The sequence below is a fragment of the Shewanella sp. AC91-MNA-CIBAN-0169 genome, assembly GCF_040310165.1.
Lineage (GTDB): Bacteria > Pseudomonadota > Gammaproteobacteria > Enterobacterales > Shewanellaceae > Shewanella.
The window spans coordinates 403,701-519,043 of record NZ_JBEOPM010000001.1; the positions used below are offsets into that span (position 1 = coordinate 403,701).

The 115,343-nt window shown below is 41.2% G+C and carries 102 protein-coding genes, 2 tRNA genes and 1 pseudogene (2 of these 105 cut by a window edge); 74 read left to right on the forward strand and 31 right to left on the reverse strand.

The window, feature by feature from the left end; genetic code table 11:
- The 5 genes from AAEY98_RS01695 to punC all read right to left on the reverse strand — a co-directional run.
- Positions 1-2,239 carry the 5' portion of a valine--tRNA ligase gene (locus AAEY98_RS01695; protein WP_351014695.1) on the reverse strand. It extends 668 nt beyond the left edge of the window, so only the first 2,239 of its 2,907 coding nucleotides appear in the window; the start codon lies at positions 2,237-2,239; its stop codon lies off the left edge, out of view.
- A 33-nt stretch (positions 2,240-2,272) separates the two neighbouring features.
- Positions 2,273-2,722, reverse strand: a complete 450-nt coding sequence (locus AAEY98_RS01700; RefSeq protein ID WP_011636391.1) for a DNA polymerase III subunit chi — start codon at positions 2,720-2,722, stop codon at positions 2,273-2,275.
- Positions 2,723-3,188: 466 nt separating this feature from the next.
- The gene (locus tag AAEY98_RS01705) at positions 3,189-3,887 is read right to left on the reverse strand and encodes a hypothetical protein (RefSeq protein ID WP_351014697.1); all 699 of its coding nucleotides are present in this window, start codon (positions 3,885-3,887) and stop codon (positions 3,189-3,191) included.
- 234 nt (positions 3,888-4,121) lie between these two features.
- Entirely contained in the window at positions 4,122-4,904 is a 783-nt protein-coding gene (locus AAEY98_RS01710) for a substrate-binding periplasmic protein (RefSeq protein WP_182744837.1), read from the reverse strand.
- A gap of 190 nt (positions 4,905-5,094) precedes the next feature.
- The gene (gene punC, locus AAEY98_RS01715) at positions 5,095-6,378 is read right to left on the reverse strand and encodes a purine nucleoside transporter PunC (protein WP_351014699.1); all 1,284 of its coding nucleotides are present in this window, start codon (positions 6,376-6,378) and stop codon (positions 5,095-5,097) included.
- A gap of 210 nt (positions 6,379-6,588) precedes the next feature.
- On the opposite strand from punC, the gene punR reads away from it, so the two are divergent.
- Positions 6,589-7,491, forward strand: a complete 903-nt coding sequence (gene punR / locus AAEY98_RS01720) for a DNA-binding transcriptional activator PunR (protein WP_351014701.1) — start codon at positions 6,589-6,591, stop codon at positions 7,489-7,491.
- A gap of 110 nt (positions 7,492-7,601) precedes the next feature.
- Here the strand turns inward: punR and pepA are convergent, their stop codons facing one another.
- On the reverse strand, positions 7,602-9,110 hold the full coding sequence (gene pepA, locus AAEY98_RS01725; RefSeq protein WP_182771658.1) for a leucyl aminopeptidase: 1,509 nt from the start codon (positions 9,108-9,110) through the stop codon (positions 7,602-7,604).
- Between the two features lie 273 nt (positions 9,111-9,383).
- On the opposite strand from pepA, the gene lptF reads away from it, so the two are divergent.
- Complete coding sequence (gene lptF / locus AAEY98_RS01730) at positions 9,384-10,496, forward strand: LPS export ABC transporter permease LptF (protein WP_101085822.1); 1,113 nt, start codon at positions 9,384-9,386, stop codon at positions 10,494-10,496.
- The gene (lptG, locus tag AAEY98_RS01735) at positions 10,493-11,551 is read left to right on the forward strand and encodes an LPS export ABC transporter permease LptG (RefSeq protein WP_101085821.1); all 1,059 of its coding nucleotides are present in this window, start codon (positions 10,493-10,495) and stop codon (positions 11,549-11,551) included. The genes lptF and lptG overlap by 4 nt, the downstream gene beginning before the upstream one ends.
- A gap of 157 nt (positions 11,552-11,708) precedes the next feature.
- Here lptG and AAEY98_RS01740 read toward each other — a convergent pair whose 3' ends face one another.
- From AAEY98_RS01740 to AAEY98_RS01755, 4 genes and pseudogenes are all read right to left on the reverse strand, one after another.
- Positions 11,709-12,218, reverse strand: coding sequence for an RDD family protein (locus AAEY98_RS01740; protein ID WP_101085820.1), 510 nt, complete (start codon positions 12,216-12,218; stop codon positions 11,709-11,711).
- Between the two features lie 27 nt (positions 12,219-12,245).
- Entirely contained in the window at positions 12,246-12,500 is a 255-nt protein-coding gene (locus AAEY98_RS01745) for a DUF2960 domain-containing protein (RefSeq protein WP_011636402.1), read from the reverse strand.
- A gap of 72 nt (positions 12,501-12,572) precedes the next feature.
- Positions 12,573-12,815, reverse strand: a pseudogene (locus tag AAEY98_RS01750) (DMT family protein).
- 372 nt (positions 12,816-13,187) lie between these two features.
- A complete protein-coding gene (locus AAEY98_RS01755) occupies positions 13,188-13,682 on the reverse strand; it encodes a GNAT family N-acetyltransferase (protein ID WP_351011110.1) in 495 nt (164 codons plus the stop codon).
- Between the two features lie 115 nt (positions 13,683-13,797).
- On the opposite strand from AAEY98_RS01755, the gene AAEY98_RS01760 reads away from it, so the two are divergent.
- On the forward strand, positions 13,798-14,370 hold the full coding sequence (locus tag AAEY98_RS01760) for a DsrE family protein (protein ID WP_350995847.1): 573 nt from the start codon (positions 13,798-13,800) through the stop codon (positions 14,368-14,370).
- A gap of 18 nt (positions 14,371-14,388) precedes the next feature.
- Here AAEY98_RS01760 and AAEY98_RS01765 read toward each other — a convergent pair whose 3' ends face one another.
- From AAEY98_RS01765 to AAEY98_RS01775, 3 genes are all read right to left on the reverse strand, one after another.
- Positions 14,389-15,132, reverse strand: a complete 744-nt coding sequence (locus AAEY98_RS01765) for a substrate-binding periplasmic protein (protein ID WP_351011112.1) — start codon at positions 15,130-15,132, stop codon at positions 14,389-14,391.
- A 51-nt stretch (positions 15,133-15,183) separates the two neighbouring features.
- Positions 15,184-15,828: a DUF2913 family protein gene (locus tag AAEY98_RS01770; RefSeq protein ID WP_351011114.1), complete on the reverse strand. Its 645-nt coding sequence runs from the start codon at positions 15,826-15,828 to the stop codon at positions 15,184-15,186.
- Positions 15,829-15,985: 157 nt separating this feature from the next.
- Complete coding sequence (locus tag AAEY98_RS01775) at positions 15,986-16,519, reverse strand: DUF4136 domain-containing protein (protein WP_162024288.1); 534 nt, start codon at positions 16,517-16,519, stop codon at positions 15,986-15,988.
- A gap of 238 nt (positions 16,520-16,757) precedes the next feature.
- Here AAEY98_RS01775 and AAEY98_RS01780 point away from each other — a divergent pair, with 238 nt between their 5' ends.
- Positions 16,758-17,069, forward strand: a complete 312-nt coding sequence (locus AAEY98_RS01780) for a DUF1289 domain-containing protein (protein ID WP_182744840.1) — start codon at positions 16,758-16,760, stop codon at positions 17,067-17,069.
- A 9-nt stretch (positions 17,070-17,078) separates the two neighbouring features.
- On the opposite strand, the gene AAEY98_RS01785 is transcribed toward AAEY98_RS01780, so the two are convergent.
- Together AAEY98_RS01785 and AAEY98_RS01790 are read right to left on the reverse strand one after the other, a co-directional pair.
- The gene (locus tag AAEY98_RS01785) at positions 17,079-17,666 is read right to left on the reverse strand and encodes a TetR/AcrR family transcriptional regulator (protein ID WP_101085812.1); all 588 of its coding nucleotides are present in this window, start codon (positions 17,664-17,666) and stop codon (positions 17,079-17,081) included.
- A 188-nt stretch (positions 17,667-17,854) separates the two neighbouring features.
- A complete protein-coding gene (locus AAEY98_RS01790; protein ID WP_351014704.1) occupies positions 17,855-19,276 on the reverse strand; it encodes a coniferyl aldehyde dehydrogenase in 1,422 nt (473 codons plus the stop codon).
- Between the two features lie 257 nt (positions 19,277-19,533).
- On the opposite strand from AAEY98_RS01790, the gene AAEY98_RS01795 reads away from it, so the two are divergent.
- Complete coding sequence (locus AAEY98_RS01795; RefSeq protein WP_101085810.1) at positions 19,534-19,965, forward strand: universal stress protein; 432 nt, start codon at positions 19,534-19,536, stop codon at positions 19,963-19,965.
- Between the two features lie 41 nt (positions 19,966-20,006).
- On the opposite strand, the gene AAEY98_RS01800 is transcribed toward AAEY98_RS01795, so the two are convergent.
- The 4 genes from AAEY98_RS01800 to AAEY98_RS01810 are packed head-to-tail and all read right to left on the reverse strand — an operon-like array spanning position 20,007 to position 22,992.
- Positions 20,007-20,390 carry a DUF924 family protein gene (locus AAEY98_RS01800; protein WP_502959631.1) on the reverse strand — a complete coding sequence of 128 codons (384 nt, stop codon included), beginning with the start codon at positions 20,388-20,390 and terminating at the stop codon, positions 20,007-20,009.
- Positions 20,288-20,581 carry a DUF924 family protein gene (locus tag AAEY98_RS22800; RefSeq protein WP_502959627.1) on the reverse strand — a complete coding sequence of 98 codons (294 nt, stop codon included), beginning with the start codon at positions 20,579-20,581 and terminating at the stop codon, positions 20,288-20,290. The genes AAEY98_RS01800 and AAEY98_RS22800 overlap by 103 nt, the downstream gene beginning before the upstream one ends.
- Before the next feature lie 4 nt (positions 20,582-20,585).
- Positions 20,586-22,268 (reverse strand): PH domain-containing protein, encoded by a 1,683-nt coding sequence (locus AAEY98_RS01805; protein ID WP_351014706.1) that lies wholly within the window; start codon positions 22,266-22,268, stop codon positions 20,586-20,588.
- Positions 22,261-22,992, reverse strand: coding sequence for a PH domain-containing protein (locus AAEY98_RS01810; RefSeq protein WP_350995865.1), 732 nt, complete (start codon positions 22,990-22,992; stop codon positions 22,261-22,263). Before AAEY98_RS01810 ends, AAEY98_RS01805 begins: the two co-directional genes overlap by 8 nt.
- Positions 22,993-23,244: 252 nt before the next feature.
- On the opposite strand from AAEY98_RS01810, the gene AAEY98_RS01815 reads away from it, so the two are divergent.
- The 21 genes from AAEY98_RS01815 to dinB all read left to right on the forward strand — a co-directional run bounded on the left by AAEY98_RS01815 (position 23,245) and on the right by dinB (position 43,140).
- Positions 23,245-23,571, forward strand: a complete 327-nt coding sequence (locus AAEY98_RS01815; protein ID WP_350995868.1) for a winged helix-turn-helix domain-containing protein — start codon at positions 23,245-23,247, stop codon at positions 23,569-23,571.
- Between the two features lie 38 nt (positions 23,572-23,609).
- Entirely contained in the window at positions 23,610-24,578 is a 969-nt protein-coding gene (locus tag AAEY98_RS01820) for a magnesium transporter CorA family protein (RefSeq protein ID WP_162022509.1), read from the forward strand.
- A gap of 111 nt (positions 24,579-24,689) precedes the next feature.
- Entirely contained in the window at positions 24,690-25,268 is a 579-nt protein-coding gene (locus AAEY98_RS01825; RefSeq protein WP_194956155.1) for an alpha-ketoglutarate-dependent dioxygenase AlkB family protein, read from the forward strand.
- A gap of 345 nt (positions 25,269-25,613) precedes the next feature.
- On the forward strand, positions 25,614-27,035 hold the full coding sequence (locus AAEY98_RS01830) for a DASH family cryptochrome (protein WP_162022511.1): 1,422 nt from the start codon (positions 25,614-25,616) through the stop codon (positions 27,033-27,035).
- A gap of 119 nt (positions 27,036-27,154) precedes the next feature.
- Positions 27,155-27,454 carry a BolA family protein gene (locus tag AAEY98_RS01835; RefSeq protein WP_101085802.1) on the forward strand — a complete coding sequence of 100 codons (300 nt, stop codon included), beginning with the start codon at positions 27,155-27,157 and terminating at the stop codon, positions 27,452-27,454.
- 163 nt (positions 27,455-27,617) lie between these two features.
- Positions 27,618-28,742 (forward strand): TRAP transporter substrate-binding protein, encoded by a 1,125-nt coding sequence (locus AAEY98_RS01840; RefSeq protein ID WP_162022512.1) that lies wholly within the window; start codon positions 27,618-27,620, stop codon positions 28,740-28,742.
- 87 nt (positions 28,743-28,829) lie between these two features.
- Positions 28,830-29,339 carry an S-ribosylhomocysteine lyase gene (luxS, locus tag AAEY98_RS01845; protein ID WP_011636421.1) on the forward strand — a complete coding sequence of 170 codons (510 nt, stop codon included), beginning with the start codon at positions 28,830-28,832 and terminating at the stop codon, positions 29,337-29,339.
- A gap of 201 nt (positions 29,340-29,540) precedes the next feature.
- The gene (locus tag AAEY98_RS01850) at positions 29,541-31,616 is read left to right on the forward strand and encodes a TonB-dependent receptor domain-containing protein (protein ID WP_351014708.1); all 2,076 of its coding nucleotides are present in this window, start codon (positions 29,541-29,543) and stop codon (positions 31,614-31,616) included.
- A gap of 458 nt (positions 31,617-32,074) precedes the next feature.
- Positions 32,075-33,409 carry a Na(+)-translocating NADH-quinone reductase subunit A gene (locus tag AAEY98_RS01855; RefSeq protein ID WP_101086299.1) on the forward strand — a complete coding sequence of 445 codons (1,335 nt, stop codon included), beginning with the start codon at positions 32,075-32,077 and terminating at the stop codon, positions 33,407-33,409.
- Complete coding sequence (locus AAEY98_RS01860; RefSeq protein WP_101085799.1) at positions 33,409-34,608, forward strand: NADH:ubiquinone reductase (Na(+)-transporting) subunit B; 1,200 nt, start codon at positions 33,409-33,411, stop codon at positions 34,606-34,608. The genes AAEY98_RS01855 and AAEY98_RS01860 overlap by 1 nt, the downstream gene beginning before the upstream one ends.
- Complete coding sequence (locus AAEY98_RS01865; RefSeq protein WP_101085798.1) at positions 34,601-35,386, forward strand: Na(+)-translocating NADH-quinone reductase subunit C; 786 nt, start codon at positions 34,601-34,603, stop codon at positions 35,384-35,386. The genes AAEY98_RS01860 and AAEY98_RS01865 overlap by 8 nt, the downstream gene beginning before the upstream one ends.
- Positions 35,386-36,018: an NADH:ubiquinone reductase (Na(+)-transporting) subunit D gene (locus AAEY98_RS01870; RefSeq protein WP_101085797.1), complete on the forward strand. Its 633-nt coding sequence runs from the start codon at positions 35,386-35,388 to the stop codon at positions 36,016-36,018. The genes AAEY98_RS01865 and AAEY98_RS01870 overlap by 1 nt, the downstream gene beginning before the upstream one ends.
- 5 nt (positions 36,019-36,023) lie before the next feature.
- On the forward strand, positions 36,024-36,632 hold the full coding sequence (nqrE, locus tag AAEY98_RS01875; RefSeq protein WP_101085796.1) for an NADH:ubiquinone reductase (Na(+)-transporting) subunit E: 609 nt from the start codon (positions 36,024-36,026) through the stop codon (positions 36,630-36,632).
- A gap of 46 nt (positions 36,633-36,678) precedes the next feature.
- Entirely contained in the window at positions 36,679-37,926 is a 1,248-nt protein-coding gene (nqrF, locus tag AAEY98_RS01880) for an NADH:ubiquinone reductase (Na(+)-transporting) subunit F (protein WP_101085795.1), read from the forward strand.
- A gap of 122 nt (positions 37,927-38,048) precedes the next feature.
- On the forward strand, positions 38,049-39,062 hold the full coding sequence (locus AAEY98_RS01885) for an FAD:protein FMN transferase (RefSeq protein ID WP_101085793.1): 1,014 nt from the start codon (positions 38,049-38,051) through the stop codon (positions 39,060-39,062).
- Between the two features lie 70 nt (positions 39,063-39,132).
- Positions 39,133-39,357 (forward strand): (Na+)-NQR maturation NqrM, encoded by a 225-nt coding sequence (gene nqrM / locus AAEY98_RS01890; RefSeq protein WP_011636430.1) that lies wholly within the window; start codon positions 39,133-39,135, stop codon positions 39,355-39,357.
- A gap of 233 nt (positions 39,358-39,590) precedes the next feature.
- Positions 39,591-40,061: a bacterioferritin gene (bfr, locus tag AAEY98_RS01895; protein ID WP_101085791.1), complete on the forward strand. Its 471-nt coding sequence runs from the start codon at positions 39,591-39,593 to the stop codon at positions 40,059-40,061.
- A 12-nt stretch (positions 40,062-40,073) separates the two neighbouring features.
- Positions 40,074-40,541: a bacterioferritin gene (gene bfr / locus AAEY98_RS01900; protein ID WP_059746496.1), complete on the forward strand. Its 468-nt coding sequence runs from the start codon at positions 40,074-40,076 to the stop codon at positions 40,539-40,541.
- Between the two features lie 285 nt (positions 40,542-40,826).
- Positions 40,827-41,342, forward strand: a complete 516-nt coding sequence (locus AAEY98_RS01905) for a hypothetical protein (protein ID WP_351014710.1) — start codon at positions 40,827-40,829, stop codon at positions 41,340-41,342.
- 1 nt (position 41,343) lies between these two features.
- Positions 41,344-41,862 carry an ankyrin repeat domain-containing protein gene (locus AAEY98_RS01910; protein WP_192115817.1) on the forward strand — a complete coding sequence of 173 codons (519 nt, stop codon included), beginning with the start codon at positions 41,344-41,346 and terminating at the stop codon, positions 41,860-41,862.
- Positions 41,863-42,060: 198 nt separating this feature from the next.
- Positions 42,061-43,140, forward strand: coding sequence for a DNA polymerase IV (dinB, locus tag AAEY98_RS01915; protein WP_351014713.1), 1,080 nt, complete (start codon positions 42,061-42,063; stop codon positions 43,138-43,140).
- A gap of 109 nt (positions 43,141-43,249) precedes the next feature.
- Here dinB and AAEY98_RS01920 read toward each other — a convergent pair whose 3' ends face one another.
- On the reverse strand, positions 43,250-44,713 hold the full coding sequence (locus tag AAEY98_RS01920; RefSeq protein WP_101085788.1) for an aminoacyl-histidine dipeptidase: 1,464 nt from the start codon (positions 44,711-44,713) through the stop codon (positions 43,250-43,252).
- 182 nt (positions 44,714-44,895) lie between these two features.
- On the opposite strand from AAEY98_RS01920, the gene AAEY98_RS01925 reads away from it, so the two are divergent.
- The 4 genes from AAEY98_RS01925 to AAEY98_RS01940 all read left to right on the forward strand — a co-directional run bounded on the left by AAEY98_RS01925 (position 44,896) and on the right by AAEY98_RS01940 (position 51,300).
- Positions 44,896-46,437, forward strand: coding sequence for a M17 family metallopeptidase (locus AAEY98_RS01925; protein ID WP_351014715.1), 1,542 nt, complete (start codon positions 44,896-44,898; stop codon positions 46,435-46,437).
- Between the two features lie 897 nt (positions 46,438-47,334).
- Entirely contained in the window at positions 47,335-48,624 is a 1,290-nt protein-coding gene (locus AAEY98_RS01930) for an NCS2 family permease (RefSeq protein ID WP_101085784.1), read from the forward strand.
- A 281-nt stretch (positions 48,625-48,905) separates the two neighbouring features.
- Positions 48,906-50,015 (forward strand): glutamate 5-kinase, encoded by a 1,110-nt coding sequence (proB, locus tag AAEY98_RS01935; RefSeq protein WP_162022517.1) that lies wholly within the window; start codon positions 48,906-48,908, stop codon positions 50,013-50,015.
- Positions 50,016-50,025: 10 nt separating this feature from the next.
- On the forward strand, positions 50,026-51,300 hold the full coding sequence (locus tag AAEY98_RS01940) for a glutamate-5-semialdehyde dehydrogenase (RefSeq protein ID WP_351014717.1): 1,275 nt from the start codon (positions 50,026-50,028) through the stop codon (positions 51,298-51,300).
- A 79-nt stretch (positions 51,301-51,379) separates the two neighbouring features.
- Here AAEY98_RS01940 and AAEY98_RS01945 read toward each other — a convergent pair whose 3' ends face one another.
- Positions 51,380-51,715 carry a hypothetical protein gene (locus AAEY98_RS01945; protein ID WP_335689975.1) on the reverse strand — a complete coding sequence of 112 codons (336 nt, stop codon included), beginning with the start codon at positions 51,713-51,715 and terminating at the stop codon, positions 51,380-51,382.
- 631 nt (positions 51,716-52,346) lie between these two features.
- Here AAEY98_RS01945 and dnaK point away from each other — a divergent pair.
- The 12 genes from dnaK to secF all read left to right on the forward strand — a co-directional run bounded on the left by dnaK (position 52,347) and on the right by secF (position 68,639).
- The gene (gene dnaK, locus AAEY98_RS01950) at positions 52,347-54,263 is read left to right on the forward strand and encodes a molecular chaperone DnaK (protein ID WP_101085774.1); all 1,917 of its coding nucleotides are present in this window, start codon (positions 52,347-52,349) and stop codon (positions 54,261-54,263) included.
- 111 nt (positions 54,264-54,374) lie between these two features.
- The gene (dnaJ, locus tag AAEY98_RS01955; protein ID WP_011636444.1) at positions 54,375-55,505 is read left to right on the forward strand and encodes a molecular chaperone DnaJ; all 1,131 of its coding nucleotides are present in this window, start codon (positions 54,375-54,377) and stop codon (positions 55,503-55,505) included.
- A gap of 103 nt (positions 55,506-55,608) precedes the next feature.
- Positions 55,609-56,841, forward strand: coding sequence for a DEAD/DEAH box helicase (locus AAEY98_RS01960; protein ID WP_351014719.1), 1,233 nt, complete (start codon positions 55,609-55,611; stop codon positions 56,839-56,841).
- A gap of 122 nt (positions 56,842-56,963) precedes the next feature.
- Positions 56,964-57,770, forward strand: a complete 807-nt coding sequence (locus AAEY98_RS01965; protein ID WP_162022520.1) for a M48 family metallopeptidase — start codon at positions 56,964-56,966, stop codon at positions 57,768-57,770.
- A gap of 79 nt (positions 57,771-57,849) precedes the next feature.
- Positions 57,850-58,467 (forward strand): BamJ family beta-barrel-assembly machinery protein, encoded by a 618-nt coding sequence (gene bamJ, locus AAEY98_RS01970; protein ID WP_351014721.1) that lies wholly within the window; start codon positions 57,850-57,852, stop codon positions 58,465-58,467.
- A gap of 83 nt (positions 58,468-58,550) precedes the next feature.
- Complete coding sequence (gene dapB, locus AAEY98_RS01975; protein ID WP_101085767.1) at positions 58,551-59,363, forward strand: 4-hydroxy-tetrahydrodipicolinate reductase; 813 nt, start codon at positions 58,551-58,553, stop codon at positions 59,361-59,363.
- A gap of 174 nt (positions 59,364-59,537) precedes the next feature.
- Complete coding sequence (gene carA, locus AAEY98_RS01980) at positions 59,538-60,695, forward strand: glutamine-hydrolyzing carbamoyl-phosphate synthase small subunit (protein WP_351014782.1); 1,158 nt, start codon at positions 59,538-59,540, stop codon at positions 60,693-60,695.
- A 23-nt stretch (positions 60,696-60,718) separates the two neighbouring features.
- Complete coding sequence (carB, locus tag AAEY98_RS01985) at positions 60,719-63,940, forward strand: carbamoyl-phosphate synthase large subunit (protein ID WP_059746481.1); 3,222 nt, start codon at positions 60,719-60,721, stop codon at positions 63,938-63,940.
- A 231-nt stretch (positions 63,941-64,171) separates the two neighbouring features.
- On the forward strand, positions 64,172-64,648 hold the full coding sequence (greA, locus tag AAEY98_RS01990; protein ID WP_101085763.1) for a transcription elongation factor GreA: 477 nt from the start codon (positions 64,172-64,174) through the stop codon (positions 64,646-64,648).
- A 458-nt stretch (positions 64,649-65,106) separates the two neighbouring features.
- The gene (locus tag AAEY98_RS01995) at positions 65,107-65,763 is read left to right on the forward strand and encodes a hypothetical protein (RefSeq protein ID WP_350995896.1); all 657 of its coding nucleotides are present in this window, start codon (positions 65,107-65,109) and stop codon (positions 65,761-65,763) included.
- A 136-nt stretch (positions 65,764-65,899) separates the two neighbouring features.
- Positions 65,900-67,711: a protein translocase subunit SecD gene (gene secD, locus AAEY98_RS02000; RefSeq protein WP_351014723.1), complete on the forward strand. Its 1,812-nt coding sequence runs from the start codon at positions 65,900-65,902 to the stop codon at positions 67,709-67,711.
- 4 nt (positions 67,712-67,715) lie between these two features.
- Entirely contained in the window at positions 67,716-68,639 is a 924-nt protein-coding gene (secF, locus tag AAEY98_RS02005; protein WP_351014725.1) for a protein translocase subunit SecF, read from the forward strand.
- 67 nt (positions 68,640-68,706) lie between these two features.
- Here the strand turns inward: secF and yhbY are convergent, their stop codons facing one another.
- Positions 68,707-69,006: a ribosome assembly RNA-binding protein YhbY gene (gene yhbY / locus AAEY98_RS02010; RefSeq protein ID WP_011636455.1), complete on the reverse strand. Its 300-nt coding sequence runs from the start codon at positions 69,004-69,006 to the stop codon at positions 68,707-68,709.
- Positions 69,007-69,096: 90 nt separating this feature from the next.
- Here yhbY and rlmE point away from each other — a divergent pair, with 90 nt between their 5' ends.
- From rlmE to rpsO, 14 genes are all read left to right on the forward strand, one after another.
- Positions 69,097-69,726, forward strand: a complete 630-nt coding sequence (gene rlmE / locus AAEY98_RS02015; RefSeq protein ID WP_101085754.1) for a 23S rRNA (uridine(2552)-2'-O)-methyltransferase RlmE — start codon at positions 69,097-69,099, stop codon at positions 69,724-69,726.
- 45 nt (positions 69,727-69,771) lie between these two features.
- Positions 69,772-71,745: an ATP-dependent zinc metalloprotease FtsH gene (gene ftsH, locus AAEY98_RS02020; RefSeq protein ID WP_350995907.1), complete on the forward strand. Its 1,974-nt coding sequence runs from the start codon at positions 69,772-69,774 to the stop codon at positions 71,743-71,745.
- A 123-nt stretch (positions 71,746-71,868) separates the two neighbouring features.
- Complete coding sequence (gene folP / locus AAEY98_RS02025) at positions 71,869-72,648, forward strand: dihydropteroate synthase (RefSeq protein ID WP_392343409.1); 780 nt, start codon at positions 71,869-71,871, stop codon at positions 72,646-72,648.
- Between the two features lie 54 nt (positions 72,649-72,702).
- On the forward strand, positions 72,703-74,040 hold the full coding sequence (glmM, locus tag AAEY98_RS02030) for a phosphoglucosamine mutase (protein ID WP_351014727.1): 1,338 nt from the start codon (positions 72,703-72,705) through the stop codon (positions 74,038-74,040).
- A gap of 139 nt (positions 74,041-74,179) precedes the next feature.
- The gene (tpiA, locus tag AAEY98_RS02035; RefSeq protein ID WP_011636460.1) at positions 74,180-74,962 is read left to right on the forward strand and encodes a triose-phosphate isomerase; all 783 of its coding nucleotides are present in this window, start codon (positions 74,180-74,182) and stop codon (positions 74,960-74,962) included.
- Positions 74,963-74,966: 4 nt separating this feature from the next.
- Complete coding sequence (gene secG / locus AAEY98_RS02040) at positions 74,967-75,302, forward strand: preprotein translocase subunit SecG (protein WP_059746473.1); 336 nt, start codon at positions 74,967-74,969, stop codon at positions 75,300-75,302.
- Positions 75,303-75,315: 13 nt separating this feature from the next.
- A tRNA-Leu gene (locus AAEY98_RS02045) sits at positions 75,316-75,402 on the forward strand.
- 81 nt (positions 75,403-75,483) lie between these two features.
- Positions 75,484-75,559 (forward strand) — tRNA-Met (locus tag AAEY98_RS02050).
- A gap of 169 nt (positions 75,560-75,728) precedes the next feature.
- Positions 75,729-76,184, forward strand: coding sequence for a ribosome maturation factor RimP (rimP, locus tag AAEY98_RS02055; RefSeq protein WP_041413431.1), 456 nt, complete (start codon positions 75,729-75,731; stop codon positions 76,182-76,184).
- A gap of 31 nt (positions 76,185-76,215) precedes the next feature.
- On the forward strand, positions 76,216-77,715 hold the full coding sequence (gene nusA, locus AAEY98_RS02060; protein ID WP_101085745.1) for a transcription termination factor NusA: 1,500 nt from the start codon (positions 76,216-76,218) through the stop codon (positions 77,713-77,715).
- A 25-nt stretch (positions 77,716-77,740) separates the two neighbouring features.
- Complete coding sequence (gene infB, locus AAEY98_RS02065; protein WP_101085743.1) at positions 77,741-80,386, forward strand: translation initiation factor IF-2; 2,646 nt, start codon at positions 77,741-77,743, stop codon at positions 80,384-80,386.
- A 66-nt stretch (positions 80,387-80,452) separates the two neighbouring features.
- On the forward strand, positions 80,453-80,884 hold the full coding sequence (gene rbfA, locus AAEY98_RS02070) for a 30S ribosome-binding factor RbfA (protein ID WP_101085742.1): 432 nt from the start codon (positions 80,453-80,455) through the stop codon (positions 80,882-80,884).
- Positions 80,884-81,837, forward strand: coding sequence for a tRNA pseudouridine(55) synthase TruB (gene truB, locus AAEY98_RS02075; protein WP_351014730.1), 954 nt, complete (start codon positions 80,884-80,886; stop codon positions 81,835-81,837). Before rbfA ends, truB begins: the two co-directional genes overlap by 1 nt.
- 142 nt (positions 81,838-81,979) lie before the next feature.
- Positions 81,980-82,249, forward strand: a complete 270-nt coding sequence (gene rpsO / locus AAEY98_RS02080) for a 30S ribosomal protein S15 (RefSeq protein WP_011636467.1) — start codon at positions 81,980-81,982, stop codon at positions 82,247-82,249.
- 1,125 nt (positions 82,250-83,374) lie between these two features.
- On the opposite strand, the gene AAEY98_RS02085 is transcribed toward rpsO, so the two are convergent.
- On the reverse strand, positions 83,375-85,411 hold the full coding sequence (locus AAEY98_RS02085) for a putative bifunctional diguanylate cyclase/phosphodiesterase (RefSeq protein WP_162022528.1): 2,037 nt from the start codon (positions 85,409-85,411) through the stop codon (positions 83,375-83,377).
- 398 nt (positions 85,412-85,809) lie between these two features.
- On the opposite strand from AAEY98_RS02085, the gene pnp reads away from it, so the two are divergent.
- From pnp to deoD, 11 genes are all read left to right on the forward strand, one after another.
- The gene (gene pnp, locus AAEY98_RS02090; protein WP_192114422.1) at positions 85,810-87,906 is read left to right on the forward strand and encodes a polyribonucleotide nucleotidyltransferase; all 2,097 of its coding nucleotides are present in this window, start codon (positions 85,810-85,812) and stop codon (positions 87,904-87,906) included.
- A gap of 146 nt (positions 87,907-88,052) precedes the next feature.
- The gene (gene nlpI, locus AAEY98_RS02095; protein WP_351014732.1) at positions 88,053-88,964 is read left to right on the forward strand and encodes a lipoprotein NlpI; all 912 of its coding nucleotides are present in this window, start codon (positions 88,053-88,055) and stop codon (positions 88,962-88,964) included.
- 76 nt (positions 88,965-89,040) lie between these two features.
- On the forward strand, positions 89,041-90,621 hold the full coding sequence (prfC, locus tag AAEY98_RS02100; RefSeq protein ID WP_182743607.1) for a peptide chain release factor 3: 1,581 nt from the start codon (positions 89,041-89,043) through the stop codon (positions 90,619-90,621).
- 81 nt (positions 90,622-90,702) lie between these two features.
- Positions 90,703-90,897: a DUF5363 family protein gene (locus tag AAEY98_RS22805; protein ID WP_502959383.1), complete on the forward strand. Its 195-nt coding sequence runs from the start codon at positions 90,703-90,705 to the stop codon at positions 90,895-90,897.
- The gene (locus tag AAEY98_RS02105) at positions 90,890-91,651 is read left to right on the forward strand and encodes a TatD family hydrolase (protein WP_101085728.1); all 762 of its coding nucleotides are present in this window, start codon (positions 90,890-90,892) and stop codon (positions 91,649-91,651) included. Before AAEY98_RS22805 ends, AAEY98_RS02105 begins: the two co-directional genes overlap by 8 nt.
- A gap of 177 nt (positions 91,652-91,828) precedes the next feature.
- On the forward strand, positions 91,829-93,091 hold the full coding sequence (locus tag AAEY98_RS02110; protein ID WP_101085726.1) for a NupC/NupG family nucleoside CNT transporter: 1,263 nt from the start codon (positions 91,829-91,831) through the stop codon (positions 93,089-93,091).
- Positions 93,092-93,450: 359 nt separating this feature from the next.
- Complete coding sequence (locus AAEY98_RS02115) at positions 93,451-94,335, forward strand: nucleoside-specific channel-forming Tsx family protein (protein WP_162022532.1); 885 nt, start codon at positions 93,451-93,453, stop codon at positions 94,333-94,335.
- A gap of 379 nt (positions 94,336-94,714) precedes the next feature.
- Entirely contained in the window at positions 94,715-95,488 is a 774-nt protein-coding gene (deoC, locus tag AAEY98_RS02120; protein ID WP_101085722.1) for a deoxyribose-phosphate aldolase, read from the forward strand.
- A gap of 127 nt (positions 95,489-95,615) precedes the next feature.
- Positions 95,616-96,947 carry a thymidine phosphorylase gene (gene deoA, locus AAEY98_RS02125; RefSeq protein ID WP_101085721.1) on the forward strand — a complete coding sequence of 444 codons (1,332 nt, stop codon included), beginning with the start codon at positions 95,616-95,618 and terminating at the stop codon, positions 96,945-96,947.
- 12 nt (positions 96,948-96,959) lie between these two features.
- A complete protein-coding gene (locus AAEY98_RS02130; protein ID WP_101085719.1) occupies positions 96,960-98,177 on the forward strand; it encodes a phosphopentomutase in 1,218 nt (405 codons plus the stop codon).
- Between the two features lie 102 nt (positions 98,178-98,279).
- Positions 98,280-98,990, forward strand: a complete 711-nt coding sequence (deoD, locus tag AAEY98_RS02135; RefSeq protein WP_059746461.1) for a purine-nucleoside phosphorylase — start codon at positions 98,280-98,282, stop codon at positions 98,988-98,990.
- A gap of 76 nt (positions 98,991-99,066) precedes the next feature.
- Here the strand turns inward: deoD and AAEY98_RS02140 are convergent, their stop codons facing one another.
- Entirely contained in the window at positions 99,067-99,759 is a 693-nt protein-coding gene (locus AAEY98_RS02140) for an AhpA/YtjB family protein (RefSeq protein WP_101085717.1), read from the reverse strand.
- Between the two features lie 162 nt (positions 99,760-99,921).
- On the opposite strand from AAEY98_RS02140, the gene serB reads away from it, so the two are divergent.
- Positions 99,922-100,908, forward strand: coding sequence for a phosphoserine phosphatase SerB (gene serB, locus AAEY98_RS02145; protein ID WP_351014734.1), 987 nt, complete (start codon positions 99,922-99,924; stop codon positions 100,906-100,908).
- A 118-nt stretch (positions 100,909-101,026) separates the two neighbouring features.
- A complete protein-coding gene (locus AAEY98_RS02150) occupies positions 101,027-101,935 on the forward strand; it encodes an alpha/beta fold hydrolase (protein WP_192114424.1) in 909 nt (302 codons plus the stop codon).
- 150 nt (positions 101,936-102,085) lie between these two features.
- Here the strand turns inward: AAEY98_RS02150 and AAEY98_RS02155 are convergent, their stop codons facing one another.
- Positions 102,086-104,470 carry a PilZ domain-containing protein gene (locus AAEY98_RS02155; protein WP_351014736.1) on the reverse strand — a complete coding sequence of 795 codons (2,385 nt, stop codon included), beginning with the start codon at positions 104,468-104,470 and terminating at the stop codon, positions 102,086-102,088.
- Positions 104,471-104,898: 428 nt separating this feature from the next.
- Between AAEY98_RS02155 and radA the strand changes: the two genes are divergently transcribed.
- A complete protein-coding gene (gene radA, locus AAEY98_RS02160; RefSeq protein ID WP_101085709.1) occupies positions 104,899-106,278 on the forward strand; it encodes a DNA repair protein RadA in 1,380 nt (459 codons plus the stop codon).
- Between the two features lie 86 nt (positions 106,279-106,364).
- Here the strand turns inward: radA and AAEY98_RS02165 are convergent, their stop codons facing one another.
- The 4 genes from AAEY98_RS02165 to ubiU form a co-directional block, all read right to left on the reverse strand.
- The gene (locus tag AAEY98_RS02165; protein ID WP_101085707.1) at positions 106,365-106,730 is read right to left on the reverse strand and encodes a PilZ domain-containing protein; all 366 of its coding nucleotides are present in this window, start codon (positions 106,728-106,730) and stop codon (positions 106,365-106,367) included.
- 157 nt (positions 106,731-106,887) lie between these two features.
- Positions 106,888-108,165 carry a YjiH family protein gene (locus AAEY98_RS02170; RefSeq protein ID WP_243756207.1) on the reverse strand — a complete coding sequence of 426 codons (1,278 nt, stop codon included), beginning with the start codon at positions 108,163-108,165 and terminating at the stop codon, positions 106,888-106,890.
- Between the two features lie 442 nt (positions 108,166-108,607).
- Positions 108,608-109,549, reverse strand: a complete 942-nt coding sequence (locus tag AAEY98_RS02175; RefSeq protein ID WP_350977746.1) for a U32 family peptidase — start codon at positions 109,547-109,549, stop codon at positions 108,608-108,610.
- A gap of 9 nt (positions 109,550-109,558) precedes the next feature.
- Positions 109,559-110,560 (reverse strand): ubiquinone anaerobic biosynthesis protein UbiU, encoded by a 1,002-nt coding sequence (gene ubiU, locus AAEY98_RS02180; RefSeq protein WP_101085701.1) that lies wholly within the window; start codon positions 110,558-110,560, stop codon positions 109,559-109,561.
- Positions 110,561-110,700: 140 nt separating this feature from the next.
- Here ubiU and ubiT point away from each other — a divergent pair, with 140 nt between their 5' ends.
- On the forward strand, positions 110,701-111,198 hold the full coding sequence (ubiT, locus tag AAEY98_RS02185; protein ID WP_351014738.1) for a ubiquinone anaerobic biosynthesis accessory factor UbiT: 498 nt from the start codon (positions 110,701-110,703) through the stop codon (positions 111,196-111,198).
- A gap of 124 nt (positions 111,199-111,322) precedes the next feature.
- Here ubiT and AAEY98_RS02190 read toward each other — a convergent pair whose 3' ends face one another.
- The gene (locus tag AAEY98_RS02190) at positions 111,323-111,574 is read right to left on the reverse strand and encodes a YfhL family 4Fe-4S dicluster ferredoxin (RefSeq protein ID WP_101085697.1); all 252 of its coding nucleotides are present in this window, start codon (positions 111,572-111,574) and stop codon (positions 111,323-111,325) included.
- Between the two features lie 12 nt (positions 111,575-111,586).
- Positions 111,587-112,951, reverse strand: coding sequence for a prephenate-dependent tRNA uridine(34) hydroxylase TrhP (trhP, locus tag AAEY98_RS02195; RefSeq protein WP_351014742.1), 1,365 nt, complete (start codon positions 112,949-112,951; stop codon positions 111,587-111,589).
- A 247-nt stretch (positions 112,952-113,198) separates the two neighbouring features.
- On the opposite strand from trhP, the gene AAEY98_RS02200 reads away from it, so the two are divergent.
- A complete protein-coding gene (locus AAEY98_RS02200) occupies positions 113,199-114,041 on the forward strand; it encodes an HDOD domain-containing protein (protein ID WP_101085693.1) in 843 nt (280 codons plus the stop codon).
- Positions 114,042-114,165: 124 nt separating this feature from the next.
- Positions 114,166-115,343: the 5' portion of a putative bifunctional diguanylate cyclase/phosphodiesterase gene (locus AAEY98_RS02205; RefSeq protein WP_350995943.1), read on the forward strand. Its footprint extends 334 nt past the window's final position; 1,178 of the gene's 1,512 nt are visible here — the first part of the coding sequence; it begins with the start codon at positions 114,166-114,168; its stop codon lies beyond the right edge, outside the window.

Consider the following 115,343-nt stretch of genomic DNA (forward strand, 5'->3'; position numbering starts at 1 on the left):
CTTCAGTGCCATTTTGCATAACAGGCTTGGTTAATTCCAAATACCAGTCACAGAATTGATTCCAAGTGAACTCGTATAAGGTGTTAGCGGCTAAGTCGAAACGGAAAGCGGCCATGTGGTCTTCAACGGTTTTCACGGTTTGATTAAACAAACCAATGATCCAACGATCGGCTAACGACAATTCCATCGCACCTGGTTTGCCATCAACTAACAATTGACCGCAATCTAAAGGCTCGCCCGCTTCATCGCTATCAGGATCCGTCTGCACTTCAGTGTTCATTAACACGTAACGTGACGCATTCCATAACTTGTTACAGAAACTGCGGTAACCATCAAGACGTTTCATGTCCCAGTTGATGTCGCGGCCAGTTGATGCCATTGCTGCTAAGGTAAAGCGCAGAGCATCAGTACCATGAGCTTCAATGCCGTCGGCAAATTCTTTACGGGTACTCTTTTCAATCTTCGCGGCAAGTTGCGGCTGCATCATGTTGCCAGTGCGCTTTTCAACTAAGGTTTCAAGCTCGATACCGTCAATCATGTCTAATGGATCAAGTACGTTACCTTTAGACTTTGACATTTTATTGCCGACTTCGTCACGGATAAGACCGGTAACGTAAACGGTTTTAAAAGGCACTTGTGGCTTGCCGTTTTCATCTTTAATGAAATGCATGGTCATCATGATCATGCGGGCAACCCAGAAGAAGATGATGTCAAAACCGGTAACCAAAACGTCGGTTGGGTGGAAGGTTTTTAAATCTTCTAAATTGTCTGGCCAACCTAAAGTTGAGAATGTCCATAATGCTGAGCTGAACCAAGTGTCTAATACGTCATCGTCTTGACGTAGTACCACAGAGTCAGCAAATTGATGTTTAGCGCGCACTTCTGCTTCGTTACGACCAACGTAGACTTTGCCGTTTTCGTCGTACCAAGCTGGAATACGGTGTCCCCACCATAACTGGCGCGAAATACACCAGTCTTTAATATCGCGCATCCATGAGAAGTACATGTTTTCGTATTGCTGCGGTACAAACTTAATTTCGCCAGTTTCTACTGCTTCAATGGCTGTTTTAGCCATTGACTGCACAGCCACGTACCATTGGTCGGTTAGTAATGGTTCAATCACCACACCAGAGCGATCGCCATAAGGTACTTTTAAGCCGTGCGGAGCGACCTTTTCAAGTAGACCTAAGCTGTCAAATTCAGCCACGATAGCATCACGGGCTTTAAAGCGATCGAGGCCAACATAACGCTCTGGCAAGGCCATCTCGACGCCTTTGTTTGGGGTGCCATCAGTATTAATCACTTCAACAAAACTGCGTACGGCGGCATCTAAGGTGAAGATGTTGTACATAGGCAGTTGATGACGTTTACCGACTTCATAGTCGTTAAAGTCATGGGCTGGAGTGATTTTTACACAACCGGTTCCAAACTCCATGTCGACATAATCGTCGGCAACAATCGGCACTAAACGGTTAACGATAGGCAATAGAATGAATTTACCAATTAATGACTGGTAACGTTCATCATCTGGATGTACGGCTACTGCGCTGTCACCTAACATGGTTTCTGGGCGCGTAGTGGCCACTTCTAGGTAATCTTTACCGTCGGCTGTTAATGCGCCTTGGGCCAAAGGATAGCGGAAGTGCCACATGTGGCCTTGCTTCTCTTTGTTTTCAACTTCAAGGTCTGAAATGGCGGTGTGTAGCTTTGGATCCCAGTTAACTAGGCGCTTACCACGATAAATGAGCTCATCATCGTATAGACGAACAAACACTTCTTGAACCGCTTTTGATAAGCCTTCATCCATAGTGAAACGTTCGCGATCCCAATCAACCGATGCGCCCATGCGGCGAAGCTGTTTGGTAATCGTGCCACCAGATTGTTCTTTCCAGTCCCACACTTTATCAATAAAGGCGTCACGGCCTAAATCATGGCGAGTTTTACCTTCTTCGGCTTCAAGCTTACGCTCAACCAACATTTGAGTCGCAATACCCGCGTGGTCGGTGCCGACTTGCCATAAGGTATTTTTACCTTTCATCCGCTCAAAGCGGGTAAGGGTATCCATGATGGTGTCTTGGAAGGCATGACCCATGTGCAAGCTACCGGTTACATTCGGTGGCGGGATCATGATGCAGTAATTGCCTTTTGATTCATCACCATGCGGCTTGAAGTAACCTTGCTCTTCCCAGTTTTGGTAAAGGGCTTGTTCGATAGACTTTGGGTTGTAAGTTTTTTCCATAGGAGCGTTATGTTCTCTATCTAAATTAAGTGTTTATTCAGCTAATGCTTGAGTGCTGGGCGTAATGCCTACATTCTGATATTGACGGTAGCGATTGCGAGCAATGCGCTTAAGTTCGTCATCATTAGCGACAAAATCGATAATATGGGGCAAGTTTACCGCAAAACTGGGCATTTGGTCTGCAAGATTAATCAGAACTTGGCGACTTTTATTTGGCCCTAAGGTATCAAAACCTATTTCCACAGGTGCACCTGTTACTGGGCCTTCACCTTTTAAGTTGTGTGGTACAAAGGCGTTTGGCTCAAATTGCCACAGTAATTCGTCAATGGCATAAGCTTGCTGTTTGTCTTTGCAGTGAATGTAGACGGTTTTTTGTTGACGATATTGTTGTTCAGCTAACCTGCAAGCAGCTAAATAGAGCGCATCTAATGCACTCATTTGATTATGATTATCAGGCATAAGGTAAAACAAGGCTTGAGTCATGTGGTGATGCTTATAACAGGTTAATAAGTTGTGCTCGAGTTTACACTAAAATCGTCTGCGGGTTAATGGCCTCGTGATGCGATATTCATATGACGTTGGAATAGATTAATATCCCTAGCGTCAGTTTAATACTGCTAATTAATCCTAAATATATCGCGATCATAATGGATTTTCTACGCCGTTCAGGCAGAAGTTCTATAATTGTAGGATGGCGGTCTGACTGCTGAGTAGGGGTTAAACTGGATCGCCACAATAAAAACCAAATGATGGTTAAGTTGTATGGCGTGTTGTTTATAAGGATTTGTTGCTTTCGCCATGGGCTTAACAGCAGTAGTCGACTATAAACCTGTTGCTGATTTATGGATAAGCTAAAACGGGTGGTGACACGATTGTAATAGACATCTATTTTCTGATTATCAATTAAATGTGTTTTGTGTTGTTTGGGTTCAAATCGCATTGGTTTGCCTTAACGGATTAACTCACATTTTACATGAGTAGGACTAGTCCCTTTGGTGCACTCTTTTAAAGCTCTGCGTTGTGCTTTTAACATTGAGTCATAACCATAACCATAACCGTATCCATATCTAACATTACCCATATCGTTAACCGATACAGCCAGTGCTTTATGGTTTTTAAAGCCTTCATACTTGATTAACACATCAATAAGTTTCTGATCATTTGTCACAAACTGACACGCTTTAGGTTGCGGCGTTTGTTCACAGGCTAATGGGTAATGGTCAAATACAGGGTAGGAAATATCGATACTGTCAAACCAAGAGGACCAAGTCGTTTCTTGAGTCTCAATTACGATATCAGCTGGAATATGAATTTGCAGTTGTTGGTCGTCAGAATCTTGTTGTCCTAACCAGACTAAGTTGAGTTTATTATCGTTAGGATGGTCATTGGCAACGAACACGTCGCCAGCACAATTGTCACACAGTTGCTCGTCAGCTTTTATGATTGATATTTGAGTTGAGTAGCCAGAAGCGCCACCGCAACTTCTTTCAAAGATAACAGCCTTGTACATTTTATCTAATGAAAGTGATTCGGTGTAAACGTTATTACCGCACATGGAACTGAGTAGCCAGCCCAATAAAATAGCCATTAACCCAAAAAGCGCCAACGCGCTGACTATTGAAATGAGTATGACTTTCATCGCCTTCATCTGAACATTCCTTTCAGTGAGTTTTATTTCATTAAATTATACATTTAAGCTATTTTGGGTTTTATATTAAATTTGTTACTTACATGTAACAAGTTAATCATTGTTTATTCTTAGTCAGTTTGGTTTAGAGAGGATCTTTTGGGGATATTGCATTAAGCATATTTAGCGGATAACGAAAATTCGATAGTAAAAATTATCTATTGCAGTTGTTATGTATTGGAAATTAATGATCCGTTATCGCTTAGCAATATCGGTATCAGTTGGAAAATAATCTTGATAAATGGTCTGGTACATACCTGATGATTTTAACTCATCAAATGCTTGCTGCCATAGTGCAATAACCTCATCAGAAGTGTCGTTTGAAAATGCGATATACAAGGTAGAGTCGTATAACTTAATCGGGGTACGTTCTATTGAGTTGATATCGATATCGGCTGCTTTTGCCAAAAATGGCATCACTAGTTCGCTCATTGGCGCAACATCAACTCGGCCATAACTGAGCATTTTGAGCGATTGTAATTGGGATTTATCAGTACTGAGGTTAGTGAATCCTTGGGAATCCAAATAGGTGTGATCAGCATTACCCAGTACTACACCAACATTTCGGACACGTTTTAAGTCTTCTAAATATGCTAATGAGAGTCCGGAATTACGTTTTTGGTAAAAATACACTCCGCTGCTAATAATGGGACCTACCCATTTCATGTTTACTTCTCTTTCTGGCCTTTTAGCAATGACAAACAACGCAGTGTTTGGTTGTGATTTCAATATCTGAAATGCTCTATTAAAGGGATACATTTCAATGTTGGCTGTGTGCTGGGTATGTTGCATCATCGCTTGAACAATATCGATAGAAAAACCGCTTAAAAGATCATTGTCAAGATAACTAAATGGGGGTAAAGGATGGGTGATAAATCGAACTTGCGGATGGTCTTTTGCAAATAGCTCGCCCGTTGGCGTGAGTGCAAAGCAAACGCTGAGGAAGATGATATAAAGCGTTAAAGGCAAGCGTTTCATTTATTGGTTTGCCAACGCTAATGACATTATCAAGCGGTTGTGTTGCGTCATTCAACCCATTCCTTGTGATTGTTAATTTGATGATTAATTAGAACATTAAATTGTTCAATAAATAACCTAGCATATGATGAAGTTATAGACAAATTTATAACCTCATCATATAAGGCGTTATTTTATCGCCAGACCACGGTTACTGGTCATTTTTAGTTGAGGCTTGAGATAATCTTGCTGGATCAGGAAAGGTAAAATTCTGATGTATTTGTGCCCAAGAATCATGGCTTTTAATTATGTGGCCAACGGCAACCAATACTGAACAGGCCAGAATTCCCCAACCAATAGCGTTATCACCCGCACTTGCCCAAATTGCCACCAGACTTGATGCCCCAAAAGAGATAGTAATCTGCAAAAAGTTTTGTAATCCTGCAGCTTTAGCCGCGTTATTGCTGAACTCTTGCAGAGCATTATTGACCACAATAGGATAAATAGCGCCATTGCTTCCTGCTAGCAAAGAGAATGCAATGAGCAGTGGCAATATTGTTTCTGTATCGAGGATCACACTGGAGGTGAAAATGGCCGCAACACACAAACCAAACAATATCAGTAAACAGTTTAGGCTGCCTTTGGTGCCAAATTTGCGGATCAGTAATTTACTTGAGTAGCCACCGACAATAAACATGATGGTTTGGGGAATAAAACTTAAACCAATTTCTGTCGCGGCGTAACCATACTGCTCCATCACTGCAGGCCACAACGTTAAGTAAGCAAAAAAAGCCCCAGAACACGCACCAAAAATTACTACATTACCTAGATATTGGGTATTGGTCAGTAGTTGCTTATAGCGGATATGAGTTTTGCTTTTGTGTACGCTAGCTTTTTCTTTTGGCACAAAAAAATACGTCATGGCAATGAGTAATACTGCAATGATACATAAGCTAATAAACACCGCACGCCAACCAAAACTATTCAGTATTAGTGCGCCAGCAATGGGCGCTAATGCTGGAGACAATGCCACTAAAGGCATAATATTAGAGAAAATATTTTGAGCTTTATCGGCTGGGTATTGTTCTATCACAATCGCTTGCCAAATAACGGCTGCACTGCAAGCACCAATGGCTTGGAAGAAGCGGGCAATATTCATCATCAACATGCTGTCACTGAACGCAATGAGTGCACTTGCCAGCATAAACAGGCTTAGACCCGCAAACAGTGAATTCCGTTTACCTATTTTATGCACTAACGGCCCATACAATAACTGTCCGATAGCGAGGCCAGCCAAAAAGCTGGTTAACGAGATGGCCACTTCTGAGGTACTTGCATTAAAAGTCCCTTCAATAGATTTGAATGATGGCAGGTACATGTCGGTAGCGACAAAACCTAACATACTCAGTAAGGCTAAATAAAACAGAAACAAATAGAATGTTATATTTGTTTGTTTTGTGTTGATTAATATATTGTTATTGTTCAAATTAGGCATATCTATTTTCGTCAGTTCAATAAAGGCCGCTAGCTTAATGGTTTACTAAATTAGCTGGAAACGTTTATTTTTGACAGTTGCTATCAAAAGTATTGATACCAAGATGTAATTAAAGGATCCTAGGGGGTATGGCTTAAGTTCAATATGAAACCTCGAATGCGTTATTCATCTTGTGCTGTTACCGTACATTTTCTAACGAGTTAAATTGATATGCTTTCACAGCAAGTTTTTGAGCTAATAGACGTTGTCGCCCAAACGGGCAGTTTTACCGCAGCTGCGAAAAAATTGCACAAAGTACCGTCAGCGATAAGTTATTCAGTCAAACAAATTGAAACTGAACTGGGAGTCGAGTTATTTACTCGCCATCATCGCAGTGTCAGCTTAACCCCAGCAGGAAGGCATTTCGCTGTCAAAGCTCGTCAGTTTCTTAACGAAATGGAGTTAATGAAACGAGACACCCAACGAGTGGCTAATGGCTGGAAGCCTATGCTCTCTATTGCATTGGATAATATTGTGAGAACGGATAGCGTTCATGCGTTAATTGCAGATTTTTATAGACAGTTTCAAGATGTTGAGCTGATTATTCGGATTGAAGTATTTAATGGCGTATGGGAAGCGCTTGCCGCAGGAAGAAGTGATATTGCCATTGGTGCGACAACCGCAAATCCAGTCGGTGGGGCATTTAAATTCACTAATATGGGCAATATTGATTGGCTGTTTGTGGTCAGCCCTGATCATCCATTGGCAAATATTATGGGTCCACTTCATGATGATGAGTTACGTGTTTTTCCGTCTATTTGTCTTGAAGATACCTCTCGTGATATTCCTAAACGGATTACGTGGTTGTTAAACAGTCAACGACGCTTAGTGGTGCCCGACTGGCACAGTGCTATTAACTGTTTTGTCGAAGGTTTAGGGATAGGCTACATGCCGCAGCATTTGGCTGGACCGTTAATTGAGTCAGGTAAGTTAGTCTGTAAAACGCTCCATAGAGTTAAACAACCTAGCGCCTGCTGTTTGGCGTGGAATGATGAACAAATGTCACCCGCGCTGGCTTGGGTATTGGATTATTTAGGCGATGAAGAGCAGTTACATCGTCAATGGTTAGCCTAGTACAGATGGTTTTGAGAGTTTACTTTACAGGTTAATGTATTGACGTCTTCCACAATAAAAAAAGGGTAAAGCCTTAAGCTTTACCCTTTAATATGCGCCAAAGTTAATACTTATTCGCTAATTTCAACACCAGCACGATTAATTAAGAACTGGCTTAAAATGGGTACCGGACGACCAGTAGAGCCTTTGTTTGCACCGCTGTTCCAAGCTGTACCTGCGACATCTAAATGCGCCCAGTTGTACTTTTTAGTAAAGCGAGACAAGAAACACGCTGCAGTAATCGAACCAGCCGGACGACCACCTAAGTTAGTCATGTCAGCAAATGGGCTGTCTAGCATGTCTTGGTATTCATCCCATAACGGCATGCGCCATGCGCGGTCACCACTTTGCTCACCAGCATTTAGCATTTCGTGTGCAAGCGGGTTATGCGAACTGAATAAACCAGAAGCGTGCTTACCTAATGCAATAACACAAGCACCGGTTAAGGTAGCGGTATCAATCACTAATTCAGGGTCAAAGCGTTCAACGTAGGTTAATACATCACATAACACTAAACGACCTTCGGCATCGGTATTCAGCACTTCAACCGTTTGGCCCGACATAGTGGTTAAAATGTCGCCTGGACGATATGCGTTACCAGCAGGCATGTTTTCACAACCAGCTAATACACCAATAACGTTGATAGGCAATTTCATTTCACACAATGCTTTCATGGTGCCAATAACACCAGCAGCGCCACCCATGTCATATTTCATTTCATCCATGGCTTCGCCAGGTTTTAATGAAATCCCGCCAGAGTCAAAGGTTAACCCTTTACCGACAAGGACAATTGGCTTTTCAGTACTGTCAACGGCGCCCTGATATTCCATCACAGTCATGATAGATTCATTGGCACTAGCACGACCCACAGCAAGGTAAGAGTTCATGCCCAACTTGGCCATTTGCTCTTCGCCTATCGTCGTGACTTTAAGGTTTTCATACACTTCAGCCATTTGACGCGCTTGAGATGCCAAATACGCAGGGTTACAAATGTTAGGCGGCATGTTGGCCACGTCACGACATAAATGCATACCAGCAGATACGGCAGTTCCGTGTTCAATTGCGCGCTCACCAATGGTGAGTTCACGGCGTGTAGGCACGTTGAATACCATTTTACGTAATGGACGACGAGTTTCGCCTTTACGGGTTTTTAATGCATCAAACGAATACAGACTATTTTGGGTGCTCTCAATGGCTTGGCGAACTTTCCAATAGGTGTCGCGGCCTTTGACATGCAGTTCAGTTAAGAAGCACACAGCTTCCATTGAACCGGTTTCATTTAGGGTACTGATGGTTTTTGTGATAATTTGTTTGTATTGGCGCTCGTCTAACTCACGCTCTTTGCCACAACCAACCAGTAAAACACGTTCGCTTAGTACGTTTGGTACGTGATGCAATAGCAACATTTGCCCTGGTTTACCTTCAAGGTCACCCCGACGAAGTAGGTTACTAATGTAACCTTCACTGATTTTATCCAATTGCTCTGCGATACCAGACAGACGGCGAGGTTCGTACACGCCGACAACGATACAGGCTGAACGTTGTTTTTCTGGGCTGCCGCTCTTTACGCTAAACTCCATGAGCACTCCTAGATTCTTAAAGACAAATTTTTATATTTATTAGATAATGTTTGCATTAGGCCATCTGGCATATAATCAACGAAAAGGTGATAACTGTTTGGGATTATTAACGAAAAAGAGGCGTAAATTGACAGCCAAAATAGATGTTAACCATGACCCCAAAGCACCTTCCGCGCTGGTCAGAAAACTAGCAAAACTGCTGAAAGTAGACAGTTTACATGAAAGTTGCTCTGATACCAGTAAAAAGATAAGTTTAGCCACCGGATCCTACTTGTGATTGTATTTAGATATCTTATTAGTGAAGTTTTAAAAGCACAATTTGCGGTACTTTTGGTGCTGTTAACTATTTTTATTAGTCAACAATTTGTGCGCGTGTTAGCCGATGCATCTGATGGTGAATTCCCCGCTTCGTTAGTGATGACATTATTAGGGCTAAATCTGCCTCAATTGACGGTATTAGTGTTACCGCTGAGCTTCTTTTTAGCAATATTATTAGCTCATGGGCGAATGTATGCTGAAAATGAAATGGTGGTATTGCATGGCGTCGGCGTGAGTGAATGGTATGTCACTCGAGTAACCCTATTGCTTGCTTTTGCCAATTTATTATTCACAGCTTATTTGTCGGTTTATGTCGGACCTTGGGCCGAAGAACGTCAGAATCAGGTATTAGAAAAAGCCCAATCTGAAGCTGGATTAGCAGCCTTAACGCAAGGTCGTTTTCAAGCTAGTCCGAATGGTCGAGCCGTTTTGTTTGTTGAAAAAATAAATAAAGACAATAGCTTAGATAAAGTTTTTGTGGCGCAGCTTCCTGATCCTGAAGATGAAAATGGCCTGACAAATATTGTCGTCGCTAATAAAGGTCGTGTGATTGAAGATAATATTGGCAGCCAACAGTTACAACTTGAAAAAGGCTTCCGTTATCAGGGCAGTCCTAAATCACTCGAACTGCAAGTGATTGAGTTTGGTGGTTATAAAATGGAGATTAAAGAACAGGAAGTGGATGAGCGGCGACGTAAATTATCTGCAATGCCAGTTGATCAATTATTGGATACTCCAGGACCTGAAGCTGCAGCTGAATTTCAATGGCGCTTAGCTATCCCTATCGCGATCCCATTATTGACCTTGATTGCGGTGCCGTTAGCGCGGGTTAATGTTCGCCAGGGTAAGTTTGCTAAAATGGGTCCCGCTATTTTGCTGTATTTAGGTTACTTTGGATTAATGATTGCAGGCCGAAAAGCCCTGCAAGATGAGGTGGTGCCGCAGTATTTAGGCATGTGGTGGATCCATGGCTTTGCGCTGTTATTAGGATTGTTGTTACTTATTAAAGAGCGCCCGACAGGGATGAAGTTCTTAGGCTTATTTAAACGTAAGCAGGTGACGGCATGAAAATATTAGACCTTTATATCGCCCGTATGATCGTGAGTACATCAGGCTTGTGTTTACTTATTTTGACTGGGCTATCAGGCATCATTAAGTGGGTTGATCAATTACGTTTGGTCGGGCGCGGTGCTTATACCATGCTAGATGCCGGTATTTACGTGCTGTTTTTAGTGCCACGTGATATTGAAATGTTTTTCCCAATGGCGGTACTGCTTGGTGCGTTAATTGGTATGGGCATGCTGGCATCAAACTCTGAATTAGTGGTGATGCAAGTTTCTGGCATGTCACGTTTACAAATCACTCAATCTGCGATGAAAACGGCTATTCCGTTGATGATTATGGTCATGGCGCTGGGAGAGTGGGGCGCACCCATTGCGGAGAAAAGCGCAAAAGAGCTTCAAGCGACTAAAATATCCGGTGGCAGTTTGATTAAGTCTCATCGTGGTATTTGGGCAAAAGATGGTGATTTATTCGTTAATATTGGTGAGGTTCAAGACGTTAATACGCTCAGTAACATCAGTTTATATGAGTTTAACGATCAACAAGAATTAACCCGAGTGACCCATGCGAATACCGCGGTATTTATTGACGATGCTTGGCAGTTATCTGTGGTTGAAAATACCACGGTTAAAGATGATCGGGTTATTCGTGATCACCTTGATACTGATGTGTGGCAATCTTCGTTAACACCAGATAAGTTGAGTGTAGTGTCGGTTAAGCCAGAGGCATTATCCATTAGCGGCTTAATTGACTACCTCGATTATTTGAAGGTTAACCAACAAGATCCTAGTCGTTATGAACTGGCTTTATGGCGCAAGGTTATGCAGCCGGTAACGGTAGCTGTGATGATGCTGGTGGCATTATCGTTTGTGTTTGGACCGTTACGCACGGTGACCATGGGAGCTCGTGTACTACTGGGTGTTGTGGCAGGATTTAGCTTTTATATCAGTAATGAGATATTTGGCCCGATGAGCATAGTATATGAATTGCCAGCGGCGGTGGGTGCAATTGCGCCCAGCATGTTATTTACTGGCTTAGCTTTGTATTATATTCGTAAATAATCAATTGGTTGTTTAGTCTATATTGAAAGTGAAAGTGAAAGTGAAAGTGAAAGTGAAAATGTATATAAAAATGGCAACCCAAGGGTTGCCATTTTTATTACTTGTTTGATGCGTGTTTATTCGTTTTGCAGGTAAGTTAGTTTGGTATGTGACTTATTTATGCACCACGCCAGTTACGCATTTGATTGGCTTCTACTGATAACACGACAACCTCAGAACGAGTCATCATGTCTTGTAGTGCTAACTTATCAGCATTGATGATAATCCACAGATTACCAACACCTAATAAAGACCAAATGACGCGAGCACAGGCCGTAATAAAACTTAAGTTCTGACCATTAGGGTGCTGAACCTTAAGTCGCCAAGCTCGCATACCTAAAGTTTGTCCACCTCTGCTCCAAAACATGGCGTAAAACCCACCAACACAAATGGCTATCCAAAATTGATAAATACCATGGTAAAGCGGGGTGTTGTTGAGCAAGTCTGACACATGCTCGTACTCACCCATCGCGATAAGTCCGGTGCTCTGCAGACCAAAGAAAAACCCAAAACCTAACGCACCAGCAAACATATAAACGGCAATAGCAAGCATTGAGTCATACGCCATTGCACCTAAACGTCGAACAAAACTCGCTCGTGGGAAATTAGCATGATCTGAATTCAACATAGTTAGCCCTTACGTAAACCAAAATGATTAAATCTCATCATCTTCACGAACAAATTTGATACTCGTAAAACCAAAACGTGCAAACTCGGTTTTACGAAATTCTTTCTCTGCTTTAGCGCCTTTTTTGGACGTTAACGCAATTTGCTTTTCCAAGATTAGAAACTTTTTTAAATCAATCCCTTCAGCTTCAGCTGCTGCTTCATAAAGATCATGATGTACGTCATAGCTAAAGGCGATAGTTTTGGTTTGGCCTTTAAATGTATAGATCACTTGGCGCGCCATGGAGAACTCCTGAAATTAATGTAATTCACTTTTAAATATAAATAATACGGCACCTAAAAGGCATAACCCAGCCTATAAACAGTTAAGGTTTAAGGGGTGTTTGAGATACCTAACGGCAAAAGGGATAAATACACATAAGGTGATGACCTCTTGCACAATCTTTAATTGTCCCACGTTAATCACGGTATAACCAAGACGATTCGCAGGAACTTGCAATAAATATTCGAATAAGACGATACCTCTGCTCACTAAAGCCGCGATAATCCAGGGTTTGCTATTTAAGGTTTTTAAATGACCATATCAAGCAAAAGTCATGAAGATATAACTAATACCAATCTCATTAAATATCTGCTCAGTTCAGAGTCTCTCAGGTTTTTCAATTCAAGGCGCATTGATGTAGAAATGGTTGTTCCCTTTTAAATCGATGCAACACAGAAGTGGAATACCTGAGAGACTCCATTCTGGCGGGTTTCAAAGTACTTTATGCTGCGTTAGATGTTTTCAAAATACGACGGCATGGATGCTGGAGGTAGAGTAACGCAGGAGCTTGTTACCGAGAATCACTATTCGCTTCAATCATCTGCCTTGCCTACAGCACTTTGAACTCCCGCTGAAAGAGCACATATTTAATAGGATTGGTATAACACAATAAACCAATGGTGATGACAGATGGGCATGAGATAGACCTTATGATAAGGATAAATACAGGTAACATGCACCAGCAGGATAACTGTCGAGTGACTTTGTCAGTTTTGCTGAGGTGGTGCTTGGTGTAAACCCTTGTTGCTGCCAATAAGTTTGTGCACCTTGCACAGCCACTAGCCCAATGCCATTAACCGCCGCTGATTTAGCCTGATTGACGATATGATTAAACAGCTTTTTACCTATGCCTAAACCTTGAGCGTTGGGTGAGATGGCCATGTCATGTAAATACCAGCTATCGGCATTAATCTGGCCACTTATCTCGGTATCCAGCGATGGGGCATCGCCTTGCAACCAAGGATGAACGAGCGCGTAGGCTAGCACGTTACCTTGTTGTTCAAACACCACACAGCTAGCGGGCGAAGATCGCCATTTACTCTGCATGACAGATAGCGATTCTGGCGTGAGTTCGACATAGCATTGTGCTTGTATCGCCATAATAGCGGGCCAGTCTGTAGCGGTAATTGGGCGGATTGACATATCACTCAGTGTTCATATTATTTAAGTGACAATTATACTCAGAAACAGCCTAAAACCTAAGCGTTAATCTGTGCTAGAGTAAGTATAAAAAATAGATATAAGGAATATCAACATAATGAAACTCGGTTTACGTTCAATGAGTAAAAACCTGTTTACATCGACAATAGTGACGTTAATTGCATGTTCATCATTTACGGCAACAGCGGGTATTGATGCATTTAAATCGGGTTCTGTGATTAAAGACTATGGCAAAGTGGCTGACGTAAATAGCGGCTTAGTCATACCAGCCGGTATGAAGTTTAAAGTCGCTTTTGATCTAGGTAGTGCATCTAAACCTGCAGAGTTAAACCGTGGTATCGATACCCTGGCGCGCTTTATTAATATGCACGTCGCTGCTGGGGTTAAGCTTGAGGACATTTCAGTTGCGATGGTGGTGCACGGTAAAGCGGCTAATGATATGACTAAGGACAGTTTTTATCAGCAACTTAATGCAGGGCAAAAGAATGCTAATAAAGATTTAATTGCGCAGCTGATTAATAATCAAGTTAGGTTTTATGTGTGTGGTCAAACAGCTGCATATTACGGCATTACACCACAAGACTTATTACCTGGCGTTACCATGGCATTATCCGCGTTAACTGCACATGCAGTATTAGCCCACGAAGGCTACAGCGTAAACCCGTTTTAGCGTAATTGTCTTATTGAATTATTGATTAAATATATCTTGCTTGGTGTATTTGTCGATAATGCTTTGAGTTGTACCATTTAGTTCAAGTTCTGCTATAGCGGCATTAATTTGTGGAAGTAAGGCCGCATGCTCTTTACGAAGGCGCATAACTAAGTGGCCTTTTGAATGAATAGCAGCGAGGGTAATTGGGTTGTTGAGTTTTTTGGCCCAATACAACGCCGGTAAATCACCAGATATAGCAGCACCAACGCGATTTTTATAAAGTGCTCTTATGAGGTCGCGTTCAGAAGTAAAATCGACTCGAATAAATTCAGCATCATCATGGTACAAATAACCACGTACTGTGCCTATTTCTTTACCTTTAATGTTATCAATACTTTGCCAATCGTTGGCTTTTTCTTCTAAGGTAATAATGTTTTCTTGGATAGCGATAATGGGGTTTGACTGGACAAAAAGTGTGCCTAATTCTTGATTAGGAAACCAACCAGGGCTCACAAAGTCAAAGTCTAATAAGCCATTATCGAGTGCATAGTTTGTTCTTTTCGGCGGAAAATTGTGTTTTTCAATTTCAATATTAGCTTTGGCAAGCAGTAACGGAACCAACTCCCCTAATATTCCAGGCTCTTTTGGCGATTCTGTAATGTAGTAGGGCACCCAACTGCTTGAAGCGTTGACGTTGTACTTCAGCGCTGTGTTCGCTTGAACGGTGGGACCACAAAAAAACATCACAAGGCAGGTGAGTGCAATAAAGCATTTTTTCATGGTGTTTCCTTATTCTTACCGTTGTATTAATACTACACCAACTTTTAATACTTAATATAGATCAAGACACAATAAGCATAAACTCTGGTGTAAATTGCTTGGCATTAATACGTAAGTTTTATGGTGTTTGATTAATGAGGTTTTTTTATTGCCTGGACTGAGTAATATACCTTGCTCTAGCGCTAAACGAGCCACCAGCTTTTCATCTCCCCGAATGTACATTGAGATGGGTTTTACTATTTTGTCATCTACAATGTGTTGATTAAAATCTTTTGCTGAGATAATTAAACTGGATTTACCATCACTGTCGAGTTTCAGTTTTGCATCAATATCGGTATCGGTGATCACTACCCATTCTTGTGCTGTGAGCCCCGCTAACATGTTATTAAGCCCAACACCTGTAGCGATGTCACTGTTGTTAGCCTGTTGGTATTGATCGGCAATACAGATTAATAATCGTTTTAGTTGAGCCCCAGCTCCTTGACTACGCGCTTGACGGATCCAGGCCGTTAAGTCGTCGGCCATTAGTTTTGAAAAACGTTTTGTTTTTAACGACTCAACCATCCAGTTACATAAAAAATGGCTTTCTTGTGCTGGCGTTCTGACCGCTTTGTGCTGTGAAGCGGAGGTGTTTATGGCTTCTATTCCAGCTAGCGCAAGTGTTAATAAAGCTTGGTTATATGTTTCTGTCGTCATTTCAACTGGGTCAATAAAGTAGTGTGATGGCTAGTTTACCGTGTAGTGGCAAATTGCTAAATAGATTTTTGTGTTTAGTCGCTTAGCTGAGCGGTAGTCTCTATTTGAATAAGCCGCAATTCACTTATGAGTAAGTTGCGGCTAAATCGATGGTAGATTATTTTTTGGGTGGAAATTGCGCCAAAATAGCAGCAACCGTTTGATTAATACCTTTGGCTTTATCTTCACCACCTTCGTCAAAGTGGTACTGACCATTACCACGCCAAATGAGGCGTTTATCTGTGGGATCGATAATATCAATTTGAATGGTTTGAGTTTTAGCGGTGTCACTGCCTAGCGGGATACCAATACTGGTGCCAAGACTAATACCGCCACCAGACCCCCAAGTACCCGAACCTAAGCCAATAGATAATCCTGAATCTTTTTCTTTGTTTTCAGTCACAAAAGCATAGTTCACTACAAAGTCGGCATTATCGGCTTTAAATACATAACCTTGGCTAAGTAATGATTGTTTAATATCATCATTAATGCGATCTGCAGTTAACGGATCATCTGTTTGCTTTACAGTGAGTTGGTTGAATGTTTTGAGTGTTGAAAAATCATAATTAACGTCATAATCTTGCTTTGGTTTTGTTGCACAAGATGCAAGTAGTACTAAGCCACTTAACAGTAAAATAGTTTTAATCCACATTGGTTTACGTGTTGAATCTTGCCCTGAACGTCTTAAATTTATCATGAGACCCTCCTTATTAACTTGCAATAATGTACAAAATTAGCTCAATTAGTATAACCTTAATATAACAATGTTTAATGCTGGCTTTGGTTGATATGGCAAGCGATTGCTTTCTATCTCAGTTACAAATAACTATATCGTGTATTTAAATGTTAAGTACCAAATTCAATATTAGCTGAGGTTAAGTATTCTAATGATGGAACAGTTAAGTTTTTTTGCGGTGCCCAGTCCATGTATCGGCGTTTGTCAGTCAGACAGTCGTGGGTATTGTATGGGCTGTCTTCGAAGCCGTGATGAACGTTTTAACTGGATGAGTTACAGCGAATTGCAAAAACAAGATGTGATCCGTTTGTGCACACAGCGCAAACGTCGCCGTCAATATGCCTTACATAAAGCTAAGCAGCTGGAGTTACAAACCCAGCAAACGTCACACACTCCACAATTAGATTTTGATAGTGCGTCAACACCTGCTGATGATGTTGATTTAACCAACTTTAGTTTAGATTAATACTTTCTATCACGCTTTCATTGCCTGCCAAAATAGTCTGAAACTGGCGTGTCTGTATATTTCGTCATCACCTAAATGCGGGTTGTCAGTAAAAAAGCGGATGGCAGCTAGGTATTGACCATGGCAATTTTCGAGCAATAAGGCGTTGGGAATGTCAGCGATAATTTGCTGTTGTTTACCTTGAGTAATCAATTCGACGACAAATCCAAGAATGCTGTTCATTGCTTGCTTTCTGACCTCAGCATCAATGTCTGCTGACATCGAGTATTGTAGAAAAAAAAGTTGCTTTAAGGGTTGTGCAATGGCCCAGTCGATGGCTTTTTGCCATAACGTATTGGCATCTTGTTCGATATCGCCACTAAAATCGGTACTGCTCACCATGTTGGTAGCAAACTCTTGTTTAATCGATAAAAAAAGCTGATTCATGATGTCTTTTTTTGTCGGGAAATGATGAAACAACGTGCCTGTTGCCACGCTCGCCGCTTTGGCTATGGATGCCGTCGATGTCGCATTGAAGCCTTTGTTAACAAACAGCTGTAAAGCCGCGTTTAAAATGGCTTGTTTTTTATCGGTGTTCACAATCGATTTACTGCTCATGGAGTCAACATACCTACTTTATCTATTTATCTATTTATCTATTTATCTATTTATCTATTTATCTATTTATCTATTTATCTATTTATCTATTAGGTTATGGATAATTTATCTAGTCATATTTTATGACAAACTTTGCTCAGCAAGTATCGCTAACAACAGCAATACTTGCAGTCGCGACTATGAGAGAGTTAACGTAAGAAAAACTTCATCAATAATTTTTGAATCACCCCGCCATAAGGAGGATGAACAAAAATGCCGGTATTGATTTTGCCACTGTTCAATATGGTCTTAGCATGACTAAAGGTTAAGAAACCTTCCTTGCCATGATAGTGCCCCATGCCAGACGGACCAATACCGCCAAAGGGCGCGTCATCCGCGGCCACATGGAATACTGTGTCATTAATACAAACGCCACCAGAATGAGTTTGCTGCAATACTTGTTGCTGCGTTTGTTGTTCAAAACTCATGAGATACAAGGCTAATGGTCGGTCATTTCGGTTGATATAACCTATTGCTTCATCTATCGACTGATAGCTAATAATGGGTAATAAAGGGCCAAAAATTTCATCCTGCATAATGAGCATATCGTCTGTGGTATGTGTGACTAGTTGAGTGGCTATTTTTCGCTGAGTTGTCGATATTGGACCATCAATTGCGGAGGTGACTGTTGCACCTTTGGCTTTGGCATCTTCTAGCACCGCTAGCAGACGCTGGTATTGGCGATCATTAATGATATTGCCGTAATCTTGGTTGGTGTCGAATTTAGGGTACATTTTATTAAAGCGACGTTGATAAGCAGCAATAAACGCGTCAACTTTTTCCGCAGGGCACAACACATAGTCAGGCGCGACACAAATTTGGCCAGCATTTAAACATTTACCAAAAATAAGTCGTTCTACAGCGGTGTCGATTGGCATGTCGGGAGCGATGATGGCTGGAGATTTACCACCTAATTCTAATGTTACCGGTGTCAGGTTATCAGCTGCTGCACGCATAACATGGCGGCCAACAACGGTTGAGCCGGTAAACAGAATATGATCAAATGGTAATGCTGAAAATGCAGCGGCTACATCAGCTTCACCTTCTACTAGTTCGACTTCATTTGAGTCAAAAATCGTTGCTAGCATCTTGCGCAATACCGCATTCGTTGCCGGAGTGAATTCCGACATTTTCAGCATGGCTCCATTACCAGCAGCAATGGCGGTGGTCAGCGGACCCATAGATAACATTACCGGGAAGTTCCACGGCACAATAATACCGATTACGCCTAAGGGCTGATATTGCACCGACACTTTAGACGGGGACAGTAATAAACCAGCATGACGGCGACTGGGTTTCATCCATGACTTAAGATGCTTGATAGTGTAATTGATGTTATTCACACAAGGCATAATATCCGAAATGATGGTGTCGTTTGGCGAGCGGTGACCGTAATCATTAATTAATGCATCGATGATAGGCTGTTGGTAATCAAGTAAAGCTTGCTTTAGCTGGGTTAATTTATCTACCCGAGATTGGTAACTAGGTGCCGGATTGGACTGAAAACGTGCTCGTTGATCAGAAAGTAACTGTCGCAATTGAGTTTGATTATTATCAACGGCCATATTCATATTAAAGCTCCAGCAAAAATAACGATGTTGATTTGATAAACCCTACATGAATCGAGCTAACAAACCGACTGATTAGTCGGTCTGATATTATGCTTGTTTATGATCCAAAGCAAGTTTTCGCATTTGATTTGATTTTGATCACTAAGTAAGTTTTTAATACTGACTATACTTAATTTGTTGAGATGGATCCGAGTGTGTTCTAGTAAGGGGTGTCATGTCGTTGCAAAAGCACACTTTGCATTGTGGAGGAGAATAATATGCGAACACGTAATATTTTATGGCCTACAGATTTTTCTGATACAGCGGCACATGCTTTACGATATGCCATTGAAATGGCGAATTTATATCAAGTGGGCATTCGTATTTTACACGTTGTAGATCAACCTTTCGGTGATGAGAATTATATGATTCTTGCGATAACGCCCGAAGAGTTGGCTAAAAGTATGGAAGATGCAGCGGCGAGTAAAATGCACGAGTTATTAGGTCAGTTGAATACTAATTTAAAGATTGAAACGGTTATTCGACGTGGTGATGCCATTGATGAAATTTTGGCCGAGGCCAACAGCGGTGACATTGGTATGGTGGTTATTGCCAGCCATGGTCGAAGCGGACTGTCTCATTTTTTGCATGATAATGTGGCTGAAGCGATTGCCAATAAAGCTGATTGCCCGGTGTTAGTGGTTAAATAAAATCGACATTTATCGTTTATGTCGTGGTGATTTTCGTCTGCTTAAAAGCGAGAACCGGGTTGAGTTAAAAATGTGAGTTCGGCAGCCGTAGACTCGCGGCCTAATAAGGCATTGCGGTGTGGATAGCGATTAAATTGAGCAATAATCGCTTGGTGTTGTCGCTGGCTGCGTAAATTGTCGGGTGCATATTGTTCAAATAAAGGCAACGCTTGCTGGTGGATCACTATTGATTCGCTATGCATGTAGGGCATGATTAAAAATGCAGCCTGTTGAATGGGTAACTCTGCTAAACAACCTAGTGCAACGGCTTGTTGCGCAAGCTCTAACGCGATATTGTCAGCGGAAAATGCTGCTGGAGTATCGCGATAAATGTTTCGCGATAAATGTTTCGCGAAAATTGGTCTAATACGATGATTTCGGCCAATCGGCCTTGGGCATCTTTACGCCAATGTTGTAACTCACCCTTGATGGCCGCCTGTAACGTGGCGCCATATGTGTTTTTTATGTGCAAATCTAACTCGATATCTTTTACCCACCATTGTTTAGGGGATATTTGAACAAACCAAAAATCGATAACATCGTCGACGCTGACATTTTTTGTGTGTATTTCATTCATTATATTAAATCCAATTGTGATTATTATGGACCGTGGCATTGAGCGACTGGGCCACTATTTGTTGTGCAACCGATATGGGAATATACGGGAATATCACACTGCCACTGGCTAATCCGATTTCAACATAGGCTAGCTGAGCATGTTTTTGGCCTTTAGTTTGGGTAATTTTAACATGTTGAACTTTGTCAAATGCGACCCGTTTCCATTGTTGACCGAAAAAGCCGCTATGCTGCCAAATAACCTTATCTGCTAATACATATCCCCATTGTTTATAACGAACATAAATCGCTAGCATCATCATTGTTGTAGCAAACCAAGTGAACTCAAAAAACTCATGGCTATGATGACCACTGTAACCCACAATGGTAAGTATGATGGCTACAAATAGCGGTAAAACGATTCGCTTTGTGAGCCAATTAATATGGATAGGCTTATAACTACTGGGTAATGCACTTGCACCGCCACTAATATTTGGAATGCTGGCCAATAGTGATGCTATTTCAGCTGACTTTACACTAGGAACTAACATGTGCTGCTTGGTTTTTTGTTCAACCTCATGGCCTTTGACTTGTTTAAAGTATAAGGTCCAGCGGTTAAATAAACGTGCAATAGCAGGTTGTTGAACCTGGATTAGTTGAATGCGTTTTATGGCCAACGCATCTTGTTGATGCGAAATGACACCGCCACTTCGCTGTAGGGTTTCATCATGTTTGTCGAGCTGATATGGATGATATTTTAAAATGGCTGCCACAATTGAAATTAACGAAAACAAGCTGTAAATCGCAAATAACCCCACGATGACCATGATGGTTTGCAAACCAATGTTTTGATGGGTTTGCTGCTGGACCCATAACCAAAACTGCTGCGCGAGCGGTGAGTCGAATATTTTATCCCAATCTATTTGGCCAGCTATAGGGCCAGCGATAACAGCAAACCAGATAAAATTGTTTTGATAAAAACCAAATAAGACTAAATCAGCTAAATTTTTACGCACAATTGGTTGGGTGTTATCAACATTTTGTTGACTGTTTACGTTTGGAAGCTCATCTGTCGAGGTTGCTTTTGTATGGCTTAAATTTAACAGTAAACGTTTTAACGTTTGTGCCTGTAATGTATCTAAGGCTGCTAAATGAGCTTCGTCTTTTTTAGAACCAGCGGTCTCAATCACCAGAGTGCCGAGTGACAGCGGCTTAAAGTAAAACGGCTGTTCATAACGAATATTTTGTATTCGGCTTAGCGGTATTTCATCCTTTTTGATAAATATTAAACCACGTTTAACTTCAAGTTGATGGTTATGAAGACGAAAACGAAATTTACGCCATTCTATTATCGCGAAAATTGTCACCAGTAATAATAAAACACTCGACGCCAATATGCCCCACTGCATATCAAAACCTTGCTGCCATCCGGTATAGGCAATTGGCACGATAGCGAAACCATTACTAAGAATGTTTTTCAAGGTACTGAAAATATTGCTGACAATGGACCAAGCCGACAGTGCTTGCCATTGTTGTAAATCACTTATTGAATTGCTGTTCTGCTCCCTTGTATCGGCGCTATTGTTTTCTATTGTCGTATCAAGGGTATTGGCCACCTCAGCAATATTGGCATCGGATGAACTATTCGTTGCGATGCCATTGGTATCAACAGGCTGGGCATCATCTGATGATGTTGATGACTTATCCATTGTGATTATCCTGTTGAGGAGGTTGAATGGATAACGGATCCGTTTCAGCGTCAGATGGCGTTGGATCAACAATTTCTGTTTCGGTGCTGAGTAATTGATGACTTGCTGCTGCTTGGCTCAATAAATGTTGACGTAAATGTTCAGCTAAATCGGCATTAAGACCTGGCAGATCTATCTCAGCTAATCCGCTGCCGGCACTGAAGCATTTTAAGGTGACTAAGTTGTATTTTCGCTCGAGCGGCCCTTGAGACAAATTAACATGTTGCAGCCGAGTGTAAGGTAGTGCCGTTGTTGATACCCAAAATAAACCTTCACGAAACACCATTTCATGTTTAAACAATCCGTAAGCAATTTTATGTGCTTTAAGGTGAATAAGTTTAATCATCACAACGGCCAATAACATGGCTGAAACCAAACCAACTGAAGCTATCATCAATGGCAGCGGTTTAGTGATTAATAGAAATGCGCTTAAAACAGTTATGATTATCACCGCCACGACACTGCTAATGATCAATAATAGTTTAGGGTAATTAGGATCAATATTGCTCAGTGGGAACTCGGTAAGTTGAATATACTCATCTTGGGATAAACGTGGCCCATGGTCATAAACGTGCGCTAATGTGTCTCCTGCAGAGGACGTAGCTGAGGTGGTATCACTTACCGCTGACGGATCATTTGATTGCGGTTGTGCTATTGGGCTCTTTGACTGCGGCGGGGTATCCATGTCTATTGGTTTTCCATCTTTGATGCTATCGATTGTTAAAAACTATAACCAGATTGTCTCTACTTAGGTAGCGTTAATCATAATGGGTTATTGATAAATCAATCAATTATCCTTTGAACCATGATTAATTCAGTCGCAATGCTGCGATTAATTCAGTCACAATCGACTGACACTGGCAATAGTGCTTGCGTGATTGGCTACAGATGCAGTAATTTCTATTAAGTGATGAAGAGGTAATAGGGCGTGTGAAGGATGTTTTCGAATAATTACGTGATCAATAAATCGCAAAAAGCATTTTTACGAAAATTGTATTTAGCGCACCTGCTGGATGAAGAACAACACAACTTATTAAGCTTACATAAAATGACTCTTATGCCAAGAAGGACATTGCAAGATGCGATAGCTGCATTTGCTGATATTGGTATTGAAGTGGATTTTGTGCAGCAAGGTCAGCGTCATAATGAAGGTTATTATCGCATTTCAACTTGGGGCCCAATCAGTAGTGCTTGGGTCAATAGTCATTTTGAGCAGATTAAACAACACATTGAAACGGCTGGCGAGTCAGAGATGATCAGTTAGGCCATATAGAGTAATAATGGGTTGTTGAAAGGGTTTTCATGGCGATACAAATACTATTATTTAATGGGCAAGGTCAGTTGATATCACAAGGTGATGAGACTCTCATGAGCCAGTATGACCCGCAACAGCAGCTAATATGGGTCGATATTTCAGGCCAGCACAGCCAAGCGTTTTTCAAGCAATATCCTTTGTTTGGGATTGACCACCTCGATTTTGAAGAAGCACAACGGGAGCGTCATCCCCCTCAGTTTGAAGAATATGATTCACATTCATATTTGTTAACCCACGAGCTTATGGCTAGAGATGAGTATCTTCTGCTCGAGCGCAGCCAGTTGTTATTGCATGTAAATGACCGCTTTTTAGTCACTCAGCACCTGAAACCTTCTATCAGTGTCAACAAAGTTATCCAACGCATTAGTGCACAAGGTAGCCTCGAAAGTTCAGAGATGAGCCGAGTCAGTTTTGAATTGATGCGCCAAATTGTGATTGATTATCTGGCGGTGATGTTGGCATTAGAAGAGCGTTTAGGGGAAATAGAAGATGAAATTTTTGATGTGTCTACAGATGATTTATTAGCAGAGCTAATCGCTTATAGCAGTAAGCTACAAAAAGCCAAACGTTCGTTTAGTTACCACGAAGAAATCTTGCAACAATTACTAGGTGATGACACCCATCTGCATATTAAGATGGACTATGAACAGTTGAGCTATTTATATAATCAATTTGAACGCCTATCCAGTCGCGCCAGTCTTTATCAAGGTTTAGTGGACAGTTTAATCAATGGTTATATTTCGGTGAGTGCCCATAAAACTAACCGGGTGATGATGACATTAACAATGGTCACCGCGATTTTTTTACCATTAACATTAGTCGCCGGCATTTACGGAATGAACTTTGACAATATGCCTGAGTTAAAATGGCATTTTGGCTATTTTTCGGTATTAATCTTAATGGCAGTCATTGTGGTTTCAGGTTTATGGATTGCTAGAATCAAACGTTGGTATTAATTAAGGTAAACGAGATAAAAGGGTGATCGGGTGACAGGATTTCAACATGGATTAGATTTTGGTGAGCCACAAAGCGGCTTCACTCAAGATACCGTTGTTGTGCCAACAGCGATGAACCAAATCAGTCCACCAGTTACTTGGATTAAAGGTTTTTTGTCACCCAAGCAGCAACAGTTGTTAATGATGGAAGTAGAACAATACCCATTAGATCGCGTGGCGATTGAAGTCTATGGCAAACAGCATTTTATTCCTCGCACCCAAGCTTGGTTTGGCGATCTGGGTTGCGATTATCACTATTCCAAATTGCACATCACCGCGCTCGCTTGGCCAAAAGTGTTAAGTCGATTACGTGCAAAATTACGTAACGATCATCAAATAGACAGTAATTCAGTGTTAGTTAATCGCTATGCCGATGGCCGTGACTGTATGGGCTGGCACAGTGACGATGAACCTGAAATTGTCACGGGTTCGGCGATTGCGTCTATCACGTTAGGCGCCTGTAGAGATTTTGTTGTGCGCCATAAACCGACGCAAACCAAAGTTACTTTTCCCTTGGCATCCGGCGACTTACTGATTATGCATCCCGGTATGCAGCAACACTGGCAACATGCGTTACCTAAGCGCCTTAAGGTAACTGAACCGCGTATTAATTTTACTTTTCGACACATTATCCCTAATTACTATGGTTAACAAATCTTGTTGATGGCCATAGCTAAAAGCGAAAGGCCTAGAGGCTAGGACACTGCGCGGCTAGATGCTATAAAATCTTAGCAGCCAAGCGGTTCCTATCCTATAAATGACAAGCGATAACAAGCGAAAAGCTAAGCGCCTAGGATGCTGCGCGATTAGGTGCTATAAAATCTTAGCAGCGAAGCGCTCTATCCGCGTAGCGAACTAGCAGCGAAGCGACTCTAGGACCTCGAAGTCCGAAGGTCTAGCTAGTTTGGGGATATCGCTAAAATGGATCATTATTGAACCGTTAACCGCTATGTATACGTACTCATTAGCATTAGTACAAGCTGTGGTAATGAATAGATGAATAATGCTGATGGGCAAACTTTCGAAGAAACGAATTTACAATCGACATCACACTCTACTGTCAATGCACTTTATTGGTTAGGTGATGATCTGCGGGTAGCAGATAATGCCATCTTTGCAGATATAGCCCTGCATGCACAACAGTTGATGGTGGTGTACTGCATCGACCCTAACTGGTTTCGCCAAGCTCAATATCAGGCTGAGTATGTCGGTAAGTACCGACTGCGGTTTTTATTAGAATCATTGCGGGCTTTAGATGAAACGCTTAATCAATATGGTCAACAAGTGCATATTGTTTATGCCTCAGCGCAAAAATCGTTACCCTATATAATTCAAGCCCATAATATTTCAAGGGTATATCGTAGTAACCATAGTGGTGCTGATGAGCAATCGGCTTGGCAAGTCATTCAGCAGCAGTGCCCCAATGTTGAATATTCGACTATTACCACCCAAACTCTGTTTGATCTGCAGCAACTGCCTTTTGAATTAGCCGATCTAGCTCCGACATTTAGTCAGTTCCGTAAAAAGGTCGACAACGTTAATATCAGCCCTGCCATTGATGCAGTATCTTGGCTCCCGTCTATGGTCGCACTTAAGCCACAAGACAAACAACTTCAGTCTTGGCTGGCTTATCCTAGCTGGTTGCCACAAACTCAAACGATGAGTAATGTCTTTTGCGGTGGTGAAGCACAAGGGAAATTGCAACTAGACAGTTACTTTTCGTCAAATTTAGCCCATAACTATAAAGCCGTACGAAACGAACTTGATGGCTGGGAATGTTCAACAAAGTTTTCGCCTTGGTTAGCCAATGGTTGTCTATCGGCAAGGCAAGTCGTCGCAGCATTAAAGCAATTTGAGTTACAACAAGGTGCTAACGAATCGACCGAGTGTATTTTGTATGAGCTGCTTTGGCGTGAGTATTTCCATTTTTACGCGCATAAATTCAATACGCTGGTGTTTAGATTTTCAGGCATTAATGGACGTAAACCATTAACCAGTTTTTACGCCCAACGCATTCGAGCTTGGAAAACCGCCACTACACCTTATCCGTTTGTGAATGCATTGATGAAGCAGTTAAATGACACTGGCTATATGTCAAACCGCGGCAGGCAAATTGTAGCAAGTTGCTTGGTCAATGAACTGCAATGTGATTGGCGTTATGGGGCGGCGTATTTTCAACAGCAATTAATTGATTATGATTCAGCTGTGAATTGGGGTAATTGGCAGTATCTAGCCGGTGTTGGTGCCGATCCACGCGGTTCGAGACGTTTTAATCTGCAAAAACAGCAGCAGACATACGACCCACAAGGATTATTTATTAATGCATGGTTGGGACGTGAGGCATTACAGCAACACAATGAGAGTCATGCGTCATATTGTATCGATAGTGTTGATATAACCGATTGGCCAAGGAGTTAATTTCAGATCGACTTGAGAAAGTTGTGCTCAAACGTTAACTTTTACCCTGCTTGTTTGACCTTTATTCGGCAAACCAGTACCCTTTGATTTAATCGATATGGATTAATAAGAGTACCACTATGTCTGTCGAACAAATCATTACCGATAAATTGAATCACGCCTTTTCGCCTTTGCATCTTGAAGTGATTAATGAGAGTAATCGTCATCATGTGCCGCCTAACTCAGAAACCCATTTTAAAGTGGTTGTAGTTAGCGATCAATTTAGCGAACAGCGCTTACTTGCCCGTCACCGGTTGGTAAACCAAGCGCTAGCAGATGAATTAGCCAATGGCGTTCATGCGCTTTCCATAAATGCTTATAGCCAGCCAGAATGGCAAGCTTTGGATGAAGTGCCTAGGACTCCTAATTGTAAGGGATAACGATAAAGGTTAATTGTTATTAACTTGCTGACAGAACTATACAAAAAACCTCACATGTCCTGTGAGGTTTTTTATTTTGTATTGTAGTGAGGTGATGTTTGTCACTGGTTATGATTATGTTACAGTTATGAAAATAAGCGTGCGATTGAGATAGGATATTTACATGAGCAAGGTGATACAAACCTGCTGGTTGCTGGGCTTAACGTTATTGTTAGGCTGTCAACAAGATACGCCTTCGAAGACAAGTTCTGTTGCGCAAAATGATTATATTCCTCATCAAGTGATTGAATGGCGTTTAGCCACCTCATGGCCAAAAAACTTGCCCGGTTTAGGCATGGCTCCAGAAAGATTTGCTCAATTGGTCGAGCAAATGTCTAACGGTCGCTTAGTGATTTCCGTTTATGGTGCCGGCGAATTAATGCCAGCGTTGTCGGTTTTTGACGGTGTGAGTAATGGCACGATTGAAATGGCTCATAGCGCGTCATATTATTGGAAAGGTAAAGCGCCTGCTGCTCAGTTTTTTTCATCTATACCATTTGGATTAAATGCACAGCAAATGAATGCGTGGCTTCATTATGGCGGTGGCATGGAATTATGGGAGGAAGTTTATCAGCCTTTTGGCGTATTGCCACTTGCTGGTGGAAATACTGGCATGCAAATGGGCGGCTGGTTTAATAAAATCATTGCAACCCCAGAAGATTTTAAAGGCCTCAAGATGCGCTTACCAGGCATAGGAGGTGAAGTGCTCAAGAAGCTCGGCGGCGTTCCTGTTGATGCACTCGCTGGCAGAGAATTATATGGAGCACTGCAAACTGGCGCGATTGATGCTGCTGAGTGGGTAGGGCCTTATAATGATTTGCCGCTCGGGTTGGATCAGGTGGCTAAATATTATTATTACCCTGGCTGGCACGAGCCGGGTTCGACGATGGAGTTTTTGATTAACAAACAGGCATTTTCCACTCTGCCCAATGATTTGAAAATGATTGTTAAAGTTGCAGCCAGAGCCATTAATCAAGATATGTTAGATGATTATACTCAAGGCCATATTGCTGCAATGGACGTATTGCTTAACGAGCATAATGTGCAAGTTAAACCTTTTCCCGACACTGTGATACGCGCATTAAAATATGCAAAAGATGATGTGCTTAACAGTGAAGCGGCTAAAGACCCGTTATTTAATAAAGTACTGAAGTCTTACATGGCAAACGAGAAGTCAGTAAAGCGCTACTTTAGTTACACAGAAGACGCCTTAAGTCGCTTTGAGTTAGATGGCAAACATCAACCGTAAACTCTCACTGTGACCATGCATAAATAGTGATATTATCGTGTTATTAGGCTTTATATTGTCAGATTATTATTTACTTTGGAGAAAGCAATGCCTTTATTAGACAGTTTTACCGTAGATCATACACGTATGAATGCTCCAGCGGTTCGCGTTGCCAAGCACATGAGCACCCCTAGTGGCGATGCCATTACGGTATTCGATTTACGTTTCTGTGCACCCAATAAAGATATCCTCAGCGAACGTGGCATCCATACACTTGAACATTTGTTTGCAGGTTTTATGCGTGAACATCTAAACGGTGATGGTATAGAGATTATTGATATTTCGCCGATGGGATGCCGTACCGGTTTTTACATGAGCTTAATTGGTCAACCGACAGAGAGTAAAGTTGCAGATTCCTGGCTAGCGGCAATGGTTGATGTAACCAATGTGATTGATCAGAAAGATATTCCTGAGTTAAATGAATATCAATGTGGTACTTACGAAATGCATTCATTAGAACAAGCGCAAGATATTGCTCGGATGATCATTGCTGCAGGCGTGAGCGTCAACCAAAACGATGATTTGAAACTGAGTGACGAAATTTTAGGGAATCTTTAATCTAATCGATTAACTGATATCTTGATAAAAAAGCGGCTTTAGCCGCTTTTTTTTGCGAAGCAACGATTAATATGTCGAGTAAACGTTAACAGTACGCTATTTTTATGTAACTGAAACCGTTATTGTAATGAACGATTTTTACTAAGTGATTCGCCATTTTAGCGATTTTTTGCGTGAACAGACACATATACGGAGATTAATATGTCTAACCACCCATTTAGCCTGTCAGTGATAGCAGCCGCAGTGCTTTATGTTTGCCATTCTACCAATGCCGTTGCAGAAACGGTGACCGAGTCTATTGATAACCTTAATAATCAACTCGATTTACAACAGTTATCGATAAGCCAATTTCATTATCGCCAAAGTGATATTGCACTAGGGTTGACGGGCGCGACAGTGTTACCTACCGGACCACATCAGGATGTGACGATCACACATGCAGGTGCCACTGACGGTGTTGCCATTTTACAAGATGGTATATTCTTTTCTCCAGCGCCGTATTCTGGACAACATTTAGTATTGCAGCCCAATTTATTGCACCAGCAAAAAGTGTCTTTTTCAAGCATGACCAGTGTGACTGAAAGTTCACAAGCTGCTTTTGGTAAGCTTGATTATCAGTCTGTACAAATTAGTCCGCAAAAATATGCAACCGATATCAACGTTGAAGGCAGTGACAATAATGCCATCAATGGTGGGGTTGTGCTAAGTGGTACTTCGAAGCAAAATGGCATGTTATTAGCCGTGGATTATCAATCTGCAGCTGACGATGTGGGTTATCGTGTCGCCCGAGATGCCGACACGACACAAAAAGATATTCTGTTCAAAATCGCTGCCGATAGTTTACCCGGAGCGCGCAATGAACAAATGACCGAATTTAGTTATCAGTACTCATCGCAAGAAGCTGACCGCGGAACGTTGGGGTTAACCAGTGTTGATTTTTCGGTAAATCCGACTCAATTATATTCAGCAGCCAGCACCGACAATACTGAAGGCGAGCGTCAACGCTACGTGTTAGCACATAAGCTAATCATGTCATCCACTTCGACGATGGCTACCGACTTTTATTATCAAACCTATTCACAACAATCTCAAGCAATGCAATTTGTTGATGGCGAACAAATTAATAGTGCGTTGCTGTCTCGTATTGCCATGTTTGAAGCAACACCTACCGCTGATGGGATGAACTTAGGATCGTTAACCCAAAATAACGATTTTGCTGGGTTTGGTATGCAAACTAAAGGTGTCAGCATGTACGGTCAGCATCAGGTGACTTATAGTGCGCGCTACCATACAGATAAAGCTGAAATGCGTTTAGGTCAACGTGATTGGTCTTGGAACAATGATTTATCATTGACGCCGACAACAGATGATGAATATGCACTGACGTATACTGATGATGCTTCGGCATTTTCATCAGCGGTAGACACTAAATTAAATTATGGTCAGTGGTCTATTAATCTCGGTTTAGGTTATGAGCATGTCAGCGTTTCTCGTGAGCTTGGTGATGTCAATACGAGCCTTAATGCTGCAGACTTTTCTGATGATGGCTGGTCGCCTTCTATTGAAGTGGCTTATCAGAGTGGGCCATGGTTAGCCGCGTTACAAGCTAAACAAGCTTGGACAGCCGCTTCAGCCGGCAATATTGAGCAAACAGCGCAAGAAGCGCTGCAATATCAATTAGCATTAAGCTACCAACAAGATGCTTTATCGATTGCCATGACGGCTTATATGCATGATTACGATAACCAACATGTAAGCTGTATGCAGGGCATGATATGTGATTATGAACAAATATCATTACAAGAGAATATTAAGGATGTCTCTGTTGTCGGTGCAGATTTGAGCATAGCGTATGGACTAACATTTGATCACTTTTCAATTCCATTCAAAGCCAAATACCAATATACCCAAGCTGAAACAGACAGTGCTAATTGCAATGAATTGATGGCATGTTTTGCTGCCAATAGCCAACTACCTTGGGTGCCAGAACAGCAACTGGCGTTAAGTTCTGGTGTTGTTTATGGTGATATGTCCGTTATGGCGCAAGCTTTGTATCAATCTGAGTTAGGTTATCAAGGTGGATTCACCAATGAACGTGCTATTGATAGTCAGTGGAAGGTGGATATCGCTGCAACTTACCGTTTGACTGAGCAGCACGAGTTGTATTTACGTGTAGAGAATTTGTTAGACGAAGAGTTAGTGGCAAATAGCACCGCAATGGGATTTCAAGGACAGTCTGAAATGACTACGTACTTTGGTTATCAAGGCCATTTCTAAGTGGTTTTTTCCAGACATAGGCAGTGTTGAACACAATTTGAACGCTGCTTGCTGTGTCCTTTATTCCCAAATACTAATACTGCTCAAGTGATGACTCATTTGGGCGGTGTTATTTGAGGCGCAACTGTTCTTGTAAACAAACAACTAAAATTATTTCTTTAAAAATTAATGCTATATTTTTTTTAAATCAGAATTCAGCAGATAACATTCACTCCTAGGTTCTAATTTAATTAGTCTGATCTAAAAGCCACCGATTGTGTTAGGTATTGGTTTGAAAACACCTATAATTTTCGTGGCGATAGTCTCATATTTGCGGTAAAATGCGCGCGACCAGCGTGATTATGATCGCATTTTCGAGTTAAATCTGCGCTAGCTCAAATGGCAAGTGTTTGTTAACACTTTGTTTTTGTAGCGGAACGTGGCGCATTGTCTTTCCTTCAAACGTAGTGCTTGTGGATATGATTACAATTAAGAAAGGATTGGAACTGCCTATAGCAGGCGGACCAGAGCAAGTTATCCATAATGGCCCAGCCATTAGACACGTAGCGACTTTGGGTGAAGAGTATATTGGCTTACGTCCAACGATGAAAATCAAAGTGGGCGACAAAGTACAAAAAGGCCAAGTTCTTTTTGAAGATAAAAAGAATTTAGGCGTTAAATATACGGCTTTAGCCAGTGGTACTATTTTAGAAATCAACCGAGGTGCAAGACGTGTACTTCAGTCAGTTGTTATTGCTGTGGAAGGTGACGATAGCGTTGCTTTTGCTCAATACGATGCTGATAAGTTAGACACGTTAGACGCACAAGTTGTTCGTGATAATCTGATTGATTCAGGTTTATGGACTGCTTTGCGTACACGCCCTTTCAGTAAAGTGCCAGCTGTAGATGCTACTGCTGCGGGTATTTTTGTGACTGCAATTGATACTCAACCTCTTGCTGCCGATCCTGTGGTAGTCATAGCTCAACATAAAGAAGATTTTGCAAATGGCCTAAAGGTCCTAGCACGATTAACTGAAGGTAAAGTTTACCTATGTAAAGCTCAAGGTGCCGATATCCCTGCAGCTAATGCCCAAGTTCAAGAGTTTGCGGGTAAACACCCAGCAGGTCTTGCAGGTACGCATATTCATAACGTTCTACCAGCTTCTGCAACACGTACTGTTTGGCATATTGGCTATCAGGATGTGATTGCTTTTGGTCAACTGTTCACTCAAGGTGTGTTAAACACTGAACGTGTGGTTGCTATTGGTGGTCCTAAAGCGAAAAACCCTCGTCTAGTTCGTACCGTTTTAGGTGCTAGCATGACTGAACTGACTGCTGATGAAACAGTTGGTGATGGTGTTCGTGTGATTTCGGGTTCAGTGTTAAGCGGCCGTACTGCGGTAGGACCTCAAGCTTATTTGGGGCGTTATCATCAGCAGGTGAGTGTACTGGAAGAAGGTGATGAAAAAGAATTATTTGGTTGGGCTATGCCTGGTGCTGACAAATTCTCTATTACACGTGCATTCCTAGGCCATTTAAGCCCATCGCGTCTATTTAATATGACCACTAGTACTGGCGGTTCAGACCGTGCAATGGTACCTATTGGTAACTATGAACGCGTGATGCCTCTAGACATTCTACCTACTATGCTACTTCGTGATTTACTCTCTGGCGACTTTGATGGCGCAGTCCGTTTAGGCGCATTAGAGTTAGATGAAGAAGATTTGGCATTGTGTACGTTCGTATGTCCAGGTAAATATGACTATGGTTCATATTTACGTGATTGTTTAGATACGATCGAGAGGGAAGGCTAATGAGTTTGAAAGATTTTATCGAACGTATTGAGCCGCAATTTGAAAAAGGCGGCAAGTACGAAAAGTGGTATGCCCTTTACGAAGCGGCAGCCACAGTATTTTATACTCCAGGTAAAGTGAACAAAGGGGCAACCCACGTTCGCGATAATGTCGACCTAAAACGTATTATGATTACGGTTTGGGCATGTACATTCCCAGCAATGTTTTTTGGTATGTACAACGTAGGTTTACAGGCTCAAGTAGCGATGGTGGCCGGTTTCGGTACACCAGATGTTTGGCAAGTAGGCTTATTTGAATTATTTGGTGCTCAACTCTCTGCAGACTCGGGCATTACGTCTCTGATGTTCTATGGTGCGTGTTTCTTCTTACCTATCTATGCAGTGACTTTCATTGTTGGTGGTTTTTGGGAAGTACTCTTTGCGTCAGTGCGTGGCCATGAAATTAACGAAGGTTTCTTCGTTACTTCAGTGCTATTTGCATTAACTCTACCGCCAACAATTCCTTTATGGATGGTCGCTTTAGGTATTACCTTTGGTGTGGTTGTAGCAAAAGAAATCTTCGGTGGCACAGGGCGTAACTTCTTAAACCCTGCATTAGCTGGTCGAGCTTTCTTGTACTTTGCTTACCCATTAAGCATGTCTGGCGATACCACGTGGGTTGTTGCTGACGGTTATTCTGGGGCAACGGCCTTAAGCCAAGCAGCGCAAGGTACATTTGACTACGCCTCAACGGCTAACTGGATTGACTCATTTATGGGCTTCATTCCAGGTTCTGTTGGTGAAGTGTCTACCTTTGCTATCTTGCTAGGTGGTCTAGTTATCATTTACGCCCGTATTGCCTCTTGGCGAATCGTTAGTGGTGTTTTCTTAGGTATGGTCGCTATTGCGACGTTGCTTAATATGATAGGTAGCGACACCAACCCGATGTTTGCAATGCCTTGGTATTGGCACTTAGTGTTAGGTGGATTTGCATTCGGTATGATGTTTATGGCGACAGACCCGGTTTCTGCGTCGTTTACCAATACTGCAAAGTGGGCATACGGTTTCCTCATTGGTGCAATGGTGGTGTTTATCCGTGTGGTTAACCCTGCATTCCCAGAAGGTATTATGTTAGCTATTTTGTTTGCTAACCTATTTGCTCCATTATTTGACCACTTTGTCGTACAGTCAAATATCAAGCGGAGGATTGCTCGTGGCTAGTAATAAAGATTCGTTCGGTAGAACGCTATTTGTTGTTGTCGGCTTATGTCTTGTTTGTTCAGTACTGGTTTCGACTGCTGCCGTGGTGTTAAAGCCTATTCAGCAAGAAAATAAGTTACTCGATAAGCAAAAGTATATTCTTGAAGCGGCGAGCCTGATAAACACCAAAGAAGGCAAAGTCACAAAGAAAGAAATTCTAAGCAAGTATGAGCAATATGTTGATGCTCGCTTAGTTGACCTTAAAACCGGTGAGTTTGTTGAGGGTAATGCTAACCTTTACGATCAACGCAAAGCGTCTCGTGATACTGACACTTCGTCAGTGCCAGAAAACGATATTGCTTCGATCAAACGTGTTGCAGATACCGCCGTTGTATACCTTGTTCATAATGATGAAGGTAAACTGACTAGCGTCATTCTTCCTATTCACGGCTATGGTTTGTGGTCAACGATGTATGCACTTTTGGCACTTGAGGCTGACTTAAACACAGTTCAAGGACTTGTTTACTATGACCAAGGTGAAACACCTGGTTTAGGTGGCGAAGTTGAAAATCCAAAATGGAAAGCATTGTGGAAAGGTAAAAAGTTATTTGATGAGCAAGGTAACTTGGCCATTAGTGTAACTAAAAACCCTACAGTGGCTAGTTCTGTTCATGGTGTCGATGCTCTTTCAGGTGCAACACTTACCAGTAACGGTGTACAACACTCATTGACGTTTTGGTTAGGTAAAGAAGGCTTCGCAAACTTTATCGCTAAAGCACGCAACGGAGGGTTAAGCTAATGGCTGACGTTAAAGAACTTAAACAGGTTCTGACCGGACCGATTATCAATAATAACCCAATTGCATTGCAAATTTTGGGTGTGTGTAGTGCTCTTGCTGTTACTAGTAAATTAGAAACAGCATTAGTAATGACGATTGCATTAACTGCGGTAACAGCGTTTTCTAACCTGTTTATCTCACTTATTCGTAACCACATTCCAAGCAGTGTGCGTATTATTGTACAGATGACCATTATCGCTTCATTAGTGATTGTAGTTGACCAAGTATTACAAGCTTATGCTTATGCCATTTCTAAACAGTTATCGGTATTCGTAGGGTTGATTATTACTAACTGTATTGTAATGGGTCGTGCTGAAGCTTACGCAATGAAAACCCCTCCAATGATGAGCTTTATGGATGGTATCGGTAACGGTTTAGGTTACGGTGCAATTCTATTGTCTGTTGGCGTTGTGCGTGAACTATTTGGTAATGGTTCATTATTTGGCGTAGAAATCCTCAGCAAAATCTCTGACGGCGGTTGGTATCAGCCTAACGGTTTATTACTACTGCCACCGAGTGCATTCTTCTTGATCGGTGGTCTGATCTGGTTGATCCGTACGTATAAGCCAGAGCAAGTTGAAGCAAAAGGGTAAACGCAATGGAACATTATATTAGTTTATTAATTCGCTCCGTTTTCATTGAAAACATGGCGCTAGCGTTCTTCTTGGGTATGTGTACTTTCTTAGCTGTATCAAAGAAAATCACTACTGCAATGGGCCTAGGTGTTGCAGTTATCGTGGTACTGGCTATTTCGGTTCCTGCTAACCAAATTATTTATCAAGGTTTATTAGCTCCAGGCGCATTAGCTTGGGCTGGTTTTCCTGATGCTGATTTGAGCTTCTTGAAGTTCATCACCTTTATCGGTGTGATTGCAGCACTTGTACAAATTTTGGAAATGGCTTTAGACAAGTACTTTCCACCTTTGTACAACGCGTTGGGTATTTTCTTACCTTTGATTACCGTGAACTGTGCGATTTTTGGTGCAGTATCTTTCATGGTTGAGCGTGATTATAACCTTGGCGAGAGCGTAGTATTTGGTATTGGCTCTGGTATTGGTTGGGCGTTAGCAATTGTATTATTAGCCGGTATCCGCGAAAAGATGAAGTATTCTGACGTGCCAAATGGCTTACGTGGCTTAGGTATTACCTTTGTTTCTGCAGGTCTTATGGCTCTAGGTTTCATGTCATTCTCAGGTGTTTCTCTTTAAGAGACCTTGAGAAGACGCATTAATTTGAACCTTTAAGGATAAGTGAATGGGTATTCTTGAATCTACTCCGCTAGATGTCTATCTAGGTGTGAGTATGTTTACTGTGATTGTCTTGGTTTTGGTGTTAGTGATTTTATTTGCTAAATCAAAACTAGTGGCAAGCGGTGATATCATGATTGGTATTAACGGCGACGCAGATAAAGCAATTAAAACAGGTGCTGGTGGCAAACTACTTAGTGTTTTAGCTGACAACGGTATCTTTGTATCGAGTGCGTGTGGCGGTGGTGGCTCATGTGGCCAGTGTCGTGTACACATTAAGTCTGGTGGTGGTGATATTCTACCTACTGAGCTTGATCACATTAGTAAAGGCGAAGCACGTCAGGGTTGTCGTTTATCTTGTCAGGTAAATGTAAAAACTGACATGGAAATCGAACTTGATGAAGAAATTTTCGGCATCAAGAAATGGGAATGTGCGGTTCTATCTAACGATAACAAAGCGACGTTCATTAAAGAACTTAAGCTGCAAATTCCTGACGGCGAATCTGTGCCTTTCCGTGCCGGTGGTTATATTCAGATTGAAGCTCCTGCTCATCATGTTAAATATGCTGAGTTTGAAGTGCCTGATAAATACCGTGGCGACTGGGAACACTTTGGTTTCTTCAAGTTAGAGTCAAAAGTAGACGAAGAAACCATTCGTGCCTACTCAATGGCTAACTACCCAGAAGAGTTCGGCATTATTATGTTGAATGTGCGTATTGCTACGCCACCGCCACGTAATTTAACCTTGCCTTGCGGTAAAATGTCTTCGTACATTTGGAGCTTAAAAGCCGGTGATAAAGTGACAATTTCTGGTCCATTTGGTGAGTTTTTTGCTAAAGACACCGAAGCAGAAATGGTATTCATTGGTGGTGGTGCTGGTATGGCCCCAATGCGCTCACACATTTTTGACCAATTAAAACGTCTTAAATCTAAGCGTAAAATGAGCTTCTGGTACGGTGCGCGTTCGCAACGTGAAATGTTCTATGTTGAAGATTTTGACGGCTTAGCGGCTGAAAATGAAAACTTCAAATGGCACGTGGCGTTATCAGATCCGCAAGCTGAAGATAACTGGACTGGTTATACCGGTTTCATTCATAACGTATTGTATGAAAACTACTTACGTGACCATGATGCGCCAGAAGATTGTGAGTTCTACATGTGTGGACCTCCAATGATGAACGCAGCAGTTATTGGTATGCTAAAGGATTTAGGTGTCGAAGACGAAAACATCTTACTAGATGATTTCGGTGGTTAATGAGTTAATCCATAACATCGACATGTAAGTCATGAGATTGCAGCAGTGCAGACAGGGTGGTTAAACACTGGTCTTGCACGCTGCAATTTTTTTTGTTTATTTATTACAAGTGTAAATTTGACATGACTGTAAATTCAATCAAGTTATTGCTATTGCCGGCGTTATTGCTATTGGTGAGTGCTTGCAGTTCACCAGAGCCCATTATTTCATTATCTGGTAGTACGATGGGGACCACTTATCATATTAAAGTAGTCAACAATGACCGCTTGCCAGAACCGCAGTTACTGCAAGCTGAAATTGATATGGCATTGGAAGTGGTAAACGATCAAATGTCGACTTATCGTTCGGACTCAGAACTGTCTAAGTTCAATCAATTACAAGTTCAACAAAGCGTTAAAGTATCCGCTGATACCATTAAGGTTATCGAAGAAGGTATGCGTCTTTATCAAGAGACTGATGGGGCGTTAGATATCACCTTAGGACCAGTGGTTAATTTGTGGGGCTTTGGTCCCGATAAACGACCTACAACCATCCCGACGCAAGCTCAAATCGATAACGCTAAAGCTAAAATGGGCATCAAGGAACTGTCGATAAAAGGCTTAACATTAACTAAGCATAATGCAGACCTGTATGTTGATTTATCTTCAATAGCAAAAGGTTTTGGTGTCGATAAAATTGCCGCGCTATTAGACAAATATCATGTGTCTGGTTATTTAGTCGAAATAGGTGGTGAGCTTAATGTTAAAGGTACTAAAGCCGATAAAACTCCATGGCGAGTGGCTGTTGAGCAACCTACGAGTGAAGGACAAGCCGTTCAGCAAGTGATTGAACCTGGCACCATGTCATTAGCAACATCGGGTGATTACCGTAACTTTTATCAAGAGAATGGCGAACGTTTTTCACATTTAATCGATCCTCGTAACGGTTATCCTATTAAGCATCAACTTGCCTCTGCAACCGTGTTACACTCTAGTTGTATGACCGCAGATGGATATGCCACCGCTATGATGGTGTTAGGTACTGAGGCTTCATTGGCACTTGCTAAAGAGAAAAATTTAGCAATAATGTTGATTGAGAAGCAAGAACAGGGTTATCAGGTCTATTACAGCGATGCGTTTAAATCGTATGTTAAGTAGGTTCTTTATTTTAAACTGATTGATTAAAAAAGTATTATACCCTTATCTGAATGAGTAATTGGAGTTTGTAATGAGTACATTTATAGCAGCATTTGTAGTGTTATTATTGTTCTTTTTGTTAATGTCTATCGGCTATATCGTAAAGAAGAAAGCGGTAGAAGGTAGTTGTGGTGGTTTAGGTGTTTTAGGAATTGAAAAAGCGTGTGACTGTGATGATCCATGTGACAAACGTAAACGCCGTATGGAAAAAGAGCAAGCTCGCAATGAGTTGCTAAATCAAAATCGAATTATTTAACACCGTTAATTGCCTAAAGCTTACGTTAATAAACTGATGCTTTGTAAAGAGCCTTCATTTTGAAGGCTTTTTTTATGTTTATGTATTGCTAACGAGTTACAAAGCTTAGTTATAATGATAATGGTTATCAATTGTAAGTGTGTGAAAATAAAGGAAAATTTGCAATTACCCCTATAGTGTTTTATCCTATTTGTAATTGATCGAGATCACATTATTTATCGAGGGACATTACTATGAAAGGTCATCCTAAAGTCATCAGCCAACTCAATCGTGTACTTACCTGTGAGCTGACCGCCATTAACCAATACTTTTTACATGCTCGCATGTTTAAGCATTGGGGATTGGAAAAGCTTAATGAGAAAGAGTATAAAAAATCGATTGAAGACATGAAGCATGCTGACAAGCTGATTGAACGTGTATTGTTTCTTGAAGGTTTACCTAACCTACAACAGTTAGATAAATTGCGCATCGGTGAACATGCTGAAGAAATGCTTAGCTGTGATCTAACTGCAATTACGGAACAAATTGCCATTTTGCGTGAAGCCATTAAGGTATGCGAAACTCAGCAAGATTATGTTAGCCGCGATTTATTTGAAGATTTACTCGAAGACGAAGAAGAGCATCTAGATTGGATTGAGTCGCAGCAAGAGCTAATCAATCAAACCGGTATTCAAAATTATCTTCAATCACAAATTAACGACTAATAGGAAATTATCATGAAAGGCCATCCAGAAGTCATCGACGCTTTAAATAGTTTATTAACCGGCGAATTGTCTGCCATGGATCAATATTTTGTCCATGCTCACATGTATGAAGACTGGGGGTTCAATGAACTGTATACCCGTATTCTGCATGAGTCAGACGACGAGAAGTTGCATGCAGCTAAATTAGTTCAACGCATTTTGTTTTTAGAAGGCACTCCAGATGTTGGCAGCCGTGAAGCGCTGAATATTGGTAAAGATGTGCAAGAAATGCTGAGAAATGATCTTGCATACGAATATCATGTAGCTGATCATTTGCGTAAAGTTATCGCGTTATGTGAAGAAAAAGCTGATTACCAAAGCCGTGAAATTTTAGAAGTGTTATTAGATGACACTGAATCTGACCACATGTACTGGTTAGAAAAGCAACTCGGTCTAATCGAACGTATTGGTTTACAAAACTATTTACAGACCAAAATGTAATGTCTTAATTGCTATGTTACATGTTAATAAAGCCCAACTGCGTTTGGGCTTTTTTGTGTCATTTCAACACTCATGTGGAGGCTCTGGAAGACAGGTTAACCGCATTAGCGCTTGCTTTTTGAACTATTTGTTTAACCTGCAAACAAAAAATAGTCCAAGCCATGAAGATTTTATGGGCTATAACAACTCATTAAATAAACTATTTTTGTTTAAAAAACGTCCGAGGTCTTCACCCTGCTCTGGAAGAGATATATTAAAAGTGATAATGGTTTTTTTCTAATTAAATTGATATATTTAGTTTTTAATAGGACATATTTTAAACTATATGGAAATGGAAATGGAAATGTACACCTTAAAAACTTCAAAAGCAGTGAACTCATATTTGATAATGATGAAACTATAATTATTTTAAAGTTCATATTTTCGAGTCAACATTCGATTATAGATGAGTTAGATATTACTGATGAAGTTCGTGAGTTTGCTCAAGGCTTGTTAGTTGAGGCTGTCGATGCATCTTATGCGATGGGATTTATCGACTCTTTATTTCGATCAACAATGAATCCTCAAGATGGTGCTAAAAAAGTCATAATAAAATTTGGGCGCAGCGCTGCAAAACATTGGTTTAGTCATGCAACAGCTAAAGACTTAATGCAAATAAAAATCTATGACAGAGTGAGAGAACAACTATCATACAGCTTCGGTCGTGTTTTAGTGTTGTATTTAAATGGAATAGCAAAAACAAACAGTCGACATTTTGGTATTTTAGCTTTTAACCTAAATAACAAAGTTATATGGAGTTAAAATGAAACTTAAGTTACTAATTGGATGCGCTTTTACTATTATTATTATGTATTCATTAGGTGCTATTTATTCTCTTGAAAATAGCCGTGTTGAAGATGTTGTATTATGCAGTGTCGAAGATAATACGCATTACATACCAAATTCGTTCTGTGAATTTTATTTGTTTAATTTTAGATTAACGAAACAAGACTTAGATGATCTTCAGTCTGTAGGTGGTATAGCATTTTTATTTGGCATTTCTAATCAGAAAAAAAGATATGTTTATTTAGATAAATTTATCGACAATGGTGCCTCCGTTAATACTAAAAGTAAAATTGATGGACTACCGCCTCTTCATGCCGCAATCTTACTCAATGATAAAAAATTAGTTGAATACTTACTGAGCAAAGGCAGTGACCCTCAACTGCTAGATAGTCAATTACGGTTAAACGCTTATGATTTTGTACTGCTTTTGAAAAGAAAGAATGACTCAATAAATCGAATTGAAGTCATAAGAATGTTGTCTACAATCAATTTATAAATTGAATAATTTGCTAGATGATTTCGCTTTTTTCAGAATAATGTTTTATTGCGTTTTAGGATGGCTTGAAGCTAGCTTTTGACATTTAAAAATATCTTGAGTCACATTTATTCATTATATTAATAATAAGCAATGATTGAATACTGTTTATATGTACAGTATCATGGTTTTAATTGGGCTAATGATGATGGTTATAGAATGCGTAAAATCATTCACATCGATATGGATTGTTATTTTGCTGCGGTAGAAATGCGTGATTTTCCTGAGTTAAGAGGAAAACCCATTGCTGTTGGCGGCAGAAGTGATCGCCGTGGTGTCATAAGTACTTGCAGTTATGAAGCCCGCAAATTTGGGGTGCGAAGTGCTATGTCCAGTTATCATGCGTTGCAGTTATGTCCGCAGTTAATTTTAGTGCCTGGACGCATGGAGGTGTATAAATCGGTGTCACTCCAAATACGTGAGATTTTTCATCGATACACTGATCTTGTCGAACCATTGTCTTTAGACGAAGCTTATCTAGATGTCACAGATTGCGATGCTCATCAAGGCAGTGCGACATTAATTGCCAAAGCGATACGTGATGACATTTATGAGGTCACTGGATTAACGGCTTCAGCAGGTATTGCACCCATTAAGTTTTTAGCCAAAATTGCATCCGATTTAAATAAGCCTAATGGACAATATGTTATCACCCCAAATCAAATTGCTGATTTTGTAAAAGACCTACCTCTGAGTAAAATTCCTGGCGTCGGTAAAGTCACTTCAAAAAAGTTAGCCGATATTGGCTTAACCACTTGTTATGACGTGCAACAATACCCTAAAGTGCAATTAATTGAGGCCTTTGGTAAGTTTGGCCATGTGTTGTCTGAGCGTGCACAAGGTATCGATTCAAGGCAAATTAGCCCGCACCGAGTGCGTAAGTCAGTAGGGGTTGAAACCACGTTAGCTAAAGACATTTTTACGTTAGAGCAATGTCATCAAGTATTACCACAGCTTATTCAAGAGCTGAGTGCTCGGGTTCATCGGAGTGCGAAAGATAGACAGATCCATAAGCAGGTTGTGAAACTGAAATTTAATGATTTTAAGCAGACCACCATCGAGCATCGCAGTGATGAGATTTCAATTAACCTGTTTCATGAATTATTGCTGCAAGCATTACAACGAAGCCAAGGGCGAGGGATTCGGTTACTCGGTGTGAGCGTTGGCCTAGCGGATGTGACGTTGGTTTCTTCCGAGAATAGTGCCGATCAAATTACTCAACTCGATTTACAATTTTAGGCGCCCATTTTATAACGGATACCATAGAGAGCAAAAAGGCGACATTGCTGTCGCCTTTGATTTATAGCTTATCCGCCAATTATAATCTTGGCCATAATCACTTGATTGATTACGCCTCTTTAGCAGGAATACGCTCTAATACAGCTAGCAGTAATTCCCAATATTGACCAACAGTGGTGATGTTAACCATTTCATCTGGGCTGTGCGGATAGCGAATCGTCGGACCAATCGATACCATGTCCATATGTGGATAAGGTTCTTTAAATAAACCACATTCAAGACCCGCATGAATAACCATCACAGTAGGATCTTTTTTATAAATATCGTTATAGGTGTCACGCACAATTGCCATAACAGATGAGCTAGTGTCTGGTTTCCAACCTGGATAAGCACCGCTTAAATCAATGCTAGCACCCGATAGATTTGATAGTGCGGTTAGCATACCGGTGACTTCTTCACGCCCCGAATCGATTAATGAACGAATAAGGCATAATATTTCTACGCTTTCATCTTCAGTACTGATCACGCCTATATTTAGTGATGTTTCAGTCACACCCTCCACTTCATCACTCATGCGCATTACGCCGTTAGGGCAAGCATGTAATAAGTCGATTAAGGTATTTTGCGCTTCTTCGCCCATGACTTTTGTTGGTGCATCAATAGCGGCTAATGTGAGTAACATCGATGGGTCAGCTACGGCTAACTCTTCACGCACTAACGCTTGGAATGACTCAATAGCTTGTTTTAATGCTTCAACATTTTCAGCTGGCAACATCAATTGAACGTTAGCTTCACGTGGAATCGCATTACGCAGCGAACCACCACTAAAGCTGACCAGCTCTAGGGCTAATTCGTCACTGTATTTAAACAAAAATCGCGCTAATAACTTGTTAGCGTTACCACGACCAAGATGAATATTGACACCAGAATGGCCGCCTTTTAAACCCGACATAGTCAGTGAAAAGCTGGCGTTGCTTTGTTCTGGTGCTTGCCAAGACATTGGTATACTTATCTGTGCATCAACACCGCCGGCGCAACCCATGTAGATTTCACCTTCTTGCTCTGAATCAGTATTAATTAAAATTTCAGCATCAAGGTAACCGGCTTCTAAACCAAAGGCGCCAGTCATGCCAGCTTCTTCATCAATGGTGAGCAGCACTTCGAGTGGCCCGTGTTTAATGTCTTTACTGCCTAAAACGGCCAGCGCCGAAGACATGCCAATACCGTTATCTGAACCTAAGGTAGTGCCTTTGGCTTTAACCCAATCACCGTCTACATAGGCTTCTATCGGATCGGTTTCAAAGTTATGTACTTTGTCGGCATTTTTTTGCGGCACCATATCAATGTGCGCTTGTAACACCACTATTTTGCAGTTTTCCATTCCTGCAGTAGCAGGCTTACGGATGATTAAATTACCCACTTTGTCTTCAACAACCGCAAGGCCTTGAGCTTTTGCCCATTGTTGAATATGTTGTGATAACGCATGTTCATGTTTTGATGGATGTGGAATAGCACAAATTTGTTCAAACCATTGCCATAGAGGCTGAGGATATAATTGAGTTAATGCAGTCACGAAACGCCCTCTAAGATGAAATCAAGTCGATATACGACACAAAATATTACTGCCACTATTTTAACATATTCTGCGCAGTTACTTGATATTGCGATAGCGATTTGCCAAGGTTTAGTCCACAAATCTGTAAATAATTATGAACCCACTAATTTATCTATATTCCTAAAGAGTAAGGATCTTGTATGACCCAAGTGAATAAAGCGCTTACCGCGTTCCAAGTACCAATTATTGATGTCACAACTGATGAGGCTATTTTTGAAGGCGAAGGTTGGGACGCTGTTGTCGTGATAGCGACGAGTTTAGCTGAGATCAAACAAGATGAAGTGAGTTTGCTTGCTGCACACGCTAGTCAAATAGATTTCCGTGTCGGTAAAAGTGCCACGTTGCTTTTTGCCCCAGGGTTAGCCGGTGGTCGTTTGATTATCTCCCCAGTGACAGATAGCGACAATGAGTATAGCGATGTCAGGACTTTTGCCAAAGCCGCTCGAGAAGGTATTGCCATTGCTAAAGCCGCAGGTGCCACTAAACCTTTACTAGTTGTTCCAAGTGTAATTGACAATCGCTTTGCTAATGCAGAACAAGTTGCCGCACTGGCGTGTGGGCAAGAGCTTTGGCAACCGTTAGAGGCGCGAGAAGCAAAGTCTTTACAACCGAGTTTAACCGCGATTGGACTATTGAATACTGCCACCCATAGTTTATTACTTAATGCGGCAGAATCTGGACGAGTATTGGCGCGCGATCTTTGTGGTACAGAACCTGAGCGTATGTCGGCTATTGGGTTTGCACAATATTGTGTTGATGCTTTTGCTGATAGCGGTTTGGCTGTATCTGTGGTTGATCAAGTCGAGCAGTTAAAAGCGCAATACCCATTACTCAGCGCAGTGGGTAGAAGCTCTTTTGATGTTGCACGTCATCATCCTCGAGTGGTAAAGCTTGAATATGTTGGTGAAGGCCCTATTACAAAAACCTTATTCTTTGCTGGCAAAGGTGTGGTTTACGACACTGGTGGCGCTGATATTAAAGTTGCAGGTTCTATGGCTGGAATGAGTCGTGATAAAGGTGGCGCGGCAGCAGTTGCCGGTTTAATGAAAGCACTATCAATACTGAAACCTAAAGGTATTAAAGTCATTGCTGAACTCGGATTAGTAAGAAACAGTATTGGCAGTGATGCATTTGTCACCGATGAGATCATTACTAGCCACGCAGGTGTGCGAGTCCGTATTGGTAATACTGATGCAGAAGGTCGCTTAGTATTGGCTGACTTATTATCGCATTTGCGAATACAGGCTCAAACCGCAGTGAATCCACAATTATTTTCGGTGGCGACGTTAACCGGTCATGTTGTGCGAGCCTACGGTGGTTACCCTGCATTAGTTGAAAATAGCGCGGCTAAAAAGCAAGGGGTTGCAGCAACACTCGCTGAAGTGGGTCAGTTATGGGGTGAACCATTTGAGGTTTCACGATTACGTCCAGAAGACTTTGATAAAGTTGCCGATAAAAATGGCGCTGCAGATGTGGTGTCATCGAATAATGGTCCGTCTTCAATTACGGCCCGTGGGCATCAATATCCTGCCGCTTTCTTGATAAAAGCCTCTGGATTAGCTCAAACAGAGCTGGCATTTACCCATATTGATATTGCAGGCAGTGCGGTGGAGGGCGATCCTCTGTATGGAAAGCCAACTGCAAGCCCTTTGGTTGCTTTATTACAGCTTTCAAAGCTGTAGTGATATTATATATAATCATTTGTTTTATAATGGTTTTATTTATAGTTCACATGTTGGTAACAATAGTTATACATAGTTTTAATACGAAGTAATTGTAATTAAATCACTTTTAATGATGTTTTTGTGAATTAAAGCAAATAATACTTGTAATTAAATTACAGTTTTGTATAATTCACTTCGTCGACAAGCAATGTGTTTGTCGACTCTAGTTAATCCAGGATGGATATAACCTCCAAGGATCTGAGTGACAAGTTGTCTCAATGGATTTGAGAAATGTACGTTCCAGGGAACCGAGCCAAGCTTTACTAGGTTTATACAACTTTACTTTAATCAGGAGCATGACTATGTCTTATACAGGTAACAGCAAATTTTATTGGCAGAACACTTGGTTTGCCGACGTAACAGTTTTACGTGGCGGTATATTCGCCATGAAACGTTAAGAATTGACCCTCTTTACGTAGTTTTAATATCCATCAACCTTTTGTTCGTCTCGTTTGACGGTTTTAGACAGGGTGGTAAATTAATTAATTTATCGCCACATCACGTTAAGTGGTGCTAGCTTTCCTTTCCCCATATGGGATGCTTGTAACATGTCTGCCTACTCTATTGAGTAGGCTTTTTTTTGTCTTAAATTCAGCTAGCTTTTAGTTAGATTCAAGTTAATTGGTTAATCGCTAATTGATTAGTGCGCTATTTAAAAAACTGAAATCTTTCAACAAAAAGGCTATTGATAGCTATCAAGGTCGTAAGTATTTATAATTCCCCGCAATAAAGAAAGCCCTCTGTAATGATGTCGACTCAGCGAGTATGGTCAGTAGCACAAGGCTTACCGCATCCTCATCTGTAGCAATTTAACCATTAATCCAATGTTAACCTTTGCCCAAGGAACCCCGTTCCATGTTAGAAAAACTATTTAAACTTAAACAGAACAACACCAGTCTTAAGCAAGAGGCTGTGGCCGGTCTGACTACTTTTTTAACGATGGCCTACATCATTTTTGTTAACCCTATGATGCTTGCTGATGCAGGGATGGATCATGGTGCAGTATTTGTTGCCACATGTTTAGCTGCTGCCATCGGTTGCTTAGTTATGGGGTTATTAGCTAATTACCCGATTGCATTGGCTCCGGGTATGGGACTGAATGCTTTTTTTACTTACACCGTTGTTGGTGAAATGGGTTATAGCTGGGAAACAGCACTTGGCGCGGTCTTTATGTCAGGAGTGTGTTTCTTAATTTTATCCTTAGTTAGGATCCGCGAGTGGATAGTCAACAGTATTCCAATGTCGTTACGTTTTGGTATCGCAGCTGGTATTGGATTATTTTTAGCCTTAATTGGCTTAAAAAATGCCGGTATTGTAGTGGCTAGCCCTGCAACATTAGTGACTATGGGCGATATCACCTCATTTCCTGCATTGATGGCTGCGTTAGGTTTCTTCTTAATTATTGCTATGGTTCAACGTGGCTTAAAGGGTGCTGTTATTTTCAGTATCCTAATTGTGACTGTTCTGGGAATGATATTTGGCGATGTGCAATACCAAGGCTTAATTTCAATGCCACCGTCTATTGCACCGACATTTATGAAGATGGACTTGTCTAGTGTATTAGAAGTGAGCATGTTATCGGTGGTTTTTGCCTTCTTGTTTGTCGATTTATTTGATACATCAGGTACCTTAGTCGCTGTTGCTCAACGTGGCGGACTGCTTGATGAAAAAGGCCGTTTACCTCGAGTAAAACGTGCCTTAACCGCAGACAGCGTCGCCACGATCACTGGTGCTGCATTGGGTACATCAACTACCACTAGCTATATTGAAAGTATCGCAGGGGTGAGTGCAGGTGGTCGCACAGGTTTAACTGCCGTTGTAGTTGGATTACTGTTTTTAGCGGCGTTATTTGTGTCGCCATTAGCGGGTATGGTGCCAGCGTATGCCACAACTGGAACCTTGTTTTATGTTGCTATTTTAATGATGTCTGGCCTAGTCAATGTTGATTGGGAAGACTTAACTGAAGCCGCTCCTGTTGTCGTGACTTGCTTATTAATGCCGTTAACCTTTTCTATTGCCAATGCTATTGGGCTTGGGTTTATTTCTTATGCTGCGATCAAATTGATGACAGGGCGTTTTAAAGATTTAAATCCAGGTATTTTAGTGGTGGCCGCATTGTTTATTGCCAAGTTTATTTACGGTTAATTAGCTGTCCATGAGTACAGTGAGTTAATAAATTGGCTAAAGCCAATATAAAAAAGGGCTATTAGCCCTTTTTTTGTTTTTCTAATAAGGCGCCAATAACTACCCTATTGCAGCTCAATGCAACTGAGTTAGCAGGATTAAGGACTGTTTGATAACTATTTATTAACCTGAAAATGGTTAATCTAGACAAATATTCCAGTATTAGCGGCTTTCACTATGAATTATCGAGTGAATTGGGTATAAAAATGAACTGAATATTTTTTGTAAGCTGAGTAATACAAATGGGTTATCGCCGCGTAGTAGTTAAGTTAGGCACCAGCGTGCTGACATCGGGCAGTAAAAAGCTTGATAAAGCACATATGGTTGAATTAGCCAGGCAAATGGCCTCGCTTATGCGTTCAGGCGTTGAAGTCGTATTGTGTACATCAGGCGCTATAGCTGCTGGGCGAGAGCATTTACAATATCCAGTGTTGCCAGACACTATGGCCAATAAACAGTTACTTGCAGCTGTGGGTCAAAGTCAGTTAATTTTGGCTTGGTCACAATTGTTCAGTATTTACGGGTTGCATGTTGGCCAGTTATTGTTAACTCGTGCTGATTTACAAGATCGTGAACGTTACCTTAATGCGCGCGACACCTTAAATGCATTATTAGCTCATAATATTATCCCGATAATTAATGAAAATGATGCAGTTGCAACCAATGAGATTAAAGTGGGTGATAATGATAATTTATCAGCCCGTGCAGCCTTACTTTGCGATGCTGATTTACTTATCTTACTGACCGACCAAAAAGGCTTATTTGATGCCGACCCACGCACCCATCCCGACGCACAGTTAATTAAACAAGTTGTCAATATTGACGACAGTTTACGTTTATTGGCTGGCGGTTCAGTGTCAGGACTTGGAACGGGCGGAATGGCGACTAAACTTGAAGCGGCGGATGTGGCTCGACGAGCGGGCATAGAAGTTGTCATCGCTTCCGGTCATCACCCTGATGTTATTGCCAAAGTGGCGGCGAGGGAGTCTGTCGGCACTCATTTTAGTGCAATCGAAAATCCATTAGAAAGTCGCAAACAATGGATCTTGGCTGGTCCTGCTTCACAAGGTAAATTAGTTGTAGATGCTGGAGCATCGGTTGCCGTTGTTGCTAATGGTCGTAGTTTATTATCTAAAGGCATTGTCGATGTTGAAGGCAATTTTGAGCGCGGGGCGACCTTACTGATTGTGAATCAAACCGGTAAGATTTTGGCTAAAGGCATTAGCCGATATTGCGCCAATGATTTAACCAAAATTAGCGGTAAACATTCTGATGATATAGAAAGTCTACTGGGCTATAACTACGGCGATGCCGTGGTTCATCGCAATGATATGGTCGTACTTGATAATTAAGGATAAACATATGTCAGCCACAGAAACAGAATATTTAACTCAATTAGGGCAACGTGCTAAGGCTGCAAGTTTTATTTTAGCGAGTTTAACAGCGAAACAAAAAAACGTATTGTTAGCTACGATTGCAGACCACTTAGCGCAGAGGAAAAATGATATTTTACAAGCGAATGCACAAGATATCATTGCAGCGAAGCAAAGTGGTTTAACCGAAGCCATGATAGATAGGTTGATGCTGGACGAAGGGCGGCTAGGCGGAATTATAGCTGACATTGATAATGTCATCGCACTAGTCGACCCTGTCGGCAAAGAAGCAGACAGTCGGGTATTGGATAACGGCTTACGCTTAACTCGTCGCAGTGTCCCATTAGGTGTGGTGGGGGTTATTTATGAGGCTCGGCCAAATGTCACCGTTGATATTGCCGTGTTGGCGTTAAAGACCGGTAATGCAGTGATTTTGCGTGGCGGTAAAGAAACCCTAACCTCAAATAAAGTGCTAAGTGAAGTTATCCGTGATGCACTGGTGAGTTTAGATTTACCTAAAGATGCCGTGCAGCTCATTGATTCACCAGAGCGGAGTCTTGTCAGTGGCTTACTAAGACTCGACAAATATGTTGATATGATTATCCCTCGTGGTGGACAAAACCTGCAGCGATTGTGTGCTGAGCAATCGAGTATTCCTGTCATTTTAGGCGGCATTGGCATCTGTCATTTATTTGTCGATAAACAAGCCGATTTAGTGCGTGCAATCGATGTGATTGCCAACGCTAAAGTTCAACGCCCGACTGTGTGTAATGCCTTAGATACATTATTAATACATCAACAGGTTGCTGCCGAATTTATTCCTAATATTGCCTCACATTTACACTCACTTGGGGTTCATTTCCATGCTTGTGCAATAACTTTACCTTATCTCGATGGGTTAGGTTTTGATGTTACACCTGCACATGATGAATCGTTTTCAACAGAGTGGTTATCGCTCACGTTAGGGATCAAAGTGGTTAACGATATTGACGAAGCCGTGGAGCATATCCGTCATTATTCTACAGGGCATTCTGAAGCCATTTTAACGGATAACATTCACACAGCGAGTGACTTTATGAATCAAGTAGATTCCGCCGCAGTGTATGTGAATGCCAGTACTCGTTTCACCGATGGTTCACAATTTGGTCTTGGCGCTGAAGTGGCCGTGAGCACCCAGAAATTACATGCCCGTGGTCCAATGGCGTTAGATGCACTGACCACATACAAGTGGCTAGCTTGGGGTGATTACACCTGTAGGCAATAATGCATTTTGTTGTACTTATAATAAAGGGTGCAAATAAGCGCCCTTTAATGTTTGTGCTGAGAGACGCTATAAGAGAGCGCTATAAATTATAAATAAGATGACTGGGCGTTACTGGCTCAACCAAACGCTCATAGGTGGTTAATAACCAAATTGCAAAAAAGGAACAAGTCATTAATATCGCCACAATTCTAAATGCTTGCGCGTATTCCATCACATAAGTGAAATATCGACGTTGTACTGCATTGGTCATAAAAGTGGCGATAAGTGAAAATACACACAAATACATAGCTGGATATTGTGTGGTACTTACGCCATAAAACTTTTCATAAACTAGAATTACCATAACAATTGCTAAGGTAACAATGCGTATCTTACGTTCGGTATTATCACTGAAATTCCATCTTGGCAGTCCCATTGCCTTACTTCCTCTACAATCATTTGAATTTTTAGTACTTTTTTAAACATCTATATATACTTTTATAACGCTAGTTGTATTTTTTATCAAATGATTAGCGTTATTTAATGCTTTTGTTTGCAGTGTGACAGCAAAATACGACTAACACCGCTGAAATGCCAAGCAGGTTAATATGATATAAACCAATGTCGATTGAAAATGAACGATGTGCTTAATAAGTTCAATACTGGTATGAGTAACGATTATATCGCTATTACAATCTAACTCATCATTAGAGTGGGTGCCTTTCGGTAAAGTATTACCGTGTCTACGCTTTGTTACTGCACTATTCCGGCTGGTTTTACTGTTTTTTTTCACTATTTCGCTTATTTTGGCTGTGGTTGTGACTTATTGTTCACCCACCTTACATTATTGGTATGGCTCGCATAAAAAAATCCATAAAACAGGATAAATATTTACTTATCCCCTTGTAATTCACTTTGTTGTCCCAATATAGGTATCAAGGCTGATATGAGTGGTTAATTTTGAATCTCAAGTTAAGCAACAAAATGCTTGAAATACTTGTTGTTCATCCCCATATCAACATCAAATAACATATTTGTGACGACTAACGTCAATTTCGGAGGACCCCATGGGCAAAATTATTGGTATCGATTTAGGCACAACAAACTCGTGTGTAGCAGTCCTTGATGGCGGCAAAGCACGCGTAATTGAAAACGCAGAGGGTGATCGCACAACCCCATCAATTATCGCTTATACCGATGATGAAATTATTGTAGGCCAGCCAGCAAAGCGTCAGGCTGTAACCAACCCAACAAACACATTCTTTGCCATCAAGCGTTTAATCGGTCGTCGTTTTAAAGATGACGAAGTTCAACGTGATGTGAACATCATGCCATTCAAAATTATCGCAGCTGATAATGGTGATGCATGGGTTGAGTCACGTGGTAACAAAATGGCACCACCACAAGTTTCAGCTGAAATCTTGAAAAAGATGAAAAAGACTGCTGAAGACTTTTTAGGTGAAGAAGTGACTGAAGCGGTTATTACCGTTCCTGCTTACTTTAACGATTCACAACGTCAAGCCACTAAAGATGCTGGTCGTATCGCAGGTCTTGATGTTAAGCGTATTATCAACGAACCTACTGCTGCTGCACTTGCATACGGTATCGACAAGAAACAAGGCGACAACATTGTTGCTGTATACGATTTAGGTGGTGGTACATTCGATATCTCTATCATCGAAATTGACAGCAACGATGGCGACCAAACATTTGAAGTACTAGCAACCAATGGTGATACTCACTTAGGTGGTGAAGACTTTGATAACCGTATGATTAACTATTTAGCTGATGAATTCAAAAAAGACCAAGGCTTAGATCTTCGTAGAGATCCTTTAGCAATGCAACGTTTGAAAGAAGCCGCTGAAAAAGCAAAAATCGAGCTTTCAAGCACTAACCACACTGAAGTTAACTTGCCTTACATCACTGCTGATGCATCAGGTCCTAAGCATTTAGTGGTTAAAATTACTCGTGCTAAGTTAGAGTCATTAGTTGAAGATTTAATTCAACGTACTCTAGAGCCGCTTAAAGTTGCACTAGCTGATGCTGATTTATCAATATCAGATATCAATGAAGTGATTCTTGTGGGTGGTCAGACTCGTATGCCTAAAGTACAAGAAGCAGTAACTAACTTCTTTGGCAAAGAGCCTCGTAAAGATGTTAACCCTGATGAAGCGGTTGCTGTTGGTGCGGCGATTCAGGCTGGCGTACTTTCTGGTGAAGTGAAAGACGTACTTCTACTTGACGTTACCCCACTATCTCTTGGTATTGAAACCATGGGCAGTGTGATGACAAAGCTTATCGAGAAGAACACCACTATCCCGACTAAAGCTCAGCAAGTATTCTCAACAGCTGACGATAACCAAAGTGCCGTGACTATTCACGTACTTCAGGGTGAACGTAAGCAAGCGAGTGCTAACAAGTCATTAGGTCAATTTAACCTTGAAGGTATTGAGCCAGCACCACGTGGCCAACCACAGGTTGAAGTGATGTTCGACATTGATGCTGATGGTATCTTACATGTGTCTGCAACAGACAAGAAAACAGGTAAGAAACAAAACATTACTATCAAAGCCTCTTCAGGTTTATCTGATGAAGAAGTTGAACAAATGGTACGTGATGCTGAAGCTCATGCTGATGAAGATGCTAAATTTGAAGAGTTAGTTAAAGCGCGTAATCAAGCAGATGGTTTAGCTCATTCAACTAAAAAACAAGTTGAAGAAGCTGGCGATGCACTAGCTAGTGACGAAAAAGAAAAGATTGAAGCAGCAATCGCAACTTTAGAAACTGCCATAAAAGGCAAAGATAAAGAAGCCATTGATACAGCAACTCAAGCGCTAATCGAAGCGTCTGCTAAGTTAATGGAAATTGCTCAAGCTAAAGCTCAAGGTGAAGCAGAAGGTCAAGCGCACGATGCTGGCCAAGAAAAGCCTGCTGATGATGTTGTTGATGCTGAGTTCGAAGAAGTTAAAGACGACAAAAAGTAATTAGCAATTTCAGCTAGTTACCGTTAAAGCGGGCGTTGGGGTTATCCTCAAACGCCCGTTTGTATAATTTAAGTTTAACAATTTACTCACACCTTCGAGAAACAGAACACTATGTCAAAGCGTGATTATTACGAAGTTCTCGGTGTTGGACGTGACACCAGTGAACGCGAAATTAAAAAAGCGTACAAACGCTTAGCGATGAAGTTTCACCCAGACCGTAATCCGGGTGACAAAGCCGCAGAAGCTAGCTTTAAAGAAATTAAAGAAGCGTACGAAATTTTAACCGACAGCGACAAAAAAGCGGCTTACGATCAATTTGGTCATGCTGGCGTCGACCCTAATCGTGGTGGACACGGCGGTGGCCAAGGTGATTTTGGCGATATCTTTGGAGATGTATTCGGTGATATTTTTGGTGGTGGTCGCCGTGGTGGTGGTCAGCGTCAAGCTGCGCGCGGTAGTGACTTACGATACAACCTTGAATTGTCTTTAGAAGAAGCCGTACGCGGCTTAACCAAAGAACTGCGAATTCCTACTTTAGCTGCCTGTGATTTATGTGACGGGAGTGGCGCTAAAAAAGGCACATCTGCAACCACATGTGGTACGTGTCATGGCCAAGGCCAAGTGCAAATGCGTCAAGGTTTCTTTGCTGTTCAGCAAGCGTGTCCTACTTGTCATGGTCGCGGTAAAATCATTAAAGATCCTTGTGGCAAGTGCCATGGTGAAGGTCGCGTTGAGAAAAGCAAAACCTTATCAGTTAAAATTCCTGCCGGTGTCGATACAGGCGATCGTATTCGTCTTACTGGCGAAGGTGAAGCAGGCGAGTTTGGTGCTCCACCAGGTGATTTATACGTTCAAGTTAGTGTGCGTGAACACGCTATCTTTACCCGTGACGCCAATAACCTTTACTGTGAAGTACCTATTTCATTCAGTAAAGCAGCATTAGGCGGCGAGATTGAAGTACCGACATTAGACGGTAAAGTTAGCCTTAAAATCCCAACAGAAACCCAAACAGGGCGCATGTTCCGCCTACGCGGCAAAGGGGTTAAGTCGGTCCGTAGCCATGCAGTAGGTGACTTACTGTGTAAAGTGGTAATGGAAACACCGGTTAACTTGAATGAAAAACAAAAAGAGTTATTGCGTGAGTTTGAAGCAACGTTAACTGGCGAATCAAAAAAGCACAGCCCTAAAGCTGAAGGCTTCTTTGATGGCGTTAAAAAGTTCTTTCAGGATTTAAACAGTTAATCGCGATGATCTAGCGACCTCGTTAAAGGCTGTTTACTTTGGGTAAGCAGCCTTTTTTATTGGCGAATATCGTCAATTTATCCTATTAACATTAGGCGTTAACATGTCATTTTCAGCGTTATCACTCGATTCAAGTTTATTAGCCGCATTACCGCCGACAGTGAATCAGCCGAGTCGTATTCAGCAACTGGCTATTCCAACTATATTGGCGGGGCAAGATGTGTTGGCATTAGCCCAAACCGGCAGCGGTAAAACCTATGCTTACGGTTTGCCTGTATTGCAACGCATTAGTCTGCTTCCAACGGCTCATTTGTCTGCCGTGATCATCGTACCGACCAGAGAGTTAGCATCACAAGTATCGCAAAACCTAGTGCCGCTGGCACAATCGCTTAATTTGCGCGTAGAGGTACTTTGTGGTGGTGAAGCAATAGAGCTTCAAATTGAGCGCTTAGCTCAACCGGTTAACATCGTCGTTGCTACACCGGGCCGCTTACTCGCATTAGCACAACAAGGTGTTATTGATTTTGAACATCTGCAGAGTTTGGTCCTTGATGAAGCAGACCGATTACTGGACATGGGATTTATCGCCGATATTAATGCGCTGATTACATTAATGCCAGGTGGCCAACGGTTATTATTTTCGGCGACGTTACCCGAATCTTTGGTCGCATTAGCTCAAAAAGTACAGTCTGCATCTTGCGTACGAATTGAAGCGCATGCTTTAAATAGTACCGTGGCTGATATTGATCAAACTCTCTATCACGTCAATAAAGGCAGCAAAGCCAAAGCGCTGATTCATTTAATTGCTTTACATCAATGGTCGCAAGTATTGGTGTTTGTGAATGCTAAAGATGATGCAGATGCATTGTGTAAAAAGTTAATTAAAGCGGGTGTTAACGCTGCGGCGCTTCATGGCGATAAAGAACAAGCGCTGCGAAGTAAGACCTTAGAGCAATTCAAAACGGCACAACTTACTGTATTAGTCGCAACCGATGTATTAGCGCGCGGTATTCATGTCGACGCATTGCCAGTAGTCATTAATGTTGATTTACCTGCCCAAGCAGCAGTATATGTTCATCGTATTGGACGTACTGCACGGGCGGGATTAAGCGGCGTGGCATTATCATTAGTCGGTCATTCTGAATTACTCAGTTTAGAGGCTATTCGAGAATTAACCGGACAGGCATTACCATTAGTTGAATTAGCTGGTTTTGCGGTAACAGACAAACCGATTAGCGAAAACAGTAAGCGAGCGCCGCGCGATAAGCAAGCTAATCGTCGTACCGCCAATAAACGCAGTATTAGTGATTTCGCTAAACGTAAATCAACACGTTAATCAACACATGAATGCTGGCTGATGTTTAATATCGCAAATGGTGCATTGGTCCAGTTGATTGGTATAAAATAAATGAATGATCGATTAGCTTTTTGGCTAAATGAATTTTAAGGGATGACAACATGAAACCTCTCGCGCTAACCCTACTCGTTTCTGCTTTATTAGTTGGCTGTGTTAATAGTCAATCGCCAACAGGGCGAGGGCAAACCTTGTTGTTTTCTGATACACAGATGCAGCAAATGGGTGCTCAGTCGTTTGAGACCATGAAGCAAAGTGAAAAAATAAGTCAAAACCAAGCGCAAACTCAATATGTGAACTGTGTTGCCAAACGTATCACTGCGGTGTTGCCCGACCAATCGCAGCAATGGGATGTCGTGTTGTTTGAATCAGATCAAGTCAATGCGTTTGCGCTACCTGGTGGCCATATTGGTGTCTATACCGGTTTACTAAATGTGGCGACGAATCAAGATCAGTTGGCTACGGTTATGGGACATGAAGTGGCGCACGTTTTAGCACAACATGGAAACGAGCAAGTATCTCGAGCGCAGATAACGGGTCTTGGCATGCAAGCTGCGGATGCCGCATTAGGAGCATCGGGTATTGCCAATAAAGATTTGTACATGGCCGGACTGGGGCTCGGGGCGAATGTGGGCATTATTTTACCTTTTGGCCGCAGTCAGGAATCTGAAGCTGATATTGTTGGTCTTGAGCTAATGGCCAAAGCAGGTTTTAATCCAGCTCAAAGTGTTAATTTGTGGCAAAACATGGCTAAAGCGGGCGGAGCCCAAGGCCCTGAACTGCTATCGACTCACCCGTCACACAGTCACCGAATTGAAGACTTGCAAGCGGCACAGAATCAAGTGATGCCGCTTTATACACAGGCAAGAAAACAGTCTTTGGCTGAGTGTAAAATTGCTCAAGTTAAATAGCGTTTTTTGCCAACATTTACGGGGTTTATTGTGATAAACTCTTGTGCGAATTTTTTATGTTTATTGAGAGAAAATTATTATGTCAGATTTGTTCAGCACTATGGAACAGCATGCTAGCTACGGTGTAGGTCGTCAAATGGGCGAGCAACTAGCAGCAAACTCTTTTGAAGGTATTGATATCCCTGCTGTTCAAGCTGGTCTTGCTGATGCATTTGCCGGTAAAGAAAGCGCAGTATCAATGGAAGAGCTTCAAGTTGCATTTACTGAAATTAGTCGTCGTTTACAAGAAGCACAAGAAGCTGCTGCAGAAGCTGCTGCCTCTGAAGGTGATACATTCCTAGCTGAAAACGCTAAGCGTGACGGTATTACGATAACTGAGTCTGGTCTTCAATACGAAGTGCTTGTACAAGGCGACGGTGAAACACCAACGTATGATTCAACTGTACGTACTCATTACCATGGTACTTTCATCAGTGGTGATGTGTTCGACAGCTCTGTTGCTCGTGGCCAACCTGCTGAATTCCCAGTATCTGGTGTTATCGCCGGTTGGACTGAAGCATTACAGTTAATGCCAGTTGGAACTAAGCTAAAATTATATGTCCCGCATCACTTGGCTTACGGTGAGCGTGGCGCGGGTGCTTCAATCCCGCCTTATTCAGCTTTGGTCTTCGAAGTTGAATTGTTAGAAATTATCTAGTTGTTAAAAACGCCTAAGTTAACTTAGGCGTTTTTGTATATGCTGTTTGTGTGTTTACCTTTAGTTAACACTGGGAGAATGAAATGACTGCAAAAGTGAGAATTGCTGTAGTTGGTGCCAGTGGCCGTATGGGCCGTACACTGATTGAATCTGCTAAACAGCAACAAGTCATAATACTTGGCGCAGCTATTGAACGTACAGGTTCAAGTTTAATCGGTATTGATGCTGGTGTACTTGCTGGTGTTGGCGCGATGAATGTTGCCATTACCGATTCACTGGATAAAGTGGTTGACGACTTTGACGTATTAATTGATTTTACGTCACCTGAATCTTCCATTATTCATCTCGATTGGTGCGCAAAAAATCACAAAGCTATTGTCATTGGTACCACAGGTTTTAATCATGCTCAAAAAGAGCAAATTGGTGCCTATTCAGAACAAGTGCCAGTGGTATTAGCGCCTAATATGTCTGTCGGTGTTAACGTGATGTGGAAGTTGCTCGCACTGGCTACAGAAGTGATGGGTGATTATACCGATATCGAAATAATCGAAGCGCATCATCGGCATAAAAAGGATGCACCGTCAGGTACTGCACTTAAAATGGGTGAAATTATAGCCCAAACATTAGGTCGTGATTTAGACCAATGTGCGGTATTTGGGCGTGAAGGTATTACCGGTGAACGTGATCCTAATACCATAGGTTTTGCAACGGTTCGTGCTGGTGACATTGTCGGTGAACACACCGCAATGTTCGCTGACATAGGCGAACGGTTGGAAATAACCCATAAAGCATCGAGTAGAATGACCTTTGCTAATGGGGCAATGAGGGCGGCTTTTTGGCTCTCCGATCAAAATGCAGGTCTGTATGACATGCAACAAGTATTAGGATTGAACTAGATAATAAAAACACCATTCGTTGGTGTTTTTTTTTGAAAACAATCCTACAAAATATAGACGTAAAAACGGATTTCTTATACAATCGCTAGAATTTGTCAAAATTTCGTAATTTATCGAAAATTGGTATTTTAGTGCAAAATAAAAACACATAATTTTAAGTGGCTTGGCTCTTTTCTGGAGGTCGCGTTGACACAGTCTGCCTTACTCGTACTCGAAGATGGATCAGTATTCTCTGGCACCGCAATTGGTGCTACCGGTATCTCTGTTGGTGAAGTGGTATTTAATACTTCAATGACAGGTTATCAAGAGATCCTTACAGATCCTTCATATTCACGCCAAATAGTAACATTAACCTATCCTCACATCGGTAACACAGGTACTAATGATGAAGACACAGAATCGGATTCGGTTCATGCATGTGGCTTAATTATTCGTGACTTACCGCTTATGGCGAGTAATTTCCGCAACCAACAATCATTAAGCGATTATTTAAAAGCGAATAATGTGGTTGGTATCGCTGATATTGATACCCGCAAACTAACTCGAATTTTGCGTGAAAAAGGCGCCCAAGCCGGTTGTATTATGGTCGGCGACCTAGATGAAGCGAAAGCTCTGGCAGCTGCGAAAGCGTTCCCAGGTCTAAAAGGCATGGATTTAGCCAAAGAAGTGACCACCGATAAAGCTTATACATGGCGTAACGGTAGCTGGAAATTAGTCGGTGGTTTACAGTCTGAAACACCAGCAGCGGAACTCAAATATAAAATTGTCGCGTACGATTACGGTGTAAAACGTAATATTTTACGTATGTTGGTTGACCGTGGTTGTGATGTGACGGTAGTGCCTGCTCAAACATCTGCTGCAGATGTCCTTGCCATGAACCCTGATGGGGTCTTCCTATCAAATGGTCCTGGCGACCCTGAGCCATGTGATTATGCTATTACTGCTATCCAGCAAATATTAACAACTGATATTCCAGTGTTTGGTATTTGTTTAGGTCACCAGTTACTTGCATTAGCCTCTGGTGCGAAAACCTTAAAAATGAAGTTTGGTCACCATGGTGCAAACCATCCAGTGAGCAATGTTGAAAATGGTCGCGTGATGATCACCAGTCAAAACCACGGTTTTGCTGCTGATGAAACCACATTGCCAGCAAACATCAAGGTGACGCATAAGTCGTTATTTGATGGTTCGTTACAAGGTATTCACCTAACGGATAAGCCAGCATTTAGCTTCCAGGGACACCCTGAAGCGAGTCCTGGGCCAACCGATGCCGCACCGCTGTTCGATCATTTCATCGAGCTAATTGAACAATACCGTCAGCACGCCAAGTAGTTATCTGGGAGAAGACAGAAGCAATGCCAAAACGTACAGATATAAAAAGTATTCTTATCCTAGGTGCCGGTCCAATTGTTATTGGTCAGGCGTGTGAGTTTGATTATTCAGGTGCGCAAGCTTGTAAAGCACTTCGTGAAGAAGGCTATCGCGTTATTCTGGTCAACTCTAATCCAGCAACGATTATGACCGACCCTGAAATGGCCGATGCAACCTATATCGAGCCTATTCATTGGGAAGTGGTACGCAACATCATCGCCAAAGAACGTCCAGATGCAATTCTACCGACGATGGGTGGACAAACTGCACTGAACTGCGCGCTTCAGCTTGAAGCACAAGGCGTACTAAAAGAGTTTAATGTTGAAATGATTGGTGCGACAGCGGATGCGATTGATAAAGCTGAAGACCGTAGTCGTTTCGACAAAGCGATGAAATCCATTGGTTTAGACTGCCCGCGTGCGGGTATTGCTCATAACATGGATGAAGCGTATGGCGTATTAGATATGGTGGGCTTTCCCTGTATCATTCGTCCGTCTTTCACCATGGGTGGCAGCGGCGGTGGTATTGCCTACAACAAAGAAGAGTTTGAAGAGATTTGTTCTCAAGGCTTGGACTTGTCGCCAACTAACGAATTATTGATCGATGAATCATTAATTGGTTGGAAAGAATATGAAATGGAAGTGGTTCGTGATCGCAACGATAACTGTATTATCGTGTGTACTATCGAAAACTTCGATGCGATGGGTGTTCACACCGGTGACTCAATTACCGTTGCACCGGCACAAACGCTAACCGATAAAGAATATCAATTAATGCGTAACGCTTCTTTAGCGGTACTGCGTGAAATTGGCGTTGAAACCGGTGGCTCAAACGTACAATTTGGTATTTGTCCTAATACTGGCCGTATGGTTATTATTGAGATGAACCCACGTGTATCACGTTCATCTGCTTTAGCCTCTAAAGCAACCGGTTTCCCGATAGCTAAAATTGCTGCTAAGTTAGCGGTTGGTTTTACGCTTGATGAGCTTAGCAACGACATTACTGGCGGTAAAACACCAGCGTCATTCGAGCCTGCAATCGATTACGTTGTGACTAAAATCCCCCGTTTTAACTTTGAAAAGTTTGCCGGTGCAAATGACCGTCTAACAACCCAAATGAAATCTGTGGGTGAAGTAATGGCCATTGGCCGTACTTTCCAAGAGTCATTACAAAAAGCGTTACGTGGCCTTGAAGTGGGTCGTAACGGTTTTGATTCTCTGGTTGATTTACAATCACCAGAAGCGATGCAACGTATTCGTCATGAATTAAAAGAGCCAGGTTGTGACCGTATTTGGTATATAGCCGATGCATTCCGTGCTGGTTTAAGTCGTGATGATATCTTCACTCTGACTAACGTTGATCACTGGTTCCTCGTTCAAATCGAAGATTTGGTTACCCAAGAAGCGAAAGTCGCTGAGCTTGGTATGTCAGGTTTAGAGCAAAACTACTTACGTCAATTAAAGCGTAAAGGTTTCTCTGATTTACGTTTAGCTGATGTGTTAGGTGTGAGTGAAGGCGAAATTCGTAAACTACGTCATCGCCATGAAATTCATCCGGTATACAAGCGTGTAGATACGTGTGCTGCTGAATTCTCAACTGACACGGCTTACATGTACTCAACGTACGAAGAAGAATGTGAATCTAACCCATCGAACCGTGACAAAATCATGATTTTGGGTGGTGGCCCTAACCGAATTGGCCAAGGTATTGAGTTCGATTATTGCTGTGTCCATGCTGCATTAGCATTACGTGAAGACGGTTATGAAACCATCATGGTTAACTGTAACCCTGAAACGGTATCAACCGACTACGATACATCTGACCGCTTATACTTTGAACCTGTAACGTTAGAAGACGTACTCGAGATTGTGCGTATCGAAAAGCCAAAAGGTGTAATCGTCCAATACGGTGGCCAAACTCCGCTTAAACTCGCGCGCGAATTAGAAGCCGCAGGCGTACCGATTATTGGTACCAGCCCTGATGCGATTGACCGTGCAGAAGACCGCGAACGTTTCCAACAAGCAATTCAACGTTTGAACATGAAGCAGCCAGAAAATGCGACAGTGACAACAGTTGAAAGTGCTGTGATAGAAGCGGAAAAAATAGGTTATCCGTTGGTTGTACGTCCGTCTTATGTGTTGGGTGGACGTGCGATGGAAATCGTATACGACAAGCAAGATTTACTACGCTACTTCAATGAAGCGGTTAAAGTATCTAATGCATCACCAGTATTACTTGATCACTTCTTAGATGATGCGATTGAAGTGGATATCGATGCAGTGTGTGACGGTGAAACTGTGGTGGTTGGCGCCATTATGGAGCATATTGAACAAGCAGGAGTTCACTCTGGTGACTCAGGTTGTTCATTACCACCTTACACCTTGAGTGCTGATATTCAGGCCAGAATGCGTGACCAAGTGTCTAAACTGGCTTTTGAATTAGGCGTGATCGGTTTAATGAACGTGCAGTTTGCGGTAAAAGATAACGAAATCTATATGATTGAAGTTAACCCGCGTGCCGCTCGTACAGTACCATTTGTGTCTAAAGCGACAGGCGTGCCGTTAGCTAAAATTGCAGCTCGAGTGATGGCTGGCCAAAGCTTAATTTCGCAAAACTTTACTAAAGAAGTGATTCCACCATATTTCTCGGTAAAAGAAGTGGTATTACCGTTTAATAAGTTCCCAGGTGTTGACCCGCTATTAGGCCCAGAAATGCGCTCAACCGGTGAAGTCATGGGCGTGGGTGATACTTTTGCTGAAGCCTATGCCAAAGCACAGCTTGGTGCTACATCTGAAGTGCCTAAATCGGGCCGTGCGTTATTATCTGTGCGTAACAGTGATAAAAAACGCGTTGCCGATTTAGCTTCTAAGTTGATTGAGCTAGGTTATGAAATTGATGCCACTCATGGTACCGCGATTATTTTAGGTGAAGCAGGGATTAATCCTCGCTTAGTTAACAAAGTACATGAAGGTCGTCCACACATTCTTGATCGTATTAAAAATGGTGAATATACCTACATTGTTAACACCACTGAAGGTCGTCAAGCAATTGAAGACTCACGTCAGATCCGTCGTGGAGCATTGCGCTATAAAGTGAATTACACTACGACATTAAATGCTGCCTTTGCGACGTGTTTAGCGCATTCTGCAGATGATCGTATCAAGGTGACGTCTTTACAAGAGTTACACAAACGCATCAAAAGCTAATTTTTATGGTGCGTTAACGATTAAGGTCGCCTTTTGGCGACCTTTTTTATGACATTTTGATGATGGATGACTAGCAAGTCTGTAAAAGCTTAGGTAAGCTGTCTGCCATCATCGAAAAGATGCATCCTAGATACGCACGCTAAGTCGATTGCGTACTTCCAACTGAATTTTTACTGTGTTGACTTATCGTCAGCACGGGATGCTTTTGTTTTTAAAGGAGACAAAGACATTATGAGTAAGGTCCCAATGACTGTAGTTGGCGCTGATCAATTACGTAAAGAACTTGAATTGTTAAAGTTCGATCGCCGTCCAAAAATTACTGAAGCAATTGCTTCAGCACGCGAATTAGGCGATTTAAAAGAAAATGCTGAATATCATGCAGCCCGTGAAGATCAAGGAATTTGTGAAGCACGTATTCGTGACATCGAAGGCAAGTTATCTAACGCTCAAATTATTGACGTCACAAAGTTAGAAAATACTGGCCGAGTCATTTTTGGTACAACAGTAACTATTTTGAACATAGATACTGATGCTGAAGTGACGTATCGCATAGTCGGTGATGACGAGGCGGATATTAAGCAAAATTTAATTTCTGTTAATTCACCTATTGCACGTGGATTAATTGGTAAAAGTGAAGGCGATGAAGTATCGATTACCACTCCAGGTGGATTGACTGATTATGAAATCATAACGGTTAAATATCTTTAAGTATTGTGAATAATCGAGTGTGTCTTTTTCTTAACCATTTGTTTTAGTTATTGTATTAAACTAACTGCTTAAGCATTTATCATACTTTTATGCACAACCCAATACCGATATAATGGCCACTAGCCAGACATAGCACTAAATAGAATACTGTTTAGTGCTTTTTTATATCCATCGTAGAGTTAATGCATGTGCTAGATATGATAGAACATGTAAAAAAATTCATTTGCAGATTAAAGGTGCAATAGATATTATCGTTTAAGTTTACATTGTTGTTACATTTTACCGTATGAGCAACAATATTCTTTGAACAATCTGTTAGAAAATCGTTTAAAAACTAATTTGTTAGATTACTTTATTAGATAGTGTTGTTAGATGATTTTATTAGATAGTGTTTTTGACATGTTAATTTTAGAATTTTGAATTTTAGAAATTGTGTAGCTTGATTAAATAAGGTCATTATGACGTTTCCATGGGCTCGTATACTACTAATGCTGGTAATTGTGGGGTTGTGTTCAATCTTCCTCCTCAATAGCCGTGTGTTAGTTTTAGCATCGATGCCATTTGCTTCGTCTACTTCTTATTCTTGTTCATATAATGTGGATTCGCTGACAGATGATCGAATTTGTGAACAACCAATAAGTTCAACCCCTATTGATATCACCTTGGCGTCAGTTAAATCAGTAGACAGCTCAAAAGACACATTAGTTAACAGTCCAGTAGATTCAAATCAACTAACTGCGTTAACCAATACGCTTATTGATGTTAATAGCACATTGTTGGGCTACGTTGGCGAACCTTCATCAACCAACCCAGTCTCTGAAAAATCTGTCTCTGAACGTTCGGTTTCTGAGAATTCTAGTTCAAACGATATTCATTTTGTTCCTACCTATTCAGCGCGTTACCTCAGTATTGTTCAATATCAATCGGATGAATCAAAACCTAATTATCTATTGGCCTATGAATTTGTTTCTCCGCCAGTACCGAGTTTAACCATAGGTTATCAAATTAACTTTAGTCCGCAATTGGACTGGGTATTATCAACAGCTTCAGCCCCTTCAAGACTTTCCGCTTGGAAAGAGTCTAATTTACTTTTCGTTCACGCTCACACCTGTTAACTACATTATATTGATTAAAAATGTCATTAGCCTTGCTAATGAGTTTTGCTGTGGGTAGATGAATTAGGTCAATGCCTATCATCACTCACATACATTTTTATCGAGGTTTTACCCCGATGTAGTGAGATCAAGTGTTATGAAATCAAAATCGAATACCAAACCGTTAAATCAATATGCTCAGTGGAAATACTGGCTATTAATTAGCACACTCATCATCTTATTTATGAGTGCATTGCCATCTTGGTATGGTGAAGATCCTGCCGTACAACTTGCCGTTAAACCGACCCAATCATTAACAGTGGAACAAATCCACCATGTGTTACAACAAGCGGGCATAAACAGTAAGCGTATCGAACAACAACAAGATAATTTACTTGTGGTGTTAGATGATCCCGATATGCAAACCCAAGCTAAAAAGACCTTAGCACAACAGTTTGAACATCAGGCTCAAGTGACCTTAGCGTTAGCTCCAGCGGCCCCAGATTGGTTATTAAATTTAGGCGTTAAACCGATTAAACTTGGTTTAGATTTACGCGGTGGAGTGCAGTTTCTACTGGATGTGGATCTTGATTTAGTGTTTCAAAACCAAGCAGTATTAGTGAGTGATGCTGTAAAGCAATTTGTCAGAGAGCAGCATATCAGCGGTGTAATGGTGCGTTTTGGCACTGGAGCGGAACTGACGGTTAACAGCGCCAGTGATGATGCTCGTGGTCAAATAAGACAATTTATTGGTCAGCAGTACCCTCAATGGCAAGTCACAGGCCATCAACAAACTTTGAGTATCAATCTTTCCCAAAGTGAACAGCTCAAATTAACCAACTTAACTGTACAGCAAAACTTGCAAATTATGCGCAGCCGTATTGAAGAACTTGGTATTACCGAAGCGCTAGTTCAACGTCAAGGAGAGAACCGGATTAGGATTGAGTTACCAGGAGTGCAAGATCCTGCCACCGCTAAAAATGTTATCGGTGCAACCGCTAGTTTGGCATTTTATCCAGTGGTGCAAGCTGACTCTCTTTATGCTGTTGTGATGAATGATGAGCATAATGAGCCAGTATATGTGTCAAAAAAACCAGTACTCGGTGGTGATCATATTATTGATGCTCGAGCCACTACTGGCGATTTTGGTATGGCGAAAGTCAATATCAGTCTTGATGCGGCAGGTGGCAAGTTAATGTCAGATTTTTCGCGAGATAATATCGGTAAACCTATGGCAACAGCTTATAGCGAATACAGCCGTGATGAACAAGGTAAAGCCAAACAAACCACTAAAATTATCAGTGTTGCAACCATTCAGAGTCAACTCGGTAACCGCTTTGAAATCACTGGAGCAGGTAGCCATCAAGAGGCGCAGCAATTAGCTTTGTTATTAAGAGCTGGCTCTATGACTGCACCTGTAACCATAGTGGAAGAACGTACTATTGGGCCTAGTTTAGGGGCCGAGAATATTGTTAATGGTTTTGCTGCTCTAGCCTTAGGTTTATCGGCTACATTACTGTTTATGGCTTGTTGGTATCGCCGTTTAGGTTGGGTTGCAAATGTAGCGTTAATCGCCAATTTGGTGATGTTATTTGGATTGTTAGCGCTCATTCCTGGAGCGGTATTGACCTTACCAGGTATTGCCGGGTTAGTGCTTACTGTCGGTATGGCAGTCGATACTAACGTACTTATTTTTGAGCGAATAAAAGAAAAGCTTGCGGAAGGTCGTAGCTTTGCCAATGCGATTGATGTGGGATTTGATAGTGCGTTTTCAACCATTTTTGATGCTAACTTCACCACGATGATCACCGCAGTGGTGTTATTTTCGATTGGTAATGGCCCTATTCAAGGCTTTGCGTTGACCTTAGGTTTGGGTTTATTAACCAGTATGTTTACCGGTATTTTTGCTTCACGCGCATTAATCAACTTAGTTTATGGTCGTGACACTCGTCGCGCTATTAAGGTGTAATTTTATGAACTCAACTCAAACAAATTATTCAACAGACAAGCTCAAATACTTAACTAAGTGGCGTTATGCATCGAGTCTGATTTCGATTGTATTAATGCTGTTATCGTTAACCGCGATAGGAATAAAAGGGTTTAATTGGGGCTTAGATTTTACCGGCGGTGTGGTCACAGAGATTCAAGTGGAGCATCACATCACTGCCAGTGAAATACAGCCATTGATGACTGCAGCATATCAACAAGAGGTCAGTGTTATTTCAGCCAGTGAACCAGGCCGTTGGGTATTACGATATGCCAATATACCTGATGAGAATCAACGCCCAGAACTGGGTGAAGTATTGGCGCCATTAAAGACTGACATCAACGTGTTAAATAGCAGTATCGTCGGACCACAAGTAGGCCAAGAGTTGGTTGAACAAGGCAGTTTAGCGTTATTAGTCGCCATGCTATGTATTATGGGGTATCTAAGTTTTCGCTTTGAATGGCGTTTAGCGTCAGGTGCACTGTTTGCTTTGGTACATGATGTGGTATTTGTGTTGGCTTTTTTTGCGTTAAGCCAAATGGAATTTAATTTAACTGTATTAGCCGCAATAATGGCGATTTTGGGGTATTCACTCAATGATTCAATTATTATTGCGGACAGGATCCGGGAGCAGTTAGTGGCTAAACCACAGTGGAATATAACTGACATTAACAACTTAGCAATTAAATCAACCTTTTCCAGAACTATGGTCACTTCAGGAACTACATTGATAACGGTAGTGGCTTTATGGATTCTGGGTGGGGCACCGCTTGAAGGTTTTTCTATCGCGATGTTTATTGGTATTTTAACCGGTACTTGGTCATCGATTTCAATTGGTGCTACCTTGCCTGAGTTTCTAGGCTTAAAGGCAGAACATTATCAAGTTATCCCAATACCTGATCATCCCTGATTAACGATAATTCATCTCCAATAAAAAAGCCGCTGTATTGAGCGGCTTTTTATAAAAGGGTGCGAAATTATTTGGCTTTAGGCAAAGCAATTTTCATTTCAGCCGAATGACGGAAAATAACTAACACATGACCGATAAGTTGCACTTTCGTAGACTGGGTTTCACGTACAATGGCGTCAACGATGGCATTTTTTAGCTCTCTGTCTGCAGAGGCTACTTTCACTTTAATCAATTCATGATGTGTAAGAGCGCTATCAATTTCAGCCAGAACACCTTCAGTTAGTCCATTGCCACCAAGCAGCACCACTGGTTTTAGACTGTGCGCCAGACCTTTTAAATGCTGTTTTTGTTTGGTTGTTAAGTTCATTTGTACCAACTTTTGCTGAGTTACTGTTGAAAAACGGGTATTCTACCCTTATATAGAGCTTATGTAACTCTGAATCGTTGCGGAATTTAAATGACAACCAAAAAACGTACGGCGAGCTCAACTCGCTGGATGCAAGAACACTTTGATGATCACTATGTGAAATTAGCCCAAAAACGAGGCTTACGTTCACGAGCAGCATTCAAGTTAGAAGAGATCCAACAAAAAGATCACTTAATAAAACAGGGTATGACAGTCGTTGACTTAGGTGCTGCTCCTGGTGGTTGGTCACAAGTGGCTGTTAAACTTACTGGCGACAAAGGTAAAGTGATTGCTTGTGACATTTTACCGATGGATCCTATTGTTGGCGTTGATTTTCTTCAAGGTGATTTTAGAGAGGATAAAGTGCTGCAGGCATTGCTTGAGCGAGTAGGTCAAGATAAAGTGGATGTGGTACTATCAGATATGGCTCCGAACATGAGTGGTTCGGGTGCTGTAGATCAGCCAAGAGCTATGTATTTAGTTGAATTAGCGCTAGATATGTGTCATCAAGTGTTGACGCCTAACGGCTGTTTTGCTGTTAAAGTCTTTCAGGGGGAGGGCTTTGACGACTACATAAAAACAGTCAAACAGGCATTCAAAGTAGTAAAAACCCGTAAACCAGACTCCTCTAGAGCGCGCTCTCGAGAAGTCTATCTAGTGGCGACTGGTTACAAGTTGTAGTAGTCTAAAGTTAATAATCGCAGGACTGTTAAGAGGTCGAGTAATTTGAGTGACATGGCTAAAAATTTAATACTCTGGGTTGTCATCGCTGTTGTGCTGATGTCAGTTTTCCAGGGTTATTCCCCCTCTTCTTCGAATTCGCAGAAGATGGATTATTCCGCCTTTTTGGACAATGTTCGAAATGGTCAAGTTAACAAGGTCGAAATAAAAAGCGATCAACGAACTATTGAAGGGACTAAACGTACCGGCGAGAAGTTCACCACAATTATGCCTATGTATGATCAAGATTTAATTAATGATCTTCAAACTAAAGGTATTGACTATAAAGGCCAAGAAGCTGAAGAATCTGGTTTCTTAACTCAAATCTTTATTTCATGGTTCCCAATGTTACTGCTAATTGGAGTATGGATATTCTTCATGCGTCAAATGCAAGGTGGTGGCGGTAAGGGCGCAATGTCATTTGGTAAGAGTAAAGCCAAATTGATGAGCGAAGATCAAATTAAAACCACTTTTGCAGACGTCGCTGGTTGTGATGAAGCAAAAGAAGAAGTGAAAGAACTGGTTGATTATTTGCGTGACCCAACTAAGTTCCAAAAATTAGGCGGCCGTATTCCTACGGGCGTGTTAATGGTTGGGCAACCAGGTACAGGTAAAACCTTGCTAGCGAAGGCTATTGCTGGTGAATCTAAGGTGCCATTCTTTACTATTTCAGGTTCTGATTTTGTGGAAATGTTTGTCGGTGTTGGTGCATCTCGTGTGCGTGACATGTTTGAACAAGCTAAAAAATCTTCTCCTTGTATCATCTTTATCGATGAAATTGATGCTGTAGGCCGCCAACGTGGCGCAGGTGTTGGTGGTGGTCACGATGAGCGTGAGCAAACATTAAACCAGTTACTGGTTGAGATGGATGGTTTCGAAGGTAATGAAGGCGTTATTGTCATTGCGGCAACTAACCGTCCAGACGTACTCGATTCTGCATTACTTCGTCCAGGTCGATTTGACCGCCAAGTCGTCGTCGGTTTACCAGACGTGCGTGGTCGTGAACAAATCCTTAAAGTACACATGCGTAAAGTACCTTTGTCAGACGATGTTAAAGCAAGTGTTATTGCCCGTGGTACCCCAGGATTTTCTGGTGCAGACTTAGCAAACCTTGTTAACGAAGCTGCGTTGTTTGCTGCTCGTGGTAATCGTCGTGTAGTCGGTATGGAAGAGTTCGAGCGTGCTAAAGATAAAATCATGATGGGTGCTGAGCGCCGTTCTATGGTGATGTCTGAATCGGATAAAGAGATGACGGCTTATCATGAAGCCGGACATGCTATTGTTGGTTGCTTAGTGCCAGAGCACGATCCTGTACATAAAGTAACCATTATTCCGCGCGGTCGTGCATTAGGTGTGACGTTCTTCTTACCTGAAGCTGATGCTGTTAGTCAAAGCCGTCGCAAATTGGAATCACAGATTTCAGTTGCTTACGGTGGACGTTTAGCCGAAGAGCTTATTTACGGAAGCGAACAAGTCTCTACAGGCGCTTCGCAAGACATTAAATACGCGACATCAATTGCACGTAACATGGTTACGCAATGGGGTTTCTCTGACAAGTTGGGTCCTTTACTCTATGCAGAAGAAGAAAACGAAGTTTTCTTAGGTCGCAGTATGGGTAAATCAAAGGCTATGTCAGGTGATACTGCGTCATTAATTGATTCAGAAATCAAAATGTTTATCGATAAAAACTATCAACGTGCACAAACCATGTTGACAGAAAATATGGATATCTTACATGCGATGAAAGACGCACTGATGAAGTACGAAACGATTGATTCGTTGCAAATTGACGATTTAATGCATCGCCGTGAAGTGCGTATGCCAGCTGAATGGCAAAAAGATGAATCATCTGACGATAAAGATAATGGCAATACCACGCCTAAATCTGAAATTGAAACGCCAGTGGATGACGCTAAAACCGACGCTAAAGTCGATAATAAAGCTGATACTAATGATGCGGATGAATCACCAGCTAAATAAATAATTTAGTGAATAAAGAAAACCCCGCAAGGGGTTTTCTTGTTTTTAATCTACTGTAGGAAAATACCATTGTTTCAATTAACTCATGCCAATAAAACGCTCGACTTGTCAGCCCCTGTAGTAATGGGAATTGTAAACGTGACACCAGATTCGTTTTCTGATGGTGGCGAATACATCGATTTCGAACAAGCTTGTCGACATGTTGATTATATGGTTGAACAAGGTGCATTAATTATAGACGTCGGCGGTGAGTCTACTCGCCCTGGAGCAGCAGAGGTTTCTGTTGAGCAAGAGCTTGCACGGGTTATTCCTATTATTGAATATACTGCAAAAACACACGACGTATGGATTTCGATAGACACTAGCAAACCTGAAGTGATGGAACTGGCGGTAAATGCCGGTGCTAATTTGATTAATGATGTGCGCGCATTACAAATGCCTGGGGCTTTAGCAATGGCTGCCACGTTAGATGTGCCAATTTGCTTGATGCACATGCAGGGCGAGCCAAAAACAATGCAAGATAAACCTGAGTATCAGGATGTGATTGATGAGGTTGCCGCTTTTTTTGAATTGCGTATAGCTTACTGCGAAGCAGCCGGAATTGAGCGCGAACGCTTAATTCTTGATCCAGGTTTTGGCTTTGGCAAAACTTTAGCGCATAATTACCGCCTGTTAGCTGCGTTGCCAAAATTGCATGAGTTTCACTTACCTTTACTGGTGGGCTTATCACGTAAAAGCATGATGGGTGACCTGTTAGCGCGTGATACCGATCAACGTCTTGCGGGGAGTCTCGCAGGGGCATTGATTGCTGCTCAGCAAGGTGCGCATATTATACGTGTCCATGATGTACCCGAAACTGTCGATGTACTTAAAGTGATGTCAGAAACAATGGCCTACTTGTAGTGGCAGCGGCACAATAACGTTATAAGTACAGTGAAATCACTTAAGTAGGGATCTGTGAAACAAAGAAAATTTTTTGGAACCGATGGTATTCGCGGCAGAGTCGGGGCGGGTAAAATGACCCCTGAACTGGCATTGAAGCTCGGTTGGGCTGCTGGACGAGTATTGTCTCGAAATGGCACTCAAAAAGTGATTATTGGTAAGGATACCCGTATTTCAGGTTACCTATTTGAATCGGCGTTAGAAGCTGGATTATCAGCTGCTGGATTAAACGTGTTATTACTTGGCCCAATGCCGACCCCAGCAGTGGCTTATTTAACTCGTACTTTTCGTGCAGAAGCTGGTGTGGTAATTAGTGCTTCGCATAATCCTTACTATGACAACGGTATCAAGTTCTTCTCTACCGATGGCAGTAAGCTTGATGATGCAATTGAATTAGAAATTGAGGCTGAACTTGAAAAGCCGTTAGTGTGTGTTGAGTCGCACTTATTAGGCAAAGCTCGTCGAATTGAAGATGCTGCAGGGCGTTACATCGAATATTGCAAAGGAAACTTTCCTGCCGACCAAACTCTTGAGGGCTTAAAAATTGTCGTCGATTGTGCTCATGGTGCAACGTATCATATTGCCCCTAATGTATTCCGTGAATTGGGTGCTGACGTGGTTGCTATTGGCGATAAACCCGATGGACTCAATATCAATGATAAAGTCGGCGCAACATCAATGGCTAAGATTTGTGAGACTGTATTGGCTGAAAAAGCTGATTTAGGGATTGCATTAGATGGTGACGGCGATCGTATTATGATGGTTAATCGTCATGGTGAAGTAGTCGATGGTGATCAGATCCTGTATATTTTAGCGGTAGATGCTCAAAAACGTGGTATTTTAAAAGGTGGAGTGGTCGGCACCTTAATGTCTAATTTAGGTTTAGATTTAGCGTTGCAAGCACTTGATATTCCATTTGTTCGCTCTAAAGTCGGTGACAGATATGTCATGGAAATGCTGAGGGAGAATGAATGGCGTATAGGTGGTGAAAACTCTGGTCATATTCTCAACCTAGATCATGGTACTACCGGTGATGGTATTGTTGCAGGTATTTTAGTGTTAGCAGCGATGCGTCGTCAAAATGCGTCGCTTGAACAATTAACAGAGCCGATGAAGATGTTGCCTCAAGTATTGGTTAATGTCCGCTTTGAAGGGGACTCTAATCCGTTAGATACCGATGCGGTGAAATCTGCTCAAGCTGAGGTTGAGTTGCAATTAGGTGCTCGCGGACGGGTTTTATTAAGAAAATCGGGTACCGAACCGTTAATCAGAGTGATGGTTGAAGGTGATGATCATCCGCAAGTGCTTGCACATGCAAATCGTATTGCTGACGCGGTAAAGGCAGCATGTTAATCATTTGAATATTCAGATATGTTGTTGCTCGCTTAAAAAGTAGACGCTTCGACACTTTATGTGAAATATTCCCCTTTTAGCTCTTGTAACTTGATAAGTGGTTCGCTATTATTCACGCCGCTTTCAGAGGAGACAGTGAATGGCACTCAGACGTCCTATGGTCGCTGGCAACTGGAAAATGAATGGTAATTCAGCACTAGCAGAAGAACTATTTAAGAAGTTTGCTACAAAGCTCCAAAATGATTCCGCTGAAGTGGTTTTATGCCCGCCTTCAATTTATCTTGAAAGTGTTAGGCAGCTGCTTGAAGCCAATAAGCAAACCTTAGATGGTGCGCTTGTTAGAATGGGTGCACAAAATCTTAGTCAACATGATTTTGGTGCATATACCGGCGAAATATCCGGGCAGATGCTAAAAGATTCTGGATGTCGATATGTTATTATCGGCCATTCCGAACGTCGCCGTATGTACGGAGAGACGAGTAATATCGTGGCAGAGAAGTTTGCCGCAGCACAAAAATATGGTCTGACACCGATTTTATGCGTAGGTGAATCAGGGCCAGCTCGTGAAGCAAGACGTACCTTTGAGGTGATTGCGGAAGAGCTTGATATAGTAATTGAAAAAAACGGTACCATGGCTTTTGATAACGCAATTATCGCCTACGAACCTTTATGGGCTGTAGGGACAGGTAAAAGCGCAACACCAGAACAGGCACAAGAAGTACATGCGTTTATTCGCAGTCGCCTCTCTGAAGTATCTCCCTTTATTGGTGAGAATATCAGAATTCTATACGGTGGTAGCGTCACCCCAAGCAATGCGGCAGATATATTTGCCCAGCCTGATGTTGATGGTGGTCTGATTGGCGGTGCAAGTTTGAACTCAAGTGAGTTTTTAAGTTTATGTACCATAGCAATGAGCGCGTAATTATATGTACGAAGTTCTGATAGTTGTATACTTGGTGGTAGCTTTAGGTCTTATTGGCTTAATTTTAATTCAACAAGGAAAGGGTGCCGATATGGGCGCATCTTTCGGAGCCGGTGCCTCAGGCACTTTATTTGGCTCAAGTGGTTCAGGTAATTTCCTGACTCGCAGTACTGCAGTATTAGCCATTGGCTTTTTTGCATTAAGTTTAGTGATTGGTAATTTAAGTGCTAATCACACTGAGCAAAATGATCAGTGGAAAGATTTAGGTCCAGCAGCAGAGCAAATCATTGATGATGCGCCTGTTCAGACCGAACAGTCAGAAACGAAAATTCCTGACTAGTATACCAGGTGTCGCCGAGGTGGTGGAATTGGTAGACGCGCAGCCTTGAGGTGGCTGTGTCTTAACGGACGTGCGGGTTCAAGTCCCGCTCTCGGCACCAGATTTAAACTAACAAATCATGGATTGAGTTTGATTAGTTATTGCAAGATATAGTGTAAATCAATATACTTGCATCAGTTGACGCGGGGTGGAGCAGTTGGTAGCTCGTCGGGCTCATAACCCGAAGGTCGTCGGTTCAAATCCGGCCCCCGCAACCAGCTCCTTGTGATTTAATTTCGTAAGAGAATAAATCACAATTTACAGGTTTTATAATAAAATAACCTCGTGATTACGGGGTTTTTTGTTATATGAACTTTTAAATATCCGTGTTAGATGCGGGTTGCAATGGGGCTATTAGCCCTTTTTTTGTTTTTTTGGGGGTCATTTTTGGCAACAATAGAATCCAAGCTAGTTGAAATGTTAACAGTACCTGTTGAAGCTCTAGGCTTTAAACTATGGGGCATTGAGTATATTCAAGCTGGTCGTCACTCAATTCTTCGTGTGTTTATTGATCACGAGAATGGCATCAATATTGAAGATTGTGCAGAAGCCAGTCGTCAAGTTAGCGCAGTTATGGATGTTGAAGACCCTATTTCTACAGAATACACATTAGAAGTATCTTCACCTGGCGTAGATAGACCGTTATTTACCGCCGAGCAATATAGAGCTTATATCGGTGAAGAAACAAAAGTACAATTGACTATGCCTGTTGCCGGTAGTCGTAATTTAAAAGGCGTCATCAGTAGTGTTGATGGGCAAATGCTCACTATCACCGTTGATGGTAAAGACTTGATTGTTGCTTTGGATAATATCCGTAAAGGCAACGTTATAGCTAAGTTTTGATAGTTTCAGGTGAAGAACGAGGCAAGACCAAATGAATAAAGAGATCCTGCTAGTCGCAGAAGCGGTTTCCAATGAGAAAGGCCTTCCGCGCGAGAAAATTTTCGAAGCGCTAGAAATTGCACTGGCTACCGCAACAAAGAAAAAATATGAAGGCGATATCGAAGTTCGCGTTGCTATTGATCGTAAAACAGGCCATTACGACACTTTCCGTCGTTGGATGGTAGTTGACGATAAAGGCGAAGCTCTGGAAAATCCATACAGCGAAATTACGTTTGAAGCCGCTCGTTATGAAGAACCAGAGATTCAAGTGGGTGAGTTTATTGAAGATCAGATCGACTCAGTTGCATTTGACCGTATCACCACACAAACCGCGAAACAAGTTATCGTACAAAAAGTACGTGAAGCTGAACGTGCACAAATTGTTGAACAATTTATTGAGCGTGAAGGTGAGATTGTTACTGGTGTTGTTAAGAAAAGCACCCGTGAAAGCGTAGTTGTTGATTTAGGTAACAATGCTGATGGCGTGTTATTTAAAGAAGATTTAATCAGCCGTGAATCTTTCCGTCCTGGTGACCGTGTGCGTGCATTATTGTACTCAGTACGTCCAGAGGCACGTGGTGCGCAGTTATTTTTAACCCGCAGTAAATCTGAAATGTTAATTGAACTGTTTCGGGTTGAAGTACCAGAAATTTACGACGAATTAATCGAAGTAATGGGTGCCGCTCGTGATCCAGGCGCTCGTGCTAAAATCGCTGTGAAATCAAATGATCGTCGCATTGACCCTATTGGTGCTTGTGTTGGTATGCGTGGCGCACGTGTACAAGCCGTATCAAACGAATTAGGTGGCGAGCGAGTCGATATCGTGTTGTGGGATGATAATCCTGCACAATATGTGATCAATGCCATGGCGCCAGCTGATGTTGCATCTATCATTGTGGATGAAGACAACCACTCGATGGATATTGCTGTAGAAGCTGACAGTTTGGCACAGGCTATTGGTCGTAATGGCCAAAACGTACGTTTAGCCACTCAACTTACTGGTTGGGAACTAAACGTAATGACAGTTGAAGACATGAACAAAAAACACCAAGCCGAAAGTGCAAAAGTGATTGATTTGTTTGTAGCTTATCTGGATGTAGATAAAGATTTTGCAGCCGTATTGGCTGATGAGGGATTCACTTCGCTAGAAGAGATTGCTTATGTCCCAGAATCTGAACTATTAGCAGTAGAAGGTTTCGACGAAGGAATCGTTGAAGCATTACGTGAACGTGCAAAGGCGGCAATCTCTACAAGAGCATTAGCGTCGGAAGAAGCGTTAGATGGTGCAGAGCCAAGTGATGATTTACTAGCATTGGAAGGATTAGAAAGACATTTAGCTTATGTTCTTGCGAGCAAAGGCGTAGTGACTTTAGAAGACTTGGCCGAGCAAGGTATTGACGATTTAATTGATATTGAAGAATTAACAGAAGAAAAAGCAGGCGAGCTCATCATGGCTGCCCGCAATATCTGTTGGTTTGGCGAAGAAGCATAAGTCGATCAACAGGGGGATCTAATTGATGGCAGATACAAGCGTAGAAAAATTAGCAGCGGAAGTGGGAAAATCGGTTGATCGATTAATCGAGCAATTCTCACAAGCTGGTATGAACAAAAAACAACTCGATACTGTTTCAGAAAAAGAGAAGCAACAACTTCTTGATTATCTAAAAAAACAGCATGGTGCAGATTCAGTTCCGACTAAAATGACATTGCAACGTAAAACGGTGTCTACGTTAAGTGTTGCAAGCACTGGCGGTCAGTCGAAAGACGTGAAGGTAGAAGTACGTAAAAAACGTACTTTTGTTAAGCGCGATGATGCAGAATTAGCAAAACAAGCTGAATTAGAAACTCAAGCAAAAGCCAAAGCAGAAGCTGAAGCCCAAGCAAAAGTGGAAGCTGAAGCAAAAGCAACTGCAGAAGCGAAAGCTAATGCAGAAGCGAAGAAAAAAGCGGAAGCAGAAGCCAAATTGAAATCAGAAAAAGTAAAGTCTGAACCTAAAGTAACTAAAGTTGCTGACCCAGAAACTGCAGCAGCAAAAGTTGAAGCAGATCGTTTAAAAGCGACTCAAGAAGCAGTGCTTACTCAAAAGCAAAAAGATGAAGCCGCTAAAGCAGCTGAAACTGCACGCCTCCTTGCTGAAGTAAACTCAAAGCGTTGGGCTGAAGAAGAACGCCAACGTTTAGATGCTGAAAAGAATGGCGATCACCACATCACAACCTCTAAAGTTGCTCGTGCAGCAGAAGACAGTTCAGATGCTGATGATGAAAAACGTGGTCGTCGTGCGCGCAACAAAAACGCCAACAAAAAACGTGGCGGAAAAGATGCTCGTGACGGTCGTGAAAAACACATGCGTAACCGCAGTACAGCACCTGAATCTATGGCACACGGTTTTAATAAACCTGCTGCAGCTGTTAGTCGTGATGTGCGTATCGGTGAAACCGTAACCGTATCAGAATTAGCGCATTTAATGGCAATTAAAGCCACTGTTATCATCAAGCAAATGATGAAAATGGGCACTATGGTAACGATTAACCAAGTACTTGACCAAGAAACAGCCCAAATGGTTGCTGAAGAATTAGGTCATAAAGTGGTGCTTATTCGTGAAAACGAACTTGAGCATCAAGTACTGAAAGATCGCGATGACAATATCCAACTAGAGTCTCGTGCTCCAGTTGTGACTATCATGGGTCACGTTGACCATGGTAAAACGTCATTACTTGATTATATCCGTCGTGCGAAAGTTGCTGCTGGCGAAGCCGGTGGTATTACTCAGCATATTGGTGCATACCACGTTGAAACTGAAAACGGCATGATCACTTTCCTTGATACTCCTGGTCACGCGGCGTTTACGTCAATGCGTGCTCGTGGTGCTAAGGCGACTGATATTGTTATTTTGGTTGTTGCTGCCGATGATGGCGTAATGCCACAAACGATTGAAGCGATTCAACATGCTAAAGCGGGTAACGTACCGTTAATCGTAGCTGTTAACAAAATGGATAAGCCAGATGCTGATCCAGAGCGCGTTAAGAGCGAACTGTCTCAACATGGCATCATGTCAGATGATTGGGGCGGAGATAACATGTTCGTTCACGTTTCAGCCAAAACGGGTATGGGCGTTGACGAATTGTTAGAAGGTATCTTACTTCAATCTGAAGTATTAGAACTTAAAGCAATACGTGATGGTATGGCAGCGGGTGTTGTTATCGAATCAAAACTTGATAAAGGTCGTGGCCCAGTAGCTACTGTCTTGGTTCAAGAAGGTACGTTACGCCAAGGTGATATCGTTTTATGTGGTTTAGAGTACGGTAAAATCCGTGCGATGAAAGACGAAAACGGTCACGCTATTACCGAAGCTGGTCCATCTATTCCAGTAGAGATTTTAGGTCTTTCTGGTGTGCCTTTAGCTGGTGATGAAGCGACAGTTGTACGTGATGAACGTAAAGCTCGTGAAGTTGCATTGTATCGCCAAGGTAAATTCCGTGACATTAAGTTAGCGCGTCAGCAGAAGTCTAAGCTAGAAAACATGTTTGCGAACATGGAAGAAGGCGAAGTACAAGAGCTGAATATCGTACTTAAAGCTGATGTTCAAGGTTCTCTTGAAGCGATTTGTGAATCTTTAGCTAAACTGTCTACAGATGAAGTTAAAGTGAATATTATTGCTCGTGGTGTAGGTGCATTAACCGAAACCGACGCAACATTAGCAGCAGCTTCAAATGCGATTCTTGTTGGTTTCAACGTCCGTGCTGATGCACAGGCTCGTAAGACCATTGATTCAGAAAGTGTTGATTTACGTTATTACAGCATCATCTACAATCTAATTGATGAAGTTCGTGCTGCAATGACAGGTATGTTAGCGCCTGAATTTAGACAAGAAATTATCGGCCTTGCAGAAGTTCGTGATGTGTTTAAGTCACCTAAAATCGGCGCTATCGCTGGTTGTATGGTTACCGAAGGTATTGTTAAACGTAGCGCACCAATTCGTGTACTACGTGATAACGTGGTTATCTTTGAAGGTGAACTTGAGTCATTACGCCGCTTTAAAGACGATGCACAAGAAGTCCGTAATGGTATGGAATGTGGTATCGGTGTGAAGAATTACAATGACGTCCGAGTGGGCGATCAAATTGAAGTCTTCGAAATAGTCGAAATTGCTCGCAGCTTATAAGTACCAATGGAAGGGCGGCTTTAGCCGCCCTTTTTGATTGTAGACCTAACGATATGGCATATCATCATGGCAAAAGAATTTAGTCGTACCCGCCGTATTGCACAACAACTCCAGCAAGAACTGGCAATGGTGTTGCAACGCGATATGAAAGATCCTCGCATTGGTTTTGTCACAGTTAATGACGTCGACGTCTCTCGTGATTTAAGTTATGCAAAAGTTTATGTGACTTTTTTTGAAGAAGACACTGAACTTGTTCAACAAAAAATTGATGCGCTAACTGTAGCCGCGCCTTATGTACGTACTTTAGTTGCTGGACGTATGAAATTACGTGTTATGCCTGAATTACGTTTTATTTATGATAGTTCGCTAGTAGAAGGCATGCGTATGTCTAACCTAGTCACACAAGTCATAAATAAAGATAAAGCCAAACAGCAGCAGTTTACGCCTGACGCACCTGATAACAGCGAGTCTGTTGATGGTGAAAAGGAGCAAGATTAATGGCTCGTCGCCCTAAAGGTCGCTTCATCGACGGAATCGTATTACTCGATAAAGATACTGGCATGAGCTCTAATTTTGCCCTGCAAAGAGTGAAGCGTTTTTTTAATGCCAATAAAGCTGGCCATACAGGTGCTTTAGACCCGTTAGCAACAGGTATGTTGCCTATTTGCCTCGGAGAAGCGACTAAGTTCTCTCAGCATCTATTAGATTCGGATAAGCGCTACCTGGTGACCGCTAAATTGGGTCAACGTACTGATACGAGTGACTCTGATGGGGAAGTCGTGCAAACGCGCCCTGTGAATGTGACTCAAGCATTACTAGATGAAAAGCTCACGTTTTTTCGAGGAACCACTCAGCAAATACCGTCAATGTATTCGGCATTAAAATACCAAGGTCAACCTTTGTATAAATATGCCCGTGAGGGGATTGAAGTTCCACGTGAGTCACGGCCAATTACCGTATTTGAGCTAAATTTTATTAAGCTTGAAGGTGATGAACTAACCCTAGACATTCATTGTTCTAAAGGGACTTATATACGTACCATTATTGATGATTTAGGTGAAATGCTTGGATGTGGAGCACATGTTATTATGTTGCGTCGTACTCAAGTTGCCGAATATCCTTATGAAAAAATGGTTACCTTAGCGCAATTAGAAGCACTACTTGAACAAGCTCATAGACAAGATGTTGCTCCTCAGACCCTAATGGATCCGTTATTGTTACCAATGGACACTGCAGTGGCTAAATTCGCTGAAATTAACTTGCCTGAGGCGATGTTATATTACGTCATGCAAGGACAAGCAATTCAAGCTGCGGGACTTAAGCCTGATGAGTTAGTTCGTATCACTATTGGCGATGAACGCCGATTTGTTGGTATGGGTATCATGAATGATGATGGTTTATTAGCGCCAAAACGTTTGATTGTAATCCACGATAATGATACTGCTGAGTAGTCGAGTCGGTTTCGTCGTTGGCTTTTTCAGATAAATAATCGAATTTTATTGCGGTTAACTAACAATCTGGTTAGAATATCGCGCTCACTCTGGCTGAGTTAGTGATCGGCTAGAGATACATTTACTTTTTTTGGAGATACACATGTCACTAAGTGCTGAAACAAAAGCAAAAATTTTGGCTGATTTTGGTCGCTGCGAAAACGATACTGGTTCAACTGAAGTTCAAGTAGCTTTGTTAACTGCTCAAATTAATCACCTTCAAGGTCACTTTAAAGAGCACATCCATGATCACCACTCTCGTCGTGGTTTATTACGTATGGTTAGTGCACGCCGTAAGCTTTCAGCTTACTTAAAGCGTACTGACGTAGCTCGTTATACTGCTATGATCCAGAAGTTAGGTTTACGTCGTTAATTCGACATCTGCTTACTTTTGTAAGTAGTTTAACCGTAAAGAGGGAGGCCATAAGCCTCCTTTTTTTATTGCCTAAAATAATGAACTCGCCTGAAAATATTGCTAATCTCGTACCTACCAGTTGTCTTGGCGTTATCTACCCAATATATGGGAGTATTATCTTGGTTGTCTTTTATATCTTCAGGCTATTCTAATGGCTAAATATCCCAATGTAAGTTGTTGTACGATGTTTTGCTGGACGAGAACCGCTGTTTTTGTTCTTGCATTGTTTATACTCGCTTAATCCCACCCTGCTAGCTAATTTCATCGATATTTATCGTTTAATTGACTATGACTAATTTACGGTTCGATCTTTCATAGTCATCATGATTTCTGAATATTTTATTTCATTATTTCATTATTTCAGAAGATCTTGATTCAGAAACTATATGGCCATTTGATTAAAGATATAAGCTATTTATTTGTCTAAGCATTTACGTTTCAGCATAATCTTCAGGTTATTATTCATCTGCAACATCTTTTAACATCATACCCAATACAGTAAATTGAATACTTAAGTTGTTCCATAAACATAGGTGTGAGCACTCTTATATGATTTAACATTGAATGTAGACTAGAGATTGCAGGATTAAAGGCGTTAGGGCTCGCAGGAGTCGTTATCTAGTACAATCACACCAACAATTATGCAGTAGCCAAGAAAGTGCTAATCACTTGCTCAGGGACTTAATAGTCAATGCATGGGCTTTGACAACTTAATATCCTGCCATCGGCAACTTCTAGTGAGTGAGTAAATAAAACAACAATTTGAACCCTACATTTGTCTCAAACAATTACGGCAATGTACTAAGTTTGATGACCATTTCAATAGAGTGCTGCTAGGATTGTTTAGAGAATAGAGAATAGAGAATAGAGAATAGAGAATGCTTACAATTTTGCCGAAACAATTAAGCTCTTTAGATGAGGTAATATAACCTGCGGAAGGTTAAGACAGCCACCTTTAGATAATACCGCTTTATTGTGGCGAACTCGCCACAGACCAACCCAACTCTTACGATCAAGCTTTATTCATAATTGGCCGCTAATGAATACTTTGGCATGCCTGATTTGGGCTTGCGTTTGTTGCGGTTAAACATGCATTATTTTCGCGGTATTGCAGGCAATATATTTTTCTTCAAATTCTTCTATGGGTAATGGCTGGCTGAAGTAAAAACCTTGACCGATTTCACATTGATTTTCTTTTAACCATTCAAGTTGTTGAATGTTTTCAATACCTTCAGCAACAATGGTCAAATCAAGCTGGCGCCCGAGCATTAAAATAGTTGACGCAATTGCGCTATCTTCTGGAAGATCGCTAACAAATGCACGGTCAATTTTCATTGTGGTAATCGGTAAATGACGTAAATATGATAATGAAGAATATCCTGTGCCAAAATCATCGACCGCAATACCAAAACCCGCTGATTTGAGTTGTTCTAATTTAGTAATTGCTTGTTCAACATCATTCATCAGTGACGTTTCTGTAATTTCTATTTCAAGTAATTCCGGACGTATTTGATAACGGATCGCCAGTTGCTTAATATCAGGTACTAAACTGGCATCTGCAAATTGTTGCGAGGCCACATTCACAGCAATAGGGATAGCATAATTATATTTACGTTGCCATTCCCTGATGACTTTACAGCTTTGCTCGATAACCCAACGTCCAATAGGGATGATAATACCGGTTTCTTCGGCTACAGGGATAAATGACATAGGACTTATTAATCGGCCGTCTTTTTGCCAGCGAATAAGAGCTTCACATCCGACGACTTTATTGGTGTTTAAGTCAAATTTAGGTTGAAAATATAATAAAAACTCGTTGTTTTTCAAAGCATCGTGTAACGAGGCTTCTGTACGTAATCTCACTGCAGCACGTTCGGTCATTTGTTGTTTAAAGAACGACCATTGATTAGAACCAGCGGCTTTAGCGCTGTACATGGCAATATCTGCATGACGAATTAAATCCTCTGCGGTGTTACCATCTTCGGGATATATCGATATACCGATAGACGCCGCTGGGTGAATAGCATGTTCGTTTAGCTGAATTGGAGTATTTAATTGGATCAGCAACTTATCAACAAAATCAGCTGCTTGTGATGGGGTTTGAATTTCATCGGCTAAAATTACAAATTCATCGCCGCCTAAGCGCGCTACGCTACCTCGATCACCTACCACTCTTTCTAAAATACGTGCGATTCGGGCGAGGAATTGATCTCCTAATGCATGACCTAAAGAGTCATTGACGTTTTTAAAACGATCTAAGTCTATAAAAAGTAGTGCAAAATTTCGCTTATGAACACGTGAACGTTGAATTGTCACATTGAGTGTTTCTAACAATAAGGTTCGATTCGGTAGCCCTGTTAATGGGTCACGTGTCGCCATTTTTCGCAGTTTATTTTGAGTTTGGCTGAATTGTAATAAGATTTGATTAAATTTACTGGTCACTAGGCCTAATTCATCATCTTTATGGGCTTGAGACATCGGCAACAAGTTTTCATCAGGATAGTCTGGATCAATTTTATCAATAGCTTCACTAATGCGTGCGATGGGTTGTGTTAAAAAACGATGAAACACCACTGTTAATACTAAAGTGAGCAATAGTGCGCGAGCCAATGTCGCTATTAGCCCAAGTTGTAGCTGACTGAAGAGTTTAGTCGTCAGTTTTTGGGTGTCGTAAAAAATGGTCAATGTGCCAATGAGTTGCTGTTGTTTGTTGCCTTCAAAGTAGAACGGACGATACAGCGAACGGGAAATTTCTTTCAAATTACCAAAAAGACGATTACTTAACGATATGTAGTTATTGGAAAACTCATCAGATTCATTGGCCACAGATACAAATAGCGAACCATCATCAAGCTCAATGACCGCTGAACCGACGTTATCTACTTTGATGATGCCTTCGAGTGTTTGACTAGCAAGTTTGTCATCTAACGACCATACCGCATTCGTAGTGGTTTGCTCGACGGAATTGAGTAGTTCTTGCTGTGCTGCTGTAAGCTGTTGTTTAGTCGTTATAACAACTAACGCAATTTCTACGATAAAGATGGCAATTGCAAAAAACAAAGCAGTAAATACCACTAAGTTAGTTTGTTTCCATGTAAGAGACTTAAAACGGGCAGTCATGTATTATTCCATGTCATATAAGTGACTGATTCTACGTTGGTTTTAGCATTTTAAAATGCTAAAGTTACTCATGATTTATAGGTTCTATTAAATCAATCTTAACGTGGCTAATTAATTCGTTAACCCTTACAAAAATTGACACTATTAGCTACAACTTTAGTCAAATTCATCTGTCTTGTCATCAATAATCAAATCAAATAGCAAACCTCAGGTCACTTAATCGTAAAGTTTTTTGCTTAATAACGTCTAAATCATTTGTTAATACGATGATCTCATGTAGGAAAATGATTATTTTAAAGATTTTCACATTCTGTAACTCGCGTCTATTTAACTATTCGGTCTAATTGAAGTATACTTGTGCGCGTAATTAAAGGTCATTAAATTAAGGAATGGGTCACGTGAATCCAATTGTAAAGAGTTTTGAGTATGGTCAACATACAGTCACCTTAGAAACAGGTGTTATTGCACGTCAAGCTGATGCTGCAGTTTTAGCAAGCATGGGCGATACCACAGTATTAGTTACTGTAGTTGGTAAAAAAGTAGCGGATTTAAGCCGTGACTTCTTCCCGCTAACTGTTAACTATCAAGAAAAAACCTATGCTGCAGGTAAAATTCCTGGTGGTTTCTTCAAGCGTGAAGGCCGTCCATCAGAAGATGAAACTCTGATTGCGCGTCTTATTGACCGTCCTATTCGTCCTTTATTCCCTAACGGTTTTAAAAACGAAGTTCAAGTTATCATCACTGTGGTTTCTGTTGATCCACAAATCGAGCCAGATATTGTTTCGATGATTGGTACCTCAGCAGCGTTAGCTATTTCTGGTATTCCTTTCAGTGGCCCACTAGGTGCTGCGCGTGTTGGGTATATCAACGATGAATATGTACTTAACCCAACAGTTGATCAGCTTGCAACAAGTTCACTAAACCTAGTGGTTGCGGGTACTAAAGCTGCTGTACTTATGGTTGAATCTGAAGCTAAAGCGCTTGCAGAAGAAATCATGTTAGGTGCGGTAACTTACGGACATGATCAACAACAAGTTGTTGTTGATGCTATTGCTGAGTTCAAGGCTGAAGCTGGCAAACCAACATGGGATTGGACTGCACCAGTTCAAGATCAAGTGTTAGTTGCTAAAATCAAAGATCTTGCAGAAGCTGGCATGACAGAAGCTTACCAAATTGAAGTTAAACAAGACCGCTATGTACAAGTCGGTATTGTTAAAGCTACTGCTAAAGCTGCACTAGTTGCAGAGAATCCAGATGTTGATACTCGTGAAGTAGACAACTTACTCGGTAGTTTAGAGAAAAGCGTTGTTCGCGGCCGTATTATCAGTGGTAAGCCTCGTATCGATGGTCGTGAACCAGATATGATCCGCGCGTTAAGTGTTTTAGCGGGTGTACTTCCACGTACTCACGGTAGTTCATTATTTACACGTGGTGAAACTCAAGCATTAGTAACCTGTACTTTAGGTACTGAACGTGATGCGCAGAAGATTGATAGCATCATGGGCGAACGTACTAATCGCTTTATGCTTCATTATAACTTCCCTCCGTATTCTGTTGGTGAAACAGGTATGGTTGGCTCACCTAAGCGCCGCGAAATCGGTCATGGTAAGTTAGCATGGCGTGGTATGAATGCCGTGATGCCTTCAGCTGAAGAATTCCCGTACAGCATTCGTGTTGTATCTGAAATTACTGAATCTAACGGTTCAAGCTCAATGGCTTCAGTATGTGGTACTTCATTAGCATTGATGGATGCAGGTGTACCAATCAAGACTTCTGTTGCGGGTATTGCAATGGGTCTAGTTAAAGAAGGCGACGATTTTGTTGTGCTTTCTGACATCTTAGGCGATGAAGATCACTTAGGCGATATGGACTTTAAAGTAGCCGGTACTCGTGATGGTATTACTGCATTGCAGATGGATATCAAAATCGAAGGTATCACTAAAGAAATCATGGATATCGCACTGCAACAGGCTTATGGTGCTCGTGTTCATATTCTAAACGTTATGGATCAAGCTATTGGTTCACATCGTGACGATATTTCTGCCCATGCTCCACGAATCACTACCATCAAGATTAACCCTGAGAAGATCCGTGACGTTATTGGTAAAGGCGGTGCGGTAATTCGTGCGCTTACCGAAGAAACGGGTACTACAATTGAGCTTGATGATAATGGTACTGTGAAGATTGCCTCTTCAAACGGTGAAGCGACTAAAGAAGCAATCCGTCGTATTGAAGAAATCACTGCAGAAGTTGAAGTGGGCCGTATCTACAACGGTAAAGTTATTCGTATCGTTGATTTTGGTGCGTTCGTTAACATTCTTCCTGGTAAAGACGGTTTAGTTCACATCTCGCAAATTAGCGATGAGCGTGTTGCTAACGTGTCAGACCATTTAGAGATGAACCAAGAAGTTGCTGTTAAAGTAATGGAAGTGGATCGTCAAGGTCGTGTAAGACTATCAATTAAAGAAGCTCAAGCGAAAGAAACTGCTGAGTAATGTAATTTAAAGGCTTAACGACACAAAAGGAGATCATTTGATCTCCTTTTTTTATCTATAAAAAAATAATCTGTAATGTGCATGGCTCTTAGATTGCCAGATTGCTATGATATTGAATATTAATAGAACCTGATAAGGTAAAGCGGATGGAATGTAAACTACGCACCACAATCGTTGCCGTTGTTGTCGGTGCAAGTATGTTGTTGTCAGGGTGTGCTGCAACGTTAGGTTCAAATGATAATATTGCAGGGCAGATGATTGTCGCGCCGGTTATGCCTGATTATAAATTAGAAGTGACACTCGCAAAGCTAAATGAAATTTTGGCTACCATGGAGTTAACTGACGAACAACGTGCTCGTTTTCATTACGATCGAGGGGTCATTTATGACAGTGTCGGATTACGTCTACTTGGCAGAATCGATTTTCATCAAGCATTAAAATTACAGCCTGATCTAGCCGATGCATATAACTTTCTTGGTATTTATTACACCCAAGAAGGCGAGTTTGATAGTGCTTATGAAGCATTTGATGGTGTACTCGAACTGTCACCAAACTATGACTATGCCTTTTTAAATCGTGGTATTGCATTATATTATGGCGAACGTTACGAATTAGCCGTTGATGATATGAAAGCATTCTATGATCGTGACCCAAGTGACGGTTATCGAGCTTTATGGCTGTATTTGATGTCTTCCTCAATCGATAATAAGCCTGCTTTGGCAGACCTTGCGATACAGCGTCAGCAGTTAAAGGATAAAGACTGGTCTAGTGTGTTAGTCGATTTTTACTTAGGTAAGATAAATCAAGAACAAGTATTTGCTGCCGCAAAAGAAGGTTTGTCTCAGCCTAAAGAATATGCAGAACGTTTATGTGAAGCCTATTTTTACTTAGCGAAACATGCTGCTGAAAATGGTCAATATCAGCAAGCGGCTAATTTCTATCGTTTAACGTTAGCCACCAATATTTATGATTTTGTTGAGCATCGTTATGCGAGAATTGAATTAGCCAGAATGAAAAATATGATTCAACAATCTAACGAATTGTCATCTAAGAGCTAAAAAACACTTTGCCTAGCCAATTCTATCGATAGGCGCTATAATTTGCGCCTTTTTTAGCGGCTAGTGCAAGGTTAACATGTCAGGCAATAAAGTTGAGGTCGACAAGCGTCGTACCTTCGCCATCATTTCGCACCCCGATGCGGGTAAAACCACCATCACCGAAAAAGTGCTTTTATTCGGAAATGCCTTACAAAAGGCTGGCACGGTAAAAGGCAAAAAGTCTGGTCAACATGCTAAATCTGATTGGATGGAAATGGAAAAAGATCGTGGTATTTCGATTACCACCTCTGTGATGCAATTCCCTTACGGTGGCGCGCTCATCAATTTACTTGATACGCCTGGTCACGAAGACTTTTCGGAAGACACCTACCGTACACTAACCGCAGTAGATTCATGTTTAATGGTTATCGACTCCGCTAAAGGTGTCGAAGATCGTACTATTAAGCTTATGGAAGTGACGCGCTTACGTGACACACCTATTGTGACATTCATGAACAAATGTGACCGCGATATTCGTGATCCCATTGAATTAATGGATGAAGTAGAAGACATCTTAAAAATAGCTTGTGCACCGATTACTTGGCCAATTGGTTCAGGTAAGGAATTTAAAGGTGTGTATCATATTCTGCGTGATGAAGTCATTTTATACCAGAGCGGTATGGGTCATACAATTCAAGATGAGCGTATTATCAAAGGATTACATAATCCTGAATTAGATAAAGTTCTTGGATCGTATGCCTCTGAAATACGTGATGAAATGGAACTGGTCGCTGGCGCTTCAAATGAATTCAATCAAGAAGCTTTTCTAAAAGGCGAGCTTACGCCAGTATATTTTGGTACCGCCTTAGGTAACTTTGGTGTGGATCATATTTTGGATGGTATCGTGGAATGGGCTCCAAAGCCGCTTCCCCGTGAAAGTGATGTACGAAATGTCACGCCTGATGAAGAAAAGTTTTCTGGTTTTATTTTTAAGATACAAGCCAATATGGATCCAAAACATCGAGACCGTGTTGCTTTTATGCGTGTTTGCTCGGGTAGATATGAACAAGGTATGAAAATGCACCATGTTCGCATCGGTAAAGATGTCAATGTCAGTGATGCTTTGACCTTTATGGCTGGTGATCGAAGTCGTGCCGAAGTGGCGTACCCAGGCGATATTATTGGATTACATAATCATGGCACCATGCGAATTGGTGATACATTTACTCAAGGCGAAAAACTTCGCTTTACTGGGGTGCCAAACTTTGCACCTGAAATGTTCCGTCGTATTCGTTTAAAAGATCCACTAAAACAAAAGCAGCTGCTTAAAGGGTTAGTGCAATTATCTGAAGAGGGAGCCGTTCAGGTCTTCAGACCAATTGATTCTAACGATTTAATCGTAGGTGCGGTTGGTGTGCTACAGTTTGAAGTAGTTGTTGGACGCTTAAAAAGTGAATATAACGTAGAAGCTATTTACGAAGGTATCAGTGTGAGTACCGCACGTTGGGTCTATTGCAAAGATGAACGTAAATTAGAAGAGTTTCGACGTAAATGTAGTCAAAATTTAGCCCTAGATGGCGGTAATAACTTGACCTATATTGCTCCTACTATGGTGAATCTAAACTTATCGATGGAACGCTACCCTGATGTTGAGTTTGCCAAAACACGCGAACATTAAATGTTAAGAAGTTTTTTACAGATATGTTAAAAAAGGTGGCTGTGCCGCCTTTTTTATTATTATTTTTAACAGGGAATTAAGATGATTAAGGCTATTTTTAGGCTATTTATTGTAAAACCCTGGCAAAGGTACATTTTATGGTGTGATGAGATGGGGTTAACCCTAGAAAATAAACGCAGCTGTGTACCACGATTGAGCGAACCTAAAAATGAAGCATCGACATCTGAGCCCGTCATAAATCAGAATGGCAATAAAAAAGAGCAACCTTATGATTGATACTCATGCTCATCTCGACATGTCAGAGTTCGATGATGATAGAACACAATTATTTGATGCCATGCATCGCCATGGTATTAGCTCTGCTATTTTACCTGGTGTGTCGGTTGATAAATGGCAAAAGCAAATTCTAATAGCACAGCAGTTTAATTGCTATTTCTCCCTTGGTATTCATCCGTGGTACGTGCCTGAGGACATTGATGCTGCCATTATTAAGCTTGAAGCAACGATACAACAATATAGCAAGAATAGGCGTTTGGTTGCTGTTGGGGAGTGTGGGCTGGATAAATTGCACCATTGGTCAGATAAACAATTGTTGTTACTTGAGAAACAGTTATCGCTTGCTCAAATTTACCAATTACCCGTCATTTTACATGCTGTTAAAGCTCACCAAGAATTATTGTCAATGTTGGCACATATTAGACTGCCTAAAGGCGGCGTAGTGCATGGGTTCTATGGCAATAGTGAAATTGCGAAACGTTATATTTCACTCGGTTTTAAATTAGGTGTTGGTGCTTTAATACTCAATCCAAGTGCGAAAAAGCTTCGAGAAACAGTGGTTAATTTACCTTTAGAACACTTTTTATTGGAAACTGATTCACCAAGTATGCCTCCTTTTGATCATCCTAAATCACGTAACACCCCTCTTATTCTTCCTCGAATTGTGTCCGAAATCGCATTTTTAAAGAAAAAGCCGACTGTTTGTATATTAGAACAGTTGAATAAAAATGCATTGCAACTGTTTGAGCTTTAATTGTTTTTTAATGAACATAGAGACATAAATTGTTTTTAATGTCGTAAGGGTTTGAAATTAAACTTTAAAAACTTGATCAAAACGACGCTTTTCGTTTCACGCTCAGTTATAATCATCAGCGGAAATTAGGTGAGTTAACAACATTCAAAAAAACTGTTAACAAAAGGGTGATGATTAATGGATATAGTAATGAGTTTAGTAGGGGTGGTCACCTTACTATTGATAGGTTTTGCACTATCAAATAATAGAAAAGCAATTAGTGTACGTACCGTTGGTGGTGCTTTAGCAATTCAAGCATTCTTCGCTGGTTTCGTATTATATGTTCCAATCGGTAAAGACATTCTGAAAGGTGTTTCTGACGCAGTATCAAGTGTGATTAGTTATGCACAAGCAGGTACTAGCTTCTTATTTGGTGATTTAGCTAACTTTAAAGTTGGTTTTATTTTCGCCATCAACGTATTACCTGTCATTATATTCTTCTCTTCTTTAATTGCAGTGCTTTACTATTTAGGCATTATGCAGTGGATCATCCGCATTATTGGTGGCGGTCTACAAAAAGCATTAGGCACAAGCCGCACTGAATCAATGTCAGCAACAGCGAACATTTTCGTTGGTCAAACTGAAGCACCGTTAGTTGTGCGTCCGTTTATTGCTACTATGACTCAATCAGAGTTATTCGCCATCATGGTGGGTGGTTTAGCATCAATCGCTGGTTCTGTATTAGCGGGTTACGCGCAAATGGGTGTTCCAATTGCATACTTAGTTGCAGCGTCATTCATGGCGGCACCAGGTGGCCTATTAATGGCTAAACTGATGCACCCAGAAACAGAAGCGGCTATCAATGAAATGGACGATTTACCAGATGATCCTGATAAGCCAGCAAACGTGTTAGATGCTGCTGCTTCAGGTGCTGCATCAGGTATGCACCTTGCATTGAACGTTGGTGCTATGTTGATCGCATTCGTTGGATTAATTGCAATGGTCAACGGTATCATCGGTGGCGTAACAGGTTGGTTCGGTTTAGAGGGTATTACGTTAGAACTTATCCTTGGTTATATCTTTATGCCTCTAGCTTTCTTAATCGGTGTACCTTGGAACGAAGCGCTTGTTGCTGGTTCTTTCATCGGTCAAAAGATTGTTGTTAACGAATTTGTTGCTTACTTAAACTTCGCTCCGTATCTACTTGATGCATCTGCTGAAGGCTTTAAAGTAGTAGCTGAAACTGGCGCAATGATGTCAGACCGTACTAAAGCGATTATCTCTTTCGCATTGTGTGGATTCGCTAACTTATCTTCTATTGCAATCTTACTTGGTGGTTTAGGTGCTATGGCTCCTTCACGTCGCCATGACCTTGCAAAACTAGGTATCCGTGCTGTTATCGCTGGTTCATTAGCTAACTTAATGAGCGCGACATTAGCCGGTTTATTCTTAGCTATCTAAGTTAAGAGTAATTCCAGGGGGAATACCTCCTACAGCTGGGTCTTTACTTTAATAATTATTAGAGACCCAGTTTTGTAATAAAGTTGTTATTGATTTTTGTGTTAATCCACCGTTTCCCAATACGAAGTTATGCTGTTTTAGTGATTGCAAAAGAGGATGCATTAAATTCTCTAGTCAAGATTGAAATGTCAAATTGTTAATGATGTGTGGACAAAAAGTCGCGACATTGTTCACAAAAAAGAATTTTGTATTCGTTTTTTATCGATTAAATATTGAGATTTATATCAGTAACGGTAAAATACGAATGATTAAAAAGAAGTGCTATCCAAGAAGATAGTTAAATAATATACATGGGGTTGATGATGAAAAAATTAAATACTTTAGTATTAGCAAGTACCGTTGCACTAGCGGGCTCTGCATTTACTGTTTCTGCTGCTGAACAAACTGGTGACATTCACGCGAATGATTATAAGTGGATGCAGTTTAACATTATGTACGCAATCGATGAGCATCCAATTGCAAACGAAGATGAAGCTACCCATAACTATTTAGAGATGGAGTTTGGTGGACGTTCTGGTTTTGTTGACCTATATGGTTATGTTGATGTTTTCAACTTAGGCAACAGTGATTCAGGCGATAAAGCTGACGGCGCGAGCAAAATGTTCATGAAGTTAGCTCCTCGTTTTTCTCTTGATGCTATTACTGGTAAAGATTTATCTTTCGGCCCAGTTCAAGAAGTATATTTATCTACTCTATTTAACTGGGGTGGCGGCGCTATCAATACCGATGGTAATGGTGCTGGCGATGTTAACATGTCTTTCTGGGGTGTTGGTGCGGATGTAATGGTTCCATGGTTAGGTAAAACTGGCATGAACATGTTCGCTAGTTATGATATTAACCGTAAAGACTGGAATGGTTACCAATTCTCAGCTAACTGGTTCAAGCCATTTGTTTTCTTCGATGACAAGAGCTTTTTATCTTTCCAAGGTTATGTTGATTACCAATTTGACATGGACGAAGAATATTCAGGCCAAAACAGTGATGGTAACTATAACAACACTGAACACGGTGGCGCTGGTTTCTTAGGTCTTTACTACCATACAGACCGTTTTGCTTTAGGTTATGGTGCTAAATACTTCTACCACTCATACGGCTTAAATGACAATGCATTTAAGAATCAGTTCTTTGATGGTTTGAATACAACAGGTTGGACTCACTTCCTAACCGCAACTTACAAAATCTAGTTTTTTTGTATATGAGTTGTTGGAGCCGCGTTTAGCGGCTCCATATTTTACAATAAATGCAAATCGAACTTTCATTTAAAATCATTGTCTAATAAGAGTGTTTTTATATAAAAGTTTGTACCCTACAAAGTTTTATTTTTACGCGCTAAAATGGATTTTTCGCGGAACAGTTGAAACAATTATCTTTGTTTTATCTTTTCCGGTCTTCAAGGATTCAAGTCGTGGTACTCGTTATCAGATTGAATACTTAGGTTAGTAAATAGTAGTAAGATTTACTGGCAATACTGAAGGCCCGGCCATAATTATAATCATATGCCAGCTACATAGTGTTGCCTGAAAAAAATTTATCAACTTTGATTTATCGTTTCGGAGAGCAATTATGACTGATTTAAAAAAAGCGGCACAACGTGGTATTGAATTAATGGATTTAACCACTTTAAATGACGATGATACTGATCAAAAGGTCATCGATTTGTGCCATAAAGCCAAGTCTCCAGCAGGTAATACTGCCGCAATTTGTATTTATCCTCGTTTTATTCCTATTGCACGTAAAACACTAAATGAACTTGATTGTGAAGACATTAAAATTGCAACCGTAACTAATTTTCCACACGGTAATGATGATATTGCCATCGCAGTACTAGAAACTCGTGCCGCAGTTGCCTATGGTGCTGATGAAGTCGATGTTGTGTTTCCATACCGTGCATTAATGGAAGGTAACGAAACCGTCGGTTTTGAATTGGTTAAAGCCTGTAAGGAAGAGTGCGGCGATGATGCGATTTTAAAAGTTATCATCGAATCTGGTGTGTTGAAAGATCCAGCTTTGATCCGTAAAGCATCAGAATTAGCTATCGATGCCGGTGCTGATTTTATTAAAACATCAACGGGTAAAGTACCGGTGAACGCCACACTTGAAGCGGCTGAAATTATGCTAACTGTAATCAGTGAGAAAAATCGCAATGTAGGCTTTAAGCCTGCCGGCGGTGTTCGTGATGCAGCACAAACAGCAGAGTTTTTAGACTTGGCTGCGCGCATTTTGGGTGCTGATTGGGTTACCCCACAAACTTTCCGTTTTGGTGCATCTAGTTTATTAAATAGCTTATTACATACATTAGAATTAGTTGATACCCCTAAGCCTACTTCAGGTTACTAATCGCATAGATAGTCAAAAATCTCAGTATGGCCTTGGATCATTGTCGTACTGAGGCGCTATCACTTGATAGCATCCTATTATTAAAGGCGACCCTAAAGGTGATGGGTTGCCTAAAGGGAGACGTAACATGTTTTTAGCTCAAGAAATTATACGCAAAAAACGTAATGGCGATGTATTAAGCACTGCAGAAATTCAATTCTTTGTTGATGGCATTACTCATAACACGGTTTCAGAAGGCCAAATTGCTGCGTTCGGCATGGCAGTGTATTTCAAAGATATGAATATGGACGAACGGATTGCATTAACGATTGCAATGCGCGATTCCGGAACCGTATTAAATTGGGATTCTCTGGGCCTCAATGGCCCGATTATCGATAAGCATAGCACTGGTGGTGTTGGCGATGTAATCAGCCTAATGCTTGGCCCTATGGCTGCAGCTTGTGGCGGTTATGTACCAATGATTTCAGGTCGTGGCTTAGGTCACACCGGTGGTACGTTAGATAAATTTGATGCTATTCCTGGCTATCAAACTGAGCCTTCAAGTGAATTATTCCGCAAAGTGGTTAAAGATGCTGGTGTTGCCATTATTGGTCAAACCGGTGACTTAGTCCCTGCTGATAAGCGTTTCTATTCGATTCGTGATAATACCGCCACCGTTGAATCTATCTCACTTATCACCGCATCTATTTTATCTAAAAAGTTAGCCGCGGGGCTTGATGCTCTTGCAATGGATGTCAAAGTCGGCAGCGGTGCATTTATGCCTACTTACGAAGCATCTGAAGAATTAGCTCGCAGTATTACTGCTGTTGCTAATGGCGCAGGAACTAAAACAACGGCATTGTTAACTGACATGAACCAAGTATTGGCTTCGTGTGCAGGTAATGCGGTTGAGGTTCGTGAGGCGATAAACTTTTTGACTGGTCAATATCGTAATCCACGTTTATATGCTGTCACCATGGGATTATGTGCAGAAATGCTAATTTTGGGTGGTATTGCACAGAATGAAGCAGAAGCTCGTCATAAACTAAATACTGTATTAGATAATGGTAAAGCAGCAGAGGCATTTGCTAAAATGGTGTCTGGCTTAGGTGGCCCAACAGATTTTGTTGAGGCATATGATAAGTATTTACCTCATGCGAAAATTGTACGACCTGTATATGCCAATACATCTGGCTTTGCTTACAAAATGGATACACGAGAACTTGGTTTAGCCGTAGTGACCTTAGGTGGTGGACGTCGCAAACCAGGTGATGCACTGGATTACAGTGTTGGATTAACTCAAGTATGCGCATTGGGTCAGGAAGTTAACAAAGATATTCCGTTAGCGATGATCCATGCTCAATCTGAAGATGCTTTCGCCGAAGCTGCCGCTGCTATTCAGCAAGCCATTATTATTGGTGATAGCGCGCCTGAGAAAACGCCTGAAATATATCGTTATATTCGCGCTTCAGATTTATAAAGGAAACAAATAATGAAACGTACTTTTATCTTAATGCTCGACTCTTTTGGTGTTGGTGCTGCTACCGACGCCGATAAGTTTGGTGACGTTGGCTCTGATACTTTTGGTCACATCGCGCAAGCCTGTGCTGACGGCAAAGCGGATATCGGCCGTCAAGGTCCATTGAAATTACCTAATCTTGCTCGCTTTGGTCTAGGCCATGCTGGTTTTGAAAGTACGGGTAAGTTTGCTGCTGGATTTGCTGATAATGTCGAACTCATCGGTGCTTATGGCCATGCTGACGAATTAAGCTCAGGCAAAGACACTCCTAGTGGTCACTGGGAAATGGCGGGTGTTCCTGTCCTTTATGAGTGGGGTTATTTTAGTGACTTAACCAACTCATTTCCTAAAGAACTTACAGATAAAATTCTTGAACGTGCTGGTTTAGATGGTTTTTTAGGTAACTGCCATGCGTCAGGTACTCAAATTCTTGAAGAGTTAGGCGAAGAGCACATGAAAACAGGCAAGCCTATTTTCTATACCTCTGCGGACTCTGTATTCCAAATAGCATGTCATGAAGAAAGTTTTGGTGTAGAAAATCTATACAACTTGTGCAAAATAGCGCGTGAAGAGTTAGAGCCTTATAACATTGGTCGCGTAATTGCTCGTCCGTTTGTTGGCACTGGCGCTGCTGATTTCGCTCGTACTGGTAACCGTCATGATTATGCGGTATTACCACCAGCGCCTACGGTATTAGATAAGCTTAAAGATGCTGGCGGTGAAGTGGTGAGTATCGGTAAAATTTCTGATATATATGCGCACAGCGGTATTACTCAACAATTTAAAGCGACTGGTCTTGAAGAGTTATTTGACGAAACCTTAGCGCAAATTAAACGTGCTGGCGATAACACGATTGTGTTTACCAATTTCGTTGATTTTGACTCTCATTATGGTCATCGCCGTGACACTGCCGGTTATGCTAAAGCACTTGAGTACTTTGATTCTCGTTTACCGGAATTATTAGCGATTTTACAACCTGAAGATTTAGTGGTTTTCACTGCTGATCATGGTTGTGATCCTACTTGGGTTGGCACCGAACATACTCGTGAACGTGTGCCGGTACTCGCTTATGGTGCAGGTTTATCTGCAGGCTCGCTAGGCCGTCGTAAGTCTTTTGCTGATATTGGCCAGTCTATTGCGAGTTATTTTGAGTTAGAACCGATGAATTATGGTGAATCTTTTATTAATTAGTCACATTTTCAAACGACGGTTCTATATAAAGTTTAATGGCTTTGCTAAACTGTAAACATGACTAAGCAATACAAAATAAAATAGAAACATAGGGGTTATAACATGGCTACACCACATATTAATGCTGTTGAAGGTGCTTTTGCTGAAACGGTACTTTTTCCAGGCGATCCATTACGTGCAAAATATATTGCTGAGACATTTTTAGAAAATGTTGAGCAAGTGACTGATGTACGTAACATGCTAGGTTTTACCGGTACCTATAAAGGTAAGCGTATTTCTGTTATGGGTTCAGGTATGGGTATCCCATCTTGTTCAATCTATGCACACGAACTTATCAAAGACTACGGTGTTAAGAACTTAATCCGTGTTGGTACTTGTGGCGCAATCAGCACTGACGTAAAAGTACGTGATGTGATTATCGGTATGGGTGCATGTACTGATTCTAAAGTGAACCGTTTACGTTTTAAAGATAACGATTTTGCTGCAATCGCAGACTACAGCTTACTAAGTGCTGTTGTTGATTCAGCGAAAGCGCACGGCACTAAAATCCGTGTAGGTAACGTTTTCTCTGCCGACCTATTTTATACTCCAGATCCTCAAATGTTTGATGTTATGGAAAAAATGGGTATTCTTGGCGTCGAAATGGAAGCCGCTGGTTTATACGGTGTAGCACATGAATTAGGCGCCAAAGCGTTATGTGTTGTAACGGTATCAGACCACATTCGTACCGGTGAGAAGACGACCTCTGATGAGCGTCAAACGACATTCAGCGACATGATCATCATGACTTTAGATGCAGCGTTAACACTGTAATTTAATCGTTAGTCATAAAAATGGGCACTCATTGAGTGCCCATTTTTTATGTTTGTCATTTCTGTCAGCAATCTCTCTAGGCAGGAGGATCTTGTTTTACATCTTCTGACTCGTCTGCTTGCGTTTCGTTTGAAGCGATCAAGGTCGATTTTTTAGGCTTTTTACGTAATTTAGCTTGGGCTTTTCGGCGGTCAAAATCGGCACGCTTAAATGAAAGTGCTCGCGATAACAGCAAACCAATAAAGCCAGCTACAATTAACATCATCTGCTGTAATTGCATGTTCTGTTCATGCAATATTTTTATTTCGTCGAAAAATATATCAAGATTTAAACGTACTTCAACGTAACCTAAATTGTTGTCGTCTTGAACAACGTTCTCAATCAGGGGGGGATATGGTTTTAATAAGCCTTTTAATATTTCAGAGTCGGCTTCTAAGTTTTCATAAGACACACTTTGGGCAAAGGCTAGCCTTACACCTTGTGAATTATAGATATTCACCGACATCACTTTAGGATCAGCAGCAAGTGCTGATGCTAACCATTGCAGTTGCTCATCATTTTGTAAAAACATTGCTGGAGCCGCACCATTAGCGGCTTGCTGTGCTAATAGCCTTGCCATCACTTTGGTTTGTGAATTTAATAATTTTTGACCATTACGTAAACTTGATTGCCACAAGTACATTAGGCCGAAGATCAGTGCTATTGCCACAATGATTTGCACAATTCTGCTAATTTTTTGCCTTTTCTTAAGACCTTTAACAAAAATCACTTTAATCCTCAGTGTTTTTTCTATTTAATTGGAGGCTGTTTTAGGGAGTTCTTTTACCGAGCAACCATTCTGTGCTAACCCAATTACAGAGAATTATCAAAAAGCTATACTAATCGAAAAATTTGTCAGTAGATAGTCGTAACATACTAAGAGGCCGTATTGATGCTTGAACAACGTGATAATGTTTTACTAAATTTTTTATTTTCAGATACTTGTGAGACATATCAACATTTAGGCTGTGTGTTATATCGTTATCAAGAGTCAGATTATTTACGTAACTTACAATCTCACTTACCGTATCGTTGTCGAGTTATTTTTAGTGCGCAATGCTCAACAGAGATAGAAGCCTGGTTATCTTCAATATCAAGTGATACTCATATCGCAAGGCTTGACAGGCAAAACGATTTATTTGGTTTTGAACTGTCGGCTCAAACTGCTAATGACGGGTGGGTTGCGTCATTTCCTCAAAATATACCCGCCGAAATTGTACTCATTCAACAGCCATTAGCACGGTTAAACCAACCCGGTTTATTAGTGATGGATATGGATTCTACTGCCATTCAAATTGAATGTATCGACGAACTCGCCGTTATGGCTGGCGTGGGTGAGGAGGTAGCAGCAGTTACGGCAAGTGCTATGCGTGGTGAATTGGATTTTGAACAGTCTTTAAGACAACGAGTCAGTAAACTTGCTGGTGCTGATGCCTCTATTATTCAGCAGTTGTGCGATACCTTGCCTTTAATGCCTGGTCTTGAAGTGATGTTAGCCGAGTTAAAAACGCATCAATGGAAACTGGTTGTCGCTTCTGGTGGATTCACACCATTTGTGGGCCATTTAAAAACATTACTTAATCTTGATGCGGCGTTTGCCAATGAGCTGGTTATTGTTGATGGTAAGCTAAGTGGCGAAGTGACAGGTGAAGTAGTAGATGCTCAATACAAAGCTAATGTGATTAGTCAATGTGCTGAACAGTGGGGCATTCCATCAGGTCAGCGAGTGGCTATTGGTGACGGCGCTAATGATATTCCGATGATCCAAGCTGCAGATTTAGGTGTGGCATTTCATGCTAAACCTAAATTAATTGCTGCTGCTGATGCATCGATACTAAATGTCGATTTACGAGCATTAGTGTTTTGCCTACAACTATAACGTTTTGATGTTTACCTTTATGAACAAGGCTAAATATAGAATTATTACTCTATTCTAGTTGTATTTCATGGTAGTAATGTTAGTTTTATATTTATAATCACTAACATAACTGCCTATTTTGACTATCGATATCCTCCAAGATTCACTTTTTATACCATACAGAGATGGTCAATTGCACCTTCGGCATATTCGTCCTTCATTGCCGACAGCCCTAGGTATTCCTATTTTGATGTTGCATGGGGCTATGTCTAATGGAAGAGTGTTTTATAGCAGTTCTGGCCGTGGTTTAGGCTGTTTTTTAGCTAACGCTGGTTTTGATGTTTATGTGATGGATACCGCAGGACGAGGCTTAAGCGAGCCTAAAATTCACCGTGACTTTACGTTGGGACAAGGAGAAGTCATCCGTGAACAATTGCCACTAGTGCAGCAGTTTATTCTACAGCGTCACCCTTTGGTTAATAAAGTACATTGGTGTGCCCATTCATGGGGTGGGGTGTTAATGGCCAGTAGTTTGGCTCGTTATAGTCATTTACAGTCTAGTGTTGCATCGTTACTAACCTTTGGTTCCAAACGTACTATCAAAGTGAAGTCATTTAAAAAATGGCTTATGGTCGATTTTTTCTGGAATCGTTTTGCGCCTTTTTATATTGGCAGACAAGGCTACTTTGATGCCTGTCGACTCCGTGTTGGTATGGATAATGAGAGCAGTGCATCATTATTACAAACGATTGATTGGGTGCGAGGTGATTGGGTTGATCATGATGATAATTTTCACTATGCAGAAGCCGCAACTAAAGCGGTATGGCCACCGGCATGGTTTATCGCTGGTAAAAATGATCACGTATTAGGCAATCCGTCAGATGTACGCGATATGATTGATGAATGTGGTTTTAGCCAGGTTAAGTACACTTTACTCGCCAAAGAAAAGGGCAATTTATTGGATTATAATCATGCTGGTATGTTGACTGAACGACAAGCCGAGCAAGATCACTTTGTACAAATTAAACAGTGGTATTTATCAATGTGAGCCAAGTTAGCTGTATGGGAATAGTAAGTGGTTATTAACCTATTCTCTGGTTATTTAATCTTTGACTAGCAAAAAATGCAGATTTGAACTAAATCCTTCTTATCGATTTATGCCATAGCTTATTACGAGTAGCGGTTTCTGAAAGATTGCTTAGGCTAGTATCATTAAGCTTGGAAAACGGATTTCAACTTCAGTAGTAATATCTAATAGCTCACCCGAACCGATAACTCTCCATAATTGTTCTTCTAATTGCTTTGCACGGTGATTAGCATGAATGTGGATATATTCTAGCTCGCGTCGAATATAACTCATATCGGGCTTTTCAGTTGCTCCTATATACACCCTTAACGCCATGAAGCGACCCACTTTTTTACTTTGGGTAATAAATTGAATTTGTTGTTCTCTATTACCCAGTTCTGATTTAAGTTTACATTGGATCTGCACTGCACCTCTAGGGTGGCGGGTGAGTTGCATAAACACTTCAAAAAAGGCCATATCATGAGTGGGTTTCATTAACTTGATAGGGTCTATGATGTGTTGTTTTAATACATTGTTGTCTAGTAGTGGCTTTAAATTGTATTGCAGTACCTTATCGCTGTCTTGAGCAAATAAATGGCTTATTTCATCAGTCGTGGTACCAATACCTATGTAAGCCATTTGTGCCGCTTTTACTGTTTTTTCGATAAAATATGGCACTCCTGGCAATTGGCGCATCACGAGATTTTTCATACCATCAGCCAGTTCTTTTTTCTGGCCTTCATTGTCTGATAATTGCTCGAGTTTTTGTTTATTGTGAGCAATTAATTTACTTAAAAACTCAACGCCTTCATGCGGGGAGTGGCCAATGATGGCACTCAAATGCAAAGTTGCACCATTCATCCGGCTGCGAATTAGCTGATAAGGTAAATTCGATAAATTAGTTTTTCCAGCAGCGGCTTGCAGGCGTGGAAATGATAATGTAACCGGACCCGGTTCGTTGAAATTAGCTGATTTATCTAGAGTCAGTTGTAAACCTCGACTCGAAATATCATGAGTAATACCAGTGGCCTGTTTATCACCTTGTTGAATTGTGACTAAGGTTTTAAAGACGAATCGAGCCTCATGGCGCCGCTCACTAAATGGCATTGATACTTTTTTGATGCTGTGTTGTTTTATTTTTGCTTGAGAGAAAATCTTTAAGCCATTCACATCAGATTGATCAAACCAGCATTGATAGTCTTTACGAGCTTCCTCGTTGGTTAAATCAATAAGTTGTAAAGTATGACTAAATTGAGCTAATTGTTGCTCAGTGAGGGCCGCATAACGAGCATCATCCCCCGGTAAGGTAGATGTTTTATAGTTTTTGCTATGATCAATAGGCTGCATTACAATTTTAAATACGCGCCAGCTGGTTTTTGTCGATGCAAAACCTAAAAAGAGATGCATATTTTTGGTTGCTTTAAGCTCTGCTAAGGTAGCAGAATAAAAATGTAATTTACCATTAGCATTGTGTGTAAAACTGAATAAATAACAATGTTCATTATTTTCGGAGCTTTTGATCATTTGGCTTAAGCGTCGGATATTAATAAAGCTCGGTAGCTGACTTATTTCATTTTCATCTTGAAAATAATGTTGGATTGGTTGGTTACCTCTACCCAGTAATTCGTAGGCTATGATTGGTTTACCATCGACAATCGAAACAAATAAAGGAAGATGCGTTAATAGTGGTAAGTAATGACGTTCATAACCTAATCCGGTAGCAGTAACGATGACGTCGTTGACATCAACTTTATAACGGAATTTATAACTGCGTATAAGCTGCGATAGTACGCCGTCTAATGCTTCTCCACTACCCAGTCTTTTCAATCTAAAAATAGCACTATCATCTTTGTTTTGAATATCCACTATTTGATATTCAACACCATGCTTTAGATCATCTAGATAAAATTCATCGCTGAGTTCAAGTAGTTTTACTCGCAAAGGTTTATCTTGGTCTAAATGATGCTTTAATGGCAACTTAATGCGAGCGCCGCCGACAGATAAATCTAGCGTTGCGCCATTGACTTCGGTTATGCCTTGCTGAGAAACCATAATTCGAATGCTATAATTCATTCGTTCTTCACAGCGATTAAAGTAGCTGCCAAGTACAACACCAGGCACTAAAAATGGATTTTCCTCGTCGACAACCTCAATTGAAACATTTTCTCTGAGTTTCAGGCGTCGCAGTTTATGCGCTTTTATAACGTGCTCGTATACACCTAAGGTATATTTGTTGCGGTATAACGGTAGTGCTTGTAGCAGTGCTTCTTTAGCGGGTTCGTCTAGAAAATATCTTTGGTTAGCGATGACAACTTCTTCACATGGCAGTTCCGTTTTATCTCGTAAATCTATAATTCGTGTACATAAAGATGAGATACGGTTTAGCTCCATTTTCAATAGAAAACGGGTTGAATTAGATTCGTCAACGGTTAACTGTTCAAATACGTCCTGAAAATCAGGTTCCATGATCAGTGGTTTTAGTTGTTCGATTAATGCCCTGTGGTTATCTAAACTCATTATTTTATCGTTTTAAATGCTTATTGTGAGCCTGGCTGATAATTTTATCGGCAAGAAATTGCTGATCTTTATAGTAATATACATTTCAATGTTGTTCGATAGGTATGCACAAATGATATCGTTGTTAATTACTCTGAAACGAAGACTAACATAGCGTATTAATGGTAATGCTGTATTGATGTAACGTTTGTTTATTGATTTTTACAGTTTGTTTACATGAGTGTGGACAATATTTTAATCATTGGCAAGACTCTGACTAAAGATCGTTGTTATTATTATACTTATGAGTTGCCTAAACCATCATATTTGATTCGTTCGATGTGAGGTTTAGGCAGTAAAGAAATTTCTAACAATGATGCTTTATTGATTCTTAGACTGAGTGACATGGGTCATAAAAGTACTAATTGATTTGCAACCTAGGAACTAACATGGCGAAAGCTCCAAAAATGGCATTTGTTTGTGACGATTGTGGCCTGGATTATCCGCGTTGGCAGGGACAGTGTCGTTGTGGTGCGTGGAATTCTTTGGTGGAAATGAAACTGTCGGCCTCAAAGAGTTCAACTTCACGTTCATCGGTATTGGGATACGCTGGTGCTGTGGGGGGGGGCTCTAAAAAACTCAGTGAAGTTGAATCACAAGATGCCGAAAAAAGACTGACTGAAATCGGTGAATTAGATAGAGTGCTCAGTGGTGGTTTAACGACGGGATCGGTGAATATTATTTCCGGTGACCCAGGAGCTGGTAAAACAACATTACTGTCTGATTTGGTTGCTCGGATGTCACAATCTATGGCTTCACTGTACTGTACTGCAGAAGAATCATTATCTCAGTTCAAAAACCGTGTTAATCGTTTAAAGCTTAATTATAACGAAGATAACTTGTTTCTGCTGTCTGAAACCAGTGTAGAAGCCATTATTGAAGAATTAGAAGCCAAGCAAATCAAGTTTGCTGTCATTGACTCTATTCAAGCGGTTGTCACCGATGCGGCCAATGGCAGTCCGGGGTCGCCTTCACAAGTTAAAACGGCGGCTCAAGCATTTACTCAATATTGTAAAAAAAATAATGTCACCATGTTCATTATTGCTCACGTAAATAAAAATAACGAAATAGCAGGCCCGCAAACCTTGGTTCATATCGTAGATTCATTGCTACATATCGACACCAACGACGGGCAAATTCGTACCTTGCGCGCCAATAAAAACCGTTTTGGTGATGTTGATACCGTGGGGATATTCCGCATGAGTGAACGCGGTATGATCAGTGTTGATAACCCAAGTGAAATATTTTTATCGGGTTCAACCACCGAATCGCCGGGCTCGACCATCACTTGTATTCGTAAAGGTAACCGTAATTTACTATTGGAAATACAATGTTTAACCACCGAGACTGAATCTGAGTTTCCACAACGAGTGTGTGTGGGCTTAAACATGAATCGGATTAAAATGTTAACCGGTATTTTACGTAAGCATACTAAAACCAAAATTTTTCATGATACATTTTTTAATATAGTAGGCGGTTTAAAAATTGATGAGTCAGAAACCTGCATCGATCTAGCGCTTGTTACGGCATTACTGAGCAGTTTAAACGACTTTGTCGTGCCTAGAACCACTTGTATTATGGGCGAGTTGAGTTTGAATGGCGATGTCCGCCCAATTGATAGTGGTGTGCCGAGAGTAAAAGAAGCTGCGCAGCATGGTTTTACTGAGATTTTTATCCCATTTCGTAATTATCACAAAACCATGGAAGGGCTTGGGGCAAAAATTATTCCAGTGAAAACTATCCATGAGCTGCTTGAGTTAATTAATTAACCCTCGGTTGCTAAAAGCAAAACTTGAGCATAAAAAAGGTAAGTCATTGACTTACCTTTTTTGCATTTTACGGTATATCTGAAAGCTTAAGGCGCTGGAGTGATTAACGACGTAAGCTCACGATCTAATAACTCAGCATCGCCTATGTTGAGTTCAATAATTCGGCGCAGGTGGGTAATGCTGTCAACGTCAATGTGAGTACACTTTAAGCCCAGGTGTTCTGGGGTTTTATGGACAATTGCCGCTTCCATTTTGAGTTCAATATCAGAGTCGGGTAACACAAACTCTAAGGTTAAAATGCTATTGAGTTGACCTGTATACCCAGATGGTAATTCTACTAATGCACCGTTAAGACTTAAATCTAAAATTTTAGTGCGCCAAGTTTGTTCTGTTTGCGCGAGATGAGCACTGGCTGCAAAAAAAATACGAGAAAATTTACGTCTGTCGTCCATAGTTTGCCCTTAGTAATCAATATCGCAAAGACACATAGTCAGTGTTTATTGTTTAAGCATACTCGATTTATCTCGATTACGCTGAGAATATTTAGTTTAAAAAAGGAGCGCATTGCGCTCCCTGGTTATTTTGAGTGGTTATATATACTGACTTCAACTAAATGAGTAAATGACCCATTAATGCAATAATCGGTAGTGTTACTAAGGTTCGTAGAATAAAGATAACGAATAGCTCAAAAAAGTTAACCGGTATTTTACTACCAATTAAAAGAGCACCTACCTCGCTCATATAAATAAGCTGAGTAACCGATAAAGCAGCAATAACAAAACGGGTCAAATCTGATTCTATAGAGCTGGCCAAAATGGATGGGATAAACATATCGGCAAACCCTACCACAATCGTTTTCGAGGCTTCGGTAGCTTCGGGAATATGCAGCAGTTCTAACAGCGGAATAAATGGCATACCTAAGTAATTAAAAATAGGCGTATGCTCAGCCAACACTAATGCGACGGTACCAATAGCCATAACAACAGGGATAACCCCGAATATCATATCGACAACGTTTTTAATCCCTTCCGTTAGCACATGCTTAATGCCACCTGCAGAAGATGCGCGTTGCATTGCTTGATCAAATCCCCACGAAAATACACCATGATTGGCTGGGATCGTTTCGTCATCTTCATGGCGAGGGGTATTATCAATATACAGATCTTTCTTCCATGATAGCGGCGGTAATTTAGGGACTATTATTGCAGCAACAAAACCAGCTAAGCACACTGTCAGATAGAACGGCACAAACAAGTGCTCAAGTTTGACCTGTGATATCACCACTAAGCTAAAGGTTATCGATACGGCAGAAAAGGTTGTACCAATAACAGCAGCTTCGCGTGCAGTATAGAAACGGGTTTCGTATTGTTTAGTGGTCATTAAAATGCCCACACTGCCATCACCTAACCAAGATGCCATGCAGTCAATAGCACTGCGACCAGGTAAATTGAATATTGGGCGCATTACTTTGGTTAATAATGTGCCAAAAAACTCCAATAAACCAAAATTGAGCAATAGCGGTAATAACATGCCAGCAAAAATAAATACTGAAAATAGTACAGGTACTAAATCATTCAGAACTAAGCCACCGGTTGCAGATGAAATAATCGCTTCGGGGCCCACTTGCAAATAAACCATGACGATAAAAATTGCGCCTAGAATGCGCACAGCTAACCAAAATAAATTCACTTTCAGTAAAGTGCGTAAAAAAGTACTTTTACGCACGAATTTAGGATTAATGAGCTGTGTCAGTAACGAGGCCAATGCCATTAATACTACAATGCAGGTAACAATAAGCTGAATCGAACTGCCCATTTGGCTTTGCAACGCTTTTGAGATGATTGCAATCGGAATGGTAATCGAACCTTCGACATTGATAGGCGTCATAAACAGTAACAAGCCAATCAGTGACGGAATAATAAAGGTGAGAATTGTTTTAATGTTATGTTTTTTATGTGTCACGTTAAATACACCTTACTTATGTGTTCTAAGTTGGCCAGCTGTGCTACCCAACTGTTTATTATGGACCAAAATTGAATGTCCATTCAGTTGTTTTTTTGGGTAGGCAAGGTTACCCCCTTATTTGCTGTATGTAAAATGATAACTTAATCGAATAGATATTAGTTAAATGTGAGTAGATATTTACTTTAAGAAATTGTCGGGGTATATGGTTAAAATCTAATTTAATCAGCCTGTTGAAACTTTGTTGCGGGTGTGTGTTATCTTTGGATCTAGCACTTTTTTATGTTTTGTATGCCATTAATAAACATGGATATGATGACGGTTCATGACCACTTTTATTAATGGCTATCAAGTAGCGTTTATAAGGTTAACGCGCTGGAGTATTGGGCTCAAGGGAATAGTCCATGCCCGGTAACCCTAACCAATAGCCATTGCAATGATGATTGATAATCGATGCCTGTTTATTGTCGTTAAACTGTTTATTAATTAGCGATTTACTATTAAGCGGCTCTTCTGTTATTTGCGCTAATACATGAGCAAGTTCTGAACCCATCGTTATATCGGCTAATTTATTGGGGGATATACGCCAATAATCAATCCCCATGTCTATCATTTGTGGAATTTGGTTAATCAGGTTTACCTGCGCCGCAGATTGAGTTTGAATGCCATTTAAGCGGAGTAACGGTTGTGACTCTTGAGTTTGAGCCAGTAAGCCTTTGCTATGGCGTTGGCAAATAGTTTGACACTTATCTTTTGGCAATTGGTAATGTTTGGCGGTAAAACAGCGTGCAGAATGTGCCAAGGGTAAATAGCCGTGACCGAGCACCTCTATTTCAAAAGCGGGTTTATCGCCTTGATTAATGACGGTGTTTAACCACTGCTGTGATAATTCACAAGGCATGACAAAACGATACATCCCTTTTTGGTGCAATAAATCAAGACTGGTCCGATTGTAATTATTGATTGTTGGCCCACACACAAAGGGGACTTTCGCTTGGTGCGCATAATGTACTGCAGCCATATCATTCGCTTCGATACTAAAATCACCATTATCAATAGCTCGTTTCAGTTCATTAAGCTCAGATTGCGCTTCTATCAAAGCCATGGTTGATAACACCACATGTTTGCCATGAGACTTAAGCATATTGGCGAGATCTAGGTAGTCGTTAAACTTCAGTTCACGGCGGCGGCTACATACGGTTTCACCTAAATAAACGCTATCGATGTTACTCAATGCTACTTGCTGATAAAAGTGCTCAACGTCAGATTTTGACCAGCAGTAACTAATTGGAGCGAGAGATATTTTCATTGTAAAACCTTATTGCCATTGACGCTCATAAGCGCCCAATGTAGTGATTTGTCCTTCGGATACTTTTGCTAACGCTTGCGACCATTGTGGTTGCTCGCAAAAAGACTCGGGGTTGGCTAAATAAGTGTCGATAGCGCTACGCCAAACGTGGGTGACTTGGCTGACGTAAGCAGGGCTTCGCTGACGTCCTTCTATTTTAAGTGATTTAATTCCCGCTTGGGCGAGCTCGGGTAACAAGCTTAAGGTGTTTAAACTGGTAGGTGACTCCAGTAAATACTTTGCATCATGATCGTACTCAGCAACATAACGGCCTTTACAGACCACTGGATAACCCAGTTGTTGGTTAGCATCAGCTTTATCGATTAATACATTATTGAGTCGGGTCAATTTATCGCTGCCAGAATCTTGCCAGCGCACATGATTAGCCGGGGAACATGAGCCGCCGGTATTAGGTGATTGTCCTGTTACATATGATGATAAATGGCAGCGTCCTTCAGCCATGATGCATAAACTACCAAAAGCAAATACTTCAAGCTCAACAGGGCTCACTTTAGCTAAATCTCTAACCTGTTTAATCGACAACACTCGTGGCAATACTGCTCGTTCGATATTAAAAGCTTGTTGATAAAATGACAGAGCCCCTAAGTTTGTGGCGCTGGCTTGTACCGATAAATGTAGCGGAAGGTGCGGATAATGCTGGTGGGCATAATCGAGTAATGATAAGTCAGCTACGATGAGGGCATCCATTTCTAATTGTGCGGCTAAATCGACGGCCTGATACCAGCGCTGTTCTTCGCCGGGTTTCGGAAAAGTGTTTAGGGTTAAAAATACCTTTCGCCCTTGGCTTTGGGCCAGTTTTGTCGCTTGTGCCAGTTGTACTGCAGAAAAGTTTAGACCTGCAAACGAGCGCGCATTAGTGTCATCTTTTAGTCCGAGGTAAACCGCATCAGCGCCAGCGTTCAGAGCGGCTTTGAGCGACGCTAAATTACCTGCAGGGCATAAGAGTTCCATGTTGGTGTTCTCATTTTTTTCAAAGAACAGGAGTGTAAATGTGATTGAGTTAACATGATTTGATTTAAAACAGGTTTCGTTAGATAAATTGCCAGTAAACTGACTTGATTATTGGTTCAATTTACAAGTAGGTACTCTCGATGGCTCAAGCATTTACACAACAATTATCGGCGCACTTGTTACATTTTGCGCCTCAAGTAAGCCGTCGCTCGCTAAACTTGATGCCTGAAGCGTTAAAAATAATCGTCATTAATAAGCTGCTTAATTTAGTGTTAGCGGAACAATTGAAGGCAGATGAACTCCATTTTCTCAAACAAAAGTGGGTAGGCATTTGTGTTGATGATATTGGTTTGCGTTTTGAGGTGGGTGTCGAACAACAACTACGAGTGCGTGCTTTTACTCAGCCTGATGTGACATTAAGTGCCAATGTGCCTGAGTTAATTTTGGTTGCAGCAGGCAAAGAAGATCCCGACACGCTATTTTTTCAGCGTAAATTACGTATAGAAGGGGATACAGAGTTGGGGTTAGAGGTTAAAAATTTATTGTTGTCTATAGAGTTAGATAACTTACCCAAACCCGCTCGGAACGGCATTGAGCAACTGGCAAAAGTATTACAAACATTAACAGCCAGTGAATAGTGATGGTGTTATTTGACTATAAAAATCGGCGCATTAAGCGCCGTTTTTGCAGATACTAGATACTAGATACTAGATACTAGATACTAGGCACTATATATTAGCTCTTAGTTGCTCAATCCTGAGGTTACACATTGCCCGTGAGAGCAGCGTATTTTAGTAATAGCGCATCATGTGACTCGACATGTTTTGGGTCGGGATCGATACAATCTATAGGACAAACAGACACGCAAGTTGGCTTGTCGTAATGACCGACACATTCGGTGCACAACGCGGGATCGATTTCATACACCTCTTCACCCATAGTAATGGCCTCATTAGGACATTCGGGTTCGCACATATCACAATTGATACAGCTATCGTCGATGATTAGTGCCATAAAAACCTTAATTTAAGCTGGTTGATGAGGGTTTCGTGTATCCATTCCCTCAGGTAAATTTCGCATTAACATGGCTTTGTCGATATTAATATCTGCCGGAAGCGCTAGAAACACAAAATGGCCTGAGCCTAAAGCAGAGTCAATCGATTCGCCTTTGCGATTAATTAACGATTCAATAGTGATAACAAAATTACCTTCAGTTGTCATTATTTCAACACTGTCGCCAACTGAAAATTTATTTTTAACATCAATTTCAGCCAAACCCTCAGTATTTCGTTTACCGGTAAACTCACCAACAAATTGCTGGCTATCACTCACAGAATGGCCATATTGATAGTTTTGATATTCGTCATGAACGTGACGACGTAAAAACCCTTCGGTATAGCCACGATGCGCCAAACCTTCAAGGTTGTTCATTAATGTGCGATCAAAGTCTTTGCCTGTAGCGGCATCTTCAATTGCTTGGCGATATAATTGTGCGGTGCGCGCGACATAGTAAAAAGATTTGGTACGACCTTCAATTTTTAATGAATCAATCCCCATTCTGGTTAAACGATCCACATGTTGAATAGCCCGTAAATCTTTTGAGTTCATAATGTAGGTGCCATGTTCATCTTCAAACGCAGGCATATACTCGCCAGGACGACCAGCTTCTTGCAGTAGCACTATGTCGCTACTAGGTTGGCCCGAACCTAATGTAGGGCTCTCAAACTGTACGGTTGGAGCCACAGGGATGATATCGCCAGTCTCTGTTTGCTGTGCTGGGTGTACATCGTATTTCCAACGGCATGAGTTGGTACAGGTTCCTTGATTAGGATCGCGTTTATTCATGTAACCAGAGAGCAAGCAACGGCCAGAGTACGCCATGCAAAGTGCGCCATGCACAAACACTTCTAATTCAATATCTGGACAACGTTGGCGAATTTCTTCAATTTCATCCAATGATAATTCACGCGATAAAATGACTCGCTTGATGCCTTGTTGTTGCCAGAATTTAACCGATGCCCAGTTAATCGCATTTGCTTGAACCGATAAGTGAACCACTTGTTCAGGAAACGCTTCGCGGACCATCATGATAAGCCCAGGGTCAGACATGATCACCGCATCAGGTTTCATCGCGATCACCGGTTGCATGTCTTTAATATAGGTTTTTAGCTTGGCATTATGTGGGGCAATATTACTCACCACATACAATTTTTTACCGAGGGCGTGAGCCTCTTCAATACCGCTGGCAAGTGTCTCCATTTTGAAATCATTATTTCTAACTCGTAAGCTATAACGAGGTTGGCCTGCGTAAACAGCATCAGCACCATAAGCAAAGGCGTAACGCATATTTTTAAGCGTACCAGCAGGAGATAATAATTCAGGTTTAAACATGTTTTTTGACCTAATTGAACATTGTGTGATGAAAGGGTCGAAGCTTACTTAAGGATATTAGCGAGGACAAATATAGCCTTGGTATTTGTGAGGTTGGTTGTATTTTTATTGTATCGAAGGAATTTATAACTGTTAAATCAGCACAGAAAGATATAAATAATTGAGTTGTCGTCAGTTGAGTAATCGCAAACGTTATCGGTTTGGGTATATAATCCAGCATTAGAGACTATTTATTTATGGAGAACCCATGTCTACGGAACATCAACTCTTGGTTGGACTATTAAAAAAGCTCAAAGATGATGCTTTAGTTTTACCAACATTACCTGAAGTGGCCATGCGTGTTCAAGAAGTGGTATCTCGTCAAGATTCGAGCCTTAAACAAGTAGCAGATATTATTGGACAAGATGCGGCTATTTCAGCCCGTATTATTAAAGTGGCAAACAGCGCTTTATATTCTCGTGGTAATAAAGCAGAAAGCATCAATGCCGCAGTTAATCGTATTGGTTTAGTGCAAATTAAATCTATTACCACGTCAGTTGCCATGGAACAGCTCTTTATCTCAACCAACGAAATGGTGTGGGAGGTGATGGATGAGGTATGGAAAACCTCTATTGAAGTGACGGCTTCATCTTGTGCGATGCTTGAAATGTATAACAAACGTCATCCCACTAAAAAACTAGACCGTGATACGCTTACCCTTGCGGGATTGGTACATAATATTGGTGCATTACCAGTATTAACCGAAGCAGAAGTTCACCCAGAATTGTTTAGCCGAATTGATGACTTACGAAGTCTCGTACGTAAAATGCAGGGGCCGATTGGTCGTGCGGTATTAAAAACGTGGGACTTTGCCCCAGAAGTTATGGAAGTGGTGGAGCGTTGGGCTGATCTTCATTATATGCCTGAAAAAGTGACTTATCTCGACTTTATTCGTTCTGCGGCATTTTATACTGGTGAACTTAGAGCCGGTGAAGAGTTAGAAGAAAGGTTAGGTGTCTTTGTCCTACGAGGTTTACCTGTAACACCAGAAGATCTTGCTAGTGATGAGTTTATTGATATGTACCATTCAATTAAGCAAAGTTACGAATAATGCTATGTTAAGTGAGTTTCACGGGTATTAATCAATGAGCTAACATTAAATGATTAATATCTAAGTGAGATGTTTTTGATGTTTAAATAACCGATGGCTAAAACTGTAACATGATGAATACTTAATGAATTATTTGCTAATAACAGTGTTATTTATGATTGTGATTATGCTGTGCACCATTGCATTTCTCCATTGGCGTCAGCATCGTTTTATTAAACAATTAACTCACTCGTTAGAATTACAATTACTCAATCAAGATTCATTTAACATAGATTCTCCTGCCAAATCGTTAAAACCGCTCATTAATGTCCTCCATCATTTACATCAATCAAGCTTATTTAGCACCGAACGAGATAAGTTAACCGGATTAGCTAATCGTGTTGGCTTTAAACGTAAAATGTTGTCAAAAATGCCTATTTCAGAAGGTATGTTAGTGCTGGTGGATATTCGACAATTTCGTTTTGTGAATGATTTATTTGGTTTTTTATTTGGTGACAAATTGCTGAAAGCTTTTGCCAAGCGGATAGATAACCTGAACTGTAAAGCACAGTTCATCGCACGTATGAACGGTAATGAATTTTTGTTGTTTTTCCAGCAACCGTTGACTGTCGAACAGTTGCAAACGATAAAAAATGATTTACAAAGTCCATTTGAAATAGAACAACAGCCAATCAGTATCAAAATGCAGCTCGGAGTATTGTCGCTCAATGAGCATCATGCCGATGTCAGTTTGATGCTGCGCCGTTTAGATTTAGCACTGAAGAAAGCCAAAGCATTAAAACAGCCGATTGCTTTTTACGATCAAGATGATGATAAAGCACAATACCGAGAATTGTTGATTATTAATGGCTTGCCTAAAGGGTTAAAGCAAGGTCAATTATTTATGGTATTTCAACCAAAGCTAGACATAAAAAGCGGCCGATGTAAGCAGGTTGAAGCGTTAATTCGTTGGCAACATGAAGGCCTAGGATTAATTTCTCCCAATGAATTTATTCCATTAGCGGAACAGACCGGAATGATCGATATTCTGAGTAGTTGGGTGTTAGATAACGTATTGGCTCAACAAGCCAAATGGCGAAATATGGGGGTTTACGTTAATGTAGCCATTAATTTGTCATCTACTGATTTAGATAATCCAAACCTTGCTGCCGATGTCGCCACCAAACTATCCCAGTATCTGGTTCCTGCCGAAACCATTACCATTGAAATTACTGAAAGTGTGTTAATGAAATCGCTCGAGCAAACGATTGTTACCTTAAATCAATTACGTGATATTGGAGTTAAACTTGCGATTGACGATTT

Coding starts and splice junctions, on each gene's coding strand:
- AAEY98_RS01700 (WP_011636391.1), bottom strand. CDS start 2,722: ATGACTCAAGCCTTGTTTTACCTTATGCCTGATAATCATAATCAAATG.
- AAEY98_RS01705 (WP_351014697.1), bottom strand. CDS start 3,887: ATGAAGGCGATGAAAGTCATACTCATTTCAATAGTCAGCGCGTTGGCG.
- AAEY98_RS01710 (WP_182744837.1), bottom strand. CDS start 4,904: ATGAAACGCTTGCCTTTAACGCTTTATATCATCTTCCTCAGCGTTTGC.
- punC (WP_351014699.1), bottom strand. CDS start 6,378: ATGCCTAATTTGAACAATAACAATATATTAATCAACACAAAACAAACA.
- punR (WP_351014701.1), top strand. CDS start 6,589: ATGCTTTCACAGCAAGTTTTTGAGCTAATAGACGTTGTCGCCCAAACG.
- pepA (WP_182771658.1), bottom strand. CDS start 9,110: ATGGAGTTTAGCGTAAAGAGCGGCAGCCCAGAAAAACAACGTTCAGCC.
- lptG (WP_101085821.1), top strand. CDS start 10,493: ATGAAAATATTAGACCTTTATATCGCCCGTATGATCGTGAGTACATCA.
- AAEY98_RS01740 (WP_101085820.1), bottom strand. CDS start 12,218: ATGTTGAATTCAGATCATGCTAATTTCCCACGAGCGAGTTTTGTTCGA.
- AAEY98_RS01745 (WP_011636402.1), bottom strand. CDS start 12,500: ATGGCGCGCCAAGTGATCTATACATTTAAAGGCCAAACCAAAACTATC.
- AAEY98_RS01755 (WP_351011110.1), bottom strand. CDS start 13,682: ATGTCAATCCGCCCAATTACCGCTACAGACTGGCCCGCTATTATGGCG.
- AAEY98_RS01760 (WP_350995847.1), top strand. CDS start 13,798: ATGAAACTCGGTTTACGTTCAATGAGTAAAAACCTGTTTACATCGACA.
- AAEY98_RS01765 (WP_351011112.1), bottom strand. CDS start 15,132: ATGAAAAAATGCTTTATTGCACTCACCTGCCTTGTGATGTTTTTTTGT.
- AAEY98_RS01770 (WP_351011114.1), bottom strand. CDS start 15,828: ATGACGACAGAAACATATAACCAAGCTTTATTAACACTTGCGCTAGCT.
- AAEY98_RS01775 (WP_162024288.1), bottom strand. CDS start 16,519: ATGTGGATTAAAACTATTTTACTGTTAAGTGGCTTAGTACTACTTGCA.
- AAEY98_RS01780 (WP_182744840.1), top strand. CDS start 16,758: ATGGAACAGTTAAGTTTTTTTGCGGTGCCCAGTCCATGTATCGGCGTT.
- AAEY98_RS01785 (WP_101085812.1), bottom strand. CDS start 17,666: ATGAGCAGTAAATCGATTGTGAACACCGATAAAAAACAAGCCATTTTA.
- AAEY98_RS01790 (WP_351014704.1), bottom strand. CDS start 19,276: ATGAATATGGCCGTTGATAATAATCAAACTCAATTGCGACAGTTACTT.
- AAEY98_RS01795 (WP_101085810.1), top strand. CDS start 19,534: ATGCGAACACGTAATATTTTATGGCCTACAGATTTTTCTGATACAGCG.
- AAEY98_RS22800 (WP_502959627.1), bottom strand. CDS start 20,581: ATGAATGAAATACACACAAAAAATGTCAGCGTCGACGATGTTATCGAT.
- AAEY98_RS01805 (WP_351014706.1), bottom strand. CDS start 22,268: ATGGATAAGTCATCAACATCATCAGATGATGCCCAGCCTGTTGATACC.
- AAEY98_RS01810 (WP_350995865.1), bottom strand. CDS start 22,992: ATGGATACCCCGCCGCAGTCAAAGAGCCCAATAGCACAACCGCAATCA.
- AAEY98_RS01815 (WP_350995868.1), top strand. CDS start 23,245: ATGTTTTCGAATAATTACGTGATCAATAAATCGCAAAAAGCATTTTTA.
- AAEY98_RS01820 (WP_162022509.1), top strand. CDS start 23,610: ATGGCGATACAAATACTATTATTTAATGGGCAAGGTCAGTTGATATCA.
- AAEY98_RS01825 (WP_194956155.1), top strand. CDS start 24,690: ATGAACCAAATCAGTCCACCAGTTACTTGGATTAAAGGTTTTTTGTCA.
- AAEY98_RS01830 (WP_162022511.1), top strand. CDS start 25,614: ATGAATAATGCTGATGGGCAAACTTTCGAAGAAACGAATTTACAATCG.
- AAEY98_RS01835 (WP_101085802.1), top strand. CDS start 27,155: ATGTCTGTCGAACAAATCATTACCGATAAATTGAATCACGCCTTTTCG.
- AAEY98_RS01840 (WP_162022512.1), top strand. CDS start 27,618: ATGAGCAAGGTGATACAAACCTGCTGGTTGCTGGGCTTAACGTTATTG.
- luxS (WP_011636421.1), top strand. CDS start 28,830: ATGCCTTTATTAGACAGTTTTACCGTAGATCATACACGTATGAATGCT.
- AAEY98_RS01850 (WP_351014708.1), top strand. CDS start 29,541: ATGTCTAACCACCCATTTAGCCTGTCAGTGATAGCAGCCGCAGTGCTT.
- AAEY98_RS01855 (WP_101086299.1), top strand. CDS start 32,075: ATGATTACAATTAAGAAAGGATTGGAACTGCCTATAGCAGGCGGACCA.
- AAEY98_RS01860 (WP_101085799.1), top strand. CDS start 33,409: ATGAGTTTGAAAGATTTTATCGAACGTATTGAGCCGCAATTTGAAAAA.
- AAEY98_RS01870 (WP_101085797.1), top strand. CDS start 35,386: ATGGCTGACGTTAAAGAACTTAAACAGGTTCTGACCGGACCGATTATC.
- nqrE (WP_101085796.1), top strand. CDS start 36,024: ATGGAACATTATATTAGTTTATTAATTCGCTCCGTTTTCATTGAAAAC.
- nqrF (WP_101085795.1), top strand. CDS start 36,679: ATGGGTATTCTTGAATCTACTCCGCTAGATGTCTATCTAGGTGTGAGT.
- AAEY98_RS01885 (WP_101085793.1), top strand. CDS start 38,049: ATGACTGTAAATTCAATCAAGTTATTGCTATTGCCGGCGTTATTGCTA.
- nqrM (WP_011636430.1), top strand. CDS start 39,133: ATGAGTACATTTATAGCAGCATTTGTAGTGTTATTATTGTTCTTTTTG.
- bfr (WP_101085791.1), top strand. CDS start 39,591: ATGAAAGGTCATCCTAAAGTCATCAGCCAACTCAATCGTGTACTTACC.
- bfr (WP_059746496.1), top strand. CDS start 40,074: ATGAAAGGCCATCCAGAAGTCATCGACGCTTTAAATAGTTTATTAACC.
- AAEY98_RS01910 (WP_192115817.1), top strand. CDS start 41,344: ATGAAACTTAAGTTACTAATTGGATGCGCTTTTACTATTATTATTATG.
- dinB (WP_351014713.1), top strand. CDS start 42,061: ATGCGTAAAATCATTCACATCGATATGGATTGTTATTTTGCTGCGGTA.
- AAEY98_RS01925 (WP_351014715.1), top strand. CDS start 44,896: ATGACCCAAGTGAATAAAGCGCTTACCGCGTTCCAAGTACCAATTATT.
- AAEY98_RS01930 (WP_101085784.1), top strand. CDS start 47,335: ATGTTAGAAAAACTATTTAAACTTAAACAGAACAACACCAGTCTTAAG.
- proB (WP_162022517.1), top strand. CDS start 48,906: ATGGGTTATCGCCGCGTAGTAGTTAAGTTAGGCACCAGCGTGCTGACA.
- AAEY98_RS01940 (WP_351014717.1), top strand. CDS start 50,026: ATGTCAGCCACAGAAACAGAATATTTAACTCAATTAGGGCAACGTGCT.
- AAEY98_RS01945 (WP_335689975.1), bottom strand. CDS start 51,715: ATGGGACTGCCAAGATGGAATTTCAGTGATAATACCGAACGTAAGATA.
- dnaK (WP_101085774.1), top strand. CDS start 52,347: ATGGGCAAAATTATTGGTATCGATTTAGGCACAACAAACTCGTGTGTA.
- dnaJ (WP_011636444.1), top strand. CDS start 54,375: ATGTCAAAGCGTGATTATTACGAAGTTCTCGGTGTTGGACGTGACACC.
- AAEY98_RS01960 (WP_351014719.1), top strand. CDS start 55,609: ATGTCATTTTCAGCGTTATCACTCGATTCAAGTTTATTAGCCGCATTA.
- AAEY98_RS01965 (WP_162022520.1), top strand. CDS start 56,964: ATGAAACCTCTCGCGCTAACCCTACTCGTTTCTGCTTTATTAGTTGGC.
- bamJ (WP_351014721.1), top strand. CDS start 57,850: ATGTCAGATTTGTTCAGCACTATGGAACAGCATGCTAGCTACGGTGTA.
- dapB (WP_101085767.1), top strand. CDS start 58,551: ATGACTGCAAAAGTGAGAATTGCTGTAGTTGGTGCCAGTGGCCGTATG.
- carB (WP_059746481.1), top strand. CDS start 60,719: ATGCCAAAACGTACAGATATAAAAAGTATTCTTATCCTAGGTGCCGGT.
- greA (WP_101085763.1), top strand. CDS start 64,172: ATGAGTAAGGTCCCAATGACTGTAGTTGGCGCTGATCAATTACGTAAA.
- AAEY98_RS01995 (WP_350995896.1), top strand. CDS start 65,107: ATGACGTTTCCATGGGCTCGTATACTACTAATGCTGGTAATTGTGGGG.
- secD (WP_351014723.1), top strand. CDS start 65,900: ATGAAATCAAAATCGAATACCAAACCGTTAAATCAATATGCTCAGTGG.
- secF (WP_351014725.1), top strand. CDS start 67,716: ATGAACTCAACTCAAACAAATTATTCAACAGACAAGCTCAAATACTTA.
- yhbY (WP_011636455.1), bottom strand. CDS start 69,006: ATGAACTTAACAACCAAACAAAAACAGCATTTAAAAGGTCTGGCGCAC.
- rlmE (WP_101085754.1), top strand. CDS start 69,097: ATGACAACCAAAAAACGTACGGCGAGCTCAACTCGCTGGATGCAAGAA.
- folP (WP_392343409.1), top strand. CDS start 71,869: ATGGGAATTGTAAACGTGACACCAGATTCGTTTTCTGATGGTGGCGAA.
- tpiA (WP_011636460.1), top strand. CDS start 74,180: ATGGCACTCAGACGTCCTATGGTCGCTGGCAACTGGAAAATGAATGGT.
- secG (WP_059746473.1), top strand. CDS start 74,967: ATGTACGAAGTTCTGATAGTTGTATACTTGGTGGTAGCTTTAGGTCTT.
- nusA (WP_101085745.1), top strand. CDS start 76,216: ATGAATAAAGAGATCCTGCTAGTCGCAGAAGCGGTTTCCAATGAGAAA.
- infB (WP_101085743.1), top strand. CDS start 77,741: ATGGCAGATACAAGCGTAGAAAAATTAGCAGCGGAAGTGGGAAAATCG.
- rbfA (WP_101085742.1), top strand. CDS start 80,453: ATGGCAAAAGAATTTAGTCGTACCCGCCGTATTGCACAACAACTCCAG.
- truB (WP_351014730.1), top strand. CDS start 80,884: ATGGCTCGTCGCCCTAAAGGTCGCTTCATCGACGGAATCGTATTACTC.
- rpsO (WP_011636467.1), top strand. CDS start 81,980: ATGTCACTAAGTGCTGAAACAAAAGCAAAAATTTTGGCTGATTTTGGT.
- AAEY98_RS02085 (WP_162022528.1), bottom strand. CDS start 85,411: ATGACTGCCCGTTTTAAGTCTCTTACATGGAAACAAACTAACTTAGTG.
- nlpI (WP_351014732.1), top strand. CDS start 88,053: ATGGAATGTAAACTACGCACCACAATCGTTGCCGTTGTTGTCGGTGCA.
- prfC (WP_182743607.1), top strand. CDS start 89,041: ATGTCAGGCAATAAAGTTGAGGTCGACAAGCGTCGTACCTTCGCCATC.
- AAEY98_RS22805 (WP_502959383.1), top strand. CDS start 90,703: ATGATTAAGGCTATTTTTAGGCTATTTATTGTAAAACCCTGGCAAAGG.
- AAEY98_RS02105 (WP_101085728.1), top strand. CDS start 90,890: ATGATTGATACTCATGCTCATCTCGACATGTCAGAGTTCGATGATGAT.
- AAEY98_RS02110 (WP_101085726.1), top strand. CDS start 91,829: ATGGATATAGTAATGAGTTTAGTAGGGGTGGTCACCTTACTATTGATA.
- AAEY98_RS02115 (WP_162022532.1), top strand. CDS start 93,451: ATGATGAAAAAATTAAATACTTTAGTATTAGCAAGTACCGTTGCACTA.
- deoC (WP_101085722.1), top strand. CDS start 94,715: ATGACTGATTTAAAAAAAGCGGCACAACGTGGTATTGAATTAATGGAT.
- deoA (WP_101085721.1), top strand. CDS start 95,616: ATGTTTTTAGCTCAAGAAATTATACGCAAAAAACGTAATGGCGATGTA.
- AAEY98_RS02130 (WP_101085719.1), top strand. CDS start 96,960: ATGAAACGTACTTTTATCTTAATGCTCGACTCTTTTGGTGTTGGTGCT.
- deoD (WP_059746461.1), top strand. CDS start 98,280: ATGGCTACACCACATATTAATGCTGTTGAAGGTGCTTTTGCTGAAACG.
- serB (WP_351014734.1), top strand. CDS start 99,922: ATGCTTGAACAACGTGATAATGTTTTACTAAATTTTTTATTTTCAGAT.
- AAEY98_RS02155 (WP_351014736.1), bottom strand. CDS start 104,470: ATGAGTTTAGATAACCACAGGGCATTAATCGAACAACTAAAACCACTG.
- radA (WP_101085709.1), top strand. CDS start 104,899: ATGGCGAAAGCTCCAAAAATGGCATTTGTTTGTGACGATTGTGGCCTG.
- AAEY98_RS02165 (WP_101085707.1), bottom strand. CDS start 106,730: ATGGACGACAGACGTAAATTTTCTCGTATTTTTTTTGCAGCCAGTGCT.
- AAEY98_RS02170 (WP_243756207.1), bottom strand. CDS start 108,165: ATGACGCCTATCAATGTCGAAGGTTCGATTACCATTCCGATTGCAATC.
- AAEY98_RS02175 (WP_350977746.1), bottom strand. CDS start 109,549: ATGAAAATATCTCTCGCTCCAATTAGTTACTGCTGGTCAAAATCTGAC.
- ubiU (WP_101085701.1), bottom strand. CDS start 110,560: ATGGAACTCTTATGCCCTGCAGGTAATTTAGCGTCGCTCAAAGCCGCT.
- ubiT (WP_351014738.1), top strand. CDS start 110,701: ATGGCTCAAGCATTTACACAACAATTATCGGCGCACTTGTTACATTTT.
- AAEY98_RS02190 (WP_101085697.1), bottom strand. CDS start 111,574: ATGGCACTAATCATCGACGATAGCTGTATCAATTGTGATATGTGCGAA.
- trhP (WP_351014742.1), bottom strand. CDS start 112,951: ATGTTTAAACCTGAATTATTATCTCCTGCTGGTACGCTTAAAAATATG.
- AAEY98_RS02200 (WP_101085693.1), top strand. CDS start 113,199: ATGTCTACGGAACATCAACTCTTGGTTGGACTATTAAAAAAGCTCAAA.